Annotated in this window: 102 protein-coding genes, 1 tRNA gene, 3 rRNA genes and 8 pseudogenes (1 of these 114 cut by a window edge); 46 read left to right on the forward strand and 68 right to left on the reverse strand. The window is 67.8% G+C overall.

Annotated elements, in window-relative coordinates; genetic code table 11:
• Both BN4348_RS47410 and BN4348_RS47415 read right to left on the reverse strand, forming a co-directional pair.
• Window positions 1–656: thioredoxin domain-containing protein (locus tag BN4348_RS47410; protein ID WP_066914956.1), on the reverse strand; the 656-nt coding region annotated here is incomplete at its 3' end.
• Window positions 657–791: 135 nt separating this feature from the next.
• Window positions 792–1,973 carry an acetyl-CoA C-acetyltransferase gene (locus tag BN4348_RS47415; RefSeq protein WP_066914663.1) on the reverse strand — a complete coding sequence of 394 codons (1,182 nt, stop codon included), beginning with the start codon at window positions 1,971–1,973 and terminating at the stop codon, window positions 792–794.
• A 78-nt stretch (window positions 1,974–2,051) separates the two neighbouring features.
• Here BN4348_RS47415 and mce point away from each other — a divergent pair, with 78 nt between their 5' ends.
• Window positions 2,052–2,510 carry a methylmalonyl-CoA epimerase gene (gene mce / locus BN4348_RS47420; RefSeq protein ID WP_096866170.1) on the forward strand — a complete coding sequence of 153 codons (459 nt, stop codon included), beginning with the start codon at window positions 2,052–2,054 and terminating at the stop codon, window positions 2,508–2,510.
• Window positions 2,511–2,577: 67 nt separating this feature from the next.
• Here mce and BN4348_RS47425 read toward each other — a convergent pair whose 3' ends face one another.
• On the reverse strand, window positions 2,578–2,871 hold the full coding sequence (locus BN4348_RS47425) for a hypothetical protein (RefSeq protein ID WP_084454284.1): 294 nt from the start codon (window positions 2,869–2,871) through the stop codon (window positions 2,578–2,580).
• A gap of 23 nt (window positions 2,872–2,894) precedes the next feature.
• Window positions 2,895–3,566: an endonuclease NucS gene (gene nucS / locus BN4348_RS47430; protein WP_066914665.1), complete on the reverse strand. Its 672-nt coding sequence runs from the start codon at window positions 3,564–3,566 to the stop codon at window positions 2,895–2,897.
• Between the two features lie 45 nt (window positions 3,567–3,611).
• On the opposite strand from nucS, the gene BN4348_RS47435 reads away from it, so the two are divergent.
• From BN4348_RS47435 to BN4348_RS47450, 5 genes are all read left to right on the forward strand, one after another.
• Window positions 3,612–5,237 (forward strand): adenylate/guanylate cyclase domain-containing protein, encoded by a 1,626-nt coding sequence (locus BN4348_RS47435; protein ID WP_066914666.1) that lies wholly within the window; start codon window positions 3,612–3,614, stop codon window positions 5,235–5,237.
• A gap of 150 nt (window positions 5,238–5,387) precedes the next feature.
• Entirely contained in the window at window positions 5,388–6,788 is a 1,401-nt protein-coding gene (locus BN4348_RS47440) for an L-lactate MFS transporter (RefSeq protein WP_066914667.1), read from the forward strand.
• Window positions 6,785–6,910: an MFS transporter small subunit gene (locus BN4348_RS62200; protein WP_264033617.1), complete on the forward strand. Its 126-nt coding sequence runs from the start codon at window positions 6,785–6,787 to the stop codon at window positions 6,908–6,910. The genes BN4348_RS47440 and BN4348_RS62200 overlap by 4 nt, the downstream gene beginning before the upstream one ends.
• A 356-nt stretch (window positions 6,911–7,266) precedes the next feature.
• Complete coding sequence (locus BN4348_RS47445; protein WP_066914668.1) at window positions 7,267–8,772, forward strand: DNA-3-methyladenine glycosylase 2 family protein; 1,506 nt, start codon at window positions 7,267–7,269, stop codon at window positions 8,770–8,772.
• On the forward strand, window positions 8,769–9,266 hold the full coding sequence (locus tag BN4348_RS47450; RefSeq protein WP_066914669.1) for a methylated-DNA--[protein]-cysteine S-methyltransferase: 498 nt from the start codon (window positions 8,769–8,771) through the stop codon (window positions 9,264–9,266). The genes BN4348_RS47445 and BN4348_RS47450 overlap by 4 nt, the downstream gene beginning before the upstream one ends.
• A 106-nt stretch (window positions 9,267–9,372) precedes the next feature.
• Here BN4348_RS47450 and rrf read toward each other — a convergent pair.
• From rrf to murA, 4 genes are all read right to left on the reverse strand, one after another.
• A 5S ribosomal RNA gene (gene rrf / locus BN4348_RS47455) occupies window positions 9,373–9,486 on the reverse strand.
• A 91-nt stretch (window positions 9,487–9,577) separates the two neighbouring features.
• Window positions 9,578–12,678 (reverse strand): 23S ribosomal RNA (locus BN4348_RS47460).
• A gap of 279 nt (window positions 12,679–12,957) precedes the next feature.
• Window positions 12,958–14,477, reverse strand: a 16S ribosomal RNA gene (locus BN4348_RS47465).
• The 16S, 23S and 5S rRNA genes sit together here, the layout of an rRNA operon.
• A 373-nt stretch (window positions 14,478–14,850) precedes the next feature.
• Window positions 14,851–16,104, reverse strand: a complete 1,254-nt coding sequence (gene murA / locus BN4348_RS47470) for a UDP-N-acetylglucosamine 1-carboxyvinyltransferase (RefSeq protein ID WP_066914670.1) — start codon at window positions 16,102–16,104, stop codon at window positions 14,851–14,853.
• A gap of 104 nt (window positions 16,105–16,208) precedes the next feature.
• On the opposite strand from murA, the gene BN4348_RS47475 reads away from it, so the two are divergent.
• Window positions 16,209–16,784: a cob(I)yrinic acid a,c-diamide adenosyltransferase gene (locus BN4348_RS47475; protein WP_066914671.1), complete on the forward strand. Its 576-nt coding sequence runs from the start codon at window positions 16,209–16,211 to the stop codon at window positions 16,782–16,784.
• A gap of 21 nt (window positions 16,785–16,805) precedes the next feature.
• On the forward strand, window positions 16,806–17,240 hold the full coding sequence (locus tag BN4348_RS47480) for a VOC family protein (protein ID WP_066914672.1): 435 nt from the start codon (window positions 16,806–16,808) through the stop codon (window positions 17,238–17,240).
• Here the strand turns inward: BN4348_RS47480 and BN4348_RS47485 are convergent, their stop codons facing one another.
• The 25 genes and pseudogenes from BN4348_RS47485 to BN4348_RS60090 all read right to left on the reverse strand — a co-directional run bounded on the left by BN4348_RS47485 (window position 17,241) and on the right by BN4348_RS60090 (window position 42,115).
• On the reverse strand, window positions 17,241–17,684 hold the full coding sequence (locus BN4348_RS47485) for a DUF2550 domain-containing protein (protein WP_066914673.1): 444 nt from the start codon (window positions 17,682–17,684) through the stop codon (window positions 17,241–17,243). It lies immediately after the preceding gene.
• 8 nt (window positions 17,685–17,692) lie between these two features.
• A complete protein-coding gene (locus BN4348_RS47490) occupies window positions 17,693–18,058 on the reverse strand; it encodes a F0F1 ATP synthase subunit epsilon (RefSeq protein WP_066914674.1) in 366 nt (121 codons plus the stop codon).
• A 22-nt stretch (window positions 18,059–18,080) separates the two neighbouring features.
• Window positions 18,081–19,547 carry a F0F1 ATP synthase subunit beta gene (gene atpD / locus BN4348_RS47495; protein WP_066914675.1) on the reverse strand — a complete coding sequence of 489 codons (1,467 nt, stop codon included), beginning with the start codon at window positions 19,545–19,547 and terminating at the stop codon, window positions 18,081–18,083.
• A 19-nt stretch (window positions 19,548–19,566) separates the two neighbouring features.
• Complete coding sequence (locus tag BN4348_RS47500) at window positions 19,567–20,484, reverse strand: F0F1 ATP synthase subunit gamma (RefSeq protein ID WP_066914676.1); 918 nt, start codon at window positions 20,482–20,484, stop codon at window positions 19,567–19,569.
• A 6-nt stretch (window positions 20,485–20,490) separates the two neighbouring features.
• Window positions 20,491–22,164 carry a F0F1 ATP synthase subunit alpha gene (gene atpA, locus BN4348_RS47505; protein ID WP_066914677.1) on the reverse strand — a complete coding sequence of 558 codons (1,674 nt, stop codon included), beginning with the start codon at window positions 22,162–22,164 and terminating at the stop codon, window positions 20,491–20,493.
• A gap of 52 nt (window positions 22,165–22,216) precedes the next feature.
• Window positions 22,217–23,557 (reverse strand): F0F1 ATP synthase subunit B/delta, encoded by a 1,341-nt coding sequence (locus tag BN4348_RS47510; protein WP_066914678.1) that lies wholly within the window; start codon window positions 23,555–23,557, stop codon window positions 22,217–22,219.
• A 7-nt stretch (window positions 23,558–23,564) separates the two neighbouring features.
• Window positions 23,565–24,107 carry a F0F1 ATP synthase subunit B gene (locus BN4348_RS47515; protein ID WP_066914679.1) on the reverse strand — a complete coding sequence of 181 codons (543 nt, stop codon included), beginning with the start codon at window positions 24,105–24,107 and terminating at the stop codon, window positions 23,565–23,567.
• A gap of 9 nt (window positions 24,108–24,116) precedes the next feature.
• The gene (locus BN4348_RS47520; RefSeq protein ID WP_066914680.1) at window positions 24,117–24,362 is read right to left on the reverse strand and encodes a F0F1 ATP synthase subunit C; all 246 of its coding nucleotides are present in this window, start codon (window positions 24,360–24,362) and stop codon (window positions 24,117–24,119) included.
• Window positions 24,363–24,425: 63 nt separating this feature from the next.
• Window positions 24,426–25,181: a F0F1 ATP synthase subunit A gene (atpB, locus tag BN4348_RS47525; RefSeq protein ID WP_066914681.1), complete on the reverse strand. Its 756-nt coding sequence runs from the start codon at window positions 25,179–25,181 to the stop codon at window positions 24,426–24,428.
• On the reverse strand, window positions 25,174–25,650 hold the full coding sequence (locus BN4348_RS47530) for an ATP synthase subunit I (RefSeq protein WP_066914682.1): 477 nt from the start codon (window positions 25,648–25,650) through the stop codon (window positions 25,174–25,176). The genes atpB and BN4348_RS47530 overlap by 8 nt, the downstream gene beginning before the upstream one ends.
• A 251-nt stretch (window positions 25,651–25,901) precedes the next feature.
• Entirely contained in the window at window positions 25,902–27,089 is a 1,188-nt protein-coding gene (locus BN4348_RS47535; RefSeq protein WP_211145743.1) for a glycosyltransferase family 4 protein, read from the reverse strand.
• A gap of 45 nt (window positions 27,090–27,134) precedes the next feature.
• The gene (locus tag BN4348_RS47540; protein ID WP_066914684.1) at window positions 27,135–27,788 is read right to left on the reverse strand and encodes an L-threonylcarbamoyladenylate synthase; all 654 of its coding nucleotides are present in this window, start codon (window positions 27,786–27,788) and stop codon (window positions 27,135–27,137) included.
• A complete protein-coding gene (gene prmC / locus BN4348_RS47545; protein ID WP_066914685.1) occupies window positions 27,785–28,630 on the reverse strand; it encodes a peptide chain release factor N(5)-glutamine methyltransferase in 846 nt (281 codons plus the stop codon). The genes BN4348_RS47540 and prmC overlap by 4 nt, the downstream gene beginning before the upstream one ends.
• Window positions 28,627–29,700: a peptide chain release factor 1 gene (gene prfA / locus BN4348_RS47550; RefSeq protein ID WP_066914686.1), complete on the reverse strand. Its 1,074-nt coding sequence runs from the start codon at window positions 29,698–29,700 to the stop codon at window positions 28,627–28,629. Before prfA ends, prmC begins: the two co-directional genes overlap by 4 nt.
• A gap of 78 nt (window positions 29,701–29,778) precedes the next feature.
• A complete protein-coding gene (gene rpmE, locus BN4348_RS47555; RefSeq protein WP_066914959.1) occupies window positions 29,779–30,021 on the reverse strand; it encodes a 50S ribosomal protein L31 in 243 nt (80 codons plus the stop codon).
• Between the two features lie 206 nt (window positions 30,022–30,227).
• Window positions 30,228–31,802 carry a fatty-acid--CoA ligase FadD1 gene (gene fadD1 / locus BN4348_RS47560; protein ID WP_066914687.1) on the reverse strand — a complete coding sequence of 525 codons (1,575 nt, stop codon included), beginning with the start codon at window positions 31,800–31,802 and terminating at the stop codon, window positions 30,228–30,230.
• Between the two features lie 22 nt (window positions 31,803–31,824).
• Window positions 31,825–33,725, reverse strand: a pseudogene (gene rho, locus BN4348_RS47565) (transcription termination factor Rho).
• A 267-nt stretch (window positions 33,726–33,992) separates the two neighbouring features.
• Window positions 33,993–34,940: a homoserine kinase gene (gene thrB, locus BN4348_RS47575; protein ID WP_096866172.1), complete on the reverse strand. Its 948-nt coding sequence runs from the start codon at window positions 34,938–34,940 to the stop codon at window positions 33,993–33,995.
• A gap of 3 nt (window positions 34,941–34,943) precedes the next feature.
• The gene (gene thrC, locus BN4348_RS47580) at window positions 34,944–36,026 is read right to left on the reverse strand and encodes a threonine synthase (protein WP_066914688.1); all 1,083 of its coding nucleotides are present in this window, start codon (window positions 36,024–36,026) and stop codon (window positions 34,944–34,946) included.
• Window positions 36,023–37,348 (reverse strand): homoserine dehydrogenase, encoded by a 1,326-nt coding sequence (locus BN4348_RS47585; protein ID WP_066914689.1) that lies wholly within the window; start codon window positions 37,346–37,348, stop codon window positions 36,023–36,025. The genes thrC and BN4348_RS47585 overlap by 4 nt, the downstream gene beginning before the upstream one ends.
• A gap of 3 nt (window positions 37,349–37,351) precedes the next feature.
• Window positions 37,352–38,770 carry a diaminopimelate decarboxylase gene (gene lysA / locus BN4348_RS47590; protein ID WP_066914690.1) on the reverse strand — a complete coding sequence of 473 codons (1,419 nt, stop codon included), beginning with the start codon at window positions 38,768–38,770 and terminating at the stop codon, window positions 37,352–37,354.
• A complete protein-coding gene (gene argS / locus BN4348_RS47595; protein WP_066914691.1) occupies window positions 38,767–40,419 on the reverse strand; it encodes an arginine--tRNA ligase in 1,653 nt (550 codons plus the stop codon). Before argS ends, lysA begins: the two co-directional genes overlap by 4 nt.
• A gap of 114 nt (window positions 40,420–40,533) precedes the next feature.
• Window positions 40,534–41,040 (reverse strand): type III PLP-dependent enzyme domain-containing protein, encoded by a 507-nt coding sequence (locus tag BN4348_RS61680; RefSeq protein ID WP_066914692.1) that lies wholly within the window; start codon window positions 41,038–41,040, stop codon window positions 40,534–40,536.
• 160 nt (window positions 41,041–41,200) lie between these two features.
• Window positions 41,201–41,338, reverse strand: a pseudogene (locus tag BN4348_RS62880) (hypothetical protein); the annotation flags it as partial.
• 330 nt (window positions 41,339–41,668) lie between these two features.
• A complete protein-coding gene (locus BN4348_RS60090; RefSeq protein ID WP_160040515.1) occupies window positions 41,669–42,115 on the reverse strand; it encodes a tautomerase family protein in 447 nt (148 codons plus the stop codon).
• Window positions 42,116–42,222: 107 nt separating this feature from the next.
• On the opposite strand from BN4348_RS60090, the gene BN4348_RS47610 reads away from it, so the two are divergent.
• The 3 genes from BN4348_RS47610 (at window position 42,223) to BN4348_RS47620 (ending at window position 43,698) form a co-directional block, all read left to right on the forward strand.
• The gene (locus tag BN4348_RS47610; RefSeq protein WP_066914694.1) at window positions 42,223–43,191 is read left to right on the forward strand and encodes a GlxA family transcriptional regulator; all 969 of its coding nucleotides are present in this window, start codon (window positions 42,223–42,225) and stop codon (window positions 43,189–43,191) included.
• Window positions 43,192–43,278: 87 nt separating this feature from the next.
• Window positions 43,279–43,354: transfer RNA gene (locus BN4348_RS47615), tRNA-Arg, on the forward strand.
• A gap of 116 nt (window positions 43,355–43,470) precedes the next feature.
• Entirely contained in the window at window positions 43,471–43,698 is a 228-nt protein-coding gene (locus BN4348_RS47620; RefSeq protein ID WP_066914695.1) for a hypothetical protein, read from the forward strand.
• 31 nt (window positions 43,699–43,729) lie between these two features.
• On the opposite strand, the gene odhI is transcribed toward BN4348_RS47620, so the two are convergent.
• From odhI to BN4348_RS47635, 3 genes are all read right to left on the reverse strand, one after another.
• Window positions 43,730–44,122 (reverse strand): oxoglutarate dehydrogenase inhibitor Odhl, encoded by a 393-nt coding sequence (gene odhI / locus BN4348_RS47625; RefSeq protein ID WP_372513948.1) that lies wholly within the window; start codon window positions 44,120–44,122, stop codon window positions 43,730–43,732.
• A 190-nt stretch (window positions 44,123–44,312) separates the two neighbouring features.
• On the reverse strand, window positions 44,313–44,813 hold the full coding sequence (locus BN4348_RS47630) for a nitroreductase family deazaflavin-dependent oxidoreductase (protein ID WP_066914962.1): 501 nt from the start codon (window positions 44,811–44,813) through the stop codon (window positions 44,313–44,315).
• A gap of 5 nt (window positions 44,814–44,818) precedes the next feature.
• Window positions 44,819–45,385 carry a carboxymuconolactone decarboxylase family protein gene (locus BN4348_RS47635; RefSeq protein WP_066914697.1) on the reverse strand — a complete coding sequence of 189 codons (567 nt, stop codon included), beginning with the start codon at window positions 45,383–45,385 and terminating at the stop codon, window positions 44,819–44,821.
• A gap of 45 nt (window positions 45,386–45,430) precedes the next feature.
• On the opposite strand from BN4348_RS47635, the gene BN4348_RS47640 reads away from it, so the two are divergent.
• Window positions 45,431–46,219, forward strand: a complete 789-nt coding sequence (locus BN4348_RS47640; protein ID WP_066914964.1) for an SDR family NAD(P)-dependent oxidoreductase — start codon at window positions 45,431–45,433, stop codon at window positions 46,217–46,219.
• A 9-nt stretch (window positions 46,220–46,228) separates the two neighbouring features.
• Here BN4348_RS47640 and BN4348_RS47645 read toward each other — a convergent pair whose 3' ends face one another.
• Window positions 46,229–47,086 (reverse strand): LLM class flavin-dependent oxidoreductase, encoded by an 858-nt coding sequence (locus BN4348_RS47645; RefSeq protein WP_066914698.1) that lies wholly within the window; start codon window positions 47,084–47,086, stop codon window positions 46,229–46,231.
• Window positions 47,083–47,880 (reverse strand): SDR family oxidoreductase, encoded by a 798-nt coding sequence (locus tag BN4348_RS47650; RefSeq protein ID WP_328589021.1) that lies wholly within the window; start codon window positions 47,878–47,880, stop codon window positions 47,083–47,085. Before BN4348_RS47650 ends, BN4348_RS47645 begins: the two co-directional genes overlap by 4 nt.
• Before the next feature lie 89 nt (window positions 47,881–47,969).
• On the opposite strand from BN4348_RS47650, the pseudogene BN4348_RS62205 reads away from it, so the two are divergent.
• Window positions 47,970–48,092: pseudogene (locus BN4348_RS62205) on the forward strand (AsnC family protein); the annotation flags it as partial.
• A 288-nt stretch (window positions 48,093–48,380) separates the two neighbouring features.
• Here the strand turns inward: BN4348_RS62205 and BN4348_RS61690 are convergent.
• Window positions 48,381–49,079 carry an LLM class flavin-dependent oxidoreductase gene (locus BN4348_RS61690; protein WP_328589065.1) on the reverse strand — a complete coding sequence of 233 codons (699 nt, stop codon included), beginning with the start codon at window positions 49,077–49,079 and terminating at the stop codon, window positions 48,381–48,383.
• 19 nt (window positions 49,080–49,098) lie between these two features.
• Between BN4348_RS61690 and BN4348_RS47660 the strand changes: the two genes are divergently transcribed.
• The gene (locus tag BN4348_RS47660; RefSeq protein ID WP_235852775.1) at window positions 49,099–49,404 is read left to right on the forward strand and encodes an Lrp/AsnC family transcriptional regulator; all 306 of its coding nucleotides are present in this window, start codon (window positions 49,099–49,101) and stop codon (window positions 49,402–49,404) included.
• Here the strand turns inward: BN4348_RS47660 and BN4348_RS47665 are convergent.
• Window positions 49,401–50,213 (reverse strand): SDR family NAD(P)-dependent oxidoreductase, encoded by an 813-nt coding sequence (locus BN4348_RS47665; protein ID WP_066914700.1) that lies wholly within the window; start codon window positions 50,211–50,213, stop codon window positions 49,401–49,403. The two genes, BN4348_RS47660 and BN4348_RS47665, sit on opposite strands and share 4 nt — an antisense overlap.
• Window positions 50,214–50,295: 82 nt before the next feature.
• Between BN4348_RS47665 and BN4348_RS47670 the strand changes: the two genes are divergently transcribed.
• Together BN4348_RS47670 and BN4348_RS47675 are read left to right on the forward strand one after the other, a co-directional pair.
• Window positions 50,296–51,285 carry an NAD-dependent epimerase/dehydratase family protein gene (locus BN4348_RS47670; protein WP_066914701.1) on the forward strand — a complete coding sequence of 330 codons (990 nt, stop codon included), beginning with the start codon at window positions 50,296–50,298 and terminating at the stop codon, window positions 51,283–51,285.
• Window positions 51,286–51,296: 11 nt separating this feature from the next.
• The gene (locus BN4348_RS47675; RefSeq protein ID WP_235852776.1) at window positions 51,297–51,839 is read left to right on the forward strand and encodes a TetR/AcrR family transcriptional regulator; all 543 of its coding nucleotides are present in this window, start codon (window positions 51,297–51,299) and stop codon (window positions 51,837–51,839) included.
• Between the two features lie 115 nt (window positions 51,840–51,954).
• Here BN4348_RS47675 and BN4348_RS47680 read toward each other — a convergent pair whose 3' ends face one another.
• Together BN4348_RS47680 and trxA are read right to left on the reverse strand one after the other, a co-directional pair.
• The gene (locus tag BN4348_RS47680; protein WP_066914703.1) at window positions 51,955–52,656 is read right to left on the reverse strand and encodes a peroxiredoxin; all 702 of its coding nucleotides are present in this window, start codon (window positions 52,654–52,656) and stop codon (window positions 51,955–51,957) included.
• Between the two features lie 340 nt (window positions 52,657–52,996).
• Window positions 52,997–53,371 (reverse strand): thioredoxin, encoded by a 375-nt coding sequence (gene trxA, locus BN4348_RS47685; protein ID WP_066914704.1) that lies wholly within the window; start codon window positions 53,369–53,371, stop codon window positions 52,997–52,999.
• 259 nt (window positions 53,372–53,630) lie between these two features.
• Between trxA and BN4348_RS47690 the strand changes: the two genes are divergently transcribed.
• Together BN4348_RS47690 and BN4348_RS60095 are read left to right on the forward strand one after the other, a co-directional pair.
• Window positions 53,631–55,085 (forward strand): NAD(P)/FAD-dependent oxidoreductase, encoded by a 1,455-nt coding sequence (locus tag BN4348_RS47690; protein ID WP_066914705.1) that lies wholly within the window; start codon window positions 53,631–53,633, stop codon window positions 55,083–55,085.
• Between the two features lie 11 nt (window positions 55,086–55,096).
• Window positions 55,097–55,273 carry a hypothetical protein gene (locus tag BN4348_RS60095; protein ID WP_160040518.1) on the forward strand — a complete coding sequence of 59 codons (177 nt, stop codon included), beginning with the start codon at window positions 55,097–55,099 and terminating at the stop codon, window positions 55,271–55,273.
• On the opposite strand, the gene BN4348_RS47700 is transcribed toward BN4348_RS60095, so the two are convergent.
• Window positions 55,270–55,842, reverse strand: a complete 573-nt coding sequence (locus tag BN4348_RS47700) for a pyridoxamine 5'-phosphate oxidase family protein (protein WP_235852777.1) — start codon at window positions 55,840–55,842, stop codon at window positions 55,270–55,272. The two genes, BN4348_RS60095 and BN4348_RS47700, sit on opposite strands and share 4 nt — an antisense overlap.
• Before the next feature lie 12 nt (window positions 55,843–55,854).
• Complete coding sequence (locus BN4348_RS47705; RefSeq protein WP_276002296.1) at window positions 55,855–56,430, reverse strand: NUDIX domain-containing protein; 576 nt, start codon at window positions 56,428–56,430, stop codon at window positions 55,855–55,857.
• Here BN4348_RS47705 and BN4348_RS47710 point away from each other — a divergent pair.
• Both BN4348_RS47710 and BN4348_RS47715 read left to right on the forward strand, forming a co-directional pair.
• Window positions 56,429–56,800: a nuclear transport factor 2 family protein gene (locus BN4348_RS47710; RefSeq protein WP_066914708.1), complete on the forward strand. Its 372-nt coding sequence runs from the start codon at window positions 56,429–56,431 to the stop codon at window positions 56,798–56,800. The two genes, BN4348_RS47705 and BN4348_RS47710, sit on opposite strands and share 2 nt — an antisense overlap.
• Before the next feature lie 160 nt (window positions 56,801–56,960).
• Window positions 56,961–58,676, forward strand: coding sequence for an NAD-binding protein (locus BN4348_RS47715; RefSeq protein WP_066914709.1), 1,716 nt, complete (start codon window positions 56,961–56,963; stop codon window positions 58,674–58,676).
• Between the two features lie 11 nt (window positions 58,677–58,687).
• On the opposite strand, the gene BN4348_RS47720 is transcribed toward BN4348_RS47715, so the two are convergent.
• On the reverse strand, window positions 58,688–59,566 hold the full coding sequence (locus tag BN4348_RS47720) for an LLM class flavin-dependent oxidoreductase (protein ID WP_066914710.1): 879 nt from the start codon (window positions 59,564–59,566) through the stop codon (window positions 58,688–58,690).
• Window positions 59,567–59,605: 39 nt separating this feature from the next.
• On the opposite strand from BN4348_RS47720, the gene BN4348_RS47725 reads away from it, so the two are divergent.
• Both BN4348_RS47725 and BN4348_RS47730 read left to right on the forward strand, forming a co-directional pair.
• A complete protein-coding gene (locus BN4348_RS47725) occupies window positions 59,606–60,019 on the forward strand; it encodes a VOC family protein (protein ID WP_066914968.1) in 414 nt (137 codons plus the stop codon).
• A 97-nt stretch (window positions 60,020–60,116) separates the two neighbouring features.
• The gene (locus BN4348_RS47730) at window positions 60,117–60,506 is read left to right on the forward strand and encodes a VOC family protein (RefSeq protein WP_066914711.1); all 390 of its coding nucleotides are present in this window, start codon (window positions 60,117–60,119) and stop codon (window positions 60,504–60,506) included.
• On the opposite strand, the gene BN4348_RS47735 is transcribed toward BN4348_RS47730, so the two are convergent.
• Genes BN4348_RS47735 through cysD form a run of 3 tightly spaced genes read right to left on the reverse strand, consistent with a single transcriptional unit; the run spans window position 60,503 to window position 63,790 of the window.
• Complete coding sequence (locus BN4348_RS47735; protein ID WP_066914712.1) at window positions 60,503–60,988, reverse strand: Rrf2 family transcriptional regulator; 486 nt, start codon at window positions 60,986–60,988, stop codon at window positions 60,503–60,505. The two genes, BN4348_RS47730 and BN4348_RS47735, sit on opposite strands and share 4 nt — an antisense overlap.
• A 31-nt stretch (window positions 60,989–61,019) precedes the next feature.
• Window positions 61,020–62,861: an adenylyl-sulfate kinase gene (cysC, locus tag BN4348_RS47740; RefSeq protein WP_066914713.1), complete on the reverse strand. Its 1,842-nt coding sequence runs from the start codon at window positions 62,859–62,861 to the stop codon at window positions 61,020–61,022.
• A complete protein-coding gene (gene cysD / locus BN4348_RS47745; RefSeq protein ID WP_066914714.1) occupies window positions 62,861–63,790 on the reverse strand; it encodes a sulfate adenylyltransferase subunit CysD in 930 nt (309 codons plus the stop codon). The genes cysC and cysD overlap by 1 nt, the downstream gene beginning before the upstream one ends.
• A 189-nt stretch (window positions 63,791–63,979) precedes the next feature.
• On the opposite strand from cysD, the gene BN4348_RS47750 reads away from it, so the two are divergent.
• Window positions 63,980–64,399, forward strand: coding sequence for a PaaI family thioesterase (locus BN4348_RS47750; RefSeq protein ID WP_066914715.1), 420 nt, complete (start codon window positions 63,980–63,982; stop codon window positions 64,397–64,399).
• A 79-nt stretch (window positions 64,400–64,478) separates the two neighbouring features.
• Here BN4348_RS47750 and BN4348_RS47755 read toward each other — a convergent pair whose 3' ends face one another.
• Window positions 64,479–64,970, reverse strand: a complete 492-nt coding sequence (locus tag BN4348_RS47755; RefSeq protein WP_066914716.1) for a beta-class carbonic anhydrase — start codon at window positions 64,968–64,970, stop codon at window positions 64,479–64,481.
• Between the two features lie 127 nt (window positions 64,971–65,097).
• Here BN4348_RS47755 and BN4348_RS47760 point away from each other — a divergent pair, with 127 nt between their 5' ends.
• The 4 genes from BN4348_RS47760 to BN4348_RS47775 are packed head-to-tail and all read left to right on the forward strand — an operon-like array spanning window position 65,098 to window position 70,562.
• Window positions 65,098–66,072 carry an ABC transporter permease gene (locus tag BN4348_RS47760; protein WP_066914717.1) on the forward strand — a complete coding sequence of 325 codons (975 nt, stop codon included), beginning with the start codon at window positions 65,098–65,100 and terminating at the stop codon, window positions 66,070–66,072.
• Window positions 66,069–66,989: an ABC transporter permease gene (locus tag BN4348_RS47765; RefSeq protein ID WP_066914718.1), complete on the forward strand. Its 921-nt coding sequence runs from the start codon at window positions 66,069–66,071 to the stop codon at window positions 66,987–66,989. Before BN4348_RS47760 ends, BN4348_RS47765 begins: the two co-directional genes overlap by 4 nt.
• Window positions 66,986–68,827 (forward strand): ABC transporter ATP-binding protein, encoded by a 1,842-nt coding sequence (locus BN4348_RS47770; protein WP_066914719.1) that lies wholly within the window; start codon window positions 66,986–66,988, stop codon window positions 68,825–68,827. Before BN4348_RS47765 ends, BN4348_RS47770 begins: the two co-directional genes overlap by 4 nt.
• On the forward strand, window positions 68,820–70,562 hold the full coding sequence (locus BN4348_RS47775) for an ABC transporter family substrate-binding protein (RefSeq protein WP_084454292.1): 1,743 nt from the start codon (window positions 68,820–68,822) through the stop codon (window positions 70,560–70,562). Before BN4348_RS47770 ends, BN4348_RS47775 begins: the two co-directional genes overlap by 8 nt.
• Here BN4348_RS47775 and BN4348_RS59620 read toward each other — a convergent pair.
• Window positions 70,549–70,734 (reverse strand): annotated as a pseudogene (locus tag BN4348_RS59620) (alpha/beta hydrolase); the annotation flags it as partial. The gene BN4348_RS47775 and the pseudogene BN4348_RS59620 sit on opposite strands and share 14 nt — an antisense overlap.
• A 2-nt stretch (window positions 70,735–70,736) precedes the next feature.
• Between BN4348_RS59620 and BN4348_RS47780 the strand changes: the two are divergent.
• Both BN4348_RS47780 and BN4348_RS47785 read left to right on the forward strand, forming a co-directional pair.
• Window positions 70,737–71,600, forward strand: a pseudogene (locus BN4348_RS47780) (ATP-binding cassette domain-containing protein); the annotation flags it as partial.
• Window positions 71,593–73,335, forward strand: coding sequence for an ABC transporter family substrate-binding protein (locus BN4348_RS47785; RefSeq protein WP_084454292.1), 1,743 nt, complete (start codon window positions 71,593–71,595; stop codon window positions 73,333–73,335). The pseudogene BN4348_RS47780 and the gene BN4348_RS47785, both read left to right, overlap by 8 nt.
• Here the strand turns inward: BN4348_RS47785 and BN4348_RS47790 are convergent.
• The 4 genes and pseudogenes from BN4348_RS47790 to BN4348_RS47800 form a co-directional block, all read right to left on the reverse strand.
• Window positions 73,322–74,575 (reverse strand): alpha/beta hydrolase, encoded by a 1,254-nt coding sequence (locus tag BN4348_RS47790; protein WP_066914721.1) that lies wholly within the window; start codon window positions 74,573–74,575, stop codon window positions 73,322–73,324. The two genes, BN4348_RS47785 and BN4348_RS47790, sit on opposite strands and share 14 nt — an antisense overlap.
• 62 nt (window positions 74,576–74,637) lie before the next feature.
• Window positions 74,638–75,291, reverse strand: a pseudogene (locus BN4348_RS62885) (ATP-binding protein); the annotation flags it as partial.
• Window positions 75,263–75,785: pseudogene (locus BN4348_RS62890) on the reverse strand (AAA family ATPase); the annotation flags it as partial. The pseudogenes BN4348_RS62885 and BN4348_RS62890, both read right to left, overlap by 29 nt.
• Window positions 75,782–76,921, reverse strand: coding sequence for a metallophosphoesterase family protein (locus BN4348_RS47800; protein WP_066914724.1), 1,140 nt, complete (start codon window positions 76,919–76,921; stop codon window positions 75,782–75,784). The pseudogene BN4348_RS62890 and the gene BN4348_RS47800, both read right to left, overlap by 4 nt.
• Window positions 76,922–77,145: 224 nt before the next feature.
• Here BN4348_RS47800 and BN4348_RS47805 point away from each other — a divergent pair, with 224 nt between their 5' ends.
• Both BN4348_RS47805 and BN4348_RS47810 read left to right on the forward strand, forming a co-directional pair.
• Window positions 77,146–78,507 carry a PE domain-containing protein gene (locus BN4348_RS47805; protein WP_235852778.1) on the forward strand — a complete coding sequence of 454 codons (1,362 nt, stop codon included), beginning with the start codon at window positions 77,146–77,148 and terminating at the stop codon, window positions 78,505–78,507.
• Between the two features lie 5 nt (window positions 78,508–78,512).
• On the forward strand, window positions 78,513–79,022 hold the full coding sequence (locus BN4348_RS47810; RefSeq protein ID WP_066914970.1) for a SixA phosphatase family protein: 510 nt from the start codon (window positions 78,513–78,515) through the stop codon (window positions 79,020–79,022).
• Here BN4348_RS47810 and BN4348_RS47815 read toward each other — a convergent pair.
• Both BN4348_RS47815 and BN4348_RS47820 read right to left on the reverse strand, forming a co-directional pair.
• On the reverse strand, window positions 79,019–79,561 hold the full coding sequence (locus tag BN4348_RS47815) for a DUF3558 domain-containing protein (RefSeq protein WP_066914726.1): 543 nt from the start codon (window positions 79,559–79,561) through the stop codon (window positions 79,019–79,021). The two genes, BN4348_RS47810 and BN4348_RS47815, sit on opposite strands and share 4 nt — an antisense overlap.
• Window positions 79,558–80,121: a DUF3558 domain-containing protein gene (locus tag BN4348_RS47820; protein ID WP_096866173.1), complete on the reverse strand. Its 564-nt coding sequence runs from the start codon at window positions 80,119–80,121 to the stop codon at window positions 79,558–79,560. The genes BN4348_RS47815 and BN4348_RS47820 overlap by 4 nt, the downstream gene beginning before the upstream one ends.
• Window positions 80,122–80,231: 110 nt before the next feature.
• Between BN4348_RS47820 and BN4348_RS47825 the strand changes: the two genes are divergently transcribed.
• From BN4348_RS47825 to BN4348_RS47860, 8 genes are all read left to right on the forward strand, one after another.
• The gene (locus tag BN4348_RS47825; protein ID WP_066914975.1) at window positions 80,232–81,965 is read left to right on the forward strand and encodes an ABC transporter ATP-binding protein; all 1,734 of its coding nucleotides are present in this window, start codon (window positions 80,232–80,234) and stop codon (window positions 81,963–81,965) included.
• Entirely contained in the window at window positions 81,962–83,839 is a 1,878-nt protein-coding gene (locus BN4348_RS47830) for an ABC transporter ATP-binding protein (RefSeq protein WP_066914727.1), read from the forward strand. Before BN4348_RS47825 ends, BN4348_RS47830 begins: the two co-directional genes overlap by 4 nt.
• 94 nt (window positions 83,840–83,933) lie before the next feature.
• A complete protein-coding gene (locus tag BN4348_RS47835; RefSeq protein ID WP_084454323.1) occupies window positions 83,934–84,221 on the forward strand; it encodes a DUF732 domain-containing protein in 288 nt (95 codons plus the stop codon).
• A 169-nt stretch (window positions 84,222–84,390) separates the two neighbouring features.
• On the forward strand, window positions 84,391–85,089 hold the full coding sequence (locus BN4348_RS47840; protein WP_066914729.1) for a cysteine peptidase family C39 domain-containing protein: 699 nt from the start codon (window positions 84,391–84,393) through the stop codon (window positions 85,087–85,089).
• A 143-nt stretch (window positions 85,090–85,232) separates the two neighbouring features.
• The gene (locus BN4348_RS47845) at window positions 85,233–86,411 is read left to right on the forward strand and encodes a BTAD domain-containing putative transcriptional regulator (protein ID WP_235852779.1); all 1,179 of its coding nucleotides are present in this window, start codon (window positions 85,233–85,235) and stop codon (window positions 86,409–86,411) included.
• A 182-nt stretch (window positions 86,412–86,593) separates the two neighbouring features.
• Window positions 86,594–88,318 (forward strand): serine/threonine-protein kinase, encoded by a 1,725-nt coding sequence (locus BN4348_RS47850; RefSeq protein ID WP_066914977.1) that lies wholly within the window; start codon window positions 86,594–86,596, stop codon window positions 88,316–88,318.
• Between the two features lie 5 nt (window positions 88,319–88,323).
• Window positions 88,324–88,956, forward strand: coding sequence for a class I SAM-dependent methyltransferase (locus BN4348_RS47855; protein ID WP_066914732.1), 633 nt, complete (start codon window positions 88,324–88,326; stop codon window positions 88,954–88,956).
• Window positions 88,957–89,105: 149 nt separating this feature from the next.
• Window positions 89,106–90,992, forward strand: a complete 1,887-nt coding sequence (locus BN4348_RS47860; protein ID WP_066914734.1) for a serine/threonine-protein kinase PknH/PknJ — start codon at window positions 89,106–89,108, stop codon at window positions 90,990–90,992.
• Window positions 90,993–91,015: 23 nt separating this feature from the next.
• Here BN4348_RS47860 and BN4348_RS47865 read toward each other — a convergent pair whose 3' ends face one another.
• The 3 genes from BN4348_RS47865 to BN4348_RS47885 form a co-directional block, all read right to left on the reverse strand.
• Window positions 91,016–91,585: a hypothetical protein gene (locus BN4348_RS47865; RefSeq protein ID WP_066914736.1), complete on the reverse strand. Its 570-nt coding sequence runs from the start codon at window positions 91,583–91,585 to the stop codon at window positions 91,016–91,018.
• Window positions 91,586–91,836: 251 nt separating this feature from the next.
• Entirely contained in the window at window positions 91,837–92,958 is a 1,122-nt protein-coding gene (locus BN4348_RS47870) for an adenylate/guanylate cyclase domain-containing protein (protein WP_211145744.1), read from the reverse strand.
• 410 nt (window positions 92,959–93,368) lie between these two features.
• A complete protein-coding gene (locus BN4348_RS47885) occupies window positions 93,369–94,352 on the reverse strand; it encodes an amidase family protein (protein ID WP_096866174.1) in 984 nt (327 codons plus the stop codon).
• A gap of 47 nt (window positions 94,353–94,399) precedes the next feature.
• On the opposite strand from BN4348_RS47885, the gene BN4348_RS47890 reads away from it, so the two are divergent.
• From BN4348_RS47890 to BN4348_RS47900, 3 genes are all read left to right on the forward strand, one after another.
• Window positions 94,400–94,834, forward strand: a complete 435-nt coding sequence (locus BN4348_RS47890; RefSeq protein ID WP_066914981.1) for an HIT family protein — start codon at window positions 94,400–94,402, stop codon at window positions 94,832–94,834.
• 4 nt (window positions 94,835–94,838) lie between these two features.
• On the forward strand, window positions 94,839–95,288 hold the full coding sequence (locus BN4348_RS47895) for a nitroreductase family deazaflavin-dependent oxidoreductase (RefSeq protein WP_066914740.1): 450 nt from the start codon (window positions 94,839–94,841) through the stop codon (window positions 95,286–95,288).
• Window positions 95,289–95,385: 97 nt separating this feature from the next.
• Entirely contained in the window at window positions 95,386–99,360 is a 3,975-nt protein-coding gene (locus BN4348_RS47900; RefSeq protein WP_084454294.1) for a bifunctional diguanylate cyclase/phosphodiesterase, read from the forward strand.
• Between the two features lie 62 nt (window positions 99,361–99,422).
• On the opposite strand, the gene BN4348_RS47905 is transcribed toward BN4348_RS47900, so the two are convergent.
• From BN4348_RS47905 to BN4348_RS47920, 4 genes are all read right to left on the reverse strand, one after another.
• Window positions 99,423–100,412 (reverse strand): IS481 family transposase, encoded by a 990-nt coding sequence (locus tag BN4348_RS47905; RefSeq protein WP_066914741.1) that lies wholly within the window; start codon window positions 100,410–100,412, stop codon window positions 99,423–99,425.
• Between the two features lie 108 nt (window positions 100,413–100,520).
• Window positions 100,521–101,552, reverse strand: coding sequence for an LLM class flavin-dependent oxidoreductase (locus BN4348_RS47910; RefSeq protein ID WP_066914743.1), 1,032 nt, complete (start codon window positions 101,550–101,552; stop codon window positions 100,521–100,523).
• 142 nt (window positions 101,553–101,694) lie between these two features.
• The gene (locus BN4348_RS47915) at window positions 101,695–102,813 is read right to left on the reverse strand and encodes an FAD-binding protein (protein ID WP_066914745.1); all 1,119 of its coding nucleotides are present in this window, start codon (window positions 102,811–102,813) and stop codon (window positions 101,695–101,697) included.
• On the reverse strand, window positions 102,810–103,637 hold the full coding sequence (locus BN4348_RS47920; RefSeq protein ID WP_066914746.1) for a uracil-DNA glycosylase: 828 nt from the start codon (window positions 103,635–103,637) through the stop codon (window positions 102,810–102,812). The genes BN4348_RS47915 and BN4348_RS47920 overlap by 4 nt, the downstream gene beginning before the upstream one ends.
• Window positions 103,638–103,699: 62 nt before the next feature.
• On the opposite strand from BN4348_RS47920, the gene BN4348_RS47925 reads away from it, so the two are divergent.
• The 4 genes from BN4348_RS47925 (at window position 103,700) to BN4348_RS47940 (ending at window position 108,223) form a co-directional block, all read left to right on the forward strand.
• Window positions 103,700–104,938: an MFS transporter gene (locus tag BN4348_RS47925; RefSeq protein WP_066914748.1), complete on the forward strand. Its 1,239-nt coding sequence runs from the start codon at window positions 103,700–103,702 to the stop codon at window positions 104,936–104,938.
• 55 nt (window positions 104,939–104,993) lie between these two features.
• Window positions 104,994–106,313, forward strand: a complete 1,320-nt coding sequence (locus BN4348_RS47930) for an FAD-binding oxidoreductase (protein WP_066914985.1) — start codon at window positions 104,994–104,996, stop codon at window positions 106,311–106,313.
• A 93-nt stretch (window positions 106,314–106,406) separates the two neighbouring features.
• On the forward strand, window positions 106,407–107,648 hold the full coding sequence (locus BN4348_RS47935; RefSeq protein WP_167670474.1) for a cytochrome P450: 1,242 nt from the start codon (window positions 106,407–106,409) through the stop codon (window positions 107,646–107,648).
• Window positions 107,648–108,223, forward strand: a complete 576-nt coding sequence (locus tag BN4348_RS47940) for a TetR/AcrR family transcriptional regulator (protein ID WP_066914752.1) — start codon at window positions 107,648–107,650, stop codon at window positions 108,221–108,223. The genes BN4348_RS47935 and BN4348_RS47940 overlap by 1 nt, the downstream gene beginning before the upstream one ends.
• Window positions 108,224–108,326: 103 nt before the next feature.
• Here BN4348_RS47940 and BN4348_RS47945 read toward each other — a convergent pair whose 3' ends face one another.
• The 5 genes and pseudogenes from BN4348_RS47945 to BN4348_RS47965 all read right to left on the reverse strand — a co-directional run.
• A complete protein-coding gene (locus BN4348_RS47945; RefSeq protein ID WP_066914754.1) occupies window positions 108,327–109,583 on the reverse strand; it encodes a lysine N(6)-hydroxylase/L-ornithine N(5)-oxygenase family protein in 1,257 nt (418 codons plus the stop codon).
• The gene (locus tag BN4348_RS47950; protein ID WP_066914756.1) at window positions 109,570–110,376 is read right to left on the reverse strand and encodes a GNAT family N-acetyltransferase; all 807 of its coding nucleotides are present in this window, start codon (window positions 110,374–110,376) and stop codon (window positions 109,570–109,572) included. The genes BN4348_RS47945 and BN4348_RS47950 overlap by 14 nt, the downstream gene beginning before the upstream one ends.
• 138 nt (window positions 110,377–110,514) lie before the next feature.
• Window positions 110,515–111,846, reverse strand: a pseudogene (locus tag BN4348_RS47955) (DHA2 family efflux MFS transporter permease subunit); the annotation flags it as partial.
• A 45-nt stretch (window positions 111,847–111,891) separates the two neighbouring features.
• Entirely contained in the window at window positions 111,892–113,034 is a 1,143-nt protein-coding gene (locus BN4348_RS47960) for an acyltransferase family protein (protein ID WP_066914759.1), read from the reverse strand.
• Window positions 113,031–113,289, reverse strand: the 3' end of a protein-coding gene (locus BN4348_RS47965) for a DEAD/DEAH box helicase (protein ID WP_066914761.1). Its footprint extends 1,424 nt past the window's final position; 259 of the gene's 1,683 nt are visible here — the last part of the coding sequence; its start codon lies beyond the right edge, outside the window; it ends in the stop codon at window positions 113,031–113,033. The genes BN4348_RS47960 and BN4348_RS47965 overlap by 4 nt, the downstream gene beginning before the upstream one ends.

A 113,289-nucleotide genomic window follows, 5' to 3' on the forward strand; every position in this document is an offset into this window, starting at 1 on the left:
GGGCGTTGCGCCGTTGCGCGCGTGAGGAATTCGATCTGCCGGATCGCGCCCTTGGCTTCGACGCTGGCGGGGTTGGCGTCCAGGATCGCCTGATACGACTCTTTGGCGGCGTCGAAATCGCCGTCCTCAAGCTGTTGGCGCGCCTGGGCCAGCTGCGGATCCACTTCCACTTCTCCGGAACCGCTTGTGCCCCTGAGCTTTCCGGCCGTCGCCGACATCAGCGAGTCCACCCACCGACGCAACTGGTCGGGCGGCTGAACGCCCTGAAAGCTGGACAACGGCTGCCCGGCGGCCAATGCCACGACAGTCGGCACCGCGTCGACGCCGAATATCTGGGCCACCCTTGGCGTCACGTCGACATTGACCGTCGCCAGCGCCCATCTGCCGCCGTCCTCGACGGCCAAGTCGGACAGCGTCTCGAGGAGCTGGACGCACGCGTCGCTGCGCGGCGACCACAACAACACCACGACGGGGACCTCGTCGGACCGGACGATCACCTGTTCTTCGAAATTGGCCTCGTTGACCTCCGTGCCGCCCGGCGTCGCCGGGCCTGCGGGGCCGGCCGAGGAAGCGTTCTGCTGGGCTCGCTGCTTGAGACCGGATAGATCGACCGCACCGGCCAGTGCGGGCCCGATCGAGGGTCGCGGACGCGTCACGCCGTCAAGTTTGTCATGCGCTTCGGATGCCGAGCCACCCGGTCGCGCTGACGCCCTAACGGGCCTGATCGGCGGTTATGACCAAGATCACAAACTTTTCGCCACAGCAAACGCCAGCAACGCCGGCGTGGGTGCCTAACCGGCCCGCAGGATCAGCGCGTCACCCTGGCCGCCCGCCCCACAGAGGGCCGCAACGCCGTAACCGGAGCCTCGCCGCGCCAGCTCCAGGGCGACGTGCAAAGTGATCCGGGCGCCCGACATGCCGATCGGATGACCGACCGCGATCGCGCCGCCGTTGACGTTGACGATCTCGGGGTCGACGCCAAGTTCGCGGGTCGAGGCCAGGGCCACCGCGGCAAACGCCTCGTTGATCTCGACGACGTCGAGCTGGTCGACGGCGATGCCCTCTCGGCCGAGCGCTTTCTTGATCGCGTTGGCCGGCTGGGACTGCAGCGTCGAATCCGGCCCGGCCACAACGCCATGCGCGCCGATCTCGACGAGCCAGGAAAGCCCGAGCTCCTGCGCTTTCGCCTTGTTCATCACCACCACCGCGGCCGCGCCGTCGGAAATCTGCGACGCCGAGCCGGCCGTGATGGTCCCATCGCGGCGAAACGCCGGCTTCAGGCCGGCCAGGGACTCCGCGGTGGTGTTGGCGCGGATGCCCTCGTCCTCGGCGAACTGCAACGGATCGCCCTTGCGCTGCGGGATATCGACCGGCACCACTTCGTCGGTGAAGACGCCGTCTTTCCATGCCGCGGCCGCCTTCTGGTGGGACCGCGCAGCGAACTCGTCCTGCTCGTCGCGGGTGAACTGGTCAACGTCGTTGCGCTGCTCGGTGAGCGCGCCCATCGGCTGGTCGGTGAACACGTCGTGCAGGCCGTCGTAGGCCATGTGGTCCAACACCGTGACATCGCCATACTTGTAGCCCGCCCGGCTATCCATCAGCAGGTGGGGCGCCTTGGTCATCGACTCCTGGCCGCCGGCCACCACCACGTCGAACTCCCCGGCGCGAATGAGCTGGTCAGCCAGCGCGATGGAGTCGATGCCGGACAGGCACATCTTGTTGATGGTCAGCGCCGGAACGTCCCACCCGATGCCCGCCGCGACCGCCGCCTGACGGGCGGGCATCTGGCCGGCGCCGGCCGTCAGCACCTGGCCCATGATCACGTACTCGACCGCCGACGCCGGCAGCTGGGCCTTCTCGAGCGCCCCGGCGATCGCGATCGCGCCCAGGTCGCTGGCCGAAAAATCCTTCAGCGAACCCATCAGCTTCCCGATGGGCGTCCGCGCCCCAGCAACTATCACCGACGTCGTCATGAGTACCTCCTGAGCGTGCCCGGACGGCCGATTCGGCATCCTGGAGAAGCGCAATCTTTGCCGTCAGGTTACCGTTACGTGATGACGACCGATCAAGTTGACGCCCGTCACCTCCTGGCAACCTCCTTGGTGACCGGCCTGGATCACGTCGGCATCGCGGTCGCCGACCTGGACGCCGCCATCACCTGGTACCACGACCACCTCGGCATGATCCTGGTGCACGAGGAAGTCAACGACGACCAGGGCATCCGCGAGGCGATGCTGGCGGTCCCCGGGACCACCGCCCAGCTCCAGCTGATGGCCCCGCTCGACGACTCGTCGACGATCGCGAAGTTCATGGAAAAGCGCGGTCCGGGCATCCAACAGATGGCCGTTCGGGTCAGCGACCTGGACGCCATTTGTGAGCAGCTTGGTGAGCAGGGCGTGCGACTCGTCTACGAGTCACCCCGCCGCGGCACAGCAAACTCACGGATCAACTTCATCCATCCCAAGGACGCCGGCGGGGTCCTGATCGAGCTGGTCGAGCCGGCCTCCTAGGAAGCGGCTGGCCGCACGTTCGGCCCTCAGTGCGCGGCTAGCCGCACACTAATGTCATGCCGATGTTTCAAGACCACTTCCGCGTTGGGCCGCGAGTGGCTCGGTTGGCCCAGCACGGCGTGTGCCAATGCCGCCGGTCCTCGGTCCCCTGCGGCCCGTCTGCGGGCCACACCACCAAATGTGCAGTGCCGGAAGCGATTTCGTGATCGCAACCGGGGCAGCGATAGGTCTTGATCGCGCGGGCCGCGGCGACGGGGCGCACCTCGTACTCGTAGCCGTCGGGCCCCGTCTCCACCCGGTGGGCAACCGGCGGGAGTGAAACCGGGCGCTGCCGGCGTGGCGGTGTGCGGCGCCGAGGCATGCCCGACAGTCTAGTCGGGCACGTCAGAACAACCGGTATTCATCACTGTCCATGCCACGCATCTTGTCGTAATCCAATGTGACGCAACGTATCCCACGGTCGGTGGCCAGCGTGCGCGCCTGCGGCTTGATTTGCTGAGCGGCAAAGATCCCCTTGACCGGCGCCAGCACGCTGTCGCGGTTGAGCAACTCCAGGTAGCGGGTGAGCTGCTCCACCCCGTCGATCTCGCCACGGCGCTTGATTTCGACCGCGACCGAGCCACCGCGCTCGTCGCGGCAGAGCAGATCCACGGGTCCGATCGCGGTCATGTACTCGCGGCGGACCAACGTGTATCCCTCGCCCAGCAGCTGGACGTGCTCGGCGAGCAACGCCTGCAGGTGCGCCTCGACGCCGTCCTTCACCAAGCCGGGGTCGACGCCCAGATCGTGGCTCGAGTCGTGTTCGATCTCCTCGACGGTGATGCGCAACTGCTCGCCGGCCTTGTTCTCCACCACCCACAGCGGCACGTCCCCACCGAGTTCTTCGGTCAACCAGCACGGCGGGCTCATCCAGTTCAACGGCTTGTAGGCGCGGTCGTCGGCGTGCACGCTGACCGACCCGTCGGCCTTGAACAGCAGCAGCCGCCGCGCGGACGGCAGGTGTGCGGTGAGCCGGCCGACGTAGTCGACGGTGCATTGGGCGATGACGAGGCGCACCCGACTCACCTTAGAGCTTGGGCGACAAATTAGGCTTGCGCCACGATGTCGGCCAAAAAGAGCATGGCACAACGTATCGGCCGGGTGCTCGAGCGGATTACCCGCCAGAGCGGGCGCCTGCCGGAAACGCCCGCCTACGGCTCCCTGCTCCTCGGGCGGGTGTCGGAAAGCCAACGACGTCGCCGCATCCGCATCCAGGTCATCATGACCGTGCTGGTTCTCGGCGCGAACCTCATCGGCATCGGCGTGGTCATGCTGATCGTGGCGGTCGCCGTTCCCGAACCGAGCGTGTTCGACGACGCACCGGCCTGGCTCACCTTCGGGGTCGTGCCGGCCTACATCGCTCTGGCCTTGGCGGTGGGCACCTATTCGATCACCCGCCGGACCGTCCTCGCCCTGCGCTGGGCGATCGACGAGCGCAAGCCCGCCCGCGTCGACGAGCGCAACACCTTCCTGGCCCCCTGGCGAATCGCCATCGCCGACCTCGTCCTGTGGGGACTCGGCGCGGTGGTGTCGACCATCCTCTACGGCCTCGTCAACACCCAGTTCATCCCGCGGTTCATCGTCGCGGTGGGTTTCTGTGGGGTGCTGGTGGCCACCGGCAGCTATCTGCTCGCCGAGTTCGCGCTGCGCCCGGTGGCCGCTCAGGCGCTCGAGGCGGGGCCACCGCCGCGACGGCTGACGGCGGGGATCATGGGCCGAACCATGATGGTCTGGTTCCTGGGGTCCGGCGTGCCCGTCATCGGCATCGGCCTGCTGGCGATGTTCCAGATCCTGATGCGGAACCTGACCGAGACCCAGTTCGCGGTCGGCGTGCTGATCATCTCGTTCGCCGCGCTGGTCTTCGGCTGCCTCCTGATGTGGATTTTGGCCTGGCTGACCGCGACACCGGTGCGGGTGGTGCGCGCGGCGCTGCAGCGCGTCGAGCAGGGCAATCTGCGCGGCGACCTGGTGGTCTTCGACGGCACCGAGCTCGGCGAGCTGCAGCGTGGTTTCAACGCGATGGTCGACGGGCTGCGCGAGCGTGAACGCGTGCGGGACCTTTTCGGCCGGCACGTCGGCCGGGAGGTCGCGCTGGCCGCCGAGCGCGAGCGACCGAAACTGGGCGGTGAAGAGCGGCACGTCGCGGTCGTCTTCATCGACATCGTCGGCTCCACTCAATTGGTCACCACGCAACCGCCGACCCAAGTCGTCGAAGCGCTCAACCGGTTTTTCGCGATCGTCGTCGAGGAAGTGGACCGCCATTGCGGCCTGGTCAACAAGTTCGAAGGCGACGCGTCGCTGGCCATCTTCGGGGCTCCGAACCACCTGGACTCGCCCGAAGACCAGGCGCTGGCCGCGGCGCGCCGCATTGCCGAACGGCTTGCCGGCGAAATGTGTGAGCTCGACGCGGGCATCGGTGTGGCGGCCGGCCAGGTCGTCGCCGGCAACGTGGGCGCCAAGGAGCGGTTCGAATACACCGTCATCGGCGAGCCGGTCAACGAGGCCGCGCGACTGTGCGAACTGGCCAAGTCCCGTCCGGGCAAATTGCTTGCGACCGCCGGCGCACTCGAGGGCGCCAGCGAAGACGAGTGTGCCCGTTGGTCTTTGGGCGACACCGTGACCCTGCGCGGGTACGAGCGCCCCACGCGGCTAGCCCACCCGGTTGAGGCCGCCCGGTCCGATCGCTGATCCGCGCTGACAACGCCCGTGGTCAACACCGATCAGCGTTGTCGATAGAAATCCCTTATCGGACAATAGAAATCGTGCCTTGACCGCGAGGTTGCACCCCGCAAATAGTGGCGACGGGACGGAGCTCCGCCCGCGGGAGAAGGGTGCATCGTGACAAGCGTTGGCTTGCTGGACCGTTCGAGAATCGTTGCCCAACCCGGATGGAGCCGCTGGCTGGTTCCACCGGCCGCGCTGTCCATCCACCTCGCCATCGGCTCGGCCTACGCCTGGAGCGTCTTCAAGATCCCGCTGGAGAAGTCGCTGCACGTCTCCGGAACCGCGAGCGCGATGCCGTTCACCGTCGCCATTGTGGCGCTGGGCCTTTCGGCCGCGGCGTTCGGCACCCGCGTCGACCACTACGGGCCACGCTGGGCCATGGTCGTGGCCACCGTGTGTTTCTGCAGCGGGCTGCTGATCGCGGGATTCGGAGTTTCCGTCCGCCAATACTGGCTCGTCGTGGTGGGCTACGGGGTCGTCGGAGGGGTCGGCCTCGGTATCGGCTACATCTCACCGGTGTCCACGTTGATCAAGTGGTTTCCCGACCGCCCGGGAATGGCGACCGGACTGGCGATCATGGGCTTCGGCGGTGGGGCCCTGATCGCCTCGCCGTGGACCAACAGCCTGCTCGACGCGTTCGGCCGCACCAGCACCGCCGGCGTCGCACGGACCTTCCTGGTGATGGGCTGCAGCTATGCCGTGTTCATGTCGATGGGATGCCTGCTGATCCGGGTGCCGGCGCCGGGTTGGGCGCCGGCGGGCTGGAAACCCATGCCGGACACGGCCGGATCGCTGGTCAGTACGGCCGGCGTGTCGGCAGCCAACGCGATCAAGACGCCGCAGTTCTGGCTCCTGTGGGCGGTGCTCTGCTTCAACGTGACCGCCGGGATCGGCATCCTGGAGAAGGCCGCACCGATCTACCAGGATTTCTTCCCGCGGGCGCCCCGCGCGGCCGCGCTGGCTTCGGCGGCCGCCGGGTTCGTCGCCCTGCTGTCGCTGGCCAACATGCTCGGCCGGATCGGCTGGTCGTCGCTGTCGGATGCGCTGGGCCGCAAGAACATCTACCGCCTCTACCTCGGCGGGGGCGCACTCCTGTATCTCACGCTGGTGTTGACGACGAATACCAACAAGGTCACCTTCTTGCTGTGCACCGTGCTCATCCTGTCGTTTTACGGCGCGGGCTTCTCGACGGTTCCGGCGTATCTGCGGGACCTGTTCGGCACCTACGAGGTGGGCGCGATCCACGGCAGGCTGCTGACGGCCTGGTCGGTCGCGGGTGTGCTGGGCCCGCTCATCGTCAACGCCATCGCCGATTCCCAGAAGACGGCCGGGAAGCATGGCCCCGACCTCTACCTCGTGTCGTTCGAGGTGATGATCGCCCTGCTGGTCGTCGGGCTGATCTGCAACGAGCTGATCAGGCCCGTGGCCCCCATATTCCATGAGCCCGCACCGCCCGACGGCGCAGCGTTGGCGCCCGAGGCAATTCCCCACCGGCAACCGGAGAGGCAACCGTGACGAACCCGACGACGACGGCACGCCCCGCCCCCATCGCACTGGCCTGGCTGTGGGTGGCGCTGCCGTTCGCTTATGGTGTCTGGCAACTCTTTTCGAAGATCACCCAGTTGTTCGGCGCCTGACCGATCGGCCGGCCTCACTCAGAGTGATCGAGCGGTGAAGCACATCAGCGCGAGGATGTATACAACGCCGCTATGTCGCCCGGTGGTTCGACGTCGGTGACGACGACCCGGTGATCGAGGTGATCAACGACAGGACCGCGCGGTCATAATCATCGCGGTGTCTTGCGATGGGCCAACCGGGTGGTCGGCGGACACCACCAAGGACCGGCCGTGCTGCCACTCAAAACCCCACCGCCTCAGCTCGCGGAGACGATTGTCACGGAATTGGACAAGCCGGATTAGCGACGATGGGCCGCTCCCACATCGATGTCGCTTTTCCGCCAGTTTTGTCGGCAGCCGGGTGTAACTGTGGAACCGTGCACGACGATTTCGACCGCTGCTACCGGGCCGTCCAATCCAAGGACGCCCGGTTCGACGGCTGGTTCGTCACCGCGGTGCTGACGACGCGGATCTATTGCCGGCCCAGCTGCCCCGTGCGGCCGCCGTTCGCGCGCAACGTGCGTTTCTACCCAACGGCGGCGGCCGCCCAGCGGGCGGGGTTCCGGGCGTGCAAGCGGTGCCGTCCCGACGCCTCGCCCGGATCCCCCGAATGGAACGTGCGCGGCGACGTCGCCGCGCGGGCGATGCGGCTGATCGGCGACGGAACCGTGGACCGGGAGGGCGTCGGGGGTCTCGCGGCCCACCTCGGTTACACCCCGCGGCAGCTCGAGCGGCTCCTGAGCGCCGAGGTCGGCGCCGGCCCGCTCGCGCTGGCCCGGGCGCAACGGGCCCAGACCGCGCGGCTGCTCATCGAGACCACCACGCTGCCGTTCGGCGACGTCGCGTTCGCCGCCGGATTCTCCAGCATCCGGCAGTTCAACGACACCGTGCGCTCGGTGTTCGAGACCACGCCGTCTGCGCTGCGCCGGCGGCCGGCCGTGCGGGTTGGCGCCGAAACGAATCCCCCTGGTGCGCTGTGCCTTCGGCTGCCCGTGCGCACACCGTTCGCATACGAGGGCGTCTTCGGCCACCTCGCGGCCGGCGTCGTGCCCGGCTGCGAGGAAGTGCGCGACGGCGCCTACCGGCGCAGCCTTCGGCTTCCGCATGGCGGCGCGGTCGTGACGCTGGCGCCGGCCGTGGACCACGTCCGCTGCCGGCTGGCACTCGACGACTTCCGCGACCTCACCACCGCGATCGCCCGCTGCCGGCGGTTGCTGGACCTCGACGCCGACCCCGAAGCGGTGGTCGACGCGCTGGCCAGCGACCCCGAGCTGGCCGCGGTGGTGGAAAAAGCACCGGGCCAACGCATTCCGCGGACGGTGGACGAGGCCGAGCTGGCCGTGCGCGCGGTGCTGGGCCAGCAGGTCTCGACCAAGGCCGCCAGAACCCACGCGGGCAGGCTGGTCGCGGCCTACGGACGCCCGGTGCACGACCCCGAGGGCGCGTTGACACATGCCTTCCCGTCGGTCGAACAGCTCTTGGAAAACGGGCCGATCGATCCCGTCCGCCTCGCGGTCCCCGAAGCTCGACGGCGCACGCTGCACGCGCTGATCGCCGGCCTCGCCGACGGCAGCGTCGTCCTGGACGCCGGGAGCGATTGGGAGGCCGCCCGCTCACAGTTGCTGGCGCTGCCCGGCGTCGGACCCTGGACCGCCGAGGTGATCGCGATGCGCGCCCTGGGCGACCCGGATGCGTTTCCCGCCAGCGACCTCGGACTTCGGCTGGCCGCAAAGCAACTCGGGCTGCCCGCGGATCAGCGGAAACTCATCGAGCGCAGCGCCCGCTGGCGACCCTGGCGCTCGTATGCCACCCAACATCTGTGGACCACCCTCGATCATCCGGTAAACCATTGGCCACCAAAGCCTGCAAAGGAGGGCGCATGATCAGCTATCGCACCATCGAGAGCCCGATCGGGCTGCTGACGTTGGCCGGGCGTAGCCCGGTCCTGACGAATCTGCGGATGGTCGACCAGACCTACGAGCCGAACCGCGCCGGCTGGTCGCCCGACGCGCGGGCGTTCGATGCGGCCGTCGAGCAACTCGGCGCCTATTTCGCGGGCGAGCTCACCGACTTCGACATCGAGCTCGAGCTGCGGGGCACCGAATTTCAGCGGCGGGTGTGGCGGGCGCTGCTGACGATCCCCTACGGCGAGACGCGGTCGTACGGGGAGATCGCCGAACAGATCGGCGCCCCCGGTTCGGCGCGCGCGGTGGGCTGGGCCAACGGCCACAACCCCATCGCGATCGTCGTTCCCTGCCACCGGGTGATCGGCGCCGGCGGAAGCCTCACCGGCTACGGGGGCGGGCTGGACCGCAAGCGCACACTGCTCGACTTGGAGAAAAAGCGGGCGCCGGCGGATCTGACATTGTTCGACTAGGCGGACGAACGTCGAGTTGTTGTGGTGATAATCGCCCCAACAACTCGACGTTGGGCGGCAGGGAATATGCAAAAACACCCCCGTTTCCGGGGGTGTTTTTGTATATGTTCGGCGGTGTCCTACTTTTCCACCCGAATAGGGCAGTATCATCGGCGCTGACAGGCTTAGCTTCCGGGTTCGGGATGGGACCGGGCGTTTCCCTGTCGCTGTGGCCGCCGTAACTCTATTTATTTTTCATTCAAGTGTTCTGGTGGGGGGTGCGGTGTTCGGCGCGACAATTGTCGCGCAGCTGGATCGTGGTTGCGATTTGTGTTGGTAAGTTTTCGGCCGGTTAGTGCCAGTTCCCTACACTCATTACTGAGCTTCTAGGTCTGGCCTATCGAACCCATGTTCTGTGGGGGGCCTTATCCCTCTAAAAGGGTGAGAAACCTGATCTTGGAGAAGGTTTCCCGCTTAGATGCTTTCAGCGGTTATCCTGTCCGAACGTGGCTATCCAGCGGTGCCCCTGGTGGGACAACTGGTGGACCAGAGGTTCGTCCGTCCCGGTCCTCTCGTACTAGGGACAGGTTTCCTCAAGTTTCTGACGCGCGCGGCGGATAGAGACCGAACTGTCTCACGACGTTCTAAACCCAGCTCGCGTGCCGCTTTAATGGGCGAACAGCCCAACCCTTGGGACCTGCTCCAGCCCCAGGATGCGACGAGCCGACATCGAGGTGCCAAACCATCCCGTCGATATGGACTCTTGGGGAAGATCAGCCTGTTATCCCCGGGGTACCTTTTATCCGTTGAGCGACACCCCTTCCACTCGGGGGTGCCGGATCACTAATCCCGACTTTCGTCCCTGCTTGACGTGTAGGTCTCGCAGTCAAGCTCCCTTGTGCATTTACACTCAACACCTGATTGCCGTCCAGGTTGAGGGAACCTTTGGGCGCCTCCGTTACATTTTAGGAGGCAACCGCCCCAGTTAAACTACCCGCCAGGCACTGTCCGTGAACCGGATATACGGTTCGACGTTAGGTGTCCAATACGATCAGAGTGGTATTTCAACAACGACTCCACCCCAACTGGCGTTGAGGTTTCACAGTCTCCCACCTATCCTACACAAACCGTACCGAACACCAATACCAAGTTGTAGTGAAGGTCCCGGGGTCTTTTCGTCCTGCCGCGCGTAACGAGCATCTTTACTCGTAGTGCAATTTCGCCGAGTCTATGGTTGAGACAGTCGAGAAGTCGTTACGCCATTCGTGCAGGTCGGAACTTACCCGACAAGGAATTTCGCTACCTTAGGATGGTTATAGTTACCACCGCCGTTTACTGGGGCTTAAATTCTCCGCTTCACCTTGCGGTTAACGGGTCCTCTTAACCTTCCAGCACCGGGCAGGCGTCAGTCCGTATACATCGTCTTGCGACTTCGCACGGACCTGTGTTTTTAGTAAACAGTCGCTTCTCGCTGGTTTCTGCGACCGGATCCCGCTCCCAGCGCAAGGCTGTTCACGGTATTCCGGCCCCCCTTCTCCCGAAGTTACGGGGGTATTTTGCCGAGTTCCTTAACCATAGTTATCTCGTACGCCTCGGTATGCTCTACCTGACCACCTGTGTCGGTTTGGGGTACGGGCCGTGTGTGTGCTCGCTAGAGGCTTTTCTTGGCAGCTGAGGATCACCGAATTCACCTCAATCGGCTATGCATCACCTCTCAGGAATATGAGCGACGGATTTGCCTATCGCTCTCCCTACAGGTTTGCCCCAGTATTACCACTGACTGGTACGGCTACCTTCCTGCGTCACCCCATCGCTTGACTACTACCAACGGAGGTCCCACGCAGCCCCGAAACTCCATGCCCCCGAAGGGGAATGGTCGATCCGGTTTTGGGTGGTTAGTACCGCTGATTCGTCAGGGACGCGCACACACGGGTACGGGAATATCAACCCGTTGTCCATCGACTACGCCTGTCGGCCTCGCCTTAGGTCCCGACTCACCCTGGGCGGACTGGCCTGGCCCAGGAACCCTTGGTCTTACGGCGGGCAAGGTTCTCACTTGCCTTATCGCTACTCATGCCTGCATTCTCACTCCCCCACACTCCACCACCGGTCACCCGGCGGCTTCGCTGCATGAGGGACGCTCCCCTACCCAACCTTTCGGTTGCCGCGGCTTCGGCGGTGTGCTTGAGCCCCGCTACATTATCGGCGCACAATCACTTGACCAGTGAGCTATTACGCACTCTTTCAAGGGTGGCTGCTTCTAAGCCAACCTCCTGGTTGTCTCTGCGACTGCACATCCTTTCCCACTTAGCACACGCTTAGGGGCCTTAGCCGGCGATCTGGGCTGTTTCCCTTTCGACGTACGGAGCTTATCCCCCGCCGTCTCACTGCCACGCTATACACCACGGCATTCGGAGTTTGGCTGACGTCAGTAACCTAGTAGGGCCCATCGGCCATCCAGTAGCTCTACCTCCGTGGTGAAACACGCAACGCTGCACCTAAATGCATTTCGGGGAGAACCAGCTATCACGGAGTTTGATTGGCCTTTCACCCCTACCCACAACTCATCCCCTCAGTCTTCAACCTAAGTGGGTTCGGGCCTCCACGCGGTCTTACCCGCGCTTCACCCTGGCCATGGGTAGATCACTCCGCTTCGGGTCCAGAACATGCCACTACACCCCAAAGGGGATGCGCCCTATTCAGACTCGCTTTCGCTGCGGCTACCCCTCACGGGTTAACCTCGCGACATGTCCCTGACTCGCAGGCTCATTCTTCAAAAGGCACGCCATCACCCCACAAGGAGGCTCTGACGGATTGTAGGCACACGGTTTCAGGTACTCTTTCACTCCCCTCCCGGGGTACTTTTCACCATTCCCTCACGGTACTAATCCGCTATCGGTCATCGAGAAGTATTTAGGCTTACCGGGTGGTCCCGGCAGATTCACAGCAGATTCCACGAGCCCGCTGCTACTCGGGAGTTGATACAAGGCAGGTGCCGGGTTTTCGCGTACCGGGCTCTCACCGTCTACGGCAGACCATCCCAGGCCATTTCCGCTAACCACGACACTTTTTGACTACCCCTCAGCCAGGTAGAGCTGAGACGTATCAATCCCACAACCCCGCACACACAACCCCTACCCGGTTACACATGCGTGCGGTTTAGCCATGTTCCGCGTTCGCTCGCCACTACTGACGGAATCACAATTGTTTTCTCTTCCTACGGGTACTGAGATGTTTCACTTCCCCGCGTTCCCTCCCGCACCCTATATATTCAGGTGCGGGTAACACGACATCACTCGTGCTGGGTTTCCCCATTCGGAAATCCTCGGATCAACGCTCGGTTGACAGCTCCCCGAGGCATATCGCAGCCTCCCACGTCCTTCATCGGCTCTCGATGCCAAGGCATCCACCATGCGCCCTTAAGCACTTACAAACACAAAAAACCAAAGAAAAATTACACATTTAATGGACACACCACCACGCAGGCAGTGCATCCATTTAGATGCTCGCAACCACTATCCAGTTCTCAAACACCACACCCCACCACCAAGATGGGGGGACACCACTCGAAACAACCCGAGTGCTGCCTCAGGACCCAATAGTGTGTCTGGCTTTCGCTTGTTGTTGCGCACCCGGCCCTCGCCCACTACAGGCGAGAACCCCTCACGGCCTGCACCCCACCAGTTGGGGTGCTTTTCGTGGTGCTCCTTAGAAAGGAGGTGATCCAGCCGCACCTTCCGGTACGGCTACCTTGTTACGACTTCGTCCCAATCGCCGATCCCACCTTCGACAGCTCCCTCCCAAAGGGTTAGGCCACTGGCTTCGGGTGTTACCGACTTTCATGACGTGACGGGCGGTGTGTACAAGGCCCGGGAACGTATTCACCGCAGCGTTGCTGATCTGCGATTACTAGCGACTCCGACTTCACGGGGTCGAGTTGCAGACCCCGATCCGAACTGAGACCGGCTTTAAAAGGATTCGCTTAACCTTGCGGCATCGCAGCCCTTTGTACCGGCCATTGTAGCATGTGTGAAGCCCTGGACATAAGGGGCATGATGACTTGACGTCATCCCCACCTTCCTCCGAGTTGACCCCGGCAGTCTCTCACGAGTCCCCGGCATTACCCGCTGGCAACATGAAATAAGGGTTGCGCTCGTTGCGGGACTTAACCCAACATCTCACGACACGAGCTGACGACAGCCATGCACCACCTGCACACAGGCCACAAGGGAACCGACATCTCTGCCGGCGTCCTGTGCATGTCAAACCCAGGTAAGGTTCTTCGCGTTGCATCGAATTAATCCACATGCTCCGCCGCTTGTGCGGGCCCCCGTCAATTCCTTTGAGTTTTAGCCTTGCGGCCGTACTCCCCAGGCGGGGTACTTAATGCGTTAGCTACGGCACGGATCCCAAGGAAGGAAACCCACACCTAGTACCCACCGTTTACGGCGTGGACTACCAGGGTATCTAATCCTGTTCGCTCCCCACGCTTTCGCTCCTCAGCGTCAGTTACTGCCCAGAGACCCGCCTTCGCCACCGGTGTTCCTCCTGATATCTGCGCATTCCACCGCTACACCAGGAATTCCAGTCTCCCCTGCAGTACTCCAGTCTGCCCGTATCGCCCGCACGCTCACAGTTAAGCCGTGAGATTTCACGAACAACGCGACAAACCACCTACGAGCTCTTTACGCCCAGTAATTCCGGACAACGCTCGCACCCTACGTATTACCGCGGCTGCTGGCACGTAGTTGGCCGGTGCTTCTTCTGCAGGTACCGTCACTTGCGCTTCGTCCCTGCTGAAAGAGGTTTACAACCCGAAGGCCGTCATCCCCCACGCGGCGTCGCTGCATCAGGCTTGCGCCCATTGTGCAATATTCCCCACTGCTGCCTCCCGTAGGAGTCTGGGCCGTATCTCAGTCCCAGTGTGGCCGGACACCCTCTCAGGCCGGCTACCCGTCGTCGCCTTGGTAGGCCGTCACCCCACCAACTAGCTGATAGGCCGCGGGCCCATCCCACACCGCAAAAGCTTTCCACCACAAGGCATGCGCCTCGAGGTCCTATCCGGTATTAGACCCAGTTTCCCAGGCTTATCCCGAAGTGCAGGGCAGATTACCCACGTGTTACTCACCCGTTCGCCACTCGAGTACCCCCGAAGGGGCCTTTCCGTTCGACTTGCATGTGTTAAGCACGCCGCCAGCGTTCGTCCTGAGCCAGGATCAAACTCTCCAAACAAAATCTCCTCGATAAACGAGGTGAATTTACAATCAGAGATACCTGACAAGACGCCAATATACTGGCATCAAAAAAACGGCCATACCCACACACGGGGAGTGCAGAGTATGGCCAAAAAACAACAACAAATTAAAAAGACCAAACACACTATTGAGTTCTCAAACAACACTCATGCTTGTTTTCGCCCGCTTCCGGGCAACCCTGCCAGCTTAATACCGTTCCGGCGGAGGCGTCAAGCCCCAGTTTTGGCCATCTTGTGTGGTGACCGCTGCGGGGCAGCCGTGCCAGGCTAGTACCGATCCGGCGAGGGAGTCAATTCCCCGGTTTCGGTCCCCCTCGCGGGGTGACCGCCCTTGTGGGGCACTGACTTTGACTACTCTACCCGCTCGATCTCCGCTCCCAAAATCGCCAGGTTTTCCACGAACAACGGGTAGCCGCGATCGATGTGGAAGACGTCGTGGACCTCGGTGTCGCCGTCGGCGACGAGCCCGGCCAGCACCAGGCCGGCGCCGGCCCGGATGTCCGAACACCACACCGGGGCGCTGGAAAGTTGCGGCAGGCCCCGCACGACGGCGTGGTGCCCGTCGGTGCGGGCGTCGGCGCCCAGCCGGATCATCTCCTCGACGAACCGGAAGCGCGCCTCGAACACGTTTTCCGTGATCATCGACGTGCCGTCCGCGATCGAGGCCAGCGCGATCGCCATCGGCTGCAGGTCGGTCGGAAACCCGGGAAAAGGCAACGTCGCGACGTTGACCGCCTTCGGGCGCTCGTACTGGGCCACGCGGAAGCTGCTGTCGGTCTGGGTGACCGTGGCACCCGCGTCGTGCAGCTTGTGCAGCACCACCTGCAGGTGGGCCGGGTCGACGCCGGTCACCTCGATGTCGCCGCGCGTCATCGCGGCGGCGATGCCCCAGGTGGCGGCCACGATGCGGTCGCCGATCACGCGGTGTTCCGTCGGATGCAACCGCGGGACGCCGGTGATCGTCATGGTCGGCGAACCCGCGCCTTCGATCTGCGCGCCCATCTGGTTGAGCATCGTGCACAGATCGACCACGTCCGGTTCGCGCGCCGCGTTATGAATAGTGGTGACGCCCTCGGCCACGACGGCGGCCATCAGGATGTTCTCGGTGGCCCCCACGGACGGGAACTCCAGCTGAATCTCCGCGCCGCGCAAGGTGTCCGCCTGGGCGACCACGCATCCGTGCTCGATGTTGCACTGCGCGCCGAGCTGCCGCAGGCCCGCCTGATGCATGTCCAGCGGGCGCGACCCGATCGCGTCCCCGCCCGGGAGCGCGACCCTGGCGCGTTTGCAGCGGCCGACCAGCGGGCCCAACACGCAGACCGAGGCGCGGAACTGTCGCACCGCCGCGAAGTCGGCGTCGTACTTGGGCTCGTCGGGTGAGGTGATGCGGGCGACGTCGCCGTCGAGTTCGACGGTGGCGCCCAGGCCGCGCAAGACCTCGGCCATCAGTGGCACGTCGAGGATGTCGGGGCAGTTGGTGATGGTGCTGGTGCCCTCGGCCAGCAGGGTCGCGGCCATCAGCTTGAGCACGCTGTTCTTGGCGCCCCCGACGGCGACTTCGCCGGACAACCGGTTTCCGCCGGTCACCACGAATCGCTCAGTCACCCGCGTCAGTTTAGTGAAGCGGTTTCGGCTTGTCAGTCAGCCTCGCTTGACGACGATGCGCTCCGCGCGGCCGAGCGAGGCGGCCGGCCGAGTACCGTTTTCTCATGGCGATCCACCTGACCCGCATATATACCCGAACCGGCGACGACGGGACGACTGGGTTGAGCGATTTCTCCCGGGTCTCCAAGAACGATCCCCGCCTGGTGGCGTACGCGGACTGCGACGAGGCCAACTCCGCGATCGGCGTCGCGATCGCCCTCGGTCGGCCCGACGGGGAAATCGCGGGCGTGCTGCGGCAGATCCAGAACGACTTGTTCGACGCCGGCGCGGATCTGTCGACGCCGGTGGTGGAAAACCCCAAATATCCCCCGCTGCGCGTTGCCCAGGCCTACATCGATCGCCTCGAAGCATGGTGCGACAAGTACAACGAGCCCCTGCCGGCGCTGAATTCCTTTGTGTTGCCCGGAGGTTCGCCGCTGTCGGCGCTGTTGCACGTCGCTCGCACCGTGGTGCGGCGGGCCGAGCGCTCAGCGTGGGCCGCGATCGATTCCCTGCCCGACGGGGTCAGCGTGCTGCCGGCGAAGTACCTGAACCGGCTGTCGGACCTGCTGTTCATCCTGGCCCGGGCGGCCAACCCCGAGGGGGACGTGCTTTGGAAGCCGGGCGGCGACGTCCGATGAAAGCTAAGCTACAGTGCCGCAATGAAACACAACCGATCGATCCCGCCGGTCGCCGTGATCCCCGTGCTTTTCTACCCGGACGTGCGCGCGGCGGTGGACTGGCTCGCCGCGGCCTTCGGCTTCGTCGAGCGAACCCGGATCGGCGAGTGCCACCGCGCACAGCTGGGCATCGGCGCGGACGGGGCCATGATCGTCGCGGACGTCGCCGGTGAGCGGCGACCGCCGACGGCCGGCGTCGTCACGCACGAGATCAAGGTGCGGGTCGCCGACGTGGACGGCCAGTTCGAACGCGCCCGGGCGGCCGGTGCGAAAGTGTTGGAGCCGCCCGTCGACCGCGACTACGGCGAACGGGAATGCACCGTCGAGGATCTCGCGGGGCATCGCTGGCAGTTCAGCGAAACGGTGCGCGACGTCGCGCCCGAGGAATACGGCTGCCAGACGGTCAGCCCGTGGTAGTCACACGCTGCGACGGCGTGCGCGCGGTGAGGGACGGGATTCCAGCCAGGACAGGAATGCGGTCAGGGCGCCCTTGTCGAGCGCGAGCTCGTAACCGGACCTGTGGTCCTGCGTCGTGTCGCGCAGCTCCAGCACGACGATCTCGTCGGTCATGATGTCGAATTCGTCGCCGCGCGGCGCACGCCGGGCCACGATCTCCACGCCCCGCCGGCTGAGCCGGCGGTCCGGCCACAAACGCAGGCTGGACAGCCGGTAGAAGGCGGCCTCACCGCCGCGATAGCGGATCACGCCGTGCCGCCAGCCGTGCCCGCCGACGGCGGGGATGTCCCGCATGATCCCGGCCGTTCCGCCCTGGCGCAGCTTCCACAGCCGATAGCTCAGTGCGAGGACGGCGGCCCCCAGCATGACGACGAGCACGACCATGCCGACCATGGGCGCGCTCATCGACGGCGTTAGTCGATCGCGCCGACGGCGCGCAGTCTGGCGCGCCCCCTCGCGGCGATGCGGGGATCGTCGGACTCGGCTGCTTCCCTGGCGGCGCTCTCGTCGATCTCCGACTCGAACTCAGCCGATTCGGCCAGGATGCTGACCTGTTCCTCGGTCACCGTCAGGAACCCGCCATCCACCGCGACCCGCAGGTCGTCCTCGCCTTCGCGTTCGACACGCACCATGGCGTCGTCCACCAGCTGTGCGACCAGTGGGATGTGGTGGGGCAGGATGCCGATCTCGCCGACGGTGGTGCGGGTGAACAGGAACGTTGCCTCACCCGACCAGATCTTCCGGTCGACGGCGACGATCTCAACGTTCAATTCAGCCATGCCAATACCTTTCGACTCAACCTCAGGAATCGAGCTTGGCGCCGAAGCTTTCGGCTTTCTTGGCCAAGTCGTCGAGGCCGCCAATCAGGAAGAAGGCCTGCTCGGGGATGTGGTCGAAGTCGCCCTTAGTCAGCTTGTCGAACGCCTCGATGGTCTCCTTCACCGGCACCGTCGAACCGGGCTGGCCGGTGAACTGTTCGGCGGCCATCATGTTCTGCGACAGGAACCGCTCGATGCGCCGGGCGCGCTGCACCAGCTGCTTGTCCTCCTCGGACAGCTCGTCGATGCCGAGGATGGCGATGATGTCCTGAAGGTCCTTGTAGCGCTGCAGGATTCGGATGACTTCCTGTGCCACGCGGTAGTGCTCGTCACCGACGACACCGGGGTCCAGGATCGTCGAGCTCGACGCCAGCGGGTCCACCGCGGGGAAGATGCCCTTGGAGAACACCGAACGCGACAGCTCGGTGGTGGCGTCCAGGTGAGCGAACGTGGTGGCCGGCGCCGGGTCGGTGTAGTCGTCGGCGGGCACGTACACGGCCTGCATGGAGGTAATCGATTTGCCTCGCGTCGAGGTGATGCGCTCCTGCAGCTCACCCATCTCGTCGGCCAGCGTGGGCTGGTAGCCCACCGCCGACGGCATGCGACCGAGGAGCGTCGACACCTCGGAGCCGGCCTGGGTGAACCGGAAGATGTTGTCGATGAACAGCAGCACGTCCTGGCCGGCCTCGTCGCGGAACCACTCGGCCATCGTCAGCGCGGACAGCGCCACCCGCATACGGGTGCCGGGCGGCTCGTCCATCTGACCGAACACCAGCGCGGTGTCCTTGAGCACGTCGGCTTCCTTGAGCTCCACCCACAGGTCGTTGCCCTCGCGGGTGCGCTCACCCACGCCGGCGAAAACCGAAGTGCCACCGAAGTTTCGGGCGATACGGTTGATCATCTCCTGGATGAGCACCGTCTTACCGACACCGGCACCGCCGAACAGGGCGATCTTGCCGCCACGCACGTACGGGGTCAGCAGGTCGACGACCTTCAGGCCGGTTTCGAGCATCTCGGTGCGCGGCTCGAGGTCCTCGAAGGCCGGCGGCTTGCGGTGGATCGACCAGTGGTCGAAGTCCTCTCCGTACCCCGGCTCGTCCAGGCAGTCGCCCAGGGCGTTGAAGACGTGGCCCTTGACGTCCTCGCCCACCGGCACGGAGATCGGTTTGCCGGTGTCGGTGACCTCGACGCCGCGCACCAGTCCGTCGGTGGGCTGCAACGAGATCGTGCGCACCAGGTTGTCGCCCAGGTGCTGCGCCACCTCCAGCGTGAGCTTCTTGGCCATCGCCTCGTAGGTGATGTCGGCGTGCAGCGCGTTGAACAGTTCGGGGACCGAGCCGCGCGGGAACTCGACGTCGACGACGGGGCCGGTCACGCGCACCACCCGGCCGCTGGTGTCGGTGTCCGCGGACTTCCCGGTGTCTTTGGTCTTCTGGTCAGTGGCAGTCATTTTTCTTCTTCCTCGTGCGCTACTTAGCGTCGGCGAGCGCGTTTGCGCCGCCGACGATTTCGCTGATCTCCTGGGTGATCTGGGCCTGCCGCTCGCGGTTCGCCATCAGCGTCAGCTCTTTGATCAGGTCGTCCGCGTTGTCGGTTGCCGACTTCATCGCTCGTTGGCGCGACGCCAGCTCCGATGCCGCGGCTTCCAAGAGCGCCGCATAGACGCGGGTGGTCAGGTACCGCGGCAGTAAAGCCTCAAAAAGCGTTGTCGCATCGGGCTCGAACGAGTAAAGGGTGTGCAGCTCGGGTTCTTCCTCGACGTACTCGACCACCAGCGGCGCGATGCGGTGGGCCACCGCGGTTTGCGACATCATCGACTTGAACTCCGAGTAGACGATGTGCAATTCGTCGACGCCCTGGACGCCCTCCGACTGCTGCCCCTCGTCGTCGCCGGTGCCCTTCATGAACGCGTCGACCAGGGTCGAGGCGATCTCCGTGGCGTTTTCGTAGGTGGGTTGCTCGGAGAAGCCCGTCCAGGAATCGGTGATGTCCCAGTTGCGGAACTTGAAGTAGTTCAACGCCTTACGGCCGACCGTGTACAGCACCGGCGTCTTTCCTTCCTCCCGCATCAGGGAGAACAGCTCCTCGGAGCGACGGAAGACGCTGGAGTTGTAGGCGCCGCACAATCCCCGGTCGGAGGACACCACCAGGACGCCAGCCCGCTTCGGTTCCTCTCGCTCGACCAGCAGCGGGTGGTCGAGAGCGGCCTCGGCGGACAGGGTGGTGAGCGTCGCGGTGATCTGGAAGGCGTAGGGCCGCGCGGATTCCAGCCGGGCCTGCGCCTTGCCGATGCGCGACGTCGCGATCATCTCCTGGGCCTTGGTGATCTTTTTGATCGACCCTGCCGAACGAATTCGGCCGCGCAATTCGCGAAGTGTGGCCGCCATTGTTAGCTACTTCTTGTCCTTCTTGGAGTCCTTGGATTCCTTCTTCGGCTTCTCCTTCTTGACCTGCACCGACTCCTTTGCCAGGTCTTCCTCGTCCAAAGCCTCGACGTGCTCGTCGGGCACCACCGACCCGCCGTCGGAGGCCGCGAAGCCCTTCTTGAACTTCTTGATGATCTCGGTGAGCTGGTTCTCGCCCTCTTCGGACAGCTTCTGGGTGTCGCGGATCCCGGCCAGGAACTTCTCTTCCGAGGCGCGCATGTGGTCCAGCAGTTCCGTTTCGAACCGCCTGACGTCCTCGACGGGCACCGAGTCCAGGTGGCCGCCCGTGCCCAGGAAGATCGAAACCACCTGCTCCTCGACCGGCATGGGCTGGTACTGCCGTTGCTTGAGCAGTTCGACCAGCCGCTCACCGCGCTCCAGCTGCGCCTTGGAGGTGGCGTCCAGATCGGAGGCGAAAGCAGCGAAGGACTCTAATTCGCGGTACTGCGACAGGTCCAGCCGCAACGAGCCCGCCACTTCCTTCATCGCCTTGATCTGCGCGGCGCCGCCGACGCGGGACACCGAGACGCCGACGTTGATGGCGGGCCGGACACCCTGGTTGAACAGGTCGGACTCGAGGAAGCACTGCCCGTCGGTGATCGAGATGACGTTGGTCGGGATGTAGGCCGAGATGTCGTTGGCCTTGGTCTCGATGATCGGCAGGCCCGTCAGTGAGCCGCCACCGAGCTCGTCGGAAAGCTTGGCGCAGCGCTCCAACAGCCGCGAGTGCAGGTAGAACACGTCGCCCGGGTAGGCCTCGCGGCCCGGCGGGCGGCGCAACAGCAGCGAGATCGCGCGGTAGGCCTCGGCCTGCTTGCTGAGGTCGTCGAACACGATCAGGACGTGCTTGCCGCCGTACATCCAGTGCTGGGCGATCGCCGAACCGGTATACGGGGCAAGCCATTTGAAGCCGGCGGCGTCAGACGCGGGCGCCGCGACGATGGTGGTGTAGTCCATCGCGCCGCCCTCTTCCAGCGCGCGACGGACGGCGGCGATGGTGGTGCCCTTCTGGCCGATGGCCACGTACACGCAACGCACCTGCTTGCTTTCGTCGCCGGACTCCCAGTTCTGCCGCTGGTTGAGGATGGTGTCGATGCAGACCGCGGTTTTGCCGGTCTTGCGGTCGCCGATGATCAGCTGGCGCTGGCCGCGGCCGATCGGCGTCATGGCGTCGATGGCCTTGATCCCCGTCTGCAGGGGCTCCTTGACGCCTTGACGCTCGACCACCGACGGCGCCTGGAGCTCCAGCGCGCGCCGCACGTCGGTCTCGATGTCCCCGCGCCCGTCGATCGGATGCCCCAGCGGATTGACGACCCGGCCCAAGAACGCGTCGCCGACCGGCACCGACAGGACCTCGCCGGTGCGCTTGACCTGTTGGCCTTCTTCAATTTTCTCGAAGTCACCCAGGATGACCGCGCCGACACTGTGCTCGTCCAAGTTGAGGGCGACGCCGAGGACACCGCCCGGGAACTCGAGCAGCTCCTGAGTCATGACGGACGGCAAGCCCTCGACGTGCGCGATGCCGTCCCCGGCGTCGACGACCGTGCCGACTTCCTCGCGCGAGGTGTCGGCGGTGAAGGAGCTTACATACTCCTCGATGGCGCCCTGGATGTCGTCAGCCGAGATTGTCAACTCTGCCATGGCTTTTCGTCTTCCTACTTGATCTTCGTTCGTGGGGTTATAGCTGATGTGTTCAGTCGGGCAGCTGGGCCTCGGCCGCGGCCAGACGAGAGGAGAGCGTCCCGTCGATCACCTCGTCGGCCACCGAGATCAACAGCCCGCCCAGCAAGTCGGGGTCGATCTGCAACTGCACCGTCACCGGGTGGGCATAGATGCGGCTGAGAACTTCGGTGAGATGGGCGCGCTGGGTATCGCTGAGCCCGGCCGCGGCAGTGACCTGCGCGACGATCTCGCCGCGGCGTGCCACCGCGACTTCCGCCAGGAACTTCACGGCCACCTCGGCGGGCTCGCCCCGCAGCAGCTCGATCGTCTGGGTCAGCAGTGCCAGCGCCACGGGGTTTACCCGCGTGCTCGAGCTCTCAAGCACCTTGCGCAGCAAGCCGATCCGGCCTTCGGCAGGGGAACCGTAATCGCCCAACAGGATGGCAAGCCGCGGCTGCTCGTCGAGAAGGCGCGAGAACCTGAACAATTGGTCTTCGACCTCATCGACCTTTTCTTCGCGTTCGGCGACCTCCAGCAAGGCTTGCCGCGAAATGTGTTCGATGGCGTCGACCAAATCCGTGTTGGCCGACCAGCGTTCGGACACCGCCGTCCGCAACACGTCGAGCGTGGCGTCGCCGACCTGGTCGGACACCAGTCGTTCGATCAGCCGGACCCGCGGTGCCGCGTCTTCGGCGGGCACGGTGAGGTAGCGGGTGACCACGATTTCGCGGTCCAGCATTTTGGCCACCGCCACCAGCTCGCTGGAGAGGGAGGACAGCGCTTTGTTGTCGAGGTCCTTGGCGATGGTGCCGAACCGATCCGACAGGGCGCGCAGCGCCTCCCGGCTGGCCGAGCGCATCTTCGCCAGCAACGGGTAGGCGACCTCGGCGGGTGCCGGCGCCATGGCTTCCAGATCGTCCAGGAACCGATCGACGGTGGCCGACTGATGTTCGGAGTCGGCGACGTAGTTGCGCACCAATTCCCCTGCCTGGCGCACGGATTCGTGTCCGAGCTCGAGGCGGAGTTGCCGGGTCAACTGCGCGCGCAGCAGCTCTGCCTGGCGGGTGCCCTGCGCTTTGATGCGGTCGGCCTCGACCAGGGCCTGGGCCTGCAATTGCTCGGTGATGCGTTCGGAGTCCGTCTTGGCCTCTTCGACGACCTTTTCTGCCTCTTCCTTGGCGGCCTCAACCGCCTTGCTGTGGGCGGTCGTCGACTCGGTCAGCCGATCGGCGGCCTTCGCCGAATCGGCCAACTGCTGGCGCACCAGCTCCTGCCGGGCGGTCATCATTTTGCGCACGGGCGGCACGACATATCGCACTACCAGAGCCACGATGACCGCAAACCCGAACAACTGTCCGACGAAAGTCCACATTTGCTGATTACCGCCCGGACGACTCGGTGGCGGAGGTGGACGCGGCGGCGGGCGCGATGTCGACACCGACGATTCGGCTGGCCAGGGTCGCCGACATGATCCCCACGTTGGCGCGCAGATCCAGTTCCACGGCGTCCCTTTCCCGTTTCAATTGCTCGGCGGCCAGCTGCAGCGTCGACATCACTTCTTGCTCGGCACGGGCGCGCGCGTCGTCGACGACCTTACGGCCCTCGGCGCGGGCGTTGTCGCGGAACGACGACGCCTGCACGCGCGCTTCCTTCATGGCTTCTTCGTAATCGGCCTGGGCGGCTTCGAACTGCTCGGCCGACTTCTTGTTGTCGGCCTGGGTCTTGGCGACCATCGCGTCGCGCTCGCGCAGCACCTTCAGGATCGGCGGGACCACGAAGGTGCCGATGACGGCGAGCACGATGAGGAAGATGGCCAGCACGAAGAAAAACGTGCCGTTGGGGACAAGGAAGTTGCCGCCCCCCTTGCCTCCCTCTGCTACTGCCTGGCCGGCCGCCAGCACAATGGCGTTCGAGTCACCCATCACAGCGAACTACGTGACGGGAGTAGCGAAGACGAACAGCGCCATGAACGCCAGGTTGATGAAGTAGGCCGCCTCAACCAGACCGACGGTGATGAAGAACGGCGTGAACAAGCGGCCCTGCGCCTCGGGTTGCCGCGCGATACCCGAAACCAGCGCGTTGCCCGCGACACCGTCACCGATACCGGCTCCGATAGCGCCGCCACCCATGATCAGTCCACCGCCGATGAGGGCACCGGCAGCGATAGTGGGGTCCATGTGTTTCTCCTTATCTAGCGTTATCTTGTGATCGTTTGTGTGCCAGAACGTTTGGTGAGCGTTCTAGTCATGGTGCTCCTCCAGCTCCATGGCCTGGCTGAAGTACAAGATGGTCAGGATCGAGAAGATGAAGGCCTGGATCGCCCCGACGAACAGGTCGAACGATTTCCAGATGGCGTTGGGCAACCACATGATGTAGGCGGGGAAGAGCGCGATCAGCGCCACCAGGATGCCGCCGGCGAAGATGTTGCCGAAAAGTCGGAGCGACAACGAGATCGGCTTCGCCAGTTCTTCGACCAGGTTGATGGGCGCCAGGAACGCGACGTGCCCCTTGAGCACCTTGATCGGGTGCCCGATGATGCCGCGGCGCCAGATCCCGGCCACGTGGTAGCAGACGAACACGAAGAGGGCCAGCGCCAACACGTAATTGATGTCCGCCGCGGCCGACTTGAGCAATTCGGTGGTCTGACCGGATTTGTCGGTGTACTGCAGCGGCAGCACCGACAACCAGTTGGAGATCAGGATGAACACGAAGATCGTGACCGCCAGCGGCAGCACGAACGGCGCGATCCGCATCCCGATGGCGCCCTCGATCTGGTCGCGCATCTGAATAGTGAGCGCCTCCCAGAACAATTGGACTCCGCTGGGGACGCCGCTCGACGTGATCTTGGCGCGCAGGAAGAAAGCCAGGGCGAGGACGATCACCGCGGCGATCGCCGTCGACAGGATGGTGTCGGTGTTGACGGTCATCCCGAGCCACTTTGCGGTGGTGTGCTCGCCGACCTCGATCTGGGAACCGGCCAGGAACGTCTCAATCATCGCCGGCGCTCCTTCCGTCAGTGTCTTCCAGGGCCTCAACGGCCGATGCCGGCCCCGGTTCGCCCGTGCGCAACTTCTTCCACACCGGCAGCGCGGTCGCCACGACGAGCAGCACCTGGAACAGCGCCAGGCCGAAAAGCACGCCCAATCCCGCGGGCCGGAAAACGTAGGCGATGATCAGCCCGACAATGGTGATGATGGCCAGCCGCGACAGCGAATTGACCGCCATCGACCTTTTCAGCGGGTGCTCCCGCGCGGTAATCGAATCCACCGAATGCCGTACCAGCAGCGCGTTGAGCAAACCCAGGAACAACCCGATTCCGAAGAACACACCGACCATGAGGTGACCGAGCAATCCGGCGGCGAGGATCGCCAGCGCGGTGATCCCGAGGCTGATCGCAAACAGCCGAACCGGACGGAAAGCAACAGAGGGAAACACCAACGGCGCGTCCTGCGCTGGCGTCGTCACTGCAGCACCTCAATCCCAGGTAGTGAAACGGGGAACCCCCGACCGACCGATCGGTGGCCCGCCGAGCGTATCGCACGTCACAGGGCAATCCCCCAAGGGGTAGCTCCCTACGTCGGTCGTGAATCGGCGCGCTCGGACGGACGTCCGACGGGCCGGCTGGCCGGCAACCCTCAAGGTCTCTTTTTGGGGTTCTACCTGCACCGTACCATACGAGCGGCACCGCTACTACCGCGTGTCGTAGGCGCGTTTCGTCAGTCCAAGTCCACGTTTTGGTAGTCGTCGCGGCGGCGCAGCAGCGGGATCGCGGTGGCCACTCCGGCGACCACGATCGCGCCCAGCATGACCGCACCGGTGTCGCGCGGGTTGAAAAAGATGGAGCTCGCGGCGCCGAACGCGACGATGCCCACCCACAGATAGATGAGCAGGACCACCCGGCGATGGGAATGCCCGATTTGCAGCAACCGGTGATGCAGGTGCATTTTGTCCGGGCTGAACGCGCTGCGGCCCGCGCGGGTGCGGCGCACTATCGCCAGTAGAAGGTCGAGCATCGGCACGAAAATGACGGCCACCACCAGCAGGAACGGTGACAGCAGAGCAAACACGTCGCGGGCGCCGTAGGCGTTCTGCGAGACGGGGCCGGCGGCGGTCGTGGCCGCTGCGGCGATCATCAGGCCGATCAGCATCGAGCCGGAATCGCCCATGAAGATCCTGGCCCGATGGAAGTTGTGCGGCAAGAACCCCAGACAGGCCCCCGCGATCACGACGGAGATGACGGCGGGCGGATAGAACAGCACGTCGCCGCCGTGGTCGCGCAGCAGGCCGACCGAGAACATGCAGATCGCCATCGCCATGATCAGTCCCAGCCCGGCGGCCAGGCCGTCGAGCCCGTCGACGAAGTTCATCGCGTTGACGAACGACACGGTCAGCGCCAGGGTGAGCAGGATCGAGGAGGCCTGGTCCAGCACGATGGTGCCGACCCCGCCGATCGGGATGTACAGGACGCTCCAGGCGACGCCCATCGTGACCAGCACGCTGGCCGCGGTGATCTGGCCGGCGAACTTGGTCAGGGCGTCCAGTCCCCAGCGGTCGTCGATCAGGCCGATGCCCACGATCACCGCGGCCGCCACCAGGACGGCGGGCATGCCGGTGGAGTAGACGAATCCGCGGGTAAGTGCCGGGAGTTGCCAAGCCAGGAAGACGGCCGAGACGACGCCGACGAACATCGCGAGGCCGCCCATGCGCGGGGTGGGCGTCACGTGCACGTCGCGTTCCCGCGGGTAGGCGACCGCTCCCAACCGGGTGGCCAGCACCCGCACCGGACCGGTCGCGAAGTAGGTGATGATGGCCGCCGTCAGGCCAACCAGTGCGAGCTCGCGCAGCGGGACGCCGGCGCCGCGATCGGACAGGGCGAGCAGACCACCGGCAAGGCTGGACACCAACGAAACCGTACTGCACCAACCTGAGACGGGATTGGCCGCGTTGCGCTAGGCGATCAGGCTTCCCGCGTCCATGCCAAGCACTTCCGCGATCCGCTCGGCGCTCACCGGACCGGCGCGCAGGATGCGCGGGGTGTCATCGGTGAGGTCGACAATCGTGGAGGCGGCCTGCTGCCGCGCCGGGCCCGCGTCGAGATAGACGTCGACCAGGTCGCCGAGTTGGCTGCGCGCCTCGGCGGCGTCGACCGCGGGTGGGCGGCCGGAGACGTTCGCGCTGGACACCGCCATGGGCCCGACCTCGCGCAGCAGCTCGATGGCGACCGGATGCAACGGCATCCGCAGCATCACGGTGCCCCGGGCGTCGCCGAGGTCCCACTGCAACGACGGCGCCTGCCGCACCACCAGGCTCAGCGCGCCGGGCCAGAAGGCACGGATCAGGTCGCGCGCCCCGTCGGGCATCGTGTAGACCAGGCCCTCGATGGTGTGCCAGGAGCCGACCAGCACCCCAACCGGCATGTCGCGGCCGCGGCCCTTCGCCGCGAGCAGCGCCGCCACCGCGGTGCTGTCGAACGCGTCGGCGCCGATGCCGTACACGGTGTCGGTGGGCAGCACGACGAGCCGGCCGCTCTTCAGGGCGCCGGCGGCCGAGGCGATGCCGAGCGAGCGCTGGTCGGGGTCGGCGCAGTCGAAGACGGAGGTCACGACGGCTCCCCCCGTCGGGCCGTCACGAACCTCGGCCGTCCGGCCAGATCGTCCCGGGCCTCGATGTCCGCGAAAAGTCCTGTGCTGTCGATCAATTCGACTGTCCGGGCGGACGTGGTGTCGTCATGCTCGACGGCGAAGAGGCCGCCCGGGCGCAGCCAGCGCCCCGCGAGCCGGAGGACGGCGGCGATCACCGCCATCCCGTCCGCCCCGCCGAACACCGCATGTGGCGGATCATGTTGGGCCACTTCAGCTTCCACGGCGCTGCCGTCGGGAACGTAGGGCGGGTTGGACACCACCAGGTCGACCAGTCCGTCCAGGTCGGCACGCAATCCGGGAGTGGTCACGTCGGCGCGCACCAGCTCGACGGCGGTGCCCTCGGTGTTGTGCCTCGCGTAGGCCAGGGCCGCGTCGGAGTCATCGATGCCGATGACCCGAGCGGCGGGACGGTGGCGGGCCAGGGCCGCGGCCAAAGCGCCCGAGCCGGTGCACACATCGACGATCACGGGCCGAGCGTTCAGCGGCTGCGCGGTGGCCCATTCCAGCATGGCCTCGGTCTCCGGGCGCGGGATGAACACGCCGGGGCCCACCCGCAGCGTCACCGGCCCGAACGCCGCCACCCCGGTGAGGTGCTGCAACGGAACTCGCCGCGAGCGCGCGGCAACGATGTCGCGGTAACGCCCGAAGAATTCGTCGTCGGGAGCCGCGATGAGGGTCAGCTGGCTTCGTTCGGCGCCGACCAGGTGGGCGGCCAACTCCTCGGCGTCGTACCGGGCGGAATCGATCCCGGCTTCGGCGAGTCGCGCCGCGGCCGAGTCGATCGCGCGCCGCAGTGCAGTCATGCGTGTTGCAGCCGCGATTGCTTGTCGGCGGCGCCGAGGGCGTCGAACAACGCGTCGAGGTCGCCGTCGAGTACCTGATCCAGATTGTGCGCCTTGAAACCGATTCGGTGATCGGTGATGCGGTTCTCCGGGAAGTTGTAGGTGCGGATCCGTTCGCTGCGGTCGACGGTGCGGACCTGGCTGGCCCGATCGGCCGAGGCGTCGGCCAGCGCCTTCTCCTCGGCGAGGGCCTGCAGCCGCGCGGCCAGCACCTGCAGGGCGCGCGCCTTGTTCTGCAGCTGGGACCGTTCGTTTTGGCAGGTGACGACGATTCCCGTGGGCAGGTGCGTGATCCGCACCGCGGAGTCGGTGGTGTTGACGCCCTGGCCGCCCTTCCCGGACGAGCGGTAGACGTCGATGCGCAGATCCGACTCGTCGATCTGCACCTCGGCGACTTCCTCAGGCTCGGGGTAGACCAGCACGCCGGCCGCCGAAGTGTGAACGCGCCCTTGGGATTCCGTCACCGGAACGCGTTGCACCCGGTGGACGCCGCCCTCGAACTTCATCCGCGACCACACCCCGTCGGCGGTGTCGCCCTTGCTGGAGATGGCCAGCGTCGCGTCCTTGTAACCGCCCAGATCGGAGGTGGTTTCGTCCAGCACCGTGACCGTCCAGCCGTGCCGCTCGGCGTAGCGGATGTACATCCGGGCCAGGTCGGCGGCGAACAAGGCCGATTCCTCGCCGCCCTCACCGGATTTGACCTCGAGCACGATGTCGTCCCCGTCGTGGGGATCGCGCGGTGCGAGCATGTCGGTCAGTTGGGTGTCCAGCTCGGCGACCCGCGCCTCCAGCTCGGTCACCTCGTCGGCGAACGACTCGTCGTCGGCGGCCAGCTCGCGGGCCGTCTCGAGGTCGCCGCGCGCGGCCGCCAGCTTGCGGTAGGTGCCCACGATTGGGGCCAACCGGGCGAACCGGCGTCCGGCCTTGCGCGCCTCGTCGGGATTGCTGTGCAGTTCGGGGTCGGCCAGCCGCTGCTCGAGCTCGGCGTGTTCGGCCAGCAGCACGTCGATGGTCTGCACCGGCTGCGTCATCTCACACCTCCTGCCCCGAACACGAACCGACGCCCGGCCTGTGCGGCTTTGGGCACAGTTCGGGCGTCGGTAAGCCAGCTATTTGTCGGTCGACTCGCCGTTGTCGGCTGCGGCCTTGCGCTTGCCGTAGCGCTTCTCGAAGCGGGCCACCCGGCCACCGCTGTCGAGGATCTTCTGCTTGCCGGTGTAGAAGGGGTGGCACTGCGAGCAGACCTCGACGACGATGTTGCCGCCGGGCTTGGTGCTGCGCGTGGTGAAGGTGTTTCCGCACCCGCAGTGCACGGTGGTCTCCCCGTAGGCGGGGTGAATATCAGCTTTCATCATGTCCTCTTCGATCGTTTGCGCCCCGGCGCGAACTCCTGGGACCTGAACTGGTCCTCGGGGGTAGTCGACCGTCGATTATGCCAGGTCAACCTACATCAGCCCAAACGCGGAGCTGCCCCCACGCATTCCCGGGTGTGGGGACAGCTCACGATTCGTCGAGATATCAGCCAGTGCGACTCTGATCGGCGTGTCGTGTGCGTGCTTTACGTGTCGCGGTAGACGCGGCTTTTTGCGCCGCGGGTCCACAGCACCCCACCGCGGGGGTTGGCGCCGCGCGCGGTCAGCTCGCGCTTGAGGATCTTGTTGGTCGCGGTCGTCGGCAGCCGATCGGTGAGCCAGACGTGGCGGGGCCACGCCTTGGGCGACAGGTCGGGCTGGGCGGCCAGGAACTGGCCGAACTCCTCGGGCGTCAGCCGCGCGTCGTCGGCCAGCACGATTGCCGCCATGACCTGGTCGCCGACGTGCTCGTCGGGCACCGCGTACACCGCGACGTGGCTGACCGGCGCCAACCGCTGCAGAATCCGCTCGATGGGCGCCGTGGTCATGTTCTCGCCGTCGACGCGCAGCCAGTCGCCGCTGCGCCCGGCGAAGTAAATCCACCCGTCGGCGTCGCGATAGGCCAGGTCGCCGGACCAGAACATGCCGTGCCGAAGGCGCTCGTCGGTGGCCTCGGGGTCGTTGTAGTAGCCGGCGAACAGGCCGGCGCCGGTGGTGTTGACCAGCTCCCCTATCGCCTCGTCGCCGTTGGCCAGGGCGCCGTCCCCGTCGAAGGCGGCGGGCGGGCACTCGGCCAGCGTGTCCGGGTCGTAGATGGCCACGCCGGGGAAGCCGCGGCCCAGCGACCCGGGCGGGCAGCCCTCCTCGCGGGTGATGATGATCGCGCCCTCGGTGGACCCGAAGCCGTCCCACACCGTGCAGTCGAACCGCCTGCTGAACTCGGCGATGTCGCGATCGCTCGCCTCGTTGCCGACCGCGACGCGCAGCGGGTTGTCGCGATCATCGGGCCGTTCCGGCGTGGCCAGCACGAAGGCCAGCGGTTTGCCGACGTAGTTCATGAAGGTCGCCCCGTAGTGGCGCAGGTCGGGCAGCAGCCCGGACGCCGAGAACGTCGCGGGGACCATCGCCGCGCCGGCGCCCACCCCCACGCTCCAACCGGCAAAGAGCGCGTTGGCGTGGAACAGCGGCATCGACAGGTAGCAGACATCGGACGCGTCGAGACCGAACCGCGCGATCAACGTGGCGCCGGCGAACAGCACGGTCAGGTGGGTGACCTGCACCGCCTTGGGCTCGCCGCTGGTTCCCGAGGTGAACATCATCATGAACGTGTCGGTGGGGGCGACCTCGCGATGGGGGGTCAGCGGCCCGGCGCGCTCCAGCAGCGCAGCCCAGGATTCACCGGACACGTCGAACACCTGCACACCGGGCAGGTCCTGGCCGTCGAGCAGCGCTTTGTGCGCCGGATCGGTCAGCAGGATCTGGCAATGGGCGTGCAGGATGTCCCTGGCCAGCGCGGCGCCGCGGCGGGTGTCGTTGACGCCGCACAGCACGTACCCGCCGAGCGCGGCCGATGCCATGGCGGTCAGCATCTCGGGGGTGTTGCCCAGCAGCGCGCCGACGTGCAGCGGGCGGCCCGCGTCAGCGGCCCGGATGACGGCGGCCGCGGTGGCGGCGGCGTCGGCCACGTACTCACGCCAGGTCCAGACCCGGTCGCCGTACTTCAGCGCCGGCGTGTCCTGGTCTACCCGCTCACGGAGCAGTTGCTGCAGCGTGTCCGCCACAGCTTGCGACGCTGGTCGCTGACTAGTCGTTGTCCATCGACCCCGGGGTCGTCTTGGACACCTGCACCAGGAACTCGTAGTTGGTCTTCGTCTTGCGCAGCTGGGACATCAGCAGGTCGATGGCCTGGTGCGGGTCCAGACCCGACAGCACGCGACGCAGCTTGTGCACAATGCCGAACTCGTCGGGCGACAACAGCAGCTCGTCCTTGCGGGTGCCGGACGGGTTCACGTCGACCGCGGGGAAGACCCGGCGTTCGGAGATCTTGCGGTCCAGCTTGAGCTCGGCGTTACCGGTGCCCTTGAACTCCTCGAAGATGACCGTGTCACCGGTGGAGCCGGTCTCGACCATCGCGGTGGCGATGATGGTCAGCGACCCGCCTTCCTCGATGTTGCGGGCGGCGCCCAGGAAACGCTTGGGCGGATACAGCGCGGTGGAGTCGACACCGCCGGACAGGATCCGGCCCGAGGCGGGCGACGCGTTGTTGTAGGCGCGGCCCAGGCGGGTGATCGAGTCCAGCAGCACCACGACGTCCTTGCCCTGCTCGACGAGGCGCTTGGCCCGTTCGATCGCCAATTCGGCGACCGAGGTGTGGTCCGACGGCGGCCGGTCGAAGGTCGAGGCGATGACCTCGCCCTTGACCGAGCGCGTCATGTCGGTGACCTCCTCGGGCCGCTCGTCGACGAGGACGACCATGAGGTGGCATTCCGGGTTGTTCTTGGTGATCGCGTTGGCGATGTCCTGCAGGATCGTCGTCTTGCCCGCCTTGGGCGGCGAGACGATCAGCGCGCGCTGGCCCTTGCCGATCGGCATGATCAGGTCGATGACCCGGGTGGTCAGCCGGTCGGGCGTGGTTTCCAGGCGCAGCCGCTGGTTCGGGTACAACGGCGTCAGCTTGGAAAAATCGGGCCGCTTCTTGGCGTCCTCGACGGAGCCGCCGTTGACGCTGTCCAGGCGCACCAGCGGGTTGAACTTCTGCCGCTGGTTGGGCTGCTCGCCGTCCCGGGGCACCCGAACCGCGCCGGTCACCGCGTCGCCGCGGCGCAGGCCGTTCTTGCGCACCATATTCATCGAGACGTAGACGTCGTGCGGGCCGGCCAGGTAGCCGGAGGTGCGCACGAACGCGTAATTGTCGAGAACGTCAAGGATTCCGGCGACCGGCTGGACGACGTCGTCCTCGCGCAGTTCGGCGTCGGCGCCATCGCCCGAGCGCTCACCGCGCCGCCTGCGGTCGCGATCGCGGAACCGGCGTCCCCGCCGGCCCTGACGGCCCTCACCGTCGTCGTCCTGTTGGTTGGACCCGCCGCGTGACTGCTGGCCACCCGAACCCTGGTCGCCGCCGGAGTCTTGTCCCCGCTCGTCGCTCTTGGTGTCCCGTTGGCCCCCTTGGCGTTTGTCCGCGTCGGGATTGCCCCCGCCCTTGCGGTTGCCGGAGTCCTCGCGATCCTGCTCGTCGGGCGTGCGACCGGGCGATCCCGCGTCGCGGTTGGCGTTGCGCCGTTCCCGGCGCGGCGCCTCGGTGGACCCGTTCTGTTCCGCTTGGGCCACCGGCGCGTCGGCCGGCGCACGGCGAGGCGGTACGGCGGAGGTTCGAGCGATGACCGAACCCACAAATCCGACGCTGGACGACCTGCCCCTGCGCGACGACCTGCGCGGCANCTTTCCTGCGGGGCGGCCGGGGCCGAAGTCCCGTTGGCCTGTGCCCTGATTTCCTTTATCGCGGCGATGAGTTCGTTCTTGCGCATCCCCGACGTTCCCTTGACGCCGACCTGGTTAGCCAGCGCACGCAGCTCGGGCAGCACCATGGTGGACAGGGAGCCTGTCGAGGCGTTGGTTTTGACATCGGGAGTGTCTGTGGTCACGGCGTCCGGCACCGGATTGCTGTCGGTGCTTTCGCCAGCCGTGAAGAGGTCCGTATCAGTCACGGATATCCTTTCTTCCCCCGCTGATCGGGTCATACGGGGGGTCGTTGCATTCAGCCAAATTGGCGAGTGCGCCCAATCATCGACTCTGTGACGGTGGTCGCCCGGGATCAGCGGAGAAGACGGCGAACCTCGTTTACGAGAAGAATTGGTGTTGTCCTAGCGGCAAGGCAGTATGTGTGCAGATGCAGATGCTGCGATTGCTGGACGGCTCCGAGGATAACCTGCATCCCTGTCGGAAGCAAGCAAACCCTCCCGCCACGCTGTGGATTAACCGGCGACGGTGACGCCCGGGCTCCAGCGAACTCCTTCGCCGGCGGTCATCTTGGTGAGGGTAAATCCATGTGCGGCCCCGTACTCCAGCGCTTCCGTGGGTAACTCCGGCTCCGTGCTCAGCGCGATGAGCGAGGGACCGGCCCCAGAAAGCGTCGCCGCGATGTTATGACGCCGCAGCACCCGCAAATATTCCGCCGATTCCCGCATCGCCGGGGCGCGCTGCGGTTGGTGCAGCACATCCTCGGTGGCCGGCATCAGCAGGTCCGGCCGTTCGGTGAGGGCGACCACCAGCAATGCGGCGCGGCTGACGTTGAAACTCGCGTCCTCGTGGCTGACCCGGCCGGGCAGCAGCACGCGGGTCTCGGCGGTCAGCGAGCGTTCCTCGGGAATCGCGCAGAACAGCCGGATGTCCGGGTGTAGTCGCAGCGACACCGCCGAATACCGGGGCTCGGCGCCGGTGCGGTCCGTCCACGAAACCACCGCGCCGCCCAGCACCGCGGCCGCGGCGTTGTCGGGATGCCCCTCGAATTCCGAGCACAACTGGATCAGCCGATCAACGCTCAGCGGTGCCGAATCCGTGTGCGCGACAAGGCCGTTCACCACCGCGAGTCCCCCGACGACGGCGGCCGCCGAGGAGCCGAGACCGCGGGAGTGCGGGATGGCATTGCGGCAGCGCACCACCAGGCCGGGGGCGGCGGCCCCGACGGCGCGCAGCCCGCGTTGGATGGCGCGCACCACCAGGTGTTCGGCGTCGAGCGGCACCTGCCCGGCGCCCTCGCCCTCGACCACCACGACCAAGCCGGAATCCGTTGTCTCCACGACGACTTCGTCGCACAGGCTCAATGCCAGGCCGATGCTGTCGAACCCCGGACCCAGGTTGGCGCTGGACGCCGACACCACGGCGCTCGCCACCAGCCCGGCGGGCAGCATCTGGGCGTTCATTTCTTACGCGAGACCCAATTGCTCGACGACGAGCACCGGATCCACCGGCAACGCTGACACGGTCGGCATGTCCTTCAGCGCGGTGTCGGGGTCCTTGAGGCCGTTGCCGGTCACCGTGCACACCACCGTCGAGCCGCGCGCCACCCAGCCGTCGTCGACGGCCTTGAGCAGCCCCGCGATGCTGGCCGCGGATGCGGGCTCGACGAAGACACCCTCGGAGGCGGCCACCAGGTGATATGCCGCCAGGATCTCCTCGTCGGTGACGGCCAGGAAGCGCCCGTTGGATTGTTGCTGGGCCGCGACGGCGGCCGTCCATGACGCCGGGGCGCCGATGCGGATCGCGGTCGCGATGGTCTCGGGGTGGCTGACCGGCTTGCCGAGCACCAGGGGGGCCGCGCCGGCGGCCTGGGCCCCGAGCATCCGCGGCAGCTTGTCGATCACGCCTTCCTGGTGGTACTCGGTGTAGCCCTTCCAGTAAGCGGTGATGTTGCCGGCGTTGCCGACCGGAAGGGCGTGGATGTCGGGCGCGGCGCCCAGCGCGTCGACGATCTCGAACGCGGCCGTCTTCTGCCCCTCGATGCGCACGGGGTTGACCGAGTTCACCAGCGAGATGGTCGGGAAGTCGGCGGCCATCTTGCGGGCCAATTCCAGGCAGTCGTCGAAGTTGCCGTCGATCTGGACGATCTTGGCGCCATGCATCACCGCCTGCGCCAGCTTGCCCATCGCGATCTTGCCCTGCGGGATCAGCACCGCGCAGGTGATCCCGGCGCGCGCGGCGTACGCCGCTGCCGAGGCGGAGGTGTTGCCGGTGGAGGCGCATAACACCGCCCGCTGGCCGCGGGCCACGGCGTCGGTGACGGCCATCGTCATGCCCCGATCCTTGAAGGAGCCGGTGGGATTGAGGCCCTCGACCTTGAGATGGACGGTGCAGCTGGTCCTTTCGGAGAGCCGGGTCGCCGCGATCAGGGGGGTACCGCCCTCGAGCAGCGTGACCGGGGTCCAGTTGTCGCCGACCGGCAACCGGTCGCGGTACGCCGCGATCACTCCCGGCCAGGGTTGATGGGTGGCCGTCCGGGGGACGCTCACAGGCCGTTTCCTTCCAGTCGCAGCACGCTTGTCACGCTCTGCACGACATCCAAATCGGCGAGCGCATCGACGGTTTCGGAAAGGGCGGCGTCGGTGGCGGTGTGCGTGACCACCACGACGCGGGCTCCCACCCGCCGGCCGTCCTCGTCCACCATGCCTTCCTGGCGAACCTCGGCGATGCTCACCTCGCGCTTGGCGAATTCCGCCGCCACCGAGGACAACACGCCCGGCTCGTCGGCGACGTTCATGCTGACGTAGTAGCGGGTGGAGATGAGACCCATTGGGGCGATGGGGAGTTGGGCATACCTCGACTCCCTGGGGCCGCGGCTGCCGAGGACGCGGTTGCGCGCGGCCATCACCAGGTCGCCGGTGACCGCCGAGGCGGTGGGCGCGCCGCCGGCCCCCTGGCCGTAGAACATCAGCCGCCCCGAGGCCGCGGCCTCGACCACCACCGCGTTGAACGCGCCGTTGACCGTGGCCAACGGATGCGACAGCGGCACCAGCGCGGGGTAGACGCGCGCCGAAACCCGTTGCTGGCCATCGTCGCCGGTGATCCGCTCGCAGATGGACAGCAGCTTGATGGTGCAGCCGAGGGATCGCGCGGACGCGAAGTCGGCGGGGGTGATCTTGGTGATGCCCTCGCGGTAGACGTCGTCGGCGTGCACCCGGGTGTGAAAGGCGATGGACGCCAAAATCGCGGCCTTCGCGGCGGCGTCGTAGCCTTCGACGTCGGCGGTGGGGTCGGCCTCGGCGTAGCCCAGCGCTCCGGCGTCGGCCAGGGCGCTGTCGTAGTCGGCGCCGGTGCTGTCCATCGCGGACAGGATGTAGTTGGTGGTGCCGTTGACGATGCCGGCCACCCGCAGCACCGTGTCGCCGGCCAGCGATTGGGTGAGCGGACGGATCACCGGAATCGCGCCCGCGACCGCCGCCTCGAAATACAGGTCGACGTGGGCGTTTTCGGCCGCCTGCGCCAGCTCCCCGGTGGAGGTGGACAGCAACGCCTTGTTGGCAGTGACGACGGACTTGCCGTGCTCCAGCGCGGACAGGATCGCCTTGCGGGCCGGCTCCACCGGGCCCATCACCTCGACCACGATGTCGACGTCCTCGCGGCAGACCAGCTCTTCGATGTTGTCGGTCAGCAGGCCGACCGGAACCCCGCGGTCGGCCGCGACGCGGCGCACCCCGATCCCGCGCAGCACCAACGGCGCGCCGATGCGGGCGGCCAGGTCCTCGGCGCTGTCCTCGATGATGCGGACGACTTCGCTGCCGACGTTGCCCAACCCGAGTACCGCTACTCCGACGGCCTTTTCGTCACCGGGCACGGGTCACCTCACTTCCAGACTCAGCAGGTCGTCGACCGTTTCCCGGCGCAGGATCAGCCGTGCGCGCCCCCCGCGCACGGCGACCACGGCGGGGCGGCCGATCATGTTGTAACGGCTCGACAGCGAATAGCAGTAGGCGCCGGTGGCGGCGACCCCGAGCAGGTCGCCCGGCTGCAGGTCGCCGGGGACCCAGGTATCGCGAACGACGATATCGCCCGTCTCGCAGTGCTTCCCGACGATACGCGCCAGCTCCGCCGGTGCGTCGCTGATCCGCGAGACCAGCCGGGCGTCGTACTGCGCGTCGTAGAGCGCCGTGCGGATGTTGTCGCTCATGCCGCCGTCGACGCTGACGTAACGCCGGTGCGCCGTCGTGCTCACGTCCACGTCCTTAACGGTGCCGACCTCGTACAGCGTGATGGTGCCCGGCCCGGCGATCGCGCGCCCCGGCTCGACCACCAGCCTCGGGGTGGGCAGCCCGACCGCCGCCGACTCGTTGCGCACGATGGCGCTCAGCTTGGCGGCTAATTCGGCTATCGGCGGCGGGTCGTCGAGCGCGAGGTAGGAGATGCCAAAGCCGCCACCGAGATCGACCGTCGACAGCTGGGCCGTCTTGTCGACGCCGAACTCGGCGACGATGTCGTGCAGCAGGCCGATGACGCGGTGTGCGGCCAGTTCGAAGCCGTCGACGTCGAAGATCTGGGAGCCGATGTGGCTGTGCAACCCCACCAGCCGCAGGTGATCGGTGTCGAACACCCGGCGCACCGCCGTCATTGCGGCGCCGTTGGCCACCGATAGCCCGAACTTCTGGTCCTCGTGGGCGGTGGAGATGAACTCGTGGGTATGCGCCTCGACCCCCACGGTGAGGCGCACCAGCACGTCCTGGACGATGCCCGCGTCCCCCGCGATGGCGTCGAGGCGTTCGATCTCGATCATCGAGTCGAGCACGATGTGGCCGACCCCGGCCTTGACGGCGGCGGTCAGCTCCGCGACGGATTTGTTGTTGCCGTGGAAGATAATCCGCTCCGGCGGGAAGTCCGCGTGCAGCGCGACGGCCAGTTCCCCGCCGGTGGACACGTCGAGCGACAGGCCTTCCTCGTCGATCCAGCGCGCTACCTCGGTGCACAAAAAAGCCTTCGCGGCGTAGTGCACGTTGTGGCCGCCGCCGAACGCCGTCGCCAGGTCCTGGCAGCGGGAGCGGAAGTCGTCCTCGTCGACGACGAACAGCGGGGTCCCGTACTCCTGCGCGAGGTCGGTCACGGCTAGGCCGCCGATGACCGCGGCTCCGTTTTCGTCACGAGTCGTGCTGCGCGGCCACACGTTCGGGTCCAGCCGCAGCAGCTCCTCGGGGGATTGCGGGCGCGGCGGGCTCTCGGCGTGACGCGCCTCGTCGGCATGCCGGGGACCGGCGGGATGGACGTTCACATTCGCTCCGGGGCGCTGACGCCGAGGATGGTCAGCCCGTTGGCGATGACCTGGCGGGCGGCCTGGCACAGCGCCAGGCGCGCGGTGTGCAGGTCGGTGGGCTGCTCGTCGCCCTGCGGCAACACCCGGCACGAATCGTAGAACCGGTGGTAGTCACCGGCGAGGTCCTCCAGGTACCGGCATACCCGGTGCGGTTCCCGCAGCGCGGCCGCGGTTTTCAGCACGCGCGGGAATTCGCTGATGGAGCGCAGCAGCGTGCCCTCCTTGTCGTGCGTGAGCAGCTCGAGGTGCGCGGTGTCGGGGATCAGGCCGAGCTCGGCGGCGTTGCGGGCCAGCGCCGACAGCCGGGCGTGCGCGTATTGCACGTAATAGACCGGGTTTTCGTTGGACGCCGAGGACCACAGCGCCAGGTCGATGTCGATGGCGGTGTCCACCGACGAGCGGATCAGGCTGTAGCGCGCCGCGTCGACGCCGATCGCCTCGACCAGGTCGTCGAGGGTGAGCACCGTCCCGGCCCGCTTGCTCATCCGGACCGGCTGGCCGTCGCGGACGAGGTTGACCAGCTGCCCGATGAGCACCTCCACGGTGGCCGGGTCCTCGCCGAAGGCGGCGGCCACGGCCTTGAGCCGGGCGATGTAGCCGTGGTGGTCGGCGCCGAGCATGTAGATGCACAGGTCGAACCCGCGCTGCCGCTTGTCCAGGTAGTAGGCGATGTCGGCGGCGATGTACGCGGGCTTGCCGTCGCTCTTGATCACGACGCGGTCCTTGTCGTCACCGAAAGCGCTGGTGCGCAACCAGGTTGCGCCGTCCTTCTCGTAGACGTTGCCGGTCCCGCGCAGCCGGGCGATGGCCTGGTCCACGCGGCCGCTGGTGTGCATCGAGTCTTCGTGGGTGTAGACGTCGAAGTCGGTGCCGAACTCGTGCAGCGACTCCTTGATGTGGGTGAACATCAGGTCGACGCCGACTTCCCGGAAGGTCTCGTGCATCTCGGCGTCCGGCAGGCTCAGCGCATCGGGCGCCTTCTGCAGGATTTGCGCGGCGATGTCGTTGATATAGGTGCCGGCGTAGCCGTCGGCGGGGGTCGGCTCGCCCTTGGCCGCGGCGATCAGCGAGCTGGCGAACCGGTCGATCTGGGCGCCGTGGTCGTTGAAGTAGTACTCGCGCACCACGTCGGCGCCCTGGGTGGACAGCAACCGGCCCAGCGCGTCGCCGACCGCGGCCCAGCGGGTGCCGCCGATGTGGATCGGCCCCGTCGGGTTGGCCGAGACGAATTCCAGGTTGATCTTCTGCCCGGCCAGCTCGTCCGAGTAGCCGAACTCGTCGCCGGCGTCGAGGACGTCGTTGACGACCTTGGCCTGCGCCGATGCCTCGAGACGCATGTTGATGAAGCCCGGGCCGGCCACGTCGGCTTCGGCGATGCCGTCGGCGTCGGCCAGCTTTTCGGCGAGCCAGCCGGCCAGCTCACGCGGGTTGGCGCCCACCTTCTTGCCCAGCTGCAGCGCCAGGTTGCTGGCGTAGTCGCCGTGCTCGGGGTTGCGCGGCCGTTCCACCGCGACCGTCGCCGGCAACGCGGCAGCGTCGAGCCCGCGCTCGGCAAGCACCGCGGCGGCGGTGGCTTTGAGCAGCTCAGCCAGGTCGGCGGGGGTCACGAGCGTCCATCCTATTGGCTAGAGTCCCCCGGCCCCGAATCTATTGCAGGTGGCAGCGCTGCCGCACCGGGGCCTGCGCCGGTTCAGGGCGCGGACATGCGGCAAGCCCGGTCGCTATCGGCTGGCGCGCGCGGCCTCGATCGGCACGATGTCGACAAGCCGGTCGCCACGAACCACGTGGTAGGCGTCGTACCGATCGACGGTGGGGTCGCAGTGCGGGCTCGCGAACTCCACGCGCTCCCCGAGACCGACGGGTGGGCCGGCGGGCCGGGTGAGTGCGCCGTGCTCGTCGCCGAAGAACATGTACGTCGAGCTTCCGAACCGGGCACCGGCCGGACGCGGCAGGGGGCCGTCCGTCGCGAAAGCCTGGAGGCCGGCGTCGACGGTGACGATGGCGTCGGCGTTGGCGCTGATCACTTGGCTCGAAACCCACAAGCTGGTTTCGAAGGCTCCATCGTCGTCGTCGCCCAGTGCGTCGGAGTACTGGACGTCCATGAACACATACGAGCCCGGTTGTACTTCGTTGAGGACACCCAAGTCCAGATCGGCCTCGACGGTGCCGGTGCCGCCGCCGCTGACGACGCCGACCCGGTAACCGGCGGTTCGAAGCGCGTCGACCACTGTTGCAAGGGTTCCATGCCGACGCCGACTGCCTCGCAACGCTTTTGGAGGCCGGCGATGTGCTGCCAATGACCGCCGTAGCCCTGGACGCCGGCCACGCCAGACCCCCGCACCGATGGACGTGCTCGGCCAGCGCGACCGCCTGTTGCGGACCGGAAACGCCGGTGCGGCCCAGCCCCACGTCGACGTCGATGAGGACATTGACGCAAATGCCGCGGCGGCGCGCCACCCCGCTCAGCGCGGTCACCGGATCGGGATGATCCACCACACACGCAAACCCCGGGTCGAGCGCTGCCACGTCGCACAACCGCTTGCATCAGCGGATCGCCGACCGGCGACGTCAGGAGAATGCCGCGCACGCCGGCCACCGAAAGTGCTTCGGTTTCACCGATTTTGGCGCAGCAGATCCCTACGGCGCCGGCGGCGATTTGCTTTCTGGCGATCCAGGCGCATTTGTGCGTCTTGGCGTGCGGGCGCAGGGCAACCCTGCCGCGCGTGCGCTCGGCCATTCGGCCGATGTTGGCGTCCAGCGCCGCCTCGTCCAGGATCAGTGCCGGTGTGGGCAGGCGGAAGCGGGAGTTCGGCCCGCCAATCATGGCTTGCGCCAACGCTTCCGCCGGACGAATAGTCATCCGGGCGCGACGGAGGTCAGGTGCTCGAATCCCGCGAGCGGGACGATGTCCGGGAGTCGGCGGATCGCCCCGTTCTGAGCCCACTGGCCTTCGGGCACTTCGTGGATGACGCACGACGTGACGACCATCTTGTCGCCGTCGCCGCGAGCCGCCGATTCGGCGACCTGCTGAAGTTCGCCGGCGAATCGCGCCTTGCGGGCGCCGTCGAGGACCCCGGCGCTGACCTGCCAATCGATGAATACGCCGGCGACAGCGGCGTTCGCCGGGACGCCCGCGGAGTAAAAGCCCCCGGGCGAGAGCTCGTGCAGCAGGACCAGGGCCCGCGTCCGGTGTAGGGGCTGGTCGGGCACCGACTCGGCACGGCATGCCGCCTCGGTGAGACCTGTCACCAGACGCTCCTTGCCGTTCTCGTCGAAGGCGCCCGGCGTCAGTGTTACGCGCATCAACGGCATGGCATCGTCCTTTCACGGGGTCTTGCTGTCGTAATTTCCTCCACCTTCGCCGCGGAATCCAGTGGCAGGGCAGACAGCTTTCTTGCATAATTCGCCACATGATCGGTTTCGATGCGCTGGTGCTCGACGGGGCCAGCGCCAGCGCGGTGGGTGTCACGATCGACGTGGTCTCGGCGGCCAACCGGATCCTGGGCAAACCGGCCTTCGACCTTCGGTTCGTCTCGCCGCAGAGCCAGGTCGTCCTGCGCGGCGGCCTGGCCGTCGCCGCGCAACCGCTCGCGCACGCCACGGCGAGGGACGTCGTCGTCGTACCCGGGTTGGGCGCCGCGCAGCCCGAGGAGATCGCCGAGCGGCTCAGCGGCGCCGACGTCCCCGTCGCCGCCGAGTGGTTGGCGGGCGCCGAGGGCGGCGGCGCGGAAATCGCGGCCTCGTGCACGGCCGTATTCGTCCTCGCCGCCGCCGGACTGCTCGATCAACGGCGCTGCGTCACGACGTGGTGGCTTGGCGCCGATCTCGCCCGGGTCGCGCCGGCGGCCCGCGTCGTCATCGACGAAATGGTCGTTCGCGATGGGCCGGTCTGGACGGCCGGCAGCGCCTTCGCCCACATCGACCTGATGCTCGCGTTGATGCGCCGCCTCGGCGGCGCGGCGCTCACCGACGAACTCGCGAACCGACTAGTGGCCGATCAGCGCACGTCGCAGGCGAGTTTCCTCATTCCCTCGCACCTGGCGGCTCGCGACGACACGGTCGCGACGCTCGAGCGTTTCGTCCGGGCCCGGCTGGACGAACCGCACACACTCGACTCGCTGGCCCGGCTGTGCGGCCTTAGCACCCGAACCCTGGCGCGACGGACGCGAAATGCCGTGGGCCTCAGTCCGCTCCAGCTGGTGCAGAGAGTTCGCCTCGAGCGTTCGCTGCATCTGTTGCGCACCACACGCATGCCGCTCGAGGAGATCGCCGCGTCCGTGGGGTTGGCGGATCCCGCGACGCTGCACCGACTGGTCAAGAGACACACCGGGCGATCGCCCGGGTCGCTGCGCCCGAGTGCCCGCGCGAGGGCTTCGTGATCGAATCTTGAGCTGTGGCGGGGTCACGACCGTCACGCCGATGCGTTACTCTGGCTGGGCCCGATGGCGCAACATCTCTGTGGGTGCGCCCCCGTAGCTCAGGGGATAGAGCGTCTGCCTCCGGAGCAGAAGGCCGCAGGTTCGAATCCTGCCGGGGGCACCACATTCACGCAGTTCAGCGGAGGATTTACCTCCCGCACCAATGTCGCACCAGCTAATCTGTGGGCCTGGCGGTGAGGAGGCTAGGTTGGTGGCACGCGAAGCTCAGGCGTCGACCTGATGTTGTCGCTGTTCCTCGCCGTCATCGGGCTGGTCTTCCTCGCCTTTGCGCCAACCCGCTACACCGGCATGACCTTCGTGCTCACCCTGCTCGTCACCTTCGGGATCACCGCGTTCGACATGAGCACCCACCAACCCACCAGCACCGACGTCACCGGCTTCGCATTGGCACTCATGCTCGGCGGCCCCGCCCTGCTCATCAGGAGCGAACGAGGAATGAAGGGCTGACTCGCGCACGAAAACCCCGCCGAGGCCAAGCTCATCCGGTCAGGAAGACCAGCCGGAACTTACCGATCTGCACTTCATCGTTATTGGCCAGCACCGCCGCGTCGGCCGGCTGCCGGTTGACGTAGGTGCCGTTGAGGCTGCCGACGTCGGCGACGGCCCAATTGCCGTCGTCGTCGAGGCGAAACTCGGCGTGTCGGCGGCTCACGGTGACGTCGTCGAGAAGAATGTCACTGTCAGGGTGGCGCCCCGCCGAGGTGACCGGCCGATCGAGCAGGAACCGGGAACCGGCGTTCGGGCCACGCTTGACAATCAGCAGCGCGGATCCGCTCGGCAGCCCTTCGGTGACTTCCGCCTCGGTAGCGGCCGACCCGTTATCCAGCTCGTCGAGAAACTGGGTGCCGTAGTCCGCGGTGCTCTCCCCCACCGCTTCGGTGAGGTGTTGGTCGTCGTCGCCGCGGTTCACGTATTGCTCCCACCGCCGGCCACTCCGGCCCGCTTCGCTCGGTGCCGGCCCACTGGACGGCTCCCACTAGCTTAACTTGGGGCACGGTCAGGCACCGGCCAGCCGGAAATACCCAAGTTCCGGCGGTCTCATGCCTTGGGCACAACGCAATTCAATTGCGACTGAGGATGAACGCCTCGATGCGACGGTCGCCGGCGCGCGCTTCGTAGTTGCTCCAGCCGGGATACATCTTGAGGCCGTTCGCCCAGATCTCGTCGCGCTCGCCGGGACTGGCGAGCCGGGCGGTGCCCTGCCAGGTGTCGCGGCCGATCGACACCGTGGCCTGCGGGTGCGCCTTGAGGTTGTGGTACCAGGCCGGGTGCTTCGCGCCGCCGAAGTTGGACGCGATCAGGGCCACCCCGTCGGGGTGCGGGATGCCGTACAGCGCGACGGTGCGCGGCTCCCCGGATTTGGCACCCGTGGTGGTGAGGATGACCGCCGGAACTCCGGTCACCAGCCCGGCGAAGCTGCTCCTGCCGCCGGTGACTTTAGTCATGACCCGGTCGAGGTGGTGTGCCGTCGGGCGGAGAAACGCCCCGCCCGCCTTCGTGGCCGCGAAGCTGCGCATGAACCGATGGAATGCGTTGGCGTGGTCGAAGGACAGGTCCGCCACTCCGATCACGCCGGCTTGGTGCTGTCGACCTGACCCTCGTCATACTCGATGACCGGCGGCGAGTCGCCGTAGACGTCGAGGGTGTGGATGAAGCGATGCACACCCATCACCCCGGCGCAGGTGAATCCGAGTTCGATGATCTGCGCGGCGGTGAAGTGCTCCCCCAACCGCTGGTAGAACTCGTCGTCCATGGCGTGATGGTCGGACGAGAGCAGGTCGAGGAACTCGACGGCCATCTGTTCCTGCGGGGTGAGCGCCCCGTGGCCGGGCGCGAGCAGACAGGCGACGTCCTCGTCGGTGATCGAGTCGTGCTTGCGCGACTGGCTGCAGGGTTCGCATTCGCCGAGCTGGGCGCTGCGGATGCGCAGCAACTCCAGGATCCGGCCGCCGAGCAGCGTTCCGGCGCCCAGCTGGTGCCTGGCCGCGTTGACCTGGTCGAGCTGCGCGCTGCGATACGCGAAGATCTGCAGGGGCACCGGCGTGGCATACAGACCGGCGGCGACGCCGGCCTCCACGATTTCGCGGGAATGGGAGCTGAGCTCTTCCATCGGGATTGGCGCAATACGCGGCATCGAATCAGGCTAACTTCTTTGTGCGTCGGCCAAAAGGAGAACTCCATGTCCAGACTCGCCGGAAAGGTCGCGATAGTCACCGGGGGCGGGGGCGGTATCGGCGCGGCGACCGCGCACGAATTGGCGCGCGAAGGCGCCGCCGTCGCGGTCGTCGACATCGACGAGGCCAAGGCCGCCGCGGTCGCCGAGGAGATTCGGCGGACCGGGGCGCGCGCGCTGGCCCTCGGCGGCGACCTCGCCGAGGAGGGCACCGCGCGCCAGGTGGTGCAGGCCACCGCCGCGGAATTCGGCCGGGTCGACGTGCTGCACAACAACGCGGCGCTGACCGCGAGCGACTTCCTGTCCCGCGACACCACGGTGACCGAGATGCCGCTGGACGTGTGGCGACGCTCCCTGGACGTCAACCTCGGCAGCCAGCTGCTGATGTGCAAGTACGCGGTCCCCGAAATACGAAGGGGCGGAGGCGGTTCCATCATCAACATGTCGTCGGGCGCGGCGCTCTCGGGTGACAAAACCCGGCTGGCCTACGCCGTGTCGAAGTCCGGGGTGCACACCCTGACGTTGTACGTCGCGACCAGCGAGGGAAAGGGCGGCGTCCGGGCGAACACGGTCGTGCCGGGATTGATCCTCACGGACGCCGTTCGCGCGCATCTGTCCGAGGACGTCATCGCCGGCCTCGGCCGCGCGACGTTGACGCCGTATCTCGGCGAACCGAAAGACGTTGCCGAGCTTGTCGTTTTCCTCGCTTCGGAGCGGTCCCGCTACATCACCGGCCAACTGATTGCGATCGACGGCGGGATGTCGGCGCACACGGGCCTGGACACCGGCGACTAGGGACTCGCTCTAGAGGATCGCGTCGGCGAGGCGGTCGACCTGCTCGAGAGCCTCGCCCGTCGGATGGAACAGCAGCCGGTCGAAGCCCAGTTCCCGATATCGGCGGACGGTGCCGCGCGCGTCGTCCGCGGAGCAGACCATATCGGCGACGTTCACCGCGGCGTACTCCGGAGCGAACCCGTAGTAGCGCGCCAAGTGGTCCCGTCCTTCCGCGACGGCCTCGGGCGACCCCAGACCGAAGTTCACCGATGCCTGCAGGTAGGGGCGCCCGGGCCGGCCCGCGGCCCGCCAACCGGCGCGGATGCGCTCGGCCAGCGCCGCCTGTTCGTCATAGTGGCGCACGGCGCCCGCCGCCCACCCGTCGCCGACGCTGATCACCCGCCGCACCGTGGCCGCGGACCGTCCACCGAAGAGCAGCGGAATATGCACGGGCGCAGGGCATAACGCGGTGTCATCGGTGACGGGTCCGCCGGCCCACAGCCGGCGCATGCGCTCGACCTGTTCGTCGAGGATCCGGCCACGCCTGTGGAAATCGGCGCCGGTGCTGGTGTAGTCATCGGACCGGTTACCCACCCCCAGGCCGACGACCAGGCGGCCACCGGAGATGTGAGCCACGCCGGCGAGCTGCTTGGCCAGCGGAACGACTGGATACACCGGGGCCAGTAGGACATTGGTCACCAAGGTCAGGTTGTCAGTGGCGCCGGCCGCGGCGGCCAGGGCTATCAGCGAGTCGATCCCGGGGTAGATCAGGCGGTCGATCGTCGCGACCGATTCGAACCCGCGCTGCTCGGCGCGGCGGGCCCATTGGGCCACGGCCGGGCCCGCGACGCCGCCGACGTGGTTCGGCAGCCCGATACCCAGTTTCACAGCACATCCTCCGCCCTGACTTTGGAGTTGACGGCGGCCAGGACGCGGTCGTAGTGGCCCTCCCGTTCGGCGTAGCGCAGCGCACGGGCGGCGTCGACCACGACTTCGGTGACCGGCGGCCGCGCGGAGAGCGACGCCATCACCTCGGCGACGAACTCGTCCACGTCGACCGAGTCGGGATCTCCGGGGCCGTCCATCTCCGTACCCACCCGCGGTGGAGCGATCTCGATGACCTGAATACCACTCTCGTGCAACAGGATACGCAGGGCTTCGGTATAAGCGTGCAGCCCCGCTTTGGTTGCGCTGTAGCTAGGGGCGATCGCCAGCGGAACGAAGGCCAGCGCCGAGGTGATGTTGATGATCGCGGCATCAGGCCGGCTGCGCAGCGTCGGCAGCAGCAACGATGTCAGCACGATCGGGCCGAGCAGATTGGTTGCGACGACGGATGTCGACACCGCTGGGTCGGGTGTGTCGGGGCTTTCGATAGCCATCACGCCCGCGTTATTGACCAGCACGTTGAGATCGGGCCACCGACGTTCCAGCATCGCGACGAACGACCCGATGCACGCGGTATCGGCGATATCCAACGGATGCCATTCGATACCCGGATACGCCTCGGCGACGGCTCGCAACGCGGCGGTGCGCCGGCCGGCGATCACCACCCGGTTGCCGCGTCGGTGCAACGCGATGGCGATCGCCCGTCCGATTCCGGTGCCGCCACCGGTGACCAGGACGGTATTGCCCGTCAGTTCCATTGGGTGCCTCCGCTTTTGACAACAAGGTGTCCCCAGCATCGCGCCCGCCGTCGGTCCTGGCCAGAAATATCCACGTAAGCGGCAAAAAGAGGACACATGGTCCCAAATTCTGTAGTGTTTTCCTCACGATGGAGCCGTTAGACGGTCATATTCTGCACGCTCTGCAGCTCGCACCGCGGGCGCCGTTCCGGCGTATCGCCGAAGTGATCGGCGCCGGTGAACAAACGGTCGCGCGCCGCTACCGGGCCCTGCGCCGCGACGGTGCGCTCCGCGTGATCGGCGTGGTGAATCCCCGCGTCTACGGCGAATGCCAGTGGATCGTGCGGGTACACGCCAAACCCGACAACCTGCCGCGGCTCGCCGAGGCGCTGGTCCGCCGACCCGAGGTCACCCACGCCAACGTGCTATCCGGTGGCACCGAACTCGTCTGCGTTATCCGCGCGCCGATCGGCGACACCGGCGACGGGCTGCTGCACCGTCTGCCTCGCACGTCGGCCGTCCTCGAAATGCGGATCGACCTGGTACTCAACGTGTTCGGCTCACCCACCGGCGCGCACTGGACCGGGCACGGCCATCCCCTGGATGAGGAACAGATCAAGGCACTGCAGCCGCAAGTCGCGGGCGCCAACGCGGAACGGCCCGCCGCGCCCACCGCCGACGATCAGCCGCTGCTGGACGCGTTGGCCAACGACGGCCGCATCGCCGACAGCGCGTTGGCGACGCTCACCGGGTGGTCGCCGGNGTCCGCCGGCCCACAGCCGGCGCATGCGCTCGACCTGTTCGTCGAGGATCCGGCCACGCCTGTGGAAATCGGCGCCGGTGCTGGTGTAGTCATCGGACCGGTTACCCACCCCCAGGCCGACGACCAGGCGGCCACCGGAGATGTGAGCCACGCCGGCGAGCTGCTTGGCCAGCGGAACGACTGGATACACCGGGGCCAGTAGGACATTGGTCACCAAGGTCAGGTTGTCAGTGGCGCCGGCCGCGGCGGCCAGGGCTATCAGCGAGTCGATCCCGGGGTAGATCAGGCGGTCGATCGTCGCGACCGATTCGAACCCGCGCTGCTCGGCGCGGCGGGCCCATTGGGCCACGGCCGGGCCCGCGACGCCGCCGACGTGGTTCGGCAGCCCGATACCCAGTTTCACAGCACATCCTCCGCCCTGACTTTGGAGTTGACGGCGGCCAGGACGNCCGGCGCGGGTCAAGCGCCGACTGGCCGCGCTGCAGGCTTCCGACACCCTCGCCTACGACATCGACGTGCTGCCGGAGCGGTTGGGATTCTTGCTGAACGCCATGATCTGGATCTCCACGGTGCCGCGCCACCTCGCGTCGGTGGCTGAGCAGATCGCCCGGCACCCAGAAGTCGCTTCGGTCGCCGCGGTCAGCGGTCCGGCCAACCTGATGGTCGTCGTGATCTGCCGCGACGCCGGACACCTCTATCGCTATCTTGCCGAGCGCCTGGCCGCCGTCGACCACATCCAGGCCTACGACGTCAGCGTTCGCAGCAAGCGGCTCAAGCAGGTCGGGTCGCTGGTTTCGCGCGGCCGGTTGATCCGCGCCTAGCCGCTCGTCGGCCCGAGCGCGTAAGCACCGGTCTCCGGGTGGTGATACCAGCCGCCGGCGGCGTGGGTGCCGCCGTCGACGTGAATCGTTTGGCCGGTGGTGTAGCTGGACATGTCGGAGGCGAGAAAAACTGCCGCGCCTGCCGTTTCGTCGACGTGGCCGGCACGCCCCATCGGCACGGTGAGGCCGAATCGCTGCTCGGAGCCGGGCGGCGCGATCGCCCTGATGCCTTCGGTCAGGGTGATGTCGGGCGCCAGCGCGTTGACCCGGATGCCGTGCGGCGCGAGTTCCAGCGCCGCGGTCTTCGTGTAGTTGATGACACCCGCCTTGGCCGCCGCGTAGGTGGCGTAGCCGGGTGCGGCGCGAACGCCCTCGATCGAGGTGACGCTGATGATGCTGCCCGGCAGTTTCTGCTCGACGAGGATGCGCGCCACCCGCTGCGTGCACAGGTACACGTGGCGCAGGTTCGCCTTGTACAGTGCGTCCCAACCGTTTTCGCTGGTGTCGAGGATTCCCGACCAGAACACCCCGCCGGCGTTGTTGACCAGGATGCTCACCGCCCCGAGTTCGGCGGTCGTCTGCGCCAGCGCGGCGTCGACCGCGGCACTGTCGCGGACGTCGACGGGAAGCCCCAGCGCGCCGATCTCCTCGGCGGCCGAAGCGCACGAATCGGCGTTGCGTTCCCAGATCGCGACCCGCGCGCCGAAGGCCTTCAGCCCGGCCGCGATGCCGCGGCCGATGCCCGCGCCGCCGCCGGTGACCACCGCGACCCGGTCGGTCAGGAGAACGCTGGAGGGATCGAGTGTCATGGAGCTGAATATAGAACAATGCGATGTCAAGGTTTACAGTCTTTACTGATTATGTTCGATATGTAATCAACGGAGGGTCGCCATGACCAGCACGATCTTCGTCACCGGAGCGACCGGGCAGACCGGCGGCAACGTGTGCCAGCAGTTGATCGAGCGGGGCGACCGCGTGCGCGCGCTGGTGCGCAATCCCGACGAGGCGACCGCGCTAACCGGTATCGGTGTGGAACTGGTCAAGGGCGACATCACCGACGCCGACGACGTGCTGCGCGCCGCCAAGGGGGCCGAGGCGGCCATTCACTGCGCGGCGCTGCTGGGCGGCGCGAGCCAGGACCTAGAGGATTTCAAGGCCGTCAACGTGGTCGGCACCGCGAACGTCCTGGACGCGGCCAAGGCGCACGGGATGCGTCGCGTCGTCGCCCTGAGCACCGCCACGTTCCTCGATCTGGGCGCCGGCGTCGACTTCGAAGAGGCGACCGTGCTGCGCAACCCGCCGGGCGACCCCTACACCGTCACCAAACTCGCCGCCTTCCTCGACGCGCACGAGCGCGCCGTCGCGGGCGACGACGTGCTGACCTGCCACCCGGGCGCGATCTTCGGTCCCGGCCTGGTGGTCGAACGGGCCCTGCATCGCACCAGCTTCAATCGGGTGCTGCTCGCCGGGATGCGCGGAAAGATCAAGCGCTACCTGGCTTTTCCGGTGACCTGGGTGGCAGGGGCCGACGTCGCGAAGGGCTCGATCGCCGCGCTGGACAAGGGCGTGGCCGGTGAGCGCTACCTGCTGGTGGGCCGGCCCGAGGACACCTTCAGCACCGCCGGGGGCATCAATCGGGCGTGTGAGATCGCGGGAATCGACCATCGCGTCGAGGATCTCGACTACCGCACGGATCCCGAGGCGTTGGCCGCCGAATTCGGGCCCACCCTGATGGCCATCGCGGCGGCCGCGGCCAAAAGCGAGCGCAGGCCCAGGGCGACCGACAACCTGACCACCCGGCGCCTGGGCTACGCGCCCATGTCGTTCGATGACGGCCTGCGACTGCTGATTTCGTGGCTGCGCGAGCTCGGCAGACTGTAGGGGTCGCCGTGGTGGATCTGTCCGATCGGATCCTCGACGCGGCCCAGCGGCTGGTATTCCGGGCCGGGGCGCGGAAGCTGTCGCTGTCGGACGTCGCGGCCCGGGCCGGGGTGTCCCGGCCCACGATCTACCGGTACTTCGCGTCCAAAGAGGAGCTCATCGACGCGCTCGGGAAACGCGAGCGCCGGCGCTTCAACGCCGCGATGGACCAAGCGATGTCCGGCGTCGTCGGGGTCGCACGGCTGGAGGCCGCCGTGGACGTCGTCGCGACCTTCGTCGAGGCCCAACCGCCCGGCCGGCTGCTCGACCTGGAGCCGGCGTTCGCGCACGACCAGATGGCGCAGGCGCTGCCCATGCTCGCGGATGGGTTGACGGCCGTATTGCAGCGCTGCGCCCGCGAGGGCGCCTTCGCCGCGGCGGTGGATCCTGCCGACCTCGCCGGCGCCGTCGCGCGAACCGCGTTGAGCCACTACATCTTTCCCGACGCCGACCACGGGGCGGCGCGTCGGGAGATCCGGGCGGCGGCCGGCCTTGGACGTCCGGGTGGTCGCTAGCAACGCGGCGTGGGCAAGGCAGCGCCGATGCTGCGCTGCCCAACTCCGAATGATTCCGCTAGATCGCTAAACTCGATCGCCAGTGCGTCGACGGAGAGGTCGGCCAACTGTGTCGTTACAGCCCCGCGTCGCTGGTAGTGCGAATCGCGGATTCAACTTCCTCCGCGGTGAGCTCCTTGGTGCAAAAGAACCAATCCTCGCAATGGGTCTTATCCATGCGCCCGCGCATGCGCTCTTCGGCGGTGCCCGCGGAGCCGGGGGCCGACAGGATTACGGGTTCACCGGGGCGCCAATCGGCAGGAGTTGCGACACCGAAATGATCCGCGGTCTGCAGCGCCTTGACCACGCGCAGCAGTTCGTCGAAGTTACGGCCGAGACTGAGCGGGTAGTAGATGATCGCACGGATGGTGCCCTGCGGATCGACGACGAAAACCGCTCGTACCGCCTTGGTCGAGTCTTCGCCGGGCATGATCATCCCGTATTTCTTGGCCACCTCCATCGAGACGTCTTCGATTACGGGGTAAGCGATTTCGACGTCTTTGAGTCCACGGAAGGCGATCTTGTCTTTGATCGTCCGTAGCCAGGCGATGTGGCTGTACAGCCCGTCGACCGACAGTCCCACCAGTTCAGTGTTGTACGTCGCAAACTGTTGCTGCATCGAAGCAAAGGTCATGAGCTCCGTGGTGCAGACCGGGGTGAAGTCGGCCGGATGCGAGAACAGGATCACCCATTTTCCTTGGTAGTCAGCAGGAAAGTTGATCTCACCCTGGGTGGTCGGGGCGGTGAATGCCGGGGCTGGGTCACCGATGCGGGGCATCTGTGCCGTCGCGGCGCCTCCATCTGAATCGATGCTCACGACAATCCGTCCTTCCTGAAACAACCCTCAACTCGCATACTTGGTGCGTCTTGGTAAGCGTGCACCTAATCCGCCTTCAGGGCGTAGGGCCGATTGTCACGTCACAGCGGGGCGCAGCTATTCCCTGACAAAAGGAGCGGCGCGCCGCCCGCGGGATGCGTCACCTGGCGGCGTCATGACGGCAGATGCATCGTTGGCCCGGGGGAACCGATTTCATGACGTGGTCCGCGTGCCTGCCGCAGCCCGCCCAAGTGGTCTTGCCGCAGCGAAGGCAGGACACCGGGTAGCACATGATTCGCGGCTATACCGTTGCGGCCGCTTCGCGTTCGGCGATCGCAGTGCGCACCCGCTCCATGTCGAGAGCCTTGATCTTGTCGATCAGGTCCTCGAGCACCGATTCCGGCAGCGCTCCCGGCTGGCTGTAAACGAGGATCCCGTCGCGGAACGCCATGACGGTCGGAATGGACCGAATGCCCACCGTCGCGGCCAGCTCCCTTTCCGTGTCGCTGTCCACCTTGGCGAAAACGACGTCAGCGTGCTTCTGGGCGGACCGTTCGAAGACCGGTGCAAAAGCCCGGCAGGGGCCGCACCAAGCTGCCCAGAAGTCGACGAGCACGATGGGATTTTCCACAATCGTCGTCTCGAAATCGGCCGCGGTCAGGGCTTTTACGGACATATCTCGCATCCTTTCGACCTCACAGCGCAACGCTGCGTTCCATGATTCCAACTATAACATAGATACCCCCATGGGTATTTCTGTTCGGCCGGAAGCCGTTGTTCCGCTCGACCCACACGCAAGGGGACCTTTGGCCCTTAACCTCGCCGACGCACGGGCCGCATAGTGGTCAGACGGGAGGCTGGCAACCATATACCCCCGTGGGTATATGCTGGCGTCAGCTATGAGCCCGCCGGGCAGGTCTCACTGAGGAGCAGCAATGGCACGAGTCGTCATCCTCGGCGCTGGTATCGCCGGACACACTGCCGCGCTGCATCTGCGTCGACGGCTCCCCCGGACCCACGAGGTAGTCGTGGTGTCGCCAAATCCGGACTGGAACTGGATCCCGTCGAACATCTGGGTCGGCGTCGGCCGAATGGAGGCAACCAAGGTCCTCATCCCCCTCAGGCCGATCTACCAGCGCAAGGGCATCGTCTTCCACCAGGGGTTCGCTACCGCGATCCGCCCCGAGGGCACGGCCGAGCAGTCGGCGCCGTCGGTGGACTTCACCTACACCGACGACGAGCACCGCGGCCAGTCCGCCTCCCTTACCTACGACTATCTCGTCAACGCCACCGGCCCACAGCTGAACTTCGGCGCCACTCCCGGCCTCGGACCCGACGGACACTCATACTCGGTCTGCACTGCCGACCACGCCGTCGAGGCGGCCAAGGCCCTCGATCGGGTCATCGCCAGACTGAAGGCCGGTGAAAAGCAGCGTCTTGTCATCGGCGTCGGGCATGGCACCTGCACCTGCGAGGGCGCGGCGTTCGAATACACCTTCAACGTCGAGCATGTCTTGCGCGCCGCCGGCGTGCGCGACCTCGCCGAAATCATTTACCTCACCAACGAGTACGAGCTGGGCGACTTCGGCGTCAACGGTATGAGCTTCGTCGACAAAGGATTCGTCCAATCCAGCCGGTTGTGGACCGAGTCGCTGTTCCGCGAGCGCGGCGTCAAGGCCATCACCCAGGCTGCCGTGCATGAGGTGATGGAAGGCAAGCTGCGCTATGAGCAGCTCAACGGCAAGGAGTACGACCTGGACTTCGATTTCGCGATGCTGCTGCCGCCGTTCAAAGGCGTCGCCCTCGCCGCCTACGACAGGGACGGCAATGACATCACGTCCGTCCTGTTCGCGCCGTCGGGCTTTCTCAAAGTCGACGCCGACTACTCGGGCAAGCCTTACGACGAATGGTCCGCCGACGACTGGCCGCACACCTATGAGTCCCCCGCGTACCCAAACATTTTCGCGCCCGGGATCGCGTTCGCGCCCCCGCACCCGATCTCCCGGCCACGCAAGAGTCCTAACGGAACCGTCATCACCCCCAGCCCACCGCGGACCGGCATGCCGTCCGGAATCATGGCCAAGACGATCGCCCAGACCATCCGGGACCGCATCAACAACCCGGGCGCCCCCGCCCACCGCGCCTCGATGGCAACCATGGGCGCCGCGTGCGTCGCCTCGGCCGGGACCGGCTTGCGCAAGGGCTCGGCCGCGGCAATGACCATGTTCCCGGTTGTCCCCAACCCGGTGAAGTACCCGCAGACCGGCCGTGACATCGCCGGCACCTCCGGCGAACTGGGCCTTGCCGGCCACTGGATCAAGGTGATGCTGCATTACCTGTTCATCTACAAGGCCAAGGCCAGACCGTTCTGGTGGCTGATCCCGGAATGAAAGGCGATCCCATGGGCGACGACAACATCTATTCCGAGGTGGACGCTCGGACCGCCGAACGCATCGCCGACGCCCCACTGCCAACCCGTGCCACGCTGCGGATGCGCCAGAACCTGCTCGTACAGTTCTGGCGCTTCGTTCGGATCAACCTCAAGATGATGCGGATCATCAACAGCGGACACGGCTAGGGGCGCGTCGTGAATTTGGCTTCGCCCAGCTGAAACTTCGTCGCACCGAACGGCTCGCAGGTTCCGAGCGCGACCACCGTCGACGGCTCCATCCGATAGACGTGCCACGGCGCCGGACCGGCCGATTGCGCACTGTACTGAGCCGTCAGCGCGTCGCCCGCAACCTCGCACGGCCATCCACCCCGCACGAAAGAGTCCGCCACGGAAGCCAATTCGCCCGCGGAAGTGACCCGCCGGGCGACGCCCTCGATGACCAAGTCGAACGGTTCCGTGGCCACGCTGAACACGCACCGGGGATCGTGGGCCAAGTTACGCGACTTGCGGGTCGCCGGACCCGAGGTGAAGTACCAGCCGCCGTTGTCCTGCGACATCCCGATCGCCGTCACATGCGGGCTTCCGTCGGGATTGATCGTCGCGAGCCACACCGTGTGGCGTTCCGGGCCGCCGCTGCCCGGCGCCTGCGTCAGCTCACCGTCCAGCACTGCCTTGACGCGGTCCCATTCAATCGGAGGCGCCCCATACCCGTCGAGATTGCGGTGCGTGATCGTCATGCCGGTATCGACCGCCACCGACAGCAGAATTCATCGCTCCCGTAGCAGGAACAATCCGTAGGCGGCGATCGACTGCGCGTCGACGATCACCCCGGTGCGCATCATCTGCTCGACGTCTTCGCGGGAGAACCATTCGCTGCGCATGTCCTGTTCCTCGTGCTCGCGATCGGATTCGCCCTCGGCGATCCCAGTGGCCAGGAACACCCAGCCGCGCTGACTGCTCATCCCCGCGGCGACGTCGAGCTGGCCGAGCGCCTCGAACGACGTCGCGCGCAGCCCGGTCTCCTCGCGCAACTCGCGCTCGGCCAACCGTGTCGGCTCGGCATCGACAAGATCCGGAGCGCTGCCCTGTGGGAATTCCCAGCGCCGCGCGCCAAGCGGGTAGCGGAACTGCTCCACCAGCCGAAACCGGCTCCCGTCGTACGGCATCACCAGCGCGTACGTCGGCTTGTCCACCACCGCGTAGATGCCCAGACTGCCATCGGGACGGCGGATGTCGTCCTCCCGGATCACCAGCCAGCGGTTGCGATAGATCTCGCGGGACGCGACGCATTCGATGAAAGGCACACCGCCAGTATCGCGACGAGGAGTATGTTCCCAAGCCATGCCCTCCCAGGAAGCCATCGCACAGACCGTCAATCGCTACCTCGAGCTCGTCGCCGGCGGCAAACCCGACGAGATCCTGACCCTCTATGCCGCCGACGCGACCGTCGAGGATCCGATCGGATCGGACGTGCGGCGCGGACACGACGCCATCCGCGAGTTCTACGCGGGTTTCGAAGACCTCAAGAAAGAGACCGAACTCGCGGAGCTGCGGCTCGGCGGCAGCGAGGCGGCGTATTTGTGGCACCTCACGCTCGACACCGGCGACAGCCGCAGCCGCATCTCGCCCATCTCGCACATGACGTTCGACGAGGACGCCAAGATCTTGTCGATGCGGGCGTTCTGGTCCCCGTCCGACATCAAGGTCCTCTGATTTCGTTGCGGGACAACGGTTCAGCCCCGCTGCGTCCGTCGCCGGTGGGCCGATCCGGCGTTTCGACGAGGTAGCAAACCGGCGCGTGAACTCGTGTCTTGCCGCGTCGGCGGCGATAATGCATCGATGACCCCTCAAGACGGCGATCCACCGCTCTAGCATGCGACGGCACATCATCGTCAGCGGTGACGACGCGCTGGCCACGACCATCATCGACGAGCTGAACAACGCAGGCGTCAGCGTCGTCAAGCTCACCAGCCCCGCCGAGCTTGCCCACGTCGAGGCCGATCGCGCGCTCGCCGTCGTGTGCGCCGGGGACGACGATGCGATAAACCTCGAAATCGCCTTGCTGGCAAGGAAAGCCAATCCCAGGGTGCGCGTAGTCGCGCGGCTGGGCAATGACGTGCTCCGCGAAGCGGTGGCCGACGACAACGGCCCCGGAGCGATCCTGGACGTCGCCGAGCTCGCGGCGCCGTCGGTCGTCGAGGCGTGCCTGGCGCACAGCACGCACCCGTTCGAGGCGGCCGGCATCACGTTCGTCGTCTCCGACGCCGAGGCGCCCCGGGACGGGACCCTGCGCGAGATCTACGGCGACCTGGCGCCGGTGGCGGTGATTCACGGTCCCAACTCCCCAAGCCCCGGTGAGGTGGCGGCCTGCCCGGGCCGCGACCTGCCGGTGCACGCCGGCGACTGGACCGCGATGATCGGCACCCCGGACGAGCTGGCCGGCCTGGGCATCAAGATCCCGCGCGCGACCCGGGTGCGCACCCGCCCGCCCCAGCTGCGGCGCGCGTTCGACGCGGTACGGACCCTGCGCAACGACGTCAACCCGATGTTTTTCCGCGCGCTGGCCGCCGCACTGAGCTTGCTGATCGGGTCAACGATCGTGTTGCGGTTCACCTACCAACCCCACCCCGGGATGACTTGGGTCGATGCGCTGTACTTCAGCACCGAGACGATCGCGACCGTCGGCTACGGCGACTTCAGCTTCCTGCACCAACCGACCTGGTTGCGGTTGTTCAGCATCACGCTGATGTTCGCCGGGGTGATGACCACCGCACTGCTGGTCGCGTTCATCGCCGACCTGCTGTTGTCGCGCCGCTTCGCCTACTCGGCCGGCCGCCGGCAGGCGCGCCACCTGCGCAACCACATCATCGTGGTCGGGCTGGGGTCGTTCGGCAGCCGCGTCGTCAGGGATCTCGTCGCGGCGGGATACGACGTGGCGGTCATCGAACGCGACGAGAACAACCGCTTCCTGTCGACCGCCGCCGACCTCGAGGTGCCCGTGGTCTTCGGGGACGCGACACTGGCTCAGACCCTCGAGTCGGCCCGCGTCGAGCACGCCCGCGCGGTCGCGGTGCTGACCCAGGACGACATGGTCAACATCGAGATCGGGATCGTGCTGCGCGAGATGCTGGGCCCGCGGGTGATGCCGGAAGTCATCCGGCCCGACGTGCCGATCGTGCTGCGGATATTCGACCGCGCGCTGGGCGTCGCCGTGGCGCAGCGGTTCGGCTTCGAACACGTTCGCTCCACCGTCGAGTTGGCCGCGCCGTGGTTCATCGGCGCCGCCATGGGGCTGCAGGTGCTCGGGACGTTCTGGGTCGGGCAGCGCTCGTTCATGGTCGGCGGCATGCACGTGGCGGCCCGCAGCGAACTGGACGGGCTGCGGATGTTCGAGCTGTCCACCCACACCCGGGTCATCGCGATCACCCGGGAGGACGCGCCGGTCCAGCTGCACCCGCGACGCGACGCCCGGCTATGCGCCGGCGACACCGTCTACCTCGTCGGCCCGTACCGCGAGCTGCTGGCGACGCTGCGCAAAGGGCAGCCTCCCCAGCAGCCCGAGATCGCAGGCGAGCGCCGCCCGGCCTAGTGGCCTTTGGACTAGAGCTGGGCCGCGACGTCGGCCGCCCGGCGCAGCTGGTCGACGTCCGAACTCGTCGGGATGAGCTGGACCTCGTCGGTGCCGATGCCCTCGAACTTGCGCAGCACCGCCAGCAGCTCGTCCTCGTTGCCGGCCCAGCCCGTCACGGGCGCCATCGCGTCGACGTACTCGGCCGGTATCCAGTTCATGTAGCGCCGCAGGTGGCGATGCACCTGGGCGCGGGCGTCGTCGGGCGTGCCGAACGCGAACCAGAACGACGTCACCAGGTGCGGTTTGGGCCTGCCGGCCTGCGCCCACGCGTCGCGTGCGACGGCGAACAGGTCGTCCTGCTTGGCGACGTCGAGGTCCAACGTGGTGCCGGCCAGCCCGTCGGCCCACGCCGCGGCGCTGCGAATCGTCTTCGGCCCGATGCTGCCGACGAACAGCGGCGGACCACCGGCCTGGACCGGGGGCGGGCCGACGGGCAGCACCGACTCGGTGAGCTTTTCGCGGGCCCACACCCTTTTCATCACGGCCACCCGGTCGGCCATGCCGCGCATCGTCTGCGCCGCCGGGTCGGCGCCCACGGCGTGATAGTCCTCGAGCCTGCCGCCCACGCCGACGCCGACCGTCAGCCGCCCGCCGCACAGCATGTCCCCGGTGGCCAGCGCCTTCGCCAGCATCACGGGGTCGTGCAACTGCGGCACGATCACGGTCGTCAGCAGCCGCACCCGGTGGGTCCAGGCCGCCAGCGCACCGAGCAGGGTCAGGTTGTCCGGGTTGTCGAACGCGATCCGCTCGCCCCAGCACAGCGACGAGAAAGGGCCGTCGTCGATCACGCGGGCCCAGTTTTCGAGCACCACCGCATCCAAATCCGGCTCCATTACCGGCATGGTCATCGCTATCTGCACAGACGCGATTCTGGCAGCATGGGCTGGATGGGTTTCACCAGCACCTCGATCGCGCACGTCCGCCTGACCGTGACCGATATCGAGCGGTCCCGGCAGTTCTACGAGAGCGTCTTCGGCTGGCCGGTGTTGCTGGAGGTCCCTGAGAACGCCGACGAGGCCACCCGCGGCCAGTACGGCTTCCTGTTCGGCGGCGTCATCTACGACCTCGGCGGCACGCTGCTCGGCCTGCGGCCCGTCGCGACGGACCGCTTCGACGAGGACCGCGTCGGCCTCGACCACATCGCGTTCCGGGTTGGCAGCAAGGCCGAATTGGACGCCGCGGCCGCCCATCTCGACGATGTCGGCGTGGCGCACGAGCCCGTCAAAGACATTGGGCCGTCATACATCTTGGAGTTCCGCGACCCGGACAACATCGCGCTGGAGCTCACGGCGCCGAAGTAGCGCGCCTCGCCTGCGGCGCGAGGGTGCGCAGAATGTCAGCCCGCACGGCGTGTCGCCGTACAAACACGCACGCTCGCGGTGAAGCGATAATTGAGCTATGGCGATCAGTTTCAACCACACCATCGTCGCCGCGCGCGATAAGCGGGAGTCCGCGGAATTCCTCGCCGAGCTGTTCGGCCTGCCCAGCCCGCAACCGTTCGGCCACTTCCTGGCCGTCGCGCTCGAGCATGGCGTCAACCTCGATTACGCCGACGCCCCGCCGGGCGAGGAGATCCGGCGCCAGCACTACGCGTTCCTGGTGTCCGACGACGACTTCGACGCCATCTACGGCAGGATCGCCGCGCGCGGCTTGGCGCACTGGGCGGATCCTCGCCAACAACGACCGGGCGAGATCAACCACAACCACGGCGGGCGCGGCGTCTACTTCCTGGATCCCTCCGGCCATGCCATGGAGATCCTGACCCGGCCCTACGGCTCGGACGGCTAATCGCCGCTGCGCGGTGAGCCGTGCCGCGTGTGTTCCTGGTCGCGGTAGTCGTCGGCCATTTGTGCGACGTGCTTGGGCAGGGTGCCGGCCGCGACGTCGGCCAGGGTCGTTTCCTCGAGCACCGAGCGCATGCTGGCCCGCAGCGCGCGCCAGACGTCGGCCAACGGCGCGGTGGGACCGGAATACGGCAGGTCACCGAGCCCGATGTCGCGGACGCTGGCCAGCGGGCCGTCGATGCAGCGCAACACGTCGGCGATGCTGATCTCGCTTCCGGGGCGGGCCAGCTCGTAGCCGCCCTCGCGACCGCGGTGGCTTCGCACCAGGCGATCGGTGCGCAGGTTGGTGAGGATGTCGACGAGGAATTGCGGCGGTATCCCCTGGGCCTGGGCCAAATCGTCGGTCGTCACCAGGGCGCCAGAGTCGACCGTCGCGAGGTGGACCATCGCCCGCACCGCGTACTCCGCCTTGGCCGACATCCGCATGTGTGGATTGTGCCATTGACGCCAGCGGTGCCTAGGGGCGCAACTCCAGCAGGTCGATCACCAGCTGCGCCTGCTCGTCGACGCCGCGATCCGGCGTGAGCCGCAGGTCCGGGTTCTCCGGCTGCTGATACGGGCTGTCGATGCCGGTGAAGTTGGCGATCTCGCCGGCGCGCGCCTTGGCGTATAGCCCCTTGGGATCACGCTTCTCGCAGTCGTCGAGTGGCGTGTCGCAGAAGACTTCGAAAAATTCCAGCCCGCTCGTGGCGTGGACCCTGCGCGCCAGTTCGCGATGTTCGGCAAGCGGGCTGATCGCCGGCACCAGCACGGTTTGGCCGGAGTCGGCCAGCAGGGCGGCCACGTGCGCCAGCCGGCGCAGGTTCTCCGCCCGGTCGGCCATGGAAAAGCCCAGGTCGCCGTTCAGGCCGTGGCGCAGGTTGTCGCCGTCGAGAACGTAAGCGGGAAAACCACTTTCGAGCAGCTTCCGCTCAACCTCCATGGCCACACTCGATTTGCCCGAGCCCGACAGGCCGGTGAACCAGATCGTCCTGCCCCGTGGCCGGGATCCCGCACCGACGAGCGACTTGTGCCGCACGGTGTTCGGGCTCGACGCCTGCGTCGAGACGTCCCGCAACACCATGCCCGCCGCCACCGTGCCGTTGGTGTTCGGGTCAATCAGAATGAACGAACCGGTGCTGGAGTTGCGGGTGTACTCGTCGAGCAGCAGGGGCACCTGGGTGCGCAGCGAAACGCGGCCAAGCTCGTTGAGCTGCAACGCCGTTGCGGCCTTGTCGCGGTGCAGGGTGTTGACGTCGAGCCGGTACTCCAGCGCGGTGACCCGGGCGCGCGTCGTGCGCGTGGTGTGCTTGATCAGGTAGTCGCGGCCGGGCTCCAGCGCCGCGTTGTCGGCCATCCAGCACACGGTCGCGTCGAAATCCTGCGTGACCCTGGGCTGGTTGTGGGTCCGGGCGATCATGTCGCCGCGCGAGATGTCGATGTCGTCCGCGAGGCTGATCGAGACCGCCATCGGCGGAAACGCTTCTTCCACAGGGCCGTTTGGGCCCTCGATCGCGGTGATCCGGGTGGTCTTGCCGATCGGCAGCACGACCACCTCGTCGCCGGCGCGCATCACCCCGCTGGCCACGGTGCCGGCGTAGCTGCGGTGGTCGCGGTGCTCGTGGGTCTGCGGCCGGATGACGTATTGCACCGGGAACCGCACGTCGACCAGGTTGCGGTCACCGGCGATGTAGACCTCTTCGAGGTGCGACAGCAGCGCCGGGCCCTCGTACCACGGCGAGTTGTCCGATTTGGTCACCACGTTGTCGCCGTTGAGCGCGGAGATCGGGATGGTGGCCACGTCCTGGACGTCCAGCCGGGCCGCGAATGCGTGGAACTCGTCGCGGATCCACTCGAATCTCTCTTTGTCCCAATCGATCAGGTCCATCTTGTTGACCGCCAGCACGATGTGCTGGATGCCGAGCAATGACGCCAGGAAGGCGTGCCGGCGGGACTGCTCCAGCAGGCCGTGGCGGGCGTCGACGAGCACGATCACCAGCTGAGCAGTCGACGCGCCGGTCACCATGTTGCGGGTGTACTGGATGTGCCCCGGCGTGTCGGCGATGATGAATTTCCGCTTGGGGGTGGCGAAGTAGCGGTAGGCGACGTCGATGGTGATGCCCTGCTCCCGCTCGGCCCGCAGGCCGTCGGTCACCAGCGCCAGGTCGGTGTAGTCGTGGCCGCGCTCCTCCGACGCCCTCTCCACCGACGCCCATTGGTCTTCCATCACGGCCTTGGAGTCGTAGAGCAGGCGCCCGATCAGGGTGGACTTGCCGTCGTCGACGGAGCCGGCGGTTGCGAGCCTCAATAACGTGGTCATCAGAAGTAGCCCTGTCGTTTCCGGTCTTCCATCCCGGCCTCCGAGATGCGGTCGTCGGCCCTGGTCGCGCCGCGCTCGGTCAGTCGGGACACCGCCGTCTCGGCGATGACCTCCGACACGGTGGAGGCCTCCGACTCCACGCATCCGGTGCAGGTGACATCGCCGACGGTGCGGAACCGCACCGTCGCCTCGAACACCGGCTCGTCGGCGCGCGGCTGCATGTGCCGGTCCACCGCCAGCAGCATCCCGTCGCGTTGAAACACCTTGCGGCGGTGCGCGAAATAGATCGACGGCAGCTTGACCTTCTCGGCGCCGATGTAGGACCAGATGTCGAACTCGGTCCAGTTGGACAGCGGGAAGACGCGGATGTGCTCGCCCTTGTGGTGCCGGCCGTTGTAGAGGTTCCACAGCTCGGGCCGCTGGGCCTTGGGGTCCCACTGCCCGAACTCGTCGCGGAAGCTGAACACCCGCTCCTTGGCCCGCGCCTTTTCCTCGTCGCGTCGCGCGCCGCCGAACGCGGCGTCGAACTTGTTCTCCCGGATGGCGCGCAGCAGCGTCACGGTCTGGATCGGGTTGCGCGACGGGATGGTCTCGACGACGCGGCCCGCGTCGATGTCCTCCTGCACCGACGCCACCACCAGCCGCACCCCGGACTCGGCGACCAGTTCGTCGCGGGCGGCGATCACCTCGTCGAAGTTGTGGCCGGTGTCGACGTGCATCACCGGGAACGGCAACCGCCCGGGCCGGAACGCCTTGAGCGCCAGGTGCAGCATGACGATGGAGTCCTTGCCGCCGGAGAACAACAGCACCGGGCGCTCGAACTCGGCCGCCACCTCCCGGATGATGTGGATCGCCTCGGCCTCGAGCGAGCGCAGGTGGCTCAACTCGTACTGGCCGGCGGCGGGGGCCGCGTTCACAGCGCTGGTCATCGGCTACCTCGTCGTTTTATTCCTGATAAAGCTGATCGTATTGACCATCTTTATTGCCATTGCCGTCTATGGAACCAGCCGCCCCCGCCCCTGTCAATGCTTTGGCGCACGTGACGGGCACCCGACGCATGGCGCCACGAAGGGCCGGTGGCCTGTTGCGGCGGGGCACCGCTGCGAAAGCATGGGCGCATGACAACTGGAACACACAGCGGCCGGGAAGTTATTGCCCAATTCCTCCCCCAATCGCCGTTCGTCGCGAAGCTGGGGATCGTCGCCGACCAGCTGGGCGACGACGAGGTCAGGCTGCGGCTTCCGTGGGATCCCGCCAACGTCACCGTGGGCGATATGGTGCACGGCGGCGCCATCGCGACGCTGGCCGACGTGACCGTCATGGCGGCGGCGTGGTGCGGCGCGGACGCGCCCTCGCAACTGCGCGGGGTGACGGTGTCGATGGCGCTGGATTTCCTGGCGCCGGCCCACGCCACCGACGTCATCGGGATCGGCCGGGCGCTGCGGCGGGGGCGGTCGCTGGTCAACTGCGAGGCCGAGATCGTCGACGCCGACGGCTCGCTGGTCGCCAAGGCCCTGGCGACCTACAAGCTGGGCTGAGCCGTCGCCGAACGTGCGCTCAGGGCGAAGAAATGGCCAATTTCTCGCCCTGAGATCACGCTCGGCGAAGGGAGCCGCGCTAGAGGGTGACTTCCTCGAGCTTGCCGGTGGCGACGTCGAAGATGAAGCCGCGCAGCGACACGTGCTTGGTCACGAACGGGCTGTTCTCGATGCGGCGCAGCGACTGCCGGACGTCCTCCGCCGGATCCGGAAACGCCTCGGCCGCCCACGGCGGCTTGACGCCGGTCTCGTCCTGGATGGCGCGCTTGAAGTCGTCGTCGGTGAAGGTCAGCATCCCGCAGTCGGAATGGTGGATGAGGATGATCTCCCGGGTCCCCAGCAGCCGCTGGCTGATGGCCAGCGAGCGGATGACGTCGTCGGTGACGACGCCGCCGGCGTTGCGGATGACGTGGGCCTCCCCCTCGTTGAGACCGAGCAGGCGGTAGACGTCCAGCCGGGCGTCCATGCACGCGACCACCGCGACGTGTTTGCTCGGCGGCATCGGCAGCGGGCCGGTGAAACCGCTCGCGTATCGGGCGTTGTTGGCCAGGTAGTCCTCGGTAATCGTCACGCAAGCCTCCTCCGGATATCGCGGCCTGAACCTAGCAGCGAGCCACCCGCAATTCACGCATGAAAATCAGCCGGATCACAAGGCTGCGCTCGGCTCGTTAACCTGTCCCAATGCGGAACGGGCGGGCATGATCCGGTTTCTGGCGCGCCGAGTGCTCAATTACATCGTGCTGCTGGCGCTGGCCTCGTTTCTGACCTATTGCCTGACCTCGTTGGCCTTCTCCCCGCTGGACAGCCTGTTGCAGCGCAATCCGCGGCCGCCGCAGGCGGTCATCGACGCCAAGGCCCACGCGCTCGGCCTGGACCAGCCGATCCCGATCCGCTACGCGCACTGGGCCTCGCACGTGGTCCGCGGCGACTTCGGCACCACCATCACCGGCCAGCCCGTCGGCACCACGCTGTGGCGCCGCGTCGGAGTGACGCTGCGGCTGCTGGTGGTCGGCTCCGTGGTGGGCACCGTGCTGGGCATCGTGGCGGGGGCCTGGGGGGCGATCCGCCAGTACCGGCTCAGTGACCGCCTCGTCACCATGCTGGCGCTGCTGGTGCTCAGCACCCCGTCGTTCGTCATCGCGAACCTGTTGATCCTCGGGGCGCTGCGGGTGAACTGGGCCGCCGGCGTGCAACTCTTCGACTACACCGGGGAAACGTCGCCGGGCGTGTTGGGCGGCTGGCACGAGTTGCTGGACCGGCTGCGGCATTTGATCCTGCCCACGCTGACGCTCTCGCTGATGGCGGCCGCCGGCTACAGCCGTTACCAGCGCAACGCGATGCTCGACGTCCTCGGCCAGGATTTCATTCGCACCGCCCGCGCCAAGGGCCTCACCCGCCGGCGTGCGCTGCTGAAGCACGGGCTGCGCACCGCGCTGATACCGCTGGCGACGCTTTTCGCCTACGGGGTGGCCGGGCTGGTCACCGGGGCGGTGTTCGTCGAGAAGATCTTCGGCTGGCACGGCATGGGCGAATGGCTGGTGCAGGGCATTTCGACGCAGGACACCAACATCATCGCGGCGATCACCCTGTTCTCCGGCACGGTGGTGCTGCTGGCCGGCCTGCTGTCCGACGTCTTCTACGCGGCGCTCGATCCGAGGGTGCGGGTGTCATGACATCCGATGTGTCTGTGGCGCAAGGGCTTTCGGCCCCGGAAGAGGTGGAGTTCGCCTCGCGGCGCACCCTGGTGCTGCGCAGGTTCGCCCGCAACCGGCTCGCGGTGGCGTCGCTGACGCTGCTGGTGCTGCTGTTCGTCGGTTGCTACGCGCTGCCGTCGCTGCTGCCCTACTCCTATGACGACCTGGACTTCAACGCGCTGCTGCAGCCGCCGAACGGCCGGCACTGGCTGGGCACCAACGCGATGGGCCAGGACCTGCTCGCGCAAATCCTGCGCGGCATGCAGAAGTCGATGCTGATCGGCCTCTGCGTGGCGTTCATCTCCACCGGCATCGCCGCCACCGTCGGTTCCGTCGCCGGCTACTTCGGCGGCTGGCGCGACCGGGTGTTGATGTGGGTGGTCGACCTGCTGCTGGTGGTGCCCAGCTTCATCCTGATCGCGATCCTCACGCCGCGGGTCAAGAAGTCGTCCAGCGTCCTGCTGCTGGTGCTGCTGCTGGCCGCCTTCGGCTGGATGATCAGCTCGCGCATGGTCCGCGGCATGACCATGAGCCTGCGCGAGCGCGAATTCATTCGCGCCGCGCGCTATATGGGTGTCTCCAGCCGCCGGATCATCGTCGGCCACGTGGTGCCCAACGTCGCGTCGATCCTGATCATCGACGCCGCGCTCAACGTCGCCTCGGCCATCCTGGCCGAAACCGGCCTGAGCTTCCTCGGCTTCGGCATCCAGCCGCCCGACGTGTCGCTGGGCACGCTGATCGCCAACGGCACCCAGTCCGCGACCACGTTCCCGTGGGTGTTTTTGTTTCCGGCCGGGGTTTTGGTGCTGATTCTGGTGTGCGCCAACCTCACCGGCGACGGGCTGCGCGACGCGCTCGATCCGGGCAGCGGGATGGGGCGGGGCGGCGCCCGATGAGCCCGCTGCTGGAGGTGACCGACCTGGCCGTCGACTTCCCGACCGACGGCCAACCGGTGACCGCGGTGCGCGGCATCAGCTACCACATCGAGCCCGGCGAGGTGGTGGCCATGGTCGGCGAGTCGGGCTCGGGCAAGTCCGTGTCGGCCATGGCGGTGGTGGGGCTGTTGCCGGAATACGCGCGCGTGCGCGGCTCGGTTCGATTGCACGGCACCGAGCTGCTGGGGCTCGGCGACGAGGCGATGTCGCGGTTCCGCGGCAAGGCGGTCGGCATGGTCTTCCAGGACCCGATGTCGGCGCTGACACCGGTGTACACCGTCGGCGACCAGATCGCCGAGGCGATCGAGGTGCACCAGCCCCGCGTCGGCCGGAAGGCCGCCCGTCGGCGCGCGGTGGAACTGCTTGAGCTGGTCGGTATTTCGCAGCCGGAACGGCGCGCCCGGGCGTTTCCCCACGAGCTGTCCGGCGGCGAACGGCAGCGGGTCGTCATCGCGATCGCGATCGCCAACGACCCCGACCTGTTGATCTGCGACGAGCCGACCACCGCCCTGGACGTGACGGTGCAGGCGCAGATCCTGGAGGTGCTCAAGACCGCCCGCGATGTCACCGGCGCCGGCGTGCTGATCATCACCCACGACCTCGGCGTCGTCGCCGAGTTCGCCGACCGGGCCCTGGTGATGTACGCCGGCCGGGTCGTCGAATTCGCCGGCGTGACCGAGCTTTACCGCGCCCGCCAGATGCCCTACACGGTGGGGCTGTTGGGATCCGTGCCCCGGTTGGACGCCGCCCAGGGCACCCGGCTGGTGCCCATCCCCGGCGCGCCGCCGTCGCTGGTGGGGCTCGGCCCGGGATGCCCGTTCGCGCCGCGCTGCCCGCTGGCGATCCACGAATGCCGCGCCGCGGAGCCGGAATTGGTCGAGGTCGGCGTGGACCACCGGGCGGCCTGCATCCGCACCGACCAGGTGGGCGAGCGCAGCGCCGCGGACATCTACGGGGTCAACACCTCCTCCCGCGCGGCGGCGACTCCTTGCGACTCGCCCGTCGTCGTGCGGGTGCGCGATCTGGTCAAGACCTACAAGCTGACCAAGGGCGTGGTGTTGCGCCGCACCGTCGGCGAGGTCCGCGCCGTCGACGGCATCAGCTTCGAGCTTCGACAGGGCCGCACGCTGGGCATCGTCGGGGAATCCGGCTCGGGCAAATCGACCACGCTGCACGAGATCCTGGAACTGGTTGCGCCGCAGTCGGGGTCGATCGAGGTGCTGGGCAACGACGCGGCGTCGTTGACTCGAGCGAGCCGGCGGGCGCTGCGCCGCGACATCCAGGTGGTGTTCCAGGACCCGGTGGCATCGCTGGACCCGAGGTTGCCCGTCTTCGAGCTGCTCGCCGAACCGTTGCGGGCCAACGGCGCCGGCAAGAGCGGCACCAACGCGCGGGTCGCCGAGCTGCTCGACATCGTGGGCCTGCGCCGCGCCGACGCGGCCCGCTACCCCGCGGAGTTTTCCGGCGGCCAGAAGCAGCGCATCGGCATCGCGCGGGCGCTGGCGCTGCAGCCCAAGATCCTGGCCCTCGACGAACCGGTTTCCGCGCTCGATGTCTCGATCCAGGCCGGGATCATCAACCTGCTGCTCGACCTGCAAGAGCAGTTCGGCCTGTCGTATCTGTTTGTCTCACATGATCTTTCCGTGGTCAAGCACCTGGCCCACCGGGTGGCGGTGATGCATGCCGGCGCCATCGTGGAGCAGGGCGACAGCGAGGAACTTTTCCGCAATCCGCAGCACGACTACACGCGGCAGCTGCTGGGCGCGGTGCCGCAACCGGATCCGGGGAAGCATGGCTAGGGCGAGACTCTTTGGCGCCGAGACTGCGCTCAGCGCGTGGTTTGGGGGCAAATCCGCGCGCTGGACGCAGACTCGGCGGGTATTGAGCCTGTTGGTAATCGCCGGTTTGGCGCTCACCGGGTGCTCGCCGGCCATCAACCTGGCGCCCCCGACCGGCAATAACGCGTCGATCGGCACCACCAGCGACGTCAACCCGCAGGATCCCGCCACGCTGCGGGACGGCGGAAACCTGCGGCTGGCCCTCAACGACTTTCCGCCGAACTTCAACATCCTGAGCATCGACGGCAACTCGGCCGAGGTCGCCGCGATGATGAAGGCGACCCTGCCGCGCGCGTTCGTCATCGGGCCGGACGGGTCGACCACCGTCGACACCGACTACTTCACCAGCGTCGAGCTCACCGGGACCAACCCGCAGGTGGTCACCTACACCATCAACCCGAAAGCCGTGTGGTCCGACGGCACGCCGATCACCTGGCGCGACATCGACAGCCAGATCCGCGCGCTGTCCGGCGCCGACAAGACGTTCGAGATCGCCGGACCCGGCGGCGCGGACCGGGTCGCGTCGGTCACCCGCGGGGTGGACGACCGGCAGGCCGTCATGACTTTCGCCAAGCCCTACGCCGAGTGGCGCGGCATGTTCGCCGGCAACGGCATGCTGCTGCCGGCCAGCATGACCGCCACGCCCGAGGTGTTCAACAAGGGCCAGCTCGACGGGCCCGGCCCGTCCGCCGGCCCGTTCGTCGTGTCCTCCTTGGACCGGACCACCCAGCGAATCGTGTTGACCCGCAACCCGAAATGGTGGGGCGCGCGCCCGCGCCTGGACAGCATCACCTATCTGGTGCTCGACGACGCCGCCCGGCTACCGGCGCTGCAGAACAACACGATCGACGCGACGGGGATCGGCACGGTGGACCAGCTGACGATCGCCCAACGCACCAAGGGCATTTCGATCCGCCGCGCGCCGGCGCCGAGCTGGTCGCACTTCACCTTCAACGGCGCCCACGGGGCGATCCTGGAGGACAGGGCGCTGCGCGTCGCCGTGTCCAAGGGCATCGACCGCCAGACCATCGCCAAGGTCGTCCAGTACGGGCTCACCAACAACCCGGTGGCGCTGGGTAACCACATCTACGTCGCCGGGCAGGAGGGCTACCGGGACAACAGCTTCATCGTCCCCTACGACCCGGCCGAGGCGAGCCGGGAATTGGACCAGTTGGGCTGGAAGCGGGGCGGCCAGATCCGGGAGAAGGACGGTCGGCAGCTCGTCATCCGCGACTTGTTCTACGACGCGCAGGGCAGCCGGGTGTTCGCTCAGATCGCCCAGCACAGCCTCGCCCAAATCGGCGTCAAGCTCGAACTCGTCGCGAGGTCCGGCAGCGGCTTCTTCACCAACTACATCAACGTCGGGGCGTTCGACATCGCGCAGTTCGGTTGGCTGGGCGACGCGTTCCCGCTGTCGTCGCTGACGCAGATCTACCAGTCCGACGGGGCGAGCAACTTCGGCAAGATCGGCAGCCCGGAGATCGACGCCGCGATCGAGCGGACGCTCGAAGAGCTCGATCCCGCGAAGGCGCAGGCGTTGGCCAACGACCTCGACAAGCTGATCTGGGCCGAGGGGTTCAGCCTTCCACTGACCCAATCCCCCGGTGACGTCGCGGTGCGCAGCACGCTGGCCAACTTCGGCGCGGTCGGCCTCGCCGACCTCAACTACACCGCGATCGGGTTTATGCGGAACTGAGCCGCCACCGCGACGGCATGGGGACCCGCACCGCGGGCAGGGCGCCCTCGGCGATGGCGGCCAGCTCGATTGCCTTCCACAGCAGGCGAATTTCGGGCCGCGGCGGGAGCGCATCCAGCGCGGGCGCCTGGGCGGCCAGCCCGTCGACTTCGCCGCGCCACACCGCGCCGGCGNAGCGCCGCGGACATCTACGGGGTCAACACCTCCTCCCGCGCGGCGGCGACTCCTTGCGACTCGCCCGTCGTCGTGCGGGTGCGCGATCTGGTCAAGACCTACAAGCTGACCAAGGGCGTGGTGTTGCGCCGCACCGTCGGCGAGGTCCGCGCCGTCGACGGCATCAGCTTCGAGCTTCGACAGGGCCGCACGCTGGGCATCGTCGGGGAATCCGGCTCGGGCAAATCGACCACGCTGCACGAGATCCTGGAACTGGTTGCGCCGCAGTCGGGGTCGATCGAGGTGCTGGGCAACGACGCGGCGTCGTTGACTCGAGCGAGCCGGCGGGCGCTGCGCCGCGACATCCAGGTGGTGTTCCAGGACCCGGTGGCATCGCTGGACCCGAGGTTGCCCGTCTTCGAGCTGCTCGCCGAACCGTTGCGGGCCAACGGCGCCGGCAAGAGCGGCACCAACGCGCGGGTCGCCGAGCTGCTCGACATCGTGGGCCTGCGCCGCGCCGACGCGGCCCGCTACCCCGCGGAGTTTTCCGGCGGCCAGAAGCAGCGCATCGGCATCGCGCGGGCGCTGGCGCTGCAGCCCAAGATCCTGGCCCTCGACGAACCGGTTTCCGCGCTCGATGTCTCGATCCAGGCCGGGATCATCAACCTGCTGCTCGACCTGCAAGAGCAGTTCGGCCTGTCGTATCTGTTTGTCTCACATGATCTTTCCGTGGTCAAGCACCTGGCCCACCGGGTGGCGGTGATGCATGCCGGCGCCATCGTGGAGCAGGGCGACAGCGAGGAACTTTTCCGCAATCCGCAGCACGACTACACGCGGCAGCTGCTGGGCGCGGTGCCGCAACCGGATCCGGGGAAGCATGGCTAGGGCGAGACTCTTTGGCGCCGAGACTGCGCTCAGCGCGTGGTTTGGGGGCAAATCCGCGCGCTGGACGCAGACTCGGCGGGTATTGAGCCTGTTGGTAATCGCCGGTTTGGCGCTCACCGGGTGCTCGCCGGCCATCAACCTGGCGCCCCCGACCGGCAATAACGCGTCGATCGGCACCACCAGCGACGTCAACCCGCAGGATCCCGCCACGCTGCGGGACGGCGGAAACCTGCGGCTGGCCCTCAACGACTTTCCGCCGAACTTCAACATCCTGAGCATCGACGGCAACTCGGCCGAGGTCGCCGCGATGATGAAGGCGACCCTGCCGCGCGCGTTCGTCATCGGGCCGGACGGGTCGACCACCGTCGACACCGACTACTTCACCAGCGTCGAGCTCACCGGGACCAACCCGCAGGTGGTCACCTACACCATCAACCCGAAAGCCGTGTGGTCCGACGGCACGCCGATCACCTGGCGCGACATCGACAGCCAGATCCGCGCGCTGTCCGGCGCCGACAAGACGTTCGAGATCGCCGGACCCGGCGGCGCGGACCGGGTCGCGTCGGTCACCCGCGGGGTGGACGACCGGCAGGCCGTCATGACTTTCGCCAAGCCCTACGCCGAGTGGCGCGGCATGTTCGCCGGCAACGGCATGCTGCTGCCGGCCAGCATGACCGCCACGCCCGAGGTGTTCAACAAGGGCCAGCTCGACGGGCCCGGCCCGTCCGCCGGCCCGTTCGTCGTGTCCTCCTTGGACCGGACCACCCAGCGAATCGTGTTGACCCGCAACCCGAAATGGTGGGGCGCGCGCCCGCGCCTGGACAGCATCACCTATCTGGTGCTCGACGACGCCGCCCGGCTACCGGCGCTGCAGAACAACACGATCGACGCGACGGGGATCGGCACGGTGGACCAGCTGACGATCGCCCAACGCACCAAGGGCATTTCGATCCGCCGCGCGCCGGCGCCGAGCTGGTCGCACTTCACCTTCAACGGCGCCCACGGGGCGATCCTGGAGGACAGGGCGCTGCGCGTCGCCGTGTCCAAGGGCATCGACCGCCAGACCATCGCCAAGGTCGTCCAGTACGGGCTCACCAACAACCCGGTGGCGCTGGGTAACCACATCTACGTCGCCGGGCAGGAGGGCTACCGGGACAACAGCTTCATCGTCCCCTACGACCCGGCCGAGGCGAGCCGGGAATTGGACCAGTTGGGCTGGAAGCGGGGCGGCCAGATCCGGGAGAAGGACGGTCGGCAGCTCGTCATCCGCGACTTGTTCTACGACGCGCAGGGCAGCCGGGTGTTCGCTCAGATCGCCCAGCACAGCCTCGCCCAAATCGGCGTCAAGCTCGAACTCGTCGCGAGGTCCGGCAGCGGCTTCTTCACCAACTACATCAACGTCGGGGCGTTCGACATCGCGCAGTTCGGTTGGCTGGGCGACGCGTTCCCGCTGTCGTCGCTGACGCAGATCTACCAGTCCGACGGGGCGAGCAACTTCGGCAAGATCGGCAGCCCGGAGATCGACGCCGCGATCGAGCGGACGCTCGAAGAGCTCGATCCCGCGAAGGCGCAGGCGTTGGCCAACGACCTCGACAAGCTGATCTGGGCCGAGGGGTTCAGCCTTCCACTGACCCAATCCCCCGGTGACGTCGCGGTGCGCAGCACGCTGGCCAACTTCGGCGCGGTCGGCCTCGCCGACCTCAACTACACCGCGATCGGGTTTATGCGGAACTGAGCCGCCACCGCGACGGCATGGGGACCCGCACCGCGGGCAGGGCGCCCTCGGCGATGGCGGCCAGCTCGATTGCCTTCCACAGCAGGCGAATTTCGGGCCGCGGCGGGAGCGCATCCAGCGCGGGCGCCTGGGCGGCCAGCCCGTCGACTTCGCCGCGCCACACCGCGCCGGCGACGGCCAGCGCCGCGGGCTCCCGAAAGTCCAGCGCGCTGTGCGCCATGGTGGGAAGTTTCAACAGCTCGGCACGAGGAATGAGGGACGCCACCCGCTGGGCGACCGGGGGCGGGGTGATGAGATCGCGGCCGCCGGAAATCACCGCCGTGGGCCAGTTGAAGTTCGGCATCTCGGCCGGCAGGTCGTACGGCTCGTCCTCGAAACTGACCTTTTGAGTGCGGGTTTCGCGTTCCGCAACGGCGGGGTCGAGCGGCAGGCCGTCGGGTTCGGCGGCGTAGTCGAGTTCACGGAACGCGATGCGGCTGACCAGATCTTCCTCGTAGCGGTACGGCAGGTTGCCTAGGGTGGCGAACTGGGATATCGCCCACCACAACACCTTTCGGTTCTTCAACAGCAGGTCGAGTTGGCGATCGAGCAGCGCGGCGCCGCCGTAGCCGTAGATCGTCGCGACGACCTGGGTGGCCGCCGCCGTCATCACCCCGGCGTCCACGAGCTTGCGGACTTTGGGCGCCAGCGGGGCCGTTTCGGGGCTGTCACCCCGCAGCAGCAGCCGGCGGATCGCCCGTCGCACGATCACGATGTCGTGGCGGGACAGCAGCGGCGAATCCAGGACCATTGCCCCAACCCGGCCCGGATGGCGCACGCCGACCCCGGCCGCGATGTAGGTGCCGTACGACGTCCCATAGATGACGGCGGAGTCGACGCGGGCGTCGTCCAGCACCGCCGCCACGTCGTCCACGACCTGGTTCACGGTGAGCGCCCGCGGCGGCAGGTCGGCGCCCGCGTCATCGTGGCGCGACAATCCCACGCCGCGATGCTCGACCATGATGACGTCGAGGCCGGCTGCGGCCGCCCGGCGCCGCAGACCCTTGTACATCTGCACCGACGCCACCCCCGGCCCACCGGGGATGATCACCAGCGGCTGGGCGGACTTGCGGCCGCTGCGCACGTAGTAGAGATCGAACTCGTCGGCGCTACCGGGCGAGACCGGCCGACGCACCGGCCGCACTCCGGGCAATGCGGCCAGCTTTTTTTGCTGCCGACGCCGTATCGCGTTCATGGTCATAGCGATCAGTCCGCCACGCTTCCCGGTGACACCTTCAGAGAAATACCGTCGAGCGCTACATGCTAAACGTTGAGGTCGATGCGGTGCGCGCCGGTGACGCCGTCGTACCGGTTCGGGCTGCACGTCAGCACGATCACCTGTCCGCGGGCGCCCACCGTGTCGAACACCCACCCCATCCTGGCCATCCGGTCCGGGTCGGTGAAGCCCAGCGCGTCGTCGACCACCACCGGAACGCTGTCCTCCTTGGCAACCAGGGCCGCGCCGGCCAGCCGCGCCAGGATGCCGAGTTGCTCCTTGGCCCCGCCCGACAGCGAGTCGTAGGGCACCGTGACCCCGTCCAGCGTGCGGCTGCGGATGCACAGGTCGCTGCCGATGTCGACCTCGAAGGTGGGGCCGAACACCGGGCGGCCGAGCCGCTGCAGTTCGGCGCGGTACGGCTCGACGTAGCGCTGCCGAGTGGTGTCGCGGTGCCGAGTCATCACCGAGCGGAGCAGCTGCGCGGCCCGGGCACGGCTGCCGACGCGGGCGTGCTCGCCCGCCGCGTGCTCGCGTTCGATCCGCGCGGCATCCAACTTGCCCTGGCGGCCCTCGGTGCCGAATACCGAGAGCTCGATGCCGATTTCGCGCAACGCAGTCGCGGCATCCTCGTAGCGGTCGTCCAGCGACTTCGATTCCGCTGTGGCGGCCGCCANAGCAACGGCTCGGTGCCCTGTAGCGCGGCGGCATCACCGGCCGCGACGTCGAGCGCACGCGACAGCGCGTCGCATCCGGACAGATCCACCGCGGCCGTCGACGTCGCCTGCAGTACCCGCTGGGCGTGCCACAGGTCGTTGTCCACCGTCTCGGCCAGCATCGCGCGGACCCGTTCGTGGGCCTCGTCGCCAGTCAGCTGTTCGCGGTGCGGCGCGAGCACCGTCAGCTCCGTCTCGCATTTCTTGTGGAACCGTTTGCGGTAGACGAAACGGTAGGGGCCGCAACTGATTTCGGCGCTGACCTCGGAACCCACGTCGCTGTGGGTCGGCTTGACCTGCTTGACTTCCTTCTTGGTGGAGCGGTCCCGCGATTCCAGGAGCAAGTCCAGCGCCTCGATCATCGACGTCTTGCCGATCTCGTTGGCGCCGCTGACCACCACCACGCCGTGGTCGGGGAATTCGATTTCGCGGTGCGCGATGCCGCGGTAGTTCGTCAGGGCGAGGCGGTGCAGCTTCACGCGGCCCCCCGATCGGCGAGGCGCAGCAGCAGCGCCAGCGCGGCCTGCGCGTCGGCGGCGGACTCGGCGTCGCCCTCCCGCGCGGTTGCCACCAGCTCCTCGACGGCCGCGGCGGCGAACCCGCCGATGCCGAGGTCGGTGAACTCGCCGTCGGCGGGCACGACCGCCAGGTCGGTGTGGCTGTCCCAGGTGCGCAGGTCGGCGAACAGCCGCGCGTAGCGGTCCAGGCACGCGTCGAGCGCGGCGCGGTCGGTGACCGTCAGCGAACCCGTCAACGCCAACCGCACCACGGTCCGGTCCTTCTCGGTCATGAGATCGAGGTTCATGTCGAGGTCGGCGATGTCGCGGCTGGTGTCGACCTGACGATGGAGGGTGACGAACCGCCAGCGCCCGACGTGCCGGGGTTGCACCGTGACGGCGTCGTCGTCAACGTCGACGACGAGCACGTGACCGGGGTCGGATTCAACGTCGTCGAAGTTGGTGACTTCCGGTGAGCCCGAGTACCAGACCCGCCCGCTGTCGCCGACCTCGGTGAGCGAATGCTTGTCCCCCAGCGCCACATAGTGGATCGCGCCGCGGGCCAGGGCGTCGTCGAGTTTGGCGAGCCGGATCAGCGAGGGCTTGTCGCGGTCGGGGTCCAGGACGTCGACGCCGCCGTGGGCGACGAGGATCCGGGTGGCGGAGCGCGGGGTGAGGCCGTCGAGGACCTCGGCGACCAGGTCGGTGGTCGGGGCCTTGGAGCGCCACGGCGCGGCGACGATCTCGAGCCCCGGCCTGACTTCGTGGACGCCGGCCCGGTCGAGCACGGTGACGTTGTCGGGACGTTCGGCGGTGAACAGCGCGCCGGTGTACACCGACGCCGCGTCGAGCGGATCGTGGTTGCCCGGCAGCAGGTACACCGGAATCCCGATGGCGCGCATGGCTTCCAGCGACTGCCCGATCACCTGCGGGGCCAACTGGTTGTGTTCGAAGACGTCGCCGGCGACCACGACGAACTCGGCGCCCACCTCCGCGGCCAGCGCGCCCAGGCCGGCCACCGCGTCCCGGCGGGCGGCCGAATACCGGGGTTGCGCGTCGCCGGCGAGAAAGTGCCGGGTCATGCCCAACTGCCAGTCGGCGGTGTGCAGGAATCGCATGGCGGCAACCTCGGATCGCGTGGCTATCAGGGCACCGCGAAGTCTAGGTCTGGGCGCCGACAAGACGCGGGACCTTGCCCGGCAGGTCCGTGGTGTGCCGCGCAACGCCGGCCACGGGCGGCGAGAACGGCTCTGATTCCGAATCTCGCATTACGAACCGCGCCGGGTCCGACCTCGTTTAGCATTTCTCCACCGAGAAATGGGAGCCGCCGATGCCGTCGTCAGTGATCGCAGCACCTGGGGCTCTGGCGGCGGCGGCTCCCTCGACGACGGGCATTGCCGCGGCGGCCGGCGACGAGGTTTCGGCGGCCGTCGCGAGTCTGTTCGGCGACTTCGCCGAAGAATTTCATGCGCTGACCGCGCGGACGACGCTGTTTCATGCCCAGTTTGCGGGTACGTTGAACGCCGCGGGAGCCACCTACGCCGCCGGCGAGCTCACGAATGTGTCGCTGCTGATCAAGGGGCTGGAGCAGCAGTTCTTCGACGTGGGTTTCTTCTCACCGTTCACCTACCTGACCGGGCACCCGCTCTTCGGTGAAGGCGCCGTCGGCCCCGCCGTCACCGGGACCACCGGCCCCGGACAGCTCGGCAGGCTGCTCACCGGCTTCTTCAACGGGACTCTCGCGAGCCAGAGCGGCGGCGTGTATCAGGGGACGGGAACCCCCGGCCCGGTGACCGGGGTCCGGGAGGGCTTCTCCTACCTCAACCTTGCCGTCGGTCCCAACGGCTACGACGCGCCCGCGCGCTGGTACTTCCCGACGCAGGCGGACGGGTCGGTGAATGCCCGCGGTGTGATCTATCTGCAGCACGGCTTCCTGGGAACGGGTGGCTGGTACGGCAGCCTGGCCACCGCCCTTGCGTACGGCACCGACAGCATCGTGGTCGTCCCGACCGTGTCGTCGATTCCGTTGCCGATGGGTGCCTGGCTGGGCGGCACCCAGATGCAGCAGGCGGTGGGCTCGCTGTTCCTGGGCAACGAGACCGCGCTGAACCTCAGCGCAAACCAGGCCGGTTACCACGGCACGTTGCCACAAAACTTCGTGATCACCGGGCATTCCGCCGGCGGCGGCCTGGCCACGCTCGCCGCCGGCGATTACATCGCGGACCTCGGGACCAACACCGCCAACAACCACCTTCTCGGCGTGATCATGTTCGACGGCGTGGCAAACGACTCCTCGGCGTTCGCGGCGGCGATCGCCAACCTGAAGACGTTGAACATCCCCGACTATGTGGTGGCCTCGCCGCCGCAGGCGTGGAACGCCTTCGGCGCCACCACGAATGAACTGGTGAGCCTGTACCCGGGGCACTTCACCGGGGTGGAGCTGGTCAACGGCTCTCATGTCGACTCGCTGCTGGGCAACAAGCCCGTCATCGACTTCGTCTCGCAGCTGTTCACCTCCTTCTCCCCGGGCGGCGACACCCAGGCCGTGTACACCCTGTCCACGGGCTGGATCAACGACATCTACGCCGGGCATGGCCCGCTCAGCCCGCTCTACGGCCTCTACGGGACCACCGGCGGCTACGTGCCCCCCGGTGGCCAGCAGATCATCCTGGGCCCGGCCACCGGGATCGTGCTGCCGGTGTGAACCCGATGAATGGGCGACACACCTTGCTGCTGATGCGGCACGCGAAATCGGACTATCCGGCCGGGGTCGCCGACCACGACCGGCCGTTGGCGCCGCGCGGCATCAGGGAGGCCGGCCTGGCCGGAGATTGGCTGCGCGCCAACGTGTCTCCCGTCGACGCCGTGCTGTGCTCCACCGCGACGCGGGCGCGCCAGACCCTGGAAAACACCCGCGTCGCCGCCCCCGCGCGCTACAGCGAGCGGCTCTACGGCGCCGCCCCGGGGACGGTGATCGAGGAGATCAACGCGACGGCCGAGGACATCGGCACGCTGCTGGTCGTGGGTCACGAACCGACGACTTCGGCGCTGGCGCTCCTTTTGGCCGACGACGGCGGCACGGACGACGCTGTCGTGGAACGTATTTCAACGAAATTCCCGACGTCGGCGATCGCGGTGCTCGACGTGCCCTGCGCGTGGGCGGAACTGGAACCGGGCCGCGCCGCGCTGACGGGCTTCGAAGTTCCGCGCCAGACCTAAGAGTTCGTCGCGAGCGTAAGCTCCATCAGCTTGATGGCCTGCCCGCAGGCGTCGATGCCGGGTGCCTGGGGGTTGACCCACCAGCCCACCACGCCGGCCGCGTTGCTGGCCACGCCGCAGGCGCCGTTCGGGTCGTCCGGGCGCATCACGATCGACTCGATGCCCGCGATCGAACGGTTCTCCACCTTGTACTTCAGGAAGTCGGCCACCTTGCGCTCGTTGCCCAGGCTGCCCTGCTCGAACCAGAACCGCGTGATGTCGATCAGGCCGGCCGGGTTGGCGGCCTGCCACCGGCAGATCGCCCCGACGAAGGTGCTTTGGATGTCGAGCGGATCGGCGCCCACGGTCTTGGCCAGGATGTCGGTGGTCAACACCTCACATTCCTTGAGCAGGTTCGGATACTGCTGCTGGGAGTTGTTGTTGCGGGGAACGTTGCCACCCGCCTTCACGGCGTTGCCCCCGATGGACCTCGAACAGCCCGTCAGGACCAACAGCGCAGCGAGCAGCACGGCCGCGCCGGCACGGGCGGATCTGATCATTTCGAGTTCGCAATCGATTGACGGGCCAGTTCCTTGGCTATGTCGCAGGGCGGCGGGAACGGCTTCTGGCTGAAGCTGACCGACCATTCGATGAAGTCGTCGGCGAACTGGATGCCCACCTCGCACAGCGAGTCGCCCAGGTTGGGCTCGTTGCCCACGGCGATGAAGCCGCCGTGACCGTTGATGTTGATGTCGTCGACGCTGGCGCGCGACAGCTCCTCGGTTTTGCGCTCGCGTCCGATCGGGCTGCCGCGATACCAGGAGAAGGAAAAGTGCGGGCCCAGAATGCCGCCGCCGGCTAACCACTGACACCCCACCGAGTTCCGGGCGGTGTTCACCAGCCCCGTCACCTTGGTCAGGTCCGACACCGTCTGGTCGCTGATGCCGCCGCATTGCGGGAACATCGGCCCGTGGTGACCCTCCGCGCCGCCGGGCGTCGACGAAGCCGTCGCTGCAGGCTTGTTGTCGGAACCCGAGCAGCCCGCGACGGTCGGGATCAAGATCGTCAGAGCCGACGCCGCTAGAGCCAGCGCCCTCGCGCCTCGCCTACTGCTGGTCACACGATGCACTGTAGCGGCAGCCGGGGGGTCAACCGCGGACGCGGCGCGTGAGCAGGCATTTCAACGCGGTGGTCACGACCGCGGCGCCGGGCGTGTGCGACAGTTACGAAATGCTCCTGGCACTGCTGCGCCAGTACATCCGGCCGTACCGCCGGCTGGTTGCGGTGCTGATGACGCTCCAGCTGACCAGTACCCTGGCGTCGCTGTACCTGCCGACGGTCAACGCCGCGATCATCGACGAGGGCGTGGCCAAGGGCGACGCGGACACGATCGTGCGGCTCGGCATGGTCATGCTCGCGGTCACCGGATTCCAGGTGCTGTGCGCCGTCGGCGCCGTCTACTTCGGCTCGCGGACCGGAATGGGCTTCGGGCGCGACCTGCGCCGGGCGATCTTCGAACACGTCACGACCTTCTCCGAGCGTGAGACCGCCCGGTTCGGCGCGCCCACCCTCCTGACGCGCGGCACCAACGACGTCCGGCAGATCCAATACCTGGTCCAGATCTCCGGCACCGTCCTGATCACCGCGCCGATCATGTGCGCCGGCGGCATCGTCATGGCCATCCACCAGGAGGCCGCGCTGACCTGGCTGCTGCTGGTCAGCGTGCCGATCATGGCCGTGGCCAACTACCTGATCATGTCCCGCATGCTGCCGCTGCTGCGCCGGATGCAGGGACTGATCGACGGGATCAACCGGGTGCTGCGTGACCAGCTGTCCGGTGTCCGGGTGGTCCGGGCGTTCGCGCGCGAGGGATTCGAGCGCGACCGGTTCGGGCGCGCCAACGCCGCGCTCTCGAACACGGCGCTGACGACGGGCAATCTGCAGGCGCTGATGCTGCCGGTGACCACGCTGACCATCAACGTGTCCAGCGTGGCGCTGATCTGGTTCGGTGGGCTGCGCATCGATCGGGGCCAGATGCAGGTCGGCTCGCTGACCGCCTTCCTGGCCTACTTCACCCAGATCCTGATGGCGGTCCTGATGGCGACGATGACGCTTGTGGTGCTGCCCCGCGCGTCGGTGTGCGCCGAACGGATCACCGAGGTGCTCTCGACCCGCGCCGCGGTGCAGAACCCGCCGGATCCCAGGTTCCCGCCGGGCGGAATCACCGGCCTCGTGCGGCTGGACGGCGCGAGCTTCAGCTACCCGGGCGCCGACCGCCCAGTGCTGCAAGACATTTCGCTGACGGCAAGGCCCGGCACCACCACCGCGATCGTCGGCAGCACCGGTTCGGGCAAGTCGACGCTGGTGTCACTGATCTGCCGGCTCTACGACGTGACTTCCGGCGCAGTCCTCATCGACGACGTCGACGTCCGCGATTACCACACCGAGCGGCTGTGGTCGGCGATCGGGCTGGTGCCCCAGCGCGGCTACCTGTTCACGGGCACCGTCGCGGACAATCTCCGCTACGGCAAGGCCGACGCCACGGAGCAGGAGATGTGGGAAGCCTTGCGGGTGGCCGACGCCGACGGGTTCGTGCGGGCCCATGACGACGGGCTGCACATGCGGGTGGGCCAGGGCGGGATCAACTTTTCGGGCGGCCAACGGCAGCGGCTGGCGATCGCGCGGGCGGTGATCCGCCGGCCCGCCATCTATCTGTTCGACGACTCGTTCGGGGCGCTCGACGTGCACACCGACGCGCGGGTACGCGCGTCGCTGGCCCAGACCTCCGGCGGTGCCACGATCATCGTTGTGACGCAGCGCGTTTCGACCGCCGCGCAGGCCGAGCAGGTGATCGTCGTCGACGGCGGGAAGCTGGTGGGTGCGGGCACGCACGAATCGCTGCTGGCCGATTGCCCCACCTACGCCGAATTCGCCGACTCCCAGTCGGTGGGCGCCTTGCAATGACCGTGGCGCCCGTGGCACCGACGGCGGGGCGATCCCGCGACTTCTGGGGATCGGCGGTCCGGCTGGTGAAACAGCTTGCGCCGCAACGAAGTCTGAGCATCGCGGTGATCACGCTGGGCGTCACGGGCACGGTGGTGGGGGTCGTCGTTCCGCGGATCCTCGGCCACGCCACCGATCTGCTGTTCAACGGCGTCATCGGCCGGCGGCTTCCCGCGGGAATCACCAAGGCACAGGCCGTCGCCGCGGCGCGGGCCCGCGGCGACAAGGCGTTCGCCGACCTGCTGTCCGGGATGAACGTGGTGCCCGGCCGGGGCGTGGACTTCGGCGCCGTGGGCAGGACCCTGGCGCTGGCGCTGGCGCTGTATATCATTGCCGCGCTGCTGATCTGGGCGCAGGCCCGGCTGCTCAACCTCACCGTGCAGCGCACCATGGTCGCGCTGCGTCGCGACGTCGAGGACAAGATTCACCGGCTACCGCTGTCCTACTTCGACGGGCGCCAGCGGGGCGAGCTGTTGAGCCGGGTGACCAACGACATCGACAACGTCCAGTCGTCGCTGTCGATGACCATCAGCCAGCTGGTGACGGCGATGCTGACGGTGGTGGCCGTGCTGGCGATGATGGTGTCCATCTCGCCGCCGCTGGCCCTGATCACGCTGCTGGCGGTGCCCGTGTCGCTGCTGGCGACGCGCGCGATCGCGCGGCGCTCGCAGCGCCTGTTCGTGGCGCAGTGGAGAAGCACCGGACGCCTCAACGCCCACATCGAGGAGACCTACAGCGGGTTCACGGTGGTCAGGACGTTCGGCCACCAGGCCGCGGCGCGCGAACAGTTCCGCCGCTATAACGACGACGTGTACCGGGCCAGTTTCGGCGCCCAGTTCTTCTCCGGGCTGGTGGCGCCGGCGACGACCTTCGTCGGCAACATCGGCTACGTCGCCGTCGCCGTGGTCGGGGGCCTGCAGGTGGCGACCGGGCAGATCACGCTCGGCAGCATCCAGGCCTTCATCCAATACGTCCGGCAGTTCAACGCGCCGGTGGGCCAGGTGGCCGGCATGTACAACACGCTGCAATCCGGGGTAGCCAGCGCCGAGCGGGTGTTCGGCCTGCTCGACGAGCCCGAGGAGCCAGCCGCCCCCGAGCGGGCCTTGCCGCGGTCCAACGGCGGCCGCGTCGAGTTCGAGCGGGTGAACTTCGCCTACCGGCCGGGCACGTCGGTGATCCACGACCTGTCGCTGGTGGCCGAACCCGGCAGCACCGTGGCGATCGTCGGACCGACCGGGGCGGGCAAAACCACCATGGTGAACCTGCTGATGCGGTACTACGACGTCGATTCTGGCCGAATCCTGATCGACGGCGCCGACATCACCACCGTGAGCAGGCAGTCGCTGCGCTCGCGGATCGGCATGGTGCTGCAGGACACCTGGCTGTTCGACGGGACGATCGCGGACAACATCGCCTACGGGCGTCCGGGGGCCACCGACGACGAGGTGGTCGCAGCCGCCAGGGCGGCCTACGTCGACCGGTTCGTGCACACGCTGCCGGCGGGCTACCAGACCCGCATCAGCGGGGAGGGCGCCAACATCAGCGCCGGCGAGAAGCAACTCATCACCATCGCCCGCGCCTTCCTGGCCCGCCCGCAGCTGCTGATCCTCGACGAGGCGACCAGCTCGGTCGACACCCGCACCGAGGCCCTCGTGCAGCGCGCCATGCGCGAACTCCGCCGGGACCGAACGAGTTTCATTATCGCGCATCGCCTTTCGACGATCCGGGATGCCGACCGCATCTTGGTCGTCCAGGACGGCCGCATCGTAGAACACGGCAGCCACGCCCAGCTGCTGGCTCGGCGCGGCGCGTACTACGCGATGACGCGGGCTTAGCCACCCGCGAGCCACCAAGAATTCGTTCAGGATCCCCCAAGGGGCGGCCCCAAGGCTGAGCGCAGCCAAGGCCGAACCCGAAAGGACCACAATGATGTTCACACCCCGCATCACTGCAGCCGTTGCCACCGCTCTGGGCACCGCCGCCGTCGGGCTCGCCGTCGCGACCGCCGGCGCCGCCGGGGCAACCCCCTTCAGCGCGAACCAGGACGCCATCCAGACGGGCCACCAGGTGTGCAGCGAGCTGGCCGCCGGCAAGAGCAAGGCGGCCGTCGCGCTCATGCTGACGACCCAGGCGAGGATGTCTCCCCGGCAGGCGGGTTACTTCGTGGCCGCCGCGACGAAGTTCTACTGCCCGCAATTCGCCGGTCAGGCGACCTAGCAATCACCCACCGCGACGGGGGATTCCGAGGACGGGATCCCCCGTCCGCCGCTGCAGAGGGGTGGGGCGGGCGTTCCAAGAATTCGTGGAGATACCGACAAGGTCGGCGTCGGAGCCTTTTCTCAACTGCCCCGCACAACGCGAAGAGAACGACCAGGAGGGACACACCATGAAGGCCACCAGGATCGCCGCCGTCGCCAGGACCGTCACCTTTGCGGTGTTCGCCGGCGCGGTCGCGTTCGGCGTGGCCGCCCCGGCCAACGCGGCGTCGGAACTGATGTACGGCGACCCGGTTGCCGCAGCCGAGTACTGGCACGAGCAGCGCTACGACGACTGCGTCCTGATGTCGAGCGCCGACGTCATCGGCCAGCTCACCGGCGAGGCGCCCTCGGAGCAGGCCATCATCGCGAAGGCCCACTCGACCCCCAGCGTCGTGCACGCGGGCCCGATCTACACCAAGCCGGCCGATCCGGACAACCCCAATTCCGGCGACGGCGCCAGCCTGGCGGACGTCCCGGCGCTGCTCGCCCAATACCACGTCACCGCCGTCGTGATGGACCGGGACGACACCGCCAGAAGCGGCATCCGCCCGGGCATCGCGGGGCTCAAGCAGGCGCTGGGCGGCGGCCACAAGGTGATCGTCAGCCTCAACGGCGAACTCATCTGGCACCAGCCCGTCGAGGAGAAGGACAAGAACGGCAACCCGCTGTCCGACCACGCGGTGGTGGTGACCGGCGTCGACGCCACAAACGGCATCGTTCACCTCAACGACAGCGGCACCTCCGACGGCCGCGACGAGCAGGTTCCCCTGCAGCTCTTCATCCAGTCCTGGGAGACCAGCGACGAGCTGATGGTCGTCACCCTCTGACGCGTGTTTCGCTGCACCGTAATCTGATTCGCGCAGGCCATCCGAGATGTCGTTGCCGGGGACCGCATTTGCGCAACGCGAGCGTTCCCCGGGTTGTTACCGAATTGGCCAAGTTGGTATCACAATCACTACAAGGCACCTCAATGACACGCGAGAGGGTGTTACGCGCGATGGTGGACAAACGCCTCGAGTTCGGCCTGCTGGGAACGCTGGAAATGAGCGTGGACGGCGCCCTGGTGCCGCCGGGCACCCCCAAGCAGCGGGCCGTTTTGGCCTTGCTGCTGATGAACCGCAACAGCCCGGTGGGCGTCGACCGGCTCACCACGGCTCTCTGGGAGGAGTCGCCGCCGTCGGGGGCCAGGGCCAGCATCCACTCCTACGTGTCCAACCTGCGGAAGCTCCTCGGCGGCTTCGGGGTGGACTCGCGGGTGGTATTGGCCGCGGCGCCCCCGGGCTACCGCCTCAGCATCCCCGACGACGCTTGCGACATCGGGCGATTCATCGCCGAGAAGACCGCGGGCGTGCAGGCCGCCGCCGGCGGCCGGTTCGAACAAGCCAGCAAGCACCTTTCCGCGGCGCTGGCGGAATGGCGCGGGCAGGTGCTCGAGGACCTGCGCGACTTTCAGTTCGTCGACACCTTCGCCACCTCCCTGGTCGAGGAGAAGATCCTCGTCCACACCGCGAAGGCCGAGGCCGAAATCGCTTGCGGACGCGCGTCTGCCGTGATCACCGAACTCGAAGCCTTGACCGCGGAGCATCCCTACCGCGAACCGCTGTGGGCGCAGCTGATCACGGCCTACTACCTCACCGACCGCCAATCCGACGCCTTGGCGGCCTACCGCCGCGTGAAGGAAACGCTCGCCGAGGACCTCGGCATCGACCCGGGCCACAACCTGCGCGAACTCAACGACCGGATCCTGCGCCAGGAACCCTTGGACGTCAAAAAGACCGCCGTGACCACCGCCGCCGTGACGCTCACGGTCATGGACCAGTACACGAAGGTGTCCGAACGCGATGCCGTCGCGTACCTGCGCGAGGACTCCGGCGAGCGCTACCCACTGGACGAGGCCACGACCCGCATCGGGCGTCTCAGCGACAACGACATCGTCCTGGCCACCCCCAAGGTCAGCCGCTACCACGCCATGATCGTCGACACGGGAAGCAGCTTCGTCATCAACGACCTGCGCTCGTCGAACGGCGTACACGTGCAGCACGAGCGGATCCGCAGGGCGACGCCGCTGCACGACGGCGATCACGTCCGCATCGGTGAGCACGAGTTCACGTTCGAGATTGCGGCGGAGAACAAGGCGGGTAGCGAATAAAACCTCAAGCGCGCCAGGATCATCGGGCGCGGCTCGCCGGTCGCCACGAACTAGTTGAGAATCTGTTCCTCGAGGCATGGGACGCCGGCAAGGAGCTGATGGTCGTCACCACCAAAAGCGTCGACCGGGGGCCCGCGCCGGTGTTGATATGGTCGGCGGGTCTGGGTTGGTTGGGAGGATCGATGAGCGGGGCGCCGGGCTCGCGTTCGGGGTCGAGGTTCGGACCCTACGAGCTCAAGCGGGCCCTTGGCCACGGCGGGATGGGCGAGGTCTACGAGGCCGAACACACCGTGAAGGGCTGGACGGTGGCGCTCAAGCTGATGTCGGAATCCGTCAGCAAGGATCCGGTGTTTCGCGAGCGGATGCGGCGCGAGGCCCGCATCACTGGCCGCTTGCAGGAACCCCACGTGGTGCCCATCCACGACTACGGCGAAATCGACGGGCAGATGTTTCTGGAGATGCGCCTCATCGAGGGCACCGACCTGGATTCGTTGCTCAAACGGTTCGGCCCGCTGAGCCCGCCGCGCGCGGTGGCCATCATCACCCAGATCGCCTCGGCGCTGGACGCCGCCCACGCCGCCGGGGTGATGCACCGCGACGTCAAACCGCCCAACATCCTGGTCACCCGCGACGACTTCGCCTACCTGGTCGACTTCGGCATCGCCAGCGCGACCACCGACGAGAAGCTCACCCAGCTCGGCACCGCGGTGGGCACCTGGAAATACATGGCCCCCGAGCGTTTTTCGAACGACGAGGTGGATAACCGCGCCGACATCTACTCCCTGGCGTGCGTGCTCTACGAATGCTTGACGGGTTCCCCGCCGTACCCGTCCGACAGCGCCGGGGTACTGGTGAGCGCCCACCTGCTGGAGCCCATCCCGCAGCCCAGCGCCACACGGTCGGGCATTCCCCGGGCGTTCGACGCCGTGATCGCGCGCGGCATGGCCAAAAAGCCGCACGACCGCTACGCCAGCGCCGGTGACCTGGCGCGCGCCGCCCACGACGCCCTCACCGATCCGGAGCAGACCCAGGCCGTCGACATCCTGCGCCACAGCGAGCAATCCACTTCGCCCGTGCTGAAAGGCGGCGTCGGCCCCGTGCAGCGAGCCGCCCGCGCGCCGGCCGATCCGGCGGGATCCGGGCGGATACCGCAGCCCGTGCACCACGCGGGCCCGCCGCCACCGAATCTTCAGGCTTACCAAGGCCCTTTGGGCGGCCCGCCGCCGCAGTTCGCCGGCCCTGTGCCGTGGGGCCCCGGGCATCCGCCGGCGCCACCGCGCCGGCGCAACCCGTGGGTGTTCGTCGCGGCGGCCGCCACCGTCGTGGTCCTCGTCGCCGTGGCCGTCGGCATCTCCATGGCCGTCGGAAACGACGACAGCGAAACCCCCACCGCGGCCACCACCACGACGGCGTCCACCCGCAGCACCGCGAGGACCACACCTCGTACGACCTCGGCGTCGCCTTCCACGCCGCCGCCCGGCGCCACCAACCGGCTGCTGAGCCTGCTGCCCGCCGGGTATCCGGCCGGCACGTGCGCGCCAGACCCCGAACCGATGCCGGGCGCGATCGTATCCGTGTCGTGCGGGCCCAACACCGACACCAACGGCCCCACAATCTCGGCCTACGCGCTGTTCTCGGACCTGCAAGCGGTGCAGCAGGCGTTCAACCGGTACACCGGAACCGACACGCTCGTTAAGTGCCCGGGTGACAAGGCCTCACCCGGCACCTGGTGGCACAACAAAGACCCGAACACCATCCTCGGTCAAATCGCCTGCGGGACCTATACGGGCGATGAACCGAAGGTGATGTGGACGAACCAGCAAACCATGGTGTTCGCCGTCGTCGGGGGAAATGCGCAGGGGCCGAACCTGGATCAGCTGTACAAGTGGTGGGCGTCGCACTCGTAACCCTCATGACGCTGCACTGGGACCACAACGCGTACTACCAGCGGGTGCTGCTGCGGCACCTGCCGCGGCGATGCGGGCGGGTGCTCGACGTCGGTTGTGGCGCGGGGGCATTCGCGGCGCGACTCGCCGGCCGCGCCGATCATGTCGATGCGGTCGACAAGTCGCCGGCCATGATCGAGGCGGCCGGGCGGCGCGCGCCGGCCAACGTCACCTGCACCCTCGCCGACGTGACGCAGGCCCCCTTGCCCGCAGCGCATTACGACGCGATCGTGTCGATCACCGCGCTGCACCATGTTCGGCTCGCCGACGCGCTGCGGCAACTGGCGCCGGCGTTACGGCCGGGCGGCGTGCTGGCCGCGGTGGTCTCGCCGCGCGTGGACCTGCCCCGCGAGACTCTCACCGAAATGGTTGCGGCGGTGGCCAATCCGGTGCTCGGCGTGGTGTTCGCCGCGCTGCGGACGGCGGCCCACGGCGACTGGTATGGACCGGACCCGACCAACGAGGCGATGCCCAAAGTCTTCGATCCGCCGCTGACCACCCGGCAGGCCCGCGAAGTCGCCGCCCCGACCCTGCCCGGCGTCCGCGTCCGTCGGCTCCTGTTCTGGCGTTACCTCCTGCTGTGGCGGCGCCCCGTTTAGCGGTGTCACGGTGAATGCCGCATTGCCCTGCGGCGGGGCCGCCCGCGGGCCTACCGTCTTGATTGCTGCATCGGGGCCTGCGGTTGGCCGTTGACGTCGGACGAGGTTGATATGGTCGGCGGGTCCGGGGTTGGTTTGGAGGGTCAGGGATGAGCGACGCGCAGGCCTCACGGGTGGGCTCGATGTTCGGGCCCTATCACCTGAAGCGACTGCTGGGCCGCGGTGGGATGGGCGAGGTCTACGAGGCCGAGCACACCGTCAAGGAGTGGACGGTGGCCATCAAGCTGATGTCGGACACCTTCAGCAAGGACCCGGTGTTCCGCGAGCGGATGAAGCGCGAGGCCCGCATCGCCGGCCGTTTGCAGGAACCCCATGTGGTGCCCATCCACGACTACGGCGAGATCGACGGCCAGATGTACATGGAGATGCGCCTCATCGAGGGCACCGACCTGGATTCGTTGCTCAAACGGTTCGGCCCGCTGACCCCGCCGCGGGCGGTGGCCATCATCACCCAGATCGCCTCGGCGCTGGACGCCGCCCACGCCGCCGGGGTGATGCACCGCGACGTCAAACCGCCCAACATCCTGGTCACCCGCGACGACTTCGCCTACCTGGTCGACTTCGGCATCGCCAGTGCGACCACCGACGAAAAACTGACCCAGCTCGGCACCGCGGTGGGCACCTGGAAATACATGGCCCCGGAACGCTTTTCGAACGACGAGGTGACCTACCGCGCCGATATTTACGCGCTGGCCTGCGTGCTGCACGAGGCGTTGACCGGGTCGCCGCCGTACCGCGCCGACAGCGCCAGCACCCTGGTCACCGCCCACCTGATGGACCCGATCCCGAAGCCCAGCGCCGTGCGTCCGGGCGTCCCCAAGGCCTTCGACGCGGTGATCGCGCGCGGCATGGCCAAGAAACCGGAAGACCGCTACGCCAGCGCCGGCGATCTGGCGCTGGCGTCCCACGAGGCCCTCAGCGACCCAGACCAGGACCACGCCAACAACATCGTGCGTCGCAGCCAGGAAGCCACCCTGCCCGCCACCGCCGAGGTCCACACCGCGGACAGCGGCGGACCCACCCTGGCCGCCAGCGCCGTGGGCCCGCCGCAACCCCCGGCCACCACCCCACCGCCCGCGCCGGTTCAGGGTTCACCGCCGCCCTACCCCAGGGCGCCCGGTTCGGGCCCGATGCCGCAGGCCGCCCAGGCCCCGGGGCCGTGGGCACCCGACAGCGGCCCCGTGCCGTCGGGACCTCAGGCCTACCCGGGCGGCGCCAATTGGGGCGGGCCGCCGCCACAGTTCACCGGCCCGGCTCCCTGGAATCAGCCGGCGCCCAAGCCCAAACGCAACCCGTGGCCCATCGTCGCCGCCGTCGCCGCCCTGGTCGTCCTGGCGGGCGGCGGCGTGGGGATCTGGCTGGTGACCCGGCCGGCACCGGCGCCGCCGCCCCCGGATCCCATACCGCCCGGGCGGCTCAGCGCCCTGCTACTGGATCCGTCCGGCGTCAACACCATCATGGGTTCCTCCTCGATGACGCCCGGCAAGGCGATCACGTCGATGGACACCTCGACGGTGACGCTCTCGCTGCCGAACTGCCTGGGTTCGCTGTACACCAGCCAGGACCCGGTGTACGCGGGCACCGGCTACACCGGGATGAGCGGGCTGGTGTCCTCCGAACCGGGTGACGACTACGACCACTGGGTCAACCAGGCCGCCGTGGCGTTCCCGTCCGCCGACAAAGCCAAGGCGTTTTTGCAGACTTCGGCGGACAAGTGGAAGAACTGCGCCGGCAAGACGGTGACCGTGACGAACAAGAACGACAAGGTCTTCAGGTGGACGTTCGCTCAAGTCACCGGCGGCCCACCGAAGATCGCGATGCTGGAAACCCAGGAAGGCGGAGACGGCTGGGAGTGCCAGCGCGCGATGGGCGTGCAGAACAACGTGGTCGCCGACGTCAACGCGTGCGGCTACCACATCAGCGACCAGGGCGGGCAGGTCGTCGACAAGATCCTCGCCAAGGTCGACAACGAATAGCCAAGGCGCACCGCGTCATTGGCTTACGGCTGGAGGTCGGGCCCCTCGGCGCGCAGATCGTCGACCGCCGACATGGCGTCGCGCAGCTTGGCCAGCCACTCCTCGGTGTGCTCGCCGACCAGCTTGACCGTCCACGCGAGCGCGTCGGCGCGGGACCGGGCGACGCCGGCGTCGACCAACGTGTCGAGCACCTGGCGCTCGGGCTGCTTGAGGCGCGTCATCACCGGTACGGCGATGTGGGTGAACAGGACCCGTTCGCCGTTAACTTCGACGCCCCAGGAAACCTTGCGCCCGTAGCGATCCTGCGCTTCGTCGGCGATGCGCATCCGCTCCGAACGGGTCTCCTCGCGGAATCGCGAGACCCGGCCCTGCGCGCGGGCCTCGCTCTCGTCCCCCGAGTTCTCGGGTTCGGCGAGCTTGCCGATGACGGTGATCTCTTCGCGGTCGACGATGACCGTGGGGTCGCCGTCGAACCAGGCTTCGGGGAGGCGCCCGGCGAACCATTCCGCCGCGCCGCTGGCGTCGGGCTGCTGGGCCTGCTGCCAGCCCCCGGGGCGGCCGTAACGCCGCCCATGTGTGTGGTGCGATTTCATGATTACATGATTACACCGTTACACCTGTAATGGAACGCCGTTCACCGGGGGCGAACAGTTCTGGCCAGTCGCCGTGGGCGGGGCCGACGCTCGGCGCCCTTGTCCCGCCCTTGTCCGGGGCTGTTCAGAGTTGTAGTTTTGGTAGCGAAGCAGGCCCGGAAGCGACCGATTCGAAGCGCTGGGAAACGGGGTAGGAAACCAGCCGCGTGCGACCTAAGCGTCAAACGCCCCCTAGAGTCGCCCGGGCCTGCCTATGCGGAAGAACCATTCCCGCGACGGATCCGAAACAGCTTCACTTCGCTCTTGATGCCCTTGAGCCGGCGCGCGCCGGCGAACGATCCCTGGAAATCGCCGTGGTCGCCGAGGGCTTCCAGGACCGAGTCGGCGGCGAGCACGGTGCCCGGGCGCGCCACGCCGGTGACCCGGCTGGCCACGTTGACCGGGCTGCCGAACCAGTCACCGGCCCTGCTCACCGCCATGCCGGCGGCGACGCCGGCTCGCAACCGCGGAAAGTCGTTGTCGGTGTCGACGGCCTCCACGAGCTTCAGGACGACGTCCAGCAGGGGCTGCGGTTCCGGACAGATGAACATGACCGCGTCGCCGATCGTCTTGATGAACCGCACCGGCGGGACGGTCATGTCCCGGGCGAGGTGGGCCAGGCGGTTGGCCAGGTGTCCCAGCTCCTCGGCCGATACCGCTTCGCCGATCCGGGTGAAGCCGACCAGGTCGGCGAAGCCGACGGTGATGTGGCGCGCTCCCGGAAGCGGCTTGCCGGCGGCCCGCTCCGCGGCGTTGACCGCTTCGGTCTCCATCATGTGCCGTAGCTGCATGAACAGCATGTGCTGGATCATCGGGCCGAGTTCGGGCGCGATGCGGCTGACCAGCGCCTTGGACGCCTGGGCGATCTCCAGCTCGGTGGCCCCCGCGCGCATGATCGTCGACAGGGCGGTGTAGCGCATCACCTCCGCGGCGCGCGACAGGCCGTCGGCGAGCACCTGGACCACGAGCACCAATTGTTCGGGATCCAGGCCCAGCTCGACGAACCGCTGGATGAACGCGGCGGCCTCGCCGTCGGCGCGCATGTGCACGACCGCGTCCGGGTCGTCCACCCGGACCAGGCCGATGGCGCGCTGCACCCGCTGCAGCAGCGTTAGGTCGACTCCGTAGGTCTCGCTGATCTCCCGGGTGGACACGTAGGTGCCGTCGTCCCCGATCAGGTGGCGGGTGGCCAACAGCAGCGGCGGGTTGGTGCTCCGGATCTCCTCGGCGGTGATGCCCTGATCCAGTAGCCACCGCACCAGTTCCGCCCGCTCGGTGCGCGCGGCGCCCTCGAGCCCCTCGAGCAGATCGTCGATGTTGTCGGCGGCGGCCACGTCGTCAACGTACAACTGGCGTCGATCGCAAGCGCGGCGTAGCCGGGCGAAGCGGGTCGACGCCGTCAGACCACGTCGATCGCAAGCGCGGCGTAGCCGGGCGAAGCGGGTCGACGCCGTCAGACCACGTCGATCGCAAGCGCGGCGTAGCCGGGCGAAGCGGGTCGACGCCGTCAGACCACGTCGATCGCAAGCGCGGCGTAGCTGGGCGAAGCGGGTCGACGCCGTCAGACCACGTCGATCGCAAGCGCGGCGTAGCCGGGCGAAGCGGGTCGACGCCGTCAGACCACGTCGATCGCGAGCGCGGCGTAGCCGGGCGAAGCGGGTCGACGCCGTCAGACCACGTCGATCGCAAGCGCGGCGTAGCCGGGCGAAGCGGGTCGACGCCGTCAGACCACGGTGATCTGGTCCTAGGACACCGGCGGTCGTCGGTGGGCCCAGGGCCGGGCGGCCTCGATCTGCGCCGACAGCGACAGCAGGGTCGCTTCGTCGTAGGCCCGGCCCACGAGCTGCACCCCGAGCGGCAGGCCGTCGCCGTCGAAGTCCCACGGCACGGCCGCGGCGGGCTGCCCGGTCAGGTTCCAGACCTGTTGGTACGGGACCCGCTGGGCCACCGCCAGCAGCGTCCACACCGCGCCGCGGCGTTGGTAGGCGCCGATGCGGGAGGGGCCCGTCGCATTGCCTGGCGTCACGACGACGTCGACGTCGTCGAAGATCGACTGGATCCGGGCGGTCACCTCGGCCTCCGCGTCGCACAGGGTAGTCATCCGCCGGTCGGAGAACATCGCACCGGCGCGCGCCAGGTTGCGGGTGCGCGCCTCGAGCCGCTCGGGGTGCGCCAACGAGTCCGCGTCGTCGCTGATGCCGCGCAGGTAGCGGGGCAGGTAATTGGTGATGATGGCCGACGGTGGATAGTCGGGGTCACGGGTGATGACCTCGTGCCCCAGATCGCGCAACAAGGCGCTCGCCTCGTGGACCGCCGCCAGCTGCGCCTTGCCGACCCGGACGGGCAGCGGCGTTGGGCCCTTGGTGCTCAAGGCGATTCGCAGCCGGCCGGGGCGGCGGGCGNCCGCCTCCCCGTCGGAGGTCACCGCGGGACGATGCCCGCCGCTGCCGTAGGTGGTCACCTCGCCGGCGACGTCGACGTCGTCCTTGATCGCGACCGGCACGCCGAGCAGTGGCAACCGCTCCCCCGCGTCGAGGCGGTCCTGCGCCGCGGCCGCCTCGTCACGCGCGCTGTCGGCCAGCACGACGCGGTAGCAGCGCAGCTCGCTGTCCAGGCGCGCGATCCGCTCCAAATAGAATTCCAGCAGCTCCGGTGCGGTCAGTTCACCGTCGGCCAACATCCGCGCCTGCGCGGCCGCGCCGGCATAAGCCACATCGCGGGCGTCCACTGCGGCAGCGTATCCCGCGGCCCGGGGCGGTCAGTACCGTGGGCGACATGCCCTGTGTGTTCTGTGCGGTCGTCGCCGGGGAGGCCCCGGCCCTGAAGATCCACGAAGACGACGACTACCTCGCCATCCTCGATATCCGCCCGTTCACCCGGGGCCACACGCTGGTGATCCCCAAGCGGCACACCGTCGATTTGACCGACACCCCGCCCCAGACGCTGGCCGGCATGGTCGGCATCGGCCAGCGGATCGCCCGGGCCGCCCGCGCCACGGAGCTGGCCGACGCGACCAACATCGCCATCAACGACGGCCGCGCCGCCTTTCAGACGGTGTTCCACATCCACCTGCACGTGCTGCCGCGGCGCAACGGCGACAAGCTCTCGGTGGCCAAGGGGATGCTGGTGCGCCGGGACCCGGACCGGGAGGCCACCGCGCAGATCCTGCGGGACGCCGTGGCGCGCATCGACGCGAGTCAGCAAGACTGAGCCCATGAGCAACCTGACCCCGCTGGAGCAGTTCGTGCTGCTGCCGTTCCTGCGCCTGCACGACACGATCTACCGCACGACCGACGGCAGGATCGGTCACCGGATACCGGGGATGCCGCCCAGCCTGCTGTTGCACACGACCGGCGCGAAGACCGGTCGGCCGCGCACCACGACGCTGACGTACGCCAAGGACGGCGACTCGTACCTGGTCGTCGCCTCCAAGGGCGGCGACGACCACAACCCCGCCTGGTACCACAACCTGCGCAAGCGTCCCGACTGCGCGATCAACGTCGGCGCCAAACGCATCCCGGTGACCGCCCGGCAGGTCGGGCCCGACGACTCCGACTACGCGAGGCTGTGGGAGCTGGTCAACAAGAACAACGGCAACCGCTACAACGGCTATCAAAGCCGGACGGCGCGGCCCATCCCCATCTTTGTATTAAAGCCGCGGTGAATATTGCCAGGTAGGCCCGGATAGCCGCGCCGCGGTCTATTCTCCTGACACGCGCGGTGAACGCTCACCGCAAAGCGCGGGATCGGCTGGAGCGGCTATGACACGGCGGGCGGGGAATCCGTGGCGGCGGTTCGGGCTGTCCGCCCGCGCGGGCTGGCTCCTGGTCTGCGTTTACGCTGTCGCGGCGCTGCTGGTGGTGGCCTCGTCGCTGTTCAGGTGGCGCGGCGCGTACGGGACGCGGCCGGTCGACGAGGCCGCGTTCGCACTGTGTCTGCTCGTGGCCGGCGCAAGCGCCGGCTATGCGGCCCGCTTCTCGACGGGTCGCCGCAGATTCGGCTGGCTGGCGCTGGTGATCGGCCTGCTGGGCTGGGCTGCGGGCGAGGTCCTGTGGACGAGTTACGACGTGCGCCCGGAGATCGAGCACGCCACCCACCCCGCCCTGGCCGAGGCCGTGTTCACTTTGTACCCGCTCGGTGCCATGGCGTCGCTGGCGCTGTTGTCGCATCTGTCCCGCCACAGCCCCCGGCGGCTGGTGCTCGACGGCCTCATCGTGGCGACCTCGCTGTTCGTCATTTCGTGGGTATTCGTCCTGGACAAGCAGTTGCGCGAGGACTCGGGCTCGCGGCTGGCGACCCTCATCGAGGTCTTCGCCGACGTCGTTATCTTGACGACCGCGATCCTGATGCTGTCGCGGGTCCGCTCGAACGACATCCCGAGCCGGGGTCTGCTGGCCGGCGGTATCGCGACCATCGCCGCCGCCGACATCGCCATGGTTTTCCAGACCGGGGTGGGCAGCTATCACCTGGGCGATGTGACCGACCTGGGGCGGGTGGCCGGATTCGGGCTGCTCGCACTGGCGGGCCTGGCCAGCGTCCACGAAACCGGCACGGACCAGCCGCAGGCCGAGATCATGTCCCCCGCTCTGCTGTGGCTGCCCTACCTGCCACTCGTGCTGGCCGCCGCGGTCGGCCTGGGTCACGCGGTGGGCCTGATGGCGCACGGGCCCTTGCTCGCCGCGCTCGGGATCCTCGTCGCCGCGGTGCTGGCCCGGCAGTTCCTCGTGCTCGTCGAAAACCAGGGCCTGCTCACCGAGGTCGCCCGGGAGGCGTTCCGCGACAGCCTGACCGGTCTGGCCAACCGGGCGCACTTCCTGCATCGCCTGGAACAGGCCGTCGCCCGGCAGCGCCGCGACGGCGAGCCCATCGCGGTGATGTGCCTCGACCTCGACAACTTCAAATCGGTCAACGATGCCCTGGGCCACCCGGCCGGCGACGAGCTCCTCGTCCGAGTGGCCCACCGGCTCACGGCCGCGCTGGGCGACACCGGCATCGTCGCACGCCTCGGCGGCGACGAATTCGCCGTCCTCATCGAGGCTCCGGTCGAAGAATCGCAGGCGGCCGCGAACCGGGTCCTCGATGCGTTCGGGACGGCGATCGTGATCGACGGCGTTCCCATCGAGGTCAGACCGAGCATCGGCTTCACGGTGGCCGCCGCCGCGTCGAACTGCACCGTCGACCAGCTACTGCGGCACGCAGACTTGGCGATGTACGCCGCAAAACGCGAAGGCGGCCAATGCATTCGGGGTTTCTTGCCGGACCTACCCTTCCCTTACGCGTTCCCCCAAATCGCGGAGTCGGCGGGGTCGGCGTTGCAAGGAGGGCCGGCGGGCCGGGACCGGGCAGCCTCCCCGCCCCCGGTGGGCGCCTTCGGCACTCAGACCAAACTGGCGCGGTCCCTGGCGCCGCTCGCCGCGGCCGCGACCTCGCCACGGGAGCGAACGCACGACGCCCCGGCCGGCATGCGGTGGCCGCCGACATCCATCCGGATTGCCTTGGCCGCGTTGGGAATTGGTGTGGCGGCCTTTGCCCTGACAAGCGTGTTGGATCCGAGTGCCGCGCGCAACGCGTTCTTTGCCAAGTTCCTCTACCCCACACTGAACCTGTCGGCCGCGGCGCTGATCGTCGTTCGCGCCTACCGCGTCAAGGCCGACCGCCTCGCCTGGGTCTTGATCTCGGTCGGCATGGCGGTGTCGGCGGCCGGTGACCTGGTCTACGCCACGTGGGTGCGGGAGGGCCAGTCGCCGTCGGCCGCCGATCCGGAGTACCTGGCGTTCTACCCCTTCCTGTACGCCGGGCTGCTGTTGCTCATGCGGTCACGGCTGAGGTCGGTACCGCTGCCGATCCGGCTCGATGCGCTGGTATGCGCACTGGCCGCGGCCTCGGTGGGCGTGGCCCTGCGGGCGGGGCCCATCCATGCGGCCGCGGTCCGCGCGCCGGCGACCGTGCTGGTGGGGCTGGTCTACCCGTGGGGCGACCTGGTCCTGTTGGCGCTGACCGCCGGCATGCTGCCAATCCTGGGTTGGCGCAACGGATTCCGCTGGGGCCTGCTGGTCGTGGGGTTCATCGCCTTTGCCGTCGCCGACACGGCGTATCTCTTCGAGACCGCCGAAGGCACCTACCGGGTCGGCACGACGCTCGACGCGCTGTGGCCCGCCGCCTCGCTACTGGTGGCCATGGCGAGCTGGGCGCCGTGGTCGCCGACGGCGCCCGCACCCAAACGCGGACTCGGCTCCTACACGGTGCCGGTGGTGTGCACCGTCGTGGCGCTCGCCGTCGCCGTCGTCGCGCACAACTCAAGGCTGGCAACGGCTCTCGCCGCGTTGAGCCTGATCGCGGTCGCGGCGCGATTCTCGGCGACCTTCCGCGACGTCAGCATGCTGGCCGAAACGCACAAGCAGGCCATGACCGACGAATTGACCAGCCTGCCCAACCGGCGATCGCTGGCGACCGCCCTGACGGGACTGTCCGACTCGGCGCCGCCGGGACCCCTGGCTGTCCCCGGCGCGGCATCGCGCCGGGCGCTGCTGCTGCTGCACCTGTACGAGTTCGACGAGATCAGCGAATCGATCGGCGCCCACTTCGGCGATGAGCTGCTGTGCCGCGTCGCAAACCGCCTGGCGCACTGCGTCCGTAGCGACGATCTGCTGGCCCGCGTGAACGACGACGAATTCGCCATCCTGCTCGCCGAGGGCTCGGACCTCATCACCGCGCGCGCCCAGGCCGGCCGGTTGCTCGAGGCCCTGAGCGATCCGTTCGCGCTCGATCCGATCACGGTGCAAGTCGATGCGCGCATCGCCATCGCGCTGTGCCCCGACCACTGCGACCGTCCGCAGGAGCTGTTGAATCGAGCCGAGATCGCGATGCCCCACGCGAAATCCGCCATCGGTAAGATCGCGGTGTACGACTCGGCGTACGAGATGTACCGCGACAACGACCCCAACCTCCTCGAGGAATTGCGCGTCGCGCTGCTCGATGACGAGCAGCTGATTGTGTACTACCAGCCCAAGATCAACGCGAGCGACGGCAGCGTCCACAGCGTCGAGGCGCTGCTGCGCTGGCGCCATCCCAACCGCGGGTTGTTGCTGCCGGAGGAGTTCCTGTGCGCCGCCGAACGCGCCGGGCTGATGCGCCAGGTCAGCAACCACGCCATCGACCTTGCCCTCAAGCAGGCCCGGTCCTGGCGCGACCAGGGCATGCCACTGCCCGTCGCGGTGAACCTGTCGACGGCGAACCTGCTTGACCTGGACCTGGTGAGCACGATCGAAGGGCTGCTGCGCACCCATGGCCTGCCCGCCGACTCACTGATCGTCGAGATCACCGAAAGCGCGCTCGTCGACTCGGCGCGCTCCCGCCACACCGTCGCCGCGCTGCAGGCCCTGGGCGTTCGTATCTCCCTGGACGACTACGGCACGGGATGGTCGTCGCTGGCCCGCCTGCAGGACGTCTCGGTCGACGAGCTGAAACTCGACCGGGTCTTCGTGTCACGGCTGGCCCACGACCCGCGATCGGTTGCGATCGTGCGCTCCACCGTGGCGTTGGCCCGCAGCCTGGGCGCCGACCTGGTGGCCGAAGGGGTCGAAGACGAGGTGACCCTGCGCGCGCTGCGCCGGTACGGCTGCACCATCACCCAGGGCTTCGTGCACAGCCCGCCGTTGCCCCCGGATGACCTGCGCGACTGGATCGCCATCCATGCGCCCACTTCCCAGCGGAGCAAATCGCGCGTGACCGACTGAGGGGCCACACGAGCTGAGATTCGCGAGGTCACGCGCCGAATCGCAAATGATGCGTCGCGGGCCTAATTGTACTGACCTGAGAGGTTAAGTACGCGGCTGGCGGGTGGTTGTCCGCCGAGTGCGGTGTGGCCGCGGTGGTAATTGTAGGTGTGCAGCCACCGGTCGAATTCTTTGCATCGTTCGGCATCGCTGCGGTGGAGCCGGGCGTATGCCCACTCGTCGGCCAGGGTGCGGTGAAATCTCTCCACCTTGCCGTTGGTCTGCGGGCGGTAGGGTCGAGTCCGGCGGTGTTTGATCTCGCCGAGAGCGTCGGCGAAGGCGTGGGATCGGTAGCAAGATCCGTTGTCGGTCAACACATGTCGCACTGAAAAGCCGCATTCGTTGAACCAGGCGTTAGCGCGACACCAGAACGCCGCAGCGGTTTCCTTGCGCTCGTCGGCCAGCAGCTCGCTGTAGGCCAGTCGCGAGTGGGCGTCGATCGCGGTATGCAGAAAGTGATATCCGCGCACCGGATTGCGGTACTTGCTGATCTGCCCTGAACTCTTGTCGGCTTGTCTGTTGCGTCTGCCGGCGGTTCTGCCCAGCATCCGCCAACCGCCCCCGGCGGGGATCTTGCCCAGTTTCTTGACATCGATGTGAACCAGATCGCCACACGCTGCCGATTCCATCCGGCGGATCACCTGCCCCGTGGGGCGATCGAGCCAACGCAATTTGGCCAGGCCATACCGAGTCAGCACCCGGTGCACGGTCGAGGGATGCAACCCCAGCAGATAACCGATCCGTGCTGGCCCCCAGCGTCGGATCACCCGGACTTCGATGATGCGCCGTTCGGTGCGTGCGGGTGTCCTGTTGGGGCTGTGGTGAGGCCGTGAACTGCGGTCGGCCATGCCGACAGGACCGAGTTCACGGTAGCGCCCGGCCCAGCGAGCAGCGGTGCCAACCGAGACCTGGAACCGCTCGGCAGCCCGGCGCAGCGGCCAGCCGTCCTCCACGATGCAACGCGCAAGACGCAGCCGCCCGGTTTCAGACAAAGGGGCATTACGGTGGGACACGAAGACCTCCGGAGTGAGTTAGTGCGTTCCTCGACAGCTCGCACTTCACTCGGAGGTCTTCGTTATGTCACCACGCCACGCCGTCTCTAACGTCCGTGGTCAGTACAACTAGAACAGCTCCTTGGCCAACAGCTCCAGCGTCGCCACCCGCGCGGGCGCGGTGGCCGGATCCGTGCCGAGGTGGGCGGAGGCGACCGGGTGGACCATCACCTCGTCGACGCCGAACCGTTCGGCGAGCGCCCGCACCTGTTCGGCGGCCTCGGCGGGGGTGCCCAGGACGGCCCGGCGCAAACCGCTGTCCACGATGCGCTGCTGTTCCGGGCCGAGCTGCGCGACTTCGGCCTCCTCGACCAGCGGCACCGGCCCGAGCGGCTGCCCGGTGCGCAGCCGCGCCATCATCTGCAGGTTGGGCAGCATCAAAGCCGCTGCCTCAGCGCGGGTTTCGGCCACGGCGGCGTTGACCGTCAGGAACGTCAGCGGCTCGGGGGTCAGCTTGTTGGGCTTAAATCGGGAGCGGTAGACCTCGAGCGCCTCCTCGGTGCCCTGGCCCGAGAAGTGGTGCGCGAACACGTACGGGAGCCCCTTGGCGGCGGCCAGGTGCGCGGAGTACATCGACGAGCCCAGCAGCCACAGCCGCGGCTCGCTCGCCGCCGCCGGGGTGGCCTTGAGCCGATAGTCCCCCGAGCGCAGCGGCACGATCACGCCCCGCGCGCTCATCAGCGCGGCCACGTCGTCGAGGTACTCGGGGAAGTTCTCGATGTCTTCGTCGCCGCGGCTGCCGCGCAGGGCGTACGACGTCACCGGGTCGGAGCCGGGCGCGCGGCCGATGCCCAGGTCGATGCGGCCCGGGGCGGCCGCCTCCAGCAAAGCGAACTGCTCCGCGACCGCCAGCGGCGCGTGGTTGGGCAGCATCACCCCGCCCGACCCCAGCCTTATCTGCGTGGTCTGCGCGGCCAGGTAGGCGATCAGGACCGGCGGGCTGGTGGCGCCGACGGACGGCATGTTGTGGTGTTCGGCGACCCAGTACCGCGTGTAACCGAGCCGGTCGGCGGCCTGGGCCAGCTGCACGGTGGCCGCCAGCGCTTCACCGGTGCTCTGGTCGGTGCGCACCGGGACGAGGTCAAGGACGGAAAGCCGCACGATGGCGTCAACGCCTTTTGCCGGGTGAACGTTCCCAGTGCGGGTGCGCCGGCGGCTTTCCGTGTGAACGTAGGGCGGGATTTCGGCCGATTTTTCACCCTCACTTCACACTCAAAGCCGGGGATTCACACTCAGAGCCGGCTCAGTAGTCCTTCAGCGTGATGGAGTTGACGATGCGGTCGAACACCTCCTGCGGGATCGGCGCACCCCCCGGGATGTTGTCGATCACCAGCCACTGGTTGCGCTTGACGTAGTCCTGAAATTCCTTCTGGTAGTTGGCGAAACCGAGCGCGTAGTCGTCCCCCGCGGCCGCCAGCTCGCCCGCCAGGATATAGGCGCCCAGCAGCGCGACGCTGGTGCCCTGCCCCGACAGCGGCGAACAGCAATAGCCCGCGTCCCCGACCAGGGCCACCCTGCCCTTCGACCAGCGGTCCATCTTGATCTGCGACATCTCGTCGAAGTAGAAGTCCGGCGCAGTCCGCATGTACTCCATGAGCTGCGGGCGGACCCAGCCGTCGTCGGCCATCCGCCGTTCCAGCTCGGCCAACTGGGCCTCCGTGTCCCGGTAGTCGATCCGCAGGTCGGCCTCCATGAAGCCGACCATGGCCCGGGCCTCGGTGTTGTTGCGCGCGCTGTAGACGCCGACCATGGTGTTGTCGCCATAGTGCCAGGTCTGCCAGTAGTCCAGGTCGAGAAAGTTGGGCACGGTGAAGATCGCCGCGAATGTGCCCAGCCGCTCGATGAATTGCGCCTCGGGGCCGAAGACCAGCCGGCGCACGTTGGAGTGCAGACCGTCGGCGCCGATCACCAGGTCGAAGCTGCGCGCGGCGGCGCGCTCGAACGTCACCTTGACCGAGCTGCCGTCGTCCTCCAGCGCCGCGATGCTGTCGTCGAACATGTACTCTGTATTGAGTTTTGTTGAGTCATAAAGTAATTCGACGAGGTCGTCGCGCAGCAGCTCGATGTCGAGGCTGGCAATGAGCCCGCCGGTGGGCGTCGATTCGGTGTCCTCCGACAGCTCGTTGCCGTCGCGGTCCACCACGGACGCGCCCCGGATTCGGGTCCGCACGTGGTCGGCGGCGGCCCGCAGCATCATGCGTTCGAGCACCGTCAGCGCCGGCCCGCGCACGTCAATGGCCTGCCCCCCCGGCCGCAGCCCGGGATGGCGCTCCACCACCGTGACCGAATAGCCATGGCGGCCGAGCCAATACGCGACCGCCATGCCGGCCACGCTGGCACCGGAAACCAGGATATCGGTCACGTAACTCCCGCCAGTCTCTTTGCGTCGGTGAAGACGTCGTCGAGCATTTCCGGAGTCAACCTACCGGTGAACATATTTTGCTGGCTGGGGTGGTAGCAGCCGAGCAATCGCGCACCGGTTTCCAGGTCCACCACGGCGCCATGGCCGAACCGTGGCTTGCGCGGGCCGGACAGGCCCGCCAGGCGCAGCGCGATCTGCCAACCGAACCCGCCCAGGGCCACGATCACGCGGACATGCTCGGACACCAGCCGCCATTCGGCCTGAAGCCAGGGCCAGCAGGTGTCGCGCTCCGCGGGGGTGGGCGCGTTGGCCGGTGGCGCGCAGCGCACCGGCGCAGAGATCCGAATCCCGTTGGCGCGCAAGCCGTCCGCAGCGTCCACGCTGATCGGCTGGTTCACCAACCCGGCTCGATGCAGCGCCGCGTAAAGCTGGTCGCCGGAGCGATCACCGGTGAACATGCGCCCGGTCCGGTTGGCGCCGTGCGCCGCGGGCGCCAGCCCGACGATCAGCAGCCAGGGCCGCTGCGAACCCCAGCCGGGCACCGGCCGCCCCCAATAGGGCTGGTCGGCGAAGGCCCGGCGCTTGACGGCGGCGACGTCCTCGCGCCAGGCGACCAGCCGCGGACAGGCGCGGCAGACGCTGATCACCGCGTCCAGCTCCGGTATCGAAGCGGCCTCGGCGGCCAGCGCGGCGACCTGGGCCGGGTCGGCCGCCACCGGCGTCTCCGGCGTGGCCGGGTCGCCCGGCCATCCGGTGCCGGGCCGCACCGGAGACGCGAACGTCTGGCCGGTATTCGGGTGGACGAGCACATGAACATCGTGCACGAGCGGCGAAAAATGGGTCGCCGCAGCTGCTGCTTTGGCGCTACATTCACCGGCGATATCCCATGAAAAGCAGCCGCCCCGCCTTCCTGATCCTGTTCGCCACCCTGACGGCGACCGCGGGCACCGGCATCTCGATCGTCGCGTTCCCGTGGCTGGCGTTGCAGCACCACGACAGCGCGAAGGACGCGGCGGTCGTCGCCGCCGCCATGACGGTGCCGCTGGTGTTCTCCACGCTGGTTGCCGGAACGGCGGTCGACTTCTTCGGACGCCGCCGGGTTTCGCTGGTCTCCGATTCGCTGTCGTCGACCGCGGTGGCCGCCGTGCCGCTGACCGCCCTGTTCTTCGGTGCGGCCGCCATCAACGTCGCCGAGCTGGCCGTGCTGGCCCTGTGCGCGGCCGCCTTCGACCCCGCGGGGACGACGGCACGGCAGTCGATGCTGCCCGAGGCCGCCGCCCGCGCCGGATGGTCGCTGGACCGCACCAACAGCGTCTACGAGGCGATTCTGAACCTGGCATACATCGTCGGCCCGGGCATCGGCGGTTTGATGATCGCCACGGTCGGCGGCATCAACACGATGTGGATCACGGCGAATTGCTTCGCGCTGTCCTTTTTGGCGATCGGGGCGCTGCGGCTGGAGGGCGCCGGCAAGCCGCTGTCCGCGGCCCGACCCCAGGGGCTGGTGTCCGGGATCGCCGAAGGGCTGCGCTTCGTCTGGAACCTGCGGGTGCTGCGCACGCTCGGGTTGATCGACCTGGCCGTGACCGCGCTGTACCTGCCGATGGAAAGCGTGCTGTTCCCCAAGTACTTCAGCGACCATCACCAACCCGCACAGCTGGGCTGGACGTTGATGGCGCTCGGGGTGGGCGGCGTGGCGGGCGCGCTGGGCTACGCCGTGCTGTCCAGACGCACGCGGCGCCGGACGGCCCTGCTGACCGCGACCCTCACCTTCGGGGCCGCGACGGCCGGCATCGCGTTCCTGCCGCCGCTGCCGGTGATCCTGGCGCTGTGCGGCGTGACCGGCCTGGTCTACGGGCCGATCCAGCCGATCTACAACTACGTGATGCAAACCCGGGCCCCGCACCACCTGCGTGGCCGAGTGGTCGGGGTGATGACGGGGCTGATGTACGCCGCGGGCCCGTTGGGCTTGCTGGTGGCCGGTCCGTTGGCCGACGCCGCCGGGCTGAGGGTCACGTTCCTGGCGTTGGCGGTGCCGATCCTGGTGATCGGCCTCATCGCGTGCGGCCTGACCTCGCTGCGTGAGCTGGACCAACCGGAGTTGGCGGTCGATCCGTCGCCGTAGGATTTTGGTCGTGGATGCCGCGCTGGCCGAACTGATCGCCAAGCTGCCCGAGGGGATGGTCGTCACCGACCCCACCGTGACCGAGGGCTACCGCCAGGACCGCGCCTTCGACCCGTCGGCCGGCAAGCCGCTGGCCGTGGTGCGGCCGCGGCGCACCGAGGAGGTGCAGACGGTCATGCGCTGGGCCAGCGCCCACCGGGTGCCGGTGGTCACCCGCGGGGCCGGCAGCGGCCTGTCCGGCGGGGCCACCGCGCTGGACGACGGGATCGTGCTGTCGACGGAAAAGATGCGCGACATCGCCGTCGATCCGGTCACGCGCACCGCGGTGTGCCAGCCCGGCCTGTTCAACGCGGAGGTCAAGAAGGCCGTCGCCGAGCACGGCCTGTGGTATCCGCCCGACCCGTCGTCGTATGAGATCTGCAGCATCGGGGGCAACATCGCCACCAACGCCGGCGGGCTGTGCTGCGTGAAGTATGGCGTCACAACGGATTACGTGCTGGGCATGCAGGTGGTGCTGGCCGACGGCACCGCGGTGCGCCTCGGCGGCCCGCGGCTGAAGGACGTCGCGGGGCTATCGCTGACCAAGCTGTTCGTCGGCAGCGAGGGCACGCTGGGCATCGTCACGGAGGTGACGCTGCGGCTGCTGCCCGCGCAGAACACGTCGAGCGTGGTGGTGGCCACGTTCGCCTCGGTCTCCGCGGCCGTCGACGCGGTGCTGGGAACCGTTGCGCGGCTTCGCCCTTCGATGCTGGAGTTCATGGATTCGGTCGCGATCAACGCCGTCGAGGACACCCTGCGCATGGACCTGGATCGCGGGGCGGCCGCGATGCTGGTGGCCGGCTCCGACGAAAGGGGTCGGGCGTCCGGCGAGGACGCCGAGGTGATCGCCGCCGTGTTCGCGGAAAACGGTGCCACGGAGGTGTTTTCGACCGACGACCCCGATGAGGGCGAGGCCTTCATCGCCGCGCGCCGATTCTGCATCCCGGCGGTGGAGGCCAAGGGCTCGCTGCTGCTCGAGGACGTCGGGGTGCCGCTGCCGGCGCTGGGGTCGCTCGTCACCGGGATCGAGCGCATCGCGGCCGAGCGGGACCTGATGATCTCGGTGATCGCCCACGCCGGCGACGGCAACACCCACCCGCTGATCGTGTACGACCCCGCCGACGCCGCGATGACCGAGCGCGCGCATCTGGCGTTCGGCGAGATCATGGACCTGGCCGTCGGGCTGGGCGGCACGATCACCGGCGAGCACGGCGTGGGCCGGCTGAAGCGGCCCTGGCTGGACCGCTACCTGGGGCCTGAGGTGATGGATTTGAACCAGCGCATCAAGCGCGCCCTGGACCCGCTGGGCATCCTGAATCCGGGCGCGGCGATCTAAGTCTGCTGGGCCCGCCGCGCGAATGCGCGGCCGGCCGCACACTCGGCGCTCGAGACTGTTGACATATGACGGGCCTTGTCGTACTAATGAGACATGGCTGTGGTTATGTCTCATGAAGCCCCGGCGGCGTTCCGGCTCGCCACCGCCGACACCTGGCCCGCTCCGTGGCCGATGTACCGGGCACTGCGCGACCACGACCCCGTTCACCATGTCGTGCCCGACGGCAGGCCCGACCAGGACTACTACGTGCTGTCCCGGCACGCCGACGTCTGGGCGGCGGCGCGCGACCACGAGACCTTCTCCTCGGCGCAGGGCCTGACCGTCAACTACGGCGAGCTGGATCTCATCGGCTTGCAGGACAATCCGCCGTTCGTCATGCAGGATCCCCCGGTGCACACCGAGTTCCGCAAGCTGGTGTCGCGCGGCTTCACCCCGCGCCAGGTCGAGGCGGTGGAGCCCAAGGTGCGCGACTTCGTCATCGAGCGCATCGAGAGGCTGCGCGCCGGCGGCGGCGGGGACATCGTCACCGAGCTGTTCAAACCGCTGCCGTCGATGGTGGTGGCCCACTATCTCGGTGTGCCCGAAGAGGATCGGGCGCAGTTCGACGGCTGGACCGAGACCATCGTCGCGGGGAACACCGCCGACGGCGGGATCGGCGCGGCGCTGGAAACCGTTGGCGAGGCCATCGGGTCGATGATGGCCTACTTCACCGGGTTGATCGAGCGGCGCCGCAGCGAGCCCGGGGACGACACCATCTCGCACCTGGTCGCCGCCGGGGTGGGCGCCGACGGCGACATCGCCGGCACCCTGTCCGTGCTGGCGTTCACGTTCACGATGGTCACCGGCGGCAACGACACCGTCACCGGCATGCTCGGTGGCTCAATGCCTTTGCTGCACGAGCGCCCCGACCAGCGAAAGCGTTTGGTCGACGATCCCGGGCTGATCCCCGACGCGGTCGAGGAACTGCTGCGGCTGACCTCCCCGGTGCAGGGGCTGGCGCGCACCGCCACGCGCGACGTGACGATTCAGGGCACCACCATCCCGGCCGGCCGCAAGGCCTTGCTGCTGTACGGGTCGGCCAACCGGGACGAACGCCAATACGGCCCGGACGCGGACGAACTCGACGTGACCCGCTGCCCGCGCAACATCTTGACGTTCAGCCACGGCGCGCACCACTGCCTGGGCGCGGCCGCGGCCCGGATGCAGTCGCGGGTGGCTCTGACCGAATTGCTGTCCCGCTGCCCGGATTTCGAGGTCGACGAGTCCGGCATCGTGTGGTCCGGCGGGAGCTATGTGCGGCGGCCGCTGTCGGTGCCGATCCGGGTGAACGCCTGATGCCCGACTGGCTGACCGCGACCCGCGGCGAGGCGGCCGTCGACCGGATACTCGACGCGGCCGAGGAGCTCTACACCCGGCGGGACCAGGCGTCGATCGGCATGAACGAAATCGCCAGGGCCGCAGGGTGTTCCCGCGCTACGCTGTACCGGTACTTCGAGAACCGCGAGGCGCTGCGGACGGCCTACGTGCACCGAGAGACGCGCCGGCTCGGCCGCGCCATCGCCGACGAGATCGACGGCATCGAGGGCCCGCGCGCGCGGCTGGTCGCCAGCATGACCGCCGCGTTGCGGATGGTCCGCGAAAGCCCGTCGCTCTCATCGTGGTTCGCCATCAGCCGCCCGCCGGTGGCCGGTGAGCTGGCCGGACACTCCGAGGTGATCACGGCGTTGGCCGCGGCCTTTGTCGGCTCGCTCGGTCCCGAAGACGCGACCGTCGTGCAGCGCCGGGCCCGCTGGGTGGTGCGGGTGCTGACGTCGCTGCTGATGTTCCCCGGCCGGGACGAGGCCGACGAGCGGGCGATGATCGAGGAGTTCGTCGTCCCGATCGTGACGCCGGTTTCAGCTCGCGGCTAGGTGATGTCCGCGGCGTCGCCACCGACCGCACCGCTACCGGTGGACAGCACCGAAAATATCCAATCGCGAATGGATCAATTAGGCGGCGGCGAGACACCCCGCACTACGCGGAGGCGGCGTGTGGCCTCATCCGGCGGCGCGCCTCGAATGCGGTGACGATTTCCCCGGCGCGCACCGCCACGTTGGACAGCAATGACGACGACAGGCCGTGGGTGTGCTCGACGCCGCCGTTGAGGTAGATGTCGCCCGGGGCACCCGCCTTGGGTACCAGTCGATAGTCCCGGGTGACGGCGGGCCGCCCATGCGGGTCGAATTCGTAGCGGCCGGCCAGGTCGCCCAGGAGACATCGGACGTCCATCGGGGCGTAGCCGGTCGCGTAAACCACCGCATCGCAGTCCAGCGCGGCGCGGGAGTAACCGATCAGGCGGGAGATCGTCAGTCGCACCTTGTCCGGAAATTCCTGTGCGGCGACGACTTCGGACGCGTTGTGCATGAAAAGTCGGCGGGCGCCGGACACCCGCTCCGCGTACTCGCGCGAATAGAGTTCGTCGATCAACGGCGGATCCACCGCCGAATAGTTGGTTGAGCGATGGTAGTCGAGCAGCCGTTCGCGCACTTGTGTGTCGGCACGATAGAACTCGTCCATCGCCGCGGGGTCGAAAATCCGGTTCGCGTATGGGGTGTCGTCGGCGCTGCTGTACCCGTATCGGGCGAAAACCGCGTGCACCTCGGCCTGCGGGTAGGTCTCGTGGAGGTGGGCGACCACCTCGGCCGCGCTTTGACCCGCGCCGACGACAGCGAATCGCTTCGGGGAAGAAGGGTTCAGCGCGGCCAGGTTTGGAAGCAGCCGGTGGCTGTGCCACTGCCGGGGGGTCTCGACGACGCCCGCAGGCAGCTCCGGGTGCAGCCCCGTCGCTAAGACCAACGTTGCAGCATGGATGAGGCGGTCGGGTTCGGTCCGCACCACGAACCCCGTTTCGCCCGGGGAGATTTCGACGACGCGGTGGCCGTAGCGCACGTCGGCGGCGACCCGCGCCGCGGCCCACTCGAGATAGTCGTGAAACTCCATTCGACTGGGAAAAAGCGTGTGCTGGCCGATGAACTCGACCAGGCGGCCGCGTTCGCCAAGGTAGTTCAGAAACGTGAAGTCGCTCTGCAGGTTTCGCAGGGTCGCCAGGTCTTTGAGGAACGGAATCTGCATGCGCGCATGGGGCAGCAGCATGCCCAGGTGCCAACCGAACTTGGGCTGCTGCTCCAAGAACACCGCCGCCAAACCTCGTTCGTCCAAAGCGATCGCCAACGCGAGATTCGACGGCCCGAAGCCGACGCCCAGCAGGCCGGTCTTTTCAGGAATGGGCATAGGAGCGCGCCAATCGTTCCAGATAGCGTTCGCGGACCGTGGTCCTATCGATAAGGACGACGAAATCGGCCATATCGAAGTCGGGATCGTAGGAGGGTTCTCCGCAGATCATCCCGCCGATCCGCAGCGACCCCTGCACCATCGGCGGGATGCGCACCCGGCCGGGGTCGGGTAACTCGGAAAGGCTCAATCCGTTGACCGTGACGGGGTTTCGGGGATGGACCCGGTATCGGTCGGGGGCGCGATGCCCGCTCAGGGCCGCATCACGCACACCCCGCACCAGAGCCCCGCGCGGTCCGCCGTCCTCCATCCGGACCGATAGCGATCCGATTCCGAACTGGTAGCCGCTGATCTCCTGATATCGAAGGATCCCCGCCCACAACAAACCCATCACCGCCCCGCTGCGGTGGTCGGCGTGCACGGTCGCGCGGCCGAGTTCGACGAGCTTGTCGCGCAACTCGTTCAGGCCGCCGATGTCGAAGGTGGTGTCGGCGAACAGACCGCCGGCGGCCCGGGCGCCGTCGGGCGGCAGCAGTCGGTAGCACCCGACGATCTGTCCGGTCGTCTCGTCTCGGGCCAGCAGGTGATCGCTGTAGGGATCGAACTGATCGACGTCGATCATGTCCCCGGTCAGCGGCCCGCGGACGGCCTGCGGCAGCGCCGCGCCCATCTCCTCGGCAAACGTCTGGTAGCGCAACCGCTGGGCCGCTTCGATGTCTGCGGGTTCGCTGGAGATGATGACGCTGTAACGGTTGTTATCCGTCGCGGAGATGAGCACCGCATCGCCCAACATGGATGGGAACGTTACACGGACATGCCTTCAGCAAACGGCATTTCGGGCTCACCGTGGCGGCGCGCGCCGACCGCGATCAAGATCGCGGTCGCGACCGCGGCGGCGGTGGCGGCGCCGGCCGCAGCCACCAGGGCGGCCTGCATNCAGGCCCGCGCCGGCGGACACGCTGTCGATCAGGCGGCGTGCGGCGCCGGGGCCTAGGACGCCGAGCCGAGCCAGTTCGTGCGTGGCGCTGTCGGACGCCCTGGGCCCGAATAGGGCCCCCAGGCCCGCGACGCCGGCCAGGATGCCGACCTGCCGAACGGCGCTCACCGCGCCGGTCGCCATTCCGGCGTCGGCGACCGGCACGAATTGCAGTGCGATGTCGGACGTCAGCGCGAACAGGCCGCCCAGGCCGAGCCCCGCCACGACGGAACCCGCGATGAAGTGCGTCCACTGCGTGCTCTCCCCGACCCCGGTCATCAGCCACAGCCCGGCCGCGATCAGCGCCACACCAGCCGGGATCGACGTCCACGCCGGGAAATAGCGCGCGGCGGTCATCGCCAGCGGGGCGCCCAGCACGCAGGCGACGGTCAGCGGGAGCGCCCGCAGCCCCGACTGAAATGGGCTGTACCCCAGCGTGTTCATGAAATACAGCGCCAGATAGTTGGTCGCGGCGATCAGCGTGCCGGCCGCGGCGAACGCCGCGAGGGACACCCCCGCGAAACCCGGGCGGCGCACCACCCGTAGGTCGAGCATCGGCGCGCTCACCCGCGACTCCCACCAGATGAAGACCGCCAGGCCCATCACGGCGAAGGCGCCCAGCGCCAGGATCACCCCGTCGGTCCAGCCGCGGTGATTGCCTTCGATCAACGCGTACACGCCCGCGAAGAGCGCGGCCGACAACACGGCCGTGCCGACCAAGTCGAGTGGGCGATCTTGCCCGGCAAGGGTTTCCGGGACGAACCGCACGGCGATCGCCAGTGCGGCGACCCCGATCGGCACGTTGATCAAAAAGATCGACTCCCAGTCGAACGCGCCGACCAGCGCCCCGCCGAGCAGCGGCCCCACGGCGGCGCCCGCACCCATCACGGCGCCGTAGATCGCGATCGCGATGCCCCGCCCGCGTTGTTCGGGGAAGGCCGCGGCCACCATCGGCAACGAAACGCCCAGCAGGATCGCCCCACCGGCGCCTTGCAGCGCCCGGCACAGGTTGAGCATCTCGATGCTGCGGGCCAGCGCGCAGCCGGCCGACGCCAGCGTGAACGCGGCCATCCCAGCCAGATAAAGCCGTCGCCGACCGAGTCGGTCACCCAGCGTGGCGGCGGTGAGCAGTAGTCCTGCCATCGGCAGCGCGTAGGCGTCGACCACCCACTGCAAACCGCTGAGGTCGGCGTCCAGGGTGGCCTGGATGTTGGCGAGCGCGGCCGAAACGATGGTCATGTCGAGCAGCAACATGAACACCGCGAGGCAGACCGCGAGCAGCGTCAGCCGAGGATGAAGCGCTGTCCCCCCATCCCCTTCGTCGCCGGCCACCTAGCCGTCCTTGACCCGGGTGAAACGGTGCAGGAGCCAGGCCAGGGGGATGGTGATGGCCACCGTCGCGATGAACAGGTACAGCATCGAGCCGGTGTAGACGTGCGCCCGGACGACGTACACCATCGCGAATTCCATCGTGATGAGGTGGATCAGGAAGATCTCGTAGGAGATCTCACCGAGCCACACCATCGGCCGGCTGGCCAGCAGCCGGGAATACGCACCCTGATTACCCAACGCCAGCGGCGCCACCGCCAGCGCGGCGATCACGGCATAGAACACCGTCTTGAAGATGGCCTGGCTCAGCGTCGCGGGCGACGTGGTGGGCGCGCCCGCGATGGGCGTCGAGGCGATGAAGTAGCAGACGATCGCCAGTGGGATGGCCATGAAGGCGTAGCAGTGCACCTTCATCGCCTGCAGCACGGCCAGCGCCATGCCGGCGAGGAACCATGCCAGGTACGTGGGCAGCCACAGCCGGGCGCCGTCGGGGAACCAGTGATCGGTGTGCACCAGGACCAACCACCCCGGGCTGATCAGCGCCATCGCCGCCAGGGCGGCCAGCATCGCCGTCGGCTGCCATCGCCGCCGGGCGATCAGCACCAGCAGCAGGTACGCCAGCAGCGGCAGCACGACGTAGAACGACGCCTCCACCGCCAGGCTCCACATCTGCGTCAGGCCCTGGTGCAGGTACTTGCCGAGGTAGCCGTTGCAGTAGATCTGCGTCAGCGTCAGGTTGCGCACCAGCCCCAGCCACGTGTGCCCGGGATTCGGGCCGGCCTCCCGGAAGTGGTAGAGCACGTAGGCGAACAGCACGGTGATGACGTAGGCGGGCATGATGCGCCGAACCCGATGGCGTGCATAGCGACTCAGCGACGGCGGCGGGCCACCGGTGGCGGCCGACTTCACCCACGGACGGAACAGCAGGAAGCCCGACAACACGAAGAAGATCGGCACGCCGATCTCCAGCCGGGAGCCGACCAGGCCCCAATACCCGTGGGTGTACTTGCCGGTGGTGTAGGCCGCATGGGTGCCGACGACGGTGAGCGCGGCGACCGCGCGGATGCCGGTCAGCGATGCGACCCGGTCGACGTGGGAGACCTGCTCGAGCCCGCCCTGGGCGTCGCGTTCCTCGGACAGTGTCATCCGGCGTGTTTCCGGCGCGGTTTGGTCTTGCCGGGTGAGCGATCCGGCCGCAGCTCGATCAGCACGCCCGAGATGCGGGTCTGCTCAAGCTTCTTCAGCGTCGCCCTGGGCAGCTTGGCCGGCAGTTCCACCAGCGAGAAGTCCGGTCCGATGGCGATGTGGCCGAAATCGCTGCGGTGTAGGCCGCCCTCGTTGGCGATGGCGCCGACGATCGCGCCGGGGCCGATCTTGTGCCGCTTGCCCACGGAAATCCGG

This window comes from Mycobacterium interjectum (assembly GCF_900078675.2).
In the GTDB taxonomy this organism is placed as follows: Bacteria; Actinomycetota; Actinomycetes; order Mycobacteriales; family Mycobacteriaceae; genus Mycobacterium; species Mycobacterium interjectum.

What these genes read in the sequence shown, in the direction of transcription:
- BN4348_RS47415 (WP_066914663.1), bottom strand. Translation starts at nt 1,973, where the DNA reads ATGACGACGTCGGTGATAGTTGCTGGGGCGCGGACGCCCATCGGGAAG.
- BN4348_RS47425 (WP_084454284.1), bottom strand. Translation starts at nt 2,871, where the DNA reads ATGCCTCGGCGCCGCACACCGCCACGCCGGCAGCGCCCGGTTTCACTC.
- BN4348_RS47435 (WP_066914666.1), top strand. Translation starts at nt 3,612, where the DNA reads ATGTCGGCCAAAAAGAGCATGGCACAACGTATCGGCCGGGTGCTCGAG.
- BN4348_RS47450 (WP_066914669.1), top strand. Translation starts at nt 8,769, where the DNA reads ATGATCAGCTATCGCACCATCGAGAGCCCGATCGGGCTGCTGACGTTG.
- BN4348_RS47475 (WP_066914671.1), top strand. Translation starts at nt 16,209, where the DNA reads ATGGCGATCCACCTGACCCGCATATATACCCGAACCGGCGACGACGGG.
- BN4348_RS47480 (WP_066914672.1), top strand. Translation starts at nt 16,806, where the DNA reads ATGAAACACAACCGATCGATCCCGCCGGTCGCCGTGATCCCCGTGCTT.
- BN4348_RS47485 (WP_066914673.1), bottom strand. Translation starts at nt 17,684, where the DNA reads ATGAGCGCGCCCATGGTCGGCATGGTCGTGCTCGTCGTCATGCTGGGG.
- BN4348_RS47490 (WP_066914674.1), bottom strand. Translation starts at nt 18,058, where the DNA reads ATGGCTGAATTGAACGTTGAGATCGTCGCCGTCGACCGGAAGATCTGG.
- atpD (WP_066914675.1), bottom strand. Translation starts at nt 19,547, where the DNA reads ATGACTGCCACTGACCAGAAGACCAAAGACACCGGGAAGTCCGCGGAC.
- BN4348_RS47500 (WP_066914676.1), bottom strand. Translation starts at nt 20,484, where the DNA reads ATGGCGGCCACACTTCGCGAATTGCGCGGCCGAATTCGTTCGGCAGGG.
- atpA (WP_066914677.1), bottom strand. Translation starts at nt 22,164, where the DNA reads ATGGCAGAGTTGACAATCTCGGCTGACGACATCCAGGGCGCCATCGAG.
- BN4348_RS47510 (WP_066914678.1), bottom strand. Translation starts at nt 23,557, where the DNA reads ATGTGGACTTTCGTCGGACAGTTGTTCGGGTTTGCGGTCATCGTGGCT.
- BN4348_RS47515 (WP_066914679.1), bottom strand. Translation starts at nt 24,107, where the DNA reads ATGGGTGACTCGAACGCCATTGTGCTGGCGGCCGGCCAGGCAGTAGCA.
- BN4348_RS47520 (WP_066914680.1), bottom strand. Translation starts at nt 24,362, where the DNA reads ATGGACCCCACTATCGCTGCCGGTGCCCTCATCGGCGGTGGACTGATC.
- atpB (WP_066914681.1), bottom strand. Translation starts at nt 25,181, where the DNA reads ATGATTGAGACGTTCCTGGCCGGTTCCCAGATCGAGGTCGGCGAGCAC.
- prmC (WP_066914685.1), bottom strand. Translation starts at nt 28,630, where the DNA reads ATGACTGCACTGCGGCGCGCGATCGACTCGGCCGCGGCGCGACTCGCC.
- prfA (WP_066914686.1), bottom strand. Translation starts at nt 29,700, where the DNA reads ATGACGCAGCCGGTGCAGACCATCGACGTGCTGCTGGCCGAACACGCC.
- rpmE (WP_066914959.1), bottom strand. Translation starts at nt 30,021, where the DNA reads ATGAAAGCTGATATTCACCCCGCCTACGGGGAGACCACCGTGCACTGC.
- thrB (WP_096866172.1), bottom strand. Translation starts at nt 34,940, where the DNA reads ATGAACGCCCAGATGCTGCCCGCCGGGCTGGTGGCGAGCGCCGTGGTG.
- BN4348_RS60090 (WP_160040515.1), bottom strand. Translation starts at nt 42,115, where the DNA reads ATGCGCGTAACACTGACGCCGGGCGCCTTCGACGAGAACGGCAAGGAG.
- BN4348_RS47610 (WP_066914694.1), top strand. Translation starts at nt 42,223, where the DNA reads ATGATCGGTTTCGATGCGCTGGTGCTCGACGGGGCCAGCGCCAGCGCG.
- BN4348_RS47620 (WP_066914695.1), top strand. Translation starts at nt 43,471, where the DNA reads ATGTTGTCGCTGTTCCTCGCCGTCATCGGGCTGGTCTTCCTCGCCTTT.
- BN4348_RS47635 (WP_066914697.1), bottom strand. Translation starts at nt 45,385, where the DNA reads ATGCCGCGTATTGCGCCAATCCCGATGGAAGAGCTCAGCTCCCATTCC.
- BN4348_RS47640 (WP_066914964.1), top strand. Translation starts at nt 45,431, where the DNA reads ATGTCCAGACTCGCCGGAAAGGTCGCGATAGTCACCGGGGGCGGGGGC.
- BN4348_RS47650 (WP_328589021.1), bottom strand. Translation starts at nt 47,880, where the DNA reads ATGCTGGGGACACCTTGTTGTCAAAAGCGGAGGCACCCAATGGAACTG.
- BN4348_RS47665 (WP_066914700.1), bottom strand. Translation starts at nt 50,213, where the DNA reads ATGACACTCGATCCCTCCAGCGTTCTCCTGACCGACCGGGTCGCGGTG.
- BN4348_RS47670 (WP_066914701.1), top strand. Translation starts at nt 50,296, where the DNA reads ATGACCAGCACGATCTTCGTCACCGGAGCGACCGGGCAGACCGGCGGC.
- BN4348_RS47680 (WP_066914703.1), bottom strand. Translation starts at nt 52,656, where the DNA reads ATGCCCCGCATCGGTGACCCAGCCCCGGCATTCACCGCCCCGACCACC.
- trxA (WP_066914704.1), bottom strand. Translation starts at nt 53,371, where the DNA reads ATGTCCGTAAAAGCCCTGACCGCGGCCGATTTCGAGACGACGATTGTG.
- BN4348_RS47690 (WP_066914705.1), top strand. Translation starts at nt 53,631, where the DNA reads ATGGCACGAGTCGTCATCCTCGGCGCTGGTATCGCCGGACACACTGCC.
- BN4348_RS60095 (WP_160040518.1), top strand. Translation starts at nt 55,097, where the DNA reads ATGGGCGACGACAACATCTATTCCGAGGTGGACGCTCGGACCGCCGAA.
- BN4348_RS47710 (WP_066914708.1), top strand. Translation starts at nt 56,429, where the DNA reads ATGCCCTCCCAGGAAGCCATCGCACAGACCGTCAATCGCTACCTCGAG.
- BN4348_RS47705 (WP_276002296.1), bottom strand. Translation starts at nt 56,430, where the DNA reads ATGGCTTGGGAACATACTCCTCGTCGCGATACTGGCGGTGTGCCTTTC.
- BN4348_RS47715 (WP_066914709.1), top strand. Translation starts at nt 56,961, where the DNA reads ATGCGACGGCACATCATCGTCAGCGGTGACGACGCGCTGGCCACGACC.
- BN4348_RS47720 (WP_066914710.1), bottom strand. Translation starts at nt 59,566, where the DNA reads ATGACCATGCCGGTAATGGAGCCGGATTTGGATGCGGTGGTGCTCGAA.
- BN4348_RS47725 (WP_066914968.1), top strand. Translation starts at nt 59,606, where the DNA reads ATGGGTTTCACCAGCACCTCGATCGCGCACGTCCGCCTGACCGTGACC.
- BN4348_RS47730 (WP_066914711.1), top strand. Translation starts at nt 60,117, where the DNA reads ATGGCGATCAGTTTCAACCACACCATCGTCGCCGCGCGCGATAAGCGG.
- BN4348_RS47735 (WP_066914712.1), bottom strand. Translation starts at nt 60,988, where the DNA reads ATGCGGATGTCGGCCAAGGCGGAGTACGCGGTGCGGGCGATGGTCCAC.
- cysC (WP_066914713.1), bottom strand. Translation starts at nt 62,861, where the DNA reads ATGACCACGTTATTGAGGCTCGCAACCGCCGGCTCCGTCGACGACGGC.
- cysD (WP_066914714.1), bottom strand. Translation starts at nt 63,790, where the DNA reads ATGACCAGCGCTGTGAACGCGGCCCCCGCCGCCGGCCAGTACGAGTTG.
- BN4348_RS47750 (WP_066914715.1), top strand. Translation starts at nt 63,980, where the DNA reads ATGACAACTGGAACACACAGCGGCCGGGAAGTTATTGCCCAATTCCTC.
- BN4348_RS47760 (WP_066914717.1), top strand. Translation starts at nt 65,098, where the DNA reads ATGATCCGGTTTCTGGCGCGCCGAGTGCTCAATTACATCGTGCTGCTG.
- BN4348_RS47765 (WP_066914718.1), top strand. Translation starts at nt 66,069, where the DNA reads ATGACATCCGATGTGTCTGTGGCGCAAGGGCTTTCGGCCCCGGAAGAG.
- BN4348_RS47770 (WP_066914719.1), top strand. Translation starts at nt 66,986, where the DNA reads ATGAGCCCGCTGCTGGAGGTGACCGACCTGGCCGTCGACTTCCCGACC.
- BN4348_RS47775 (WP_084454292.1), top strand. Translation starts at nt 68,820, where the DNA reads ATGGCTAGGGCGAGACTCTTTGGCGCCGAGACTGCGCTCAGCGCGTGG.
- BN4348_RS47785 (WP_084454292.1), top strand. Translation starts at nt 71,593, where the DNA reads ATGGCTAGGGCGAGACTCTTTGGCGCCGAGACTGCGCTCAGCGCGTGG.
- BN4348_RS47790 (WP_066914721.1), bottom strand. Translation starts at nt 74,575, where the DNA reads ATGACCATGAACGCGATACGGCGTCGGCAGCAAAAAAAGCTGGCCGCA.
- BN4348_RS47800 (WP_066914724.1), bottom strand. Translation starts at nt 76,921, where the DNA reads ATGCGATTCCTGCACACCGCCGACTGGCAGTTGGGCATGACCCGGCAC.
- BN4348_RS47810 (WP_066914970.1), top strand. Translation starts at nt 78,513, where the DNA reads ATGAATGGGCGACACACCTTGCTGCTGATGCGGCACGCGAAATCGGAC.
- BN4348_RS47815 (WP_066914726.1), bottom strand. Translation starts at nt 79,561, where the DNA reads ATGATCAGATCCGCCCGTGCCGGCGCGGCCGTGCTGCTCGCTGCGCTG.
- BN4348_RS47825 (WP_066914975.1), top strand. Translation starts at nt 80,232, where the DNA reads ATGCTCCTGGCACTGCTGCGCCAGTACATCCGGCCGTACCGCCGGCTG.
- BN4348_RS47830 (WP_066914727.1), top strand. Translation starts at nt 81,962, where the DNA reads ATGACCGTGGCGCCCGTGGCACCGACGGCGGGGCGATCCCGCGACTTC.
- BN4348_RS47835 (WP_084454323.1), top strand. Translation starts at nt 83,934, where the DNA reads ATGTTCACACCCCGCATCACTGCAGCCGTTGCCACCGCTCTGGGCACC.
- BN4348_RS47840 (WP_066914729.1), top strand. Translation starts at nt 84,391, where the DNA reads ATGAAGGCCACCAGGATCGCCGCCGTCGCCAGGACCGTCACCTTTGCG.
- BN4348_RS47845 (WP_235852779.1), top strand. Translation starts at nt 85,233, where the DNA reads ATGACACGCGAGAGGGTGTTACGCGCGATGGTGGACAAACGCCTCGAG.
- BN4348_RS47850 (WP_066914977.1), top strand. Translation starts at nt 86,594, where the DNA reads ATGAGCGGGGCGCCGGGCTCGCGTTCGGGGTCGAGGTTCGGACCCTAC.
- BN4348_RS47855 (WP_066914732.1), top strand. Translation starts at nt 88,324, where the DNA reads ATGACGCTGCACTGGGACCACAACGCGTACTACCAGCGGGTGCTGCTG.
- BN4348_RS47860 (WP_066914734.1), top strand. Translation starts at nt 89,106, where the DNA reads ATGAGCGACGCGCAGGCCTCACGGGTGGGCTCGATGTTCGGGCCCTAT.
- BN4348_RS47865 (WP_066914736.1), bottom strand. Translation starts at nt 91,585, where the DNA reads ATGAAATCGCACCACACACATGGGCGGCGTTACGGCCGCCCCGGGGGC.
- BN4348_RS47890 (WP_066914981.1), top strand. Translation starts at nt 94,400, where the DNA reads ATGCCCTGTGTGTTCTGTGCGGTCGTCGCCGGGGAGGCCCCGGCCCTG.
- BN4348_RS47895 (WP_066914740.1), top strand. Translation starts at nt 94,839, where the DNA reads ATGAGCAACCTGACCCCGCTGGAGCAGTTCGTGCTGCTGCCGTTCCTG.
- BN4348_RS47900 (WP_084454294.1), top strand. Translation starts at nt 95,386, where the DNA reads ATGACACGGCGGGCGGGGAATCCGTGGCGGCGGTTCGGGCTGTCCGCC.
- BN4348_RS47925 (WP_066914748.1), top strand. Translation starts at nt 103,700, where the DNA reads ATGAAAAGCAGCCGCCCCGCCTTCCTGATCCTGTTCGCCACCCTGACG.
- BN4348_RS47930 (WP_066914985.1), top strand. Translation starts at nt 104,994, where the DNA reads ATGGTCGTCACCGACCCCACCGTGACCGAGGGCTACCGCCAGGACCGC.
- BN4348_RS47935 (WP_167670474.1), top strand. Translation starts at nt 106,407, where the DNA reads ATGGCTGTGGTTATGTCTCATGAAGCCCCGGCGGCGTTCCGGCTCGCC.
- BN4348_RS47940 (WP_066914752.1), top strand. Translation starts at nt 107,648, where the DNA reads ATGCCCGACTGGCTGACCGCGACCCGCGGCGAGGCGGCCGTCGACCGG.
- BN4348_RS47945 (WP_066914754.1), bottom strand. Translation starts at nt 109,583, where the DNA reads ATGCCCATTCCTGAAAAGACCGGCCTGCTGGGCGTCGGCTTCGGGCCG.
- BN4348_RS47950 (WP_066914756.1), bottom strand. Translation starts at nt 110,376, where the DNA reads ATGTTGGGCGATGCGGTGCTCATCTCCGCGACGGATAACAACCGTTAC.
- BN4348_RS47960 (WP_066914759.1), bottom strand. Translation starts at nt 113,034, where the DNA reads ATGACACTGTCCGAGGAACGCGACGCCCAGGGCGGGCTCGAGCAGGTC.